At 44.4% G+C, this 103,636-nt stretch carries 74 protein-coding genes, 1 tRNA gene and 1 pseudogene (1 of these 76 only partly in view); 37 read left to right on the top strand and 39 right to left on the bottom strand.

Annotation, left to right across the window (positions count from 1 at the left end; genetic code table 11):
- The first annotated feature begins 7 nt into the window (after window positions 1-7).
- From L865_RS0102755 to L865_RS0102725, 7 genes and pseudogenes are all read left to right on the top strand, one after another.
- Window positions 8-83: transfer RNA gene (locus L865_RS0102755), tRNA-Val, on the top strand.
- Between the two features lie 287 nt (window positions 84-370).
- On the top strand, window positions 371-1,633 hold the full coding sequence (locus tag L865_RS22970; RefSeq protein ID WP_245608377.1) for an MFS transporter: 1,263 nt from the start codon (window positions 371-373) through the stop codon (window positions 1,631-1,633).
- A 259-nt stretch (window positions 1,634-1,892) separates the two neighbouring features.
- A complete protein-coding gene (locus L865_RS0102745) occupies window positions 1,893-2,906 on the top strand; it encodes a TRAP transporter substrate-binding protein (RefSeq protein WP_028771827.1) in 1,014 nt (337 codons plus the stop codon).
- 57 nt (window positions 2,907-2,963) lie between these two features.
- Entirely contained in the window at window positions 2,964-3,593 is a 630-nt protein-coding gene (locus L865_RS0102740) for a TRAP transporter small permease (protein ID WP_028771826.1), read from the top strand.
- Window positions 3,593-4,990, top strand: coding sequence for a TRAP transporter large permease (locus L865_RS0102735; RefSeq protein ID WP_028771825.1), 1,398 nt, complete (start codon window positions 3,593-3,595; stop codon window positions 4,988-4,990). The genes L865_RS0102740 and L865_RS0102735 overlap by 1 nt, the downstream gene beginning before the upstream one ends.
- 96 nt (window positions 4,991-5,086) lie before the next feature.
- Window positions 5,087-6,949, top strand: a pseudogene (locus L865_RS22965) (sensor histidine kinase).
- Window positions 6,946-8,319 carry a sigma-54-dependent transcriptional regulator gene (locus L865_RS0102725; RefSeq protein ID WP_028771824.1) on the top strand — a complete coding sequence of 458 codons (1,374 nt, stop codon included), beginning with the start codon at window positions 6,946-6,948 and terminating at the stop codon, window positions 8,317-8,319. Before L865_RS22965 ends, L865_RS0102725 begins: the two are co-directional and overlap by 4 nt.
- Before the next feature lie 99 nt (window positions 8,320-8,418).
- Here the strand turns inward: L865_RS0102725 and L865_RS0102720 are convergent, their stop codons facing one another.
- Both L865_RS0102720 and L865_RS22960 read right to left on the bottom strand, forming a co-directional pair.
- Entirely contained in the window at window positions 8,419-9,459 is a 1,041-nt protein-coding gene (locus L865_RS0102720; RefSeq protein ID WP_028771823.1) for an NAD(P)H-dependent flavin oxidoreductase, read from the bottom strand.
- Between the two features lie 118 nt (window positions 9,460-9,577).
- A complete protein-coding gene (locus tag L865_RS22960) occupies window positions 9,578-10,804 on the bottom strand; it encodes an MFS transporter (RefSeq protein ID WP_051484409.1) in 1,227 nt (408 codons plus the stop codon).
- 96 nt (window positions 10,805-10,900) lie between these two features.
- On the opposite strand from L865_RS22960, the gene L865_RS0102710 reads away from it, so the two are divergent.
- Entirely contained in the window at window positions 10,901-11,791 is an 891-nt protein-coding gene (locus L865_RS0102710) for a LysR family transcriptional regulator (protein ID WP_028771822.1), read from the top strand.
- Window positions 11,792-11,811: 20 nt separating this feature from the next.
- On the opposite strand, the gene maiA is transcribed toward L865_RS0102710, so the two are convergent.
- From maiA to phhA, 5 genes are all read right to left on the bottom strand, one after another.
- Window positions 11,812-12,471, bottom strand: coding sequence for a maleylacetoacetate isomerase (gene maiA, locus L865_RS0102705; RefSeq protein ID WP_028771821.1), 660 nt, complete (start codon window positions 12,469-12,471; stop codon window positions 11,812-11,814).
- A gap of 105 nt (window positions 12,472-12,576) precedes the next feature.
- Window positions 12,577-13,563, bottom strand: coding sequence for a fumarylacetoacetate hydrolase family protein (locus tag L865_RS0102700; RefSeq protein ID WP_028771820.1), 987 nt, complete (start codon window positions 13,561-13,563; stop codon window positions 12,577-12,579).
- Between the two features lie 260 nt (window positions 13,564-13,823).
- Window positions 13,824-15,371 (bottom strand): transcriptional regulator TyrR, encoded by a 1,548-nt coding sequence (gene tyrR / locus L865_RS0102695; RefSeq protein ID WP_028771819.1) that lies wholly within the window; start codon window positions 15,369-15,371, stop codon window positions 13,824-13,826.
- Between the two features lie 224 nt (window positions 15,372-15,595).
- Window positions 15,596-15,934: a 4a-hydroxytetrahydrobiopterin dehydratase gene (locus tag L865_RS0102690; RefSeq protein ID WP_028771818.1), complete on the bottom strand. Its 339-nt coding sequence runs from the start codon at window positions 15,932-15,934 to the stop codon at window positions 15,596-15,598.
- 18 nt (window positions 15,935-15,952) lie between these two features.
- On the bottom strand, window positions 15,953-16,750 hold the full coding sequence (phhA, locus tag L865_RS0102685) for a phenylalanine 4-monooxygenase (RefSeq protein ID WP_028771817.1): 798 nt from the start codon (window positions 16,748-16,750) through the stop codon (window positions 15,953-15,955).
- Window positions 16,751-17,152: 402 nt separating this feature from the next.
- Here phhA and galU (L865_RS0102680) point away from each other — a divergent pair, with 402 nt between their 5' ends.
- From galU (L865_RS0102680) to L865_RS22955, 4 genes are all read left to right on the top strand, one after another.
- Window positions 17,153-18,073, top strand: coding sequence for a UTP--glucose-1-phosphate uridylyltransferase GalU (galU, locus tag L865_RS0102680; protein WP_028771816.1), 921 nt, complete (start codon window positions 17,153-17,155; stop codon window positions 18,071-18,073).
- Window positions 18,070-19,086 carry a UDP-glucose 4-epimerase GalE gene (galE, locus tag L865_RS0102675; protein ID WP_028771815.1) on the top strand — a complete coding sequence of 339 codons (1,017 nt, stop codon included), beginning with the start codon at window positions 18,070-18,072 and terminating at the stop codon, window positions 19,084-19,086. Before galU (L865_RS0102680) ends, galE begins: the two co-directional genes overlap by 4 nt.
- 50 nt (window positions 19,087-19,136) lie before the next feature.
- Window positions 19,137-19,631, top strand: a complete 495-nt coding sequence (gene napF / locus L865_RS0102670) for a ferredoxin-type protein NapF (protein WP_028771814.1) — start codon at window positions 19,137-19,139, stop codon at window positions 19,629-19,631.
- Window positions 19,632-19,723: 92 nt separating this feature from the next.
- Entirely contained in the window at window positions 19,724-20,110 is a 387-nt protein-coding gene (locus L865_RS22955; RefSeq protein ID WP_037470394.1) for a bactofilin family protein, read from the top strand.
- Between the two features lie 57 nt (window positions 20,111-20,167).
- Here the strand turns inward: L865_RS22955 and L865_RS0102660 are convergent, their stop codons facing one another.
- The 5 genes from L865_RS0102660 to L865_RS0102640 form a co-directional block, all read right to left on the bottom strand.
- A complete protein-coding gene (locus L865_RS0102660; RefSeq protein ID WP_028771813.1) occupies window positions 20,168-20,842 on the bottom strand; it encodes a DUF2982 domain-containing protein in 675 nt (224 codons plus the stop codon).
- A 12-nt stretch (window positions 20,843-20,854) separates the two neighbouring features.
- Entirely contained in the window at window positions 20,855-21,565 is a 711-nt protein-coding gene (locus L865_RS0102655; protein WP_037470436.1) for a YdcF family protein, read from the bottom strand.
- A gap of 133 nt (window positions 21,566-21,698) precedes the next feature.
- Complete coding sequence (gene mak, locus L865_RS0102650; RefSeq protein ID WP_028771811.1) at window positions 21,699-22,598, bottom strand: fructokinase; 900 nt, start codon at window positions 22,596-22,598, stop codon at window positions 21,699-21,701.
- Between the two features lie 438 nt (window positions 22,599-23,036).
- Window positions 23,037-25,631: a glycoside hydrolase family 3 protein gene (locus tag L865_RS0102645; protein WP_028771810.1), complete on the bottom strand. Its 2,595-nt coding sequence runs from the start codon at window positions 25,629-25,631 to the stop codon at window positions 23,037-23,039.
- 27 nt (window positions 25,632-25,658) lie between these two features.
- Window positions 25,659-26,945 carry a sugar MFS transporter gene (locus L865_RS0102640; protein WP_028771809.1) on the bottom strand — a complete coding sequence of 429 codons (1,287 nt, stop codon included), beginning with the start codon at window positions 26,943-26,945 and terminating at the stop codon, window positions 25,659-25,661.
- A gap of 370 nt (window positions 26,946-27,315) precedes the next feature.
- On the opposite strand from L865_RS0102640, the gene L865_RS0102635 reads away from it, so the two are divergent.
- From L865_RS0102635 to L865_RS0102585, 11 genes are all read left to right on the top strand, one after another.
- The gene (locus tag L865_RS0102635) at window positions 27,316-28,644 is read left to right on the top strand and encodes a GH1 family beta-glucosidase (protein ID WP_028771808.1); all 1,329 of its coding nucleotides are present in this window, start codon (window positions 27,316-27,318) and stop codon (window positions 28,642-28,644) included.
- A 34-nt stretch (window positions 28,645-28,678) separates the two neighbouring features.
- Window positions 28,679-30,214: an MFS transporter gene (locus L865_RS0102630; RefSeq protein ID WP_028771807.1), complete on the top strand. Its 1,536-nt coding sequence runs from the start codon at window positions 28,679-28,681 to the stop codon at window positions 30,212-30,214.
- Window positions 30,215-30,252: 38 nt separating this feature from the next.
- Window positions 30,253-31,581, top strand: coding sequence for a glycoside-pentoside-hexuronide (GPH):cation symporter (locus L865_RS0102625; RefSeq protein ID WP_028771806.1), 1,329 nt, complete (start codon window positions 30,253-30,255; stop codon window positions 31,579-31,581).
- A 36-nt stretch (window positions 31,582-31,617) separates the two neighbouring features.
- Window positions 31,618-32,616: a LacI family DNA-binding transcriptional regulator gene (locus L865_RS0102620; RefSeq protein WP_028771805.1), complete on the top strand. Its 999-nt coding sequence runs from the start codon at window positions 31,618-31,620 to the stop codon at window positions 32,614-32,616.
- Window positions 32,617-32,965: 349 nt separating this feature from the next.
- Complete coding sequence (locus tag L865_RS0102615; protein WP_028771804.1) at window positions 32,966-35,956, top strand: TonB-dependent receptor; 2,991 nt, start codon at window positions 32,966-32,968, stop codon at window positions 35,954-35,956.
- A gap of 158 nt (window positions 35,957-36,114) precedes the next feature.
- Window positions 36,115-37,650, top strand: a complete 1,536-nt coding sequence (locus L865_RS0102610) for a tryptophan halogenase family protein (RefSeq protein ID WP_342666121.1) — start codon at window positions 36,115-36,117, stop codon at window positions 37,648-37,650.
- A gap of 54 nt (window positions 37,651-37,704) precedes the next feature.
- On the top strand, window positions 37,705-38,442 hold the full coding sequence (locus L865_RS0102605) for a SapC family protein (protein ID WP_028771802.1): 738 nt from the start codon (window positions 37,705-37,707) through the stop codon (window positions 38,440-38,442).
- 24 nt (window positions 38,443-38,466) lie between these two features.
- On the top strand, window positions 38,467-39,483 hold the full coding sequence (locus L865_RS0102600; protein WP_028771801.1) for a cupin-like domain-containing protein: 1,017 nt from the start codon (window positions 38,467-38,469) through the stop codon (window positions 39,481-39,483).
- Window positions 39,484-39,536: 53 nt separating this feature from the next.
- Complete coding sequence (locus L865_RS0102595; protein ID WP_028771800.1) at window positions 39,537-41,030, top strand: tryptophan halogenase family protein; 1,494 nt, start codon at window positions 39,537-39,539, stop codon at window positions 41,028-41,030.
- A 47-nt stretch (window positions 41,031-41,077) separates the two neighbouring features.
- Window positions 41,078-41,806: a DUF6445 family protein gene (locus tag L865_RS0102590; protein WP_157577403.1), complete on the top strand. Its 729-nt coding sequence runs from the start codon at window positions 41,078-41,080 to the stop codon at window positions 41,804-41,806.
- Between the two features lie 226 nt (window positions 41,807-42,032).
- On the top strand, window positions 42,033-43,499 hold the full coding sequence (locus L865_RS0102585; RefSeq protein WP_028771798.1) for a capsule assembly Wzi family protein: 1,467 nt from the start codon (window positions 42,033-42,035) through the stop codon (window positions 43,497-43,499).
- Window positions 43,500-43,609: 110 nt separating this feature from the next.
- Here the strand turns inward: L865_RS0102585 and L865_RS0102580 are convergent, their stop codons facing one another.
- The 3 genes from L865_RS0102580 to L865_RS22950 are packed head-to-tail and all read right to left on the bottom strand — an operon-like array spanning window position 43,610 to window position 49,404.
- Entirely contained in the window at window positions 43,610-45,088 is a 1,479-nt protein-coding gene (locus L865_RS0102580) for a sigma-54-dependent transcriptional regulator (protein ID WP_028771797.1), read from the bottom strand.
- A 16-nt stretch (window positions 45,089-45,104) separates the two neighbouring features.
- Complete coding sequence (locus L865_RS0102575; protein WP_028771796.1) at window positions 45,105-48,551, bottom strand: PAS domain S-box protein; 3,447 nt, start codon at window positions 48,549-48,551, stop codon at window positions 45,105-45,107.
- Window position 48,552: 1 nt separating this feature from the next.
- Window positions 48,553-49,404, bottom strand: a complete 852-nt coding sequence (locus tag L865_RS22950; protein ID WP_037470392.1) for a phosphate/phosphite/phosphonate ABC transporter substrate-binding protein — start codon at window positions 49,402-49,404, stop codon at window positions 48,553-48,555.
- Window positions 49,405-49,695: 291 nt separating this feature from the next.
- Here L865_RS22950 and L865_RS0102565 point away from each other — a divergent pair, with 291 nt between their 5' ends.
- The 12 genes from L865_RS0102565 to L865_RS22945 all read left to right on the top strand — a co-directional run bounded on the left by L865_RS0102565 (window position 49,696) and on the right by L865_RS22945 (window position 64,145).
- The gene (locus tag L865_RS0102565) at window positions 49,696-50,895 is read left to right on the top strand and encodes a SpoIIE family protein phosphatase (protein ID WP_037470388.1); all 1,200 of its coding nucleotides are present in this window, start codon (window positions 49,696-49,698) and stop codon (window positions 50,893-50,895) included.
- Window positions 50,896-50,942: 47 nt separating this feature from the next.
- Complete coding sequence (locus L865_RS0102560; protein ID WP_028771794.1) at window positions 50,943-51,332, top strand: ATP-binding protein; 390 nt, start codon at window positions 50,943-50,945, stop codon at window positions 51,330-51,332.
- A 431-nt stretch (window positions 51,333-51,763) separates the two neighbouring features.
- Window positions 51,764-52,123, top strand: a complete 360-nt coding sequence (locus L865_RS0102555; RefSeq protein ID WP_028771793.1) for an STAS domain-containing protein — start codon at window positions 51,764-51,766, stop codon at window positions 52,121-52,123.
- Window positions 52,124-52,150: 27 nt separating this feature from the next.
- On the top strand, window positions 52,151-53,374 hold the full coding sequence (locus L865_RS0102550; protein WP_028771792.1) for a polysaccharide biosynthesis/export family protein: 1,224 nt from the start codon (window positions 52,151-52,153) through the stop codon (window positions 53,372-53,374).
- Window positions 53,375-53,397: 23 nt separating this feature from the next.
- Window positions 53,398-54,813, top strand: coding sequence for a GumC family protein (locus tag L865_RS0102545; RefSeq protein WP_028771791.1), 1,416 nt, complete (start codon window positions 53,398-53,400; stop codon window positions 54,811-54,813).
- Window positions 54,768-56,039: an O-antigen ligase family protein gene (locus L865_RS0102540; RefSeq protein ID WP_028771790.1), complete on the top strand. Its 1,272-nt coding sequence runs from the start codon at window positions 54,768-54,770 to the stop codon at window positions 56,037-56,039. The genes L865_RS0102545 and L865_RS0102540 overlap by 46 nt, the downstream gene beginning before the upstream one ends.
- Before the next feature lie 164 nt (window positions 56,040-56,203).
- Window positions 56,204-57,499 (top strand): oligosaccharide flippase family protein, encoded by a 1,296-nt coding sequence (locus L865_RS0102535; RefSeq protein WP_028771789.1) that lies wholly within the window; start codon window positions 56,204-56,206, stop codon window positions 57,497-57,499.
- Window positions 57,489-58,529, top strand: coding sequence for a glycosyltransferase family 2 protein (locus L865_RS0102530; protein ID WP_028771788.1), 1,041 nt, complete (start codon window positions 57,489-57,491; stop codon window positions 58,527-58,529). Before L865_RS0102535 ends, L865_RS0102530 begins: the two co-directional genes overlap by 11 nt.
- Before the next feature lie 460 nt (window positions 58,530-58,989).
- Complete coding sequence (locus tag L865_RS0102525; protein ID WP_037470387.1) at window positions 58,990-60,954, top strand: exopolysaccharide biosynthesis polyprenyl glycosylphosphotransferase; 1,965 nt, start codon at window positions 58,990-58,992, stop codon at window positions 60,952-60,954.
- Window positions 60,955-60,988: 34 nt separating this feature from the next.
- Complete coding sequence (locus L865_RS0102520) at window positions 60,989-62,416, top strand: sugar phosphate nucleotidyltransferase (RefSeq protein ID WP_028771786.1); 1,428 nt, start codon at window positions 60,989-60,991, stop codon at window positions 62,414-62,416.
- 10 nt (window positions 62,417-62,426) lie between these two features.
- On the top strand, window positions 62,427-62,825 hold the full coding sequence (gene tagD, locus L865_RS0102515; RefSeq protein ID WP_028771785.1) for a glycerol-3-phosphate cytidylyltransferase: 399 nt from the start codon (window positions 62,427-62,429) through the stop codon (window positions 62,823-62,825).
- A 54-nt stretch (window positions 62,826-62,879) separates the two neighbouring features.
- Window positions 62,880-64,145, top strand: a complete 1,266-nt coding sequence (locus L865_RS22945; RefSeq protein ID WP_051484407.1) for a CDP-glycerol glycerophosphotransferase family protein — start codon at window positions 62,880-62,882, stop codon at window positions 64,143-64,145.
- Here the strand turns inward: L865_RS22945 and galU (L865_RS0102505) are convergent.
- The 24 genes from galU (L865_RS0102505) to L865_RS0102385 all read right to left on the bottom strand — a co-directional run bounded on the left by galU (L865_RS0102505) (window position 64,142) and on the right by L865_RS0102385 (window position 101,646).
- On the bottom strand, window positions 64,142-65,026 hold the full coding sequence (galU, locus tag L865_RS0102505; protein WP_028771784.1) for a UTP--glucose-1-phosphate uridylyltransferase GalU: 885 nt from the start codon (window positions 65,024-65,026) through the stop codon (window positions 64,142-64,144). The two genes, L865_RS22945 and galU (L865_RS0102505), sit on opposite strands and share 4 nt — an antisense overlap.
- Before the next feature lie 20 nt (window positions 65,027-65,046).
- Window positions 65,047-66,978: a polysaccharide biosynthesis protein gene (locus L865_RS0102500; RefSeq protein WP_028771783.1), complete on the bottom strand. Its 1,932-nt coding sequence runs from the start codon at window positions 66,976-66,978 to the stop codon at window positions 65,047-65,049.
- A 203-nt stretch (window positions 66,979-67,181) separates the two neighbouring features.
- On the bottom strand, window positions 67,182-68,348 hold the full coding sequence (locus L865_RS0102495) for a nucleotide sugar dehydrogenase (RefSeq protein ID WP_028771782.1): 1,167 nt from the start codon (window positions 68,346-68,348) through the stop codon (window positions 67,182-67,184).
- Window positions 68,349-68,385: 37 nt separating this feature from the next.
- Complete coding sequence (locus tag L865_RS0102490; RefSeq protein ID WP_028771781.1) at window positions 68,386-69,564, bottom strand: DegT/DnrJ/EryC1/StrS family aminotransferase; 1,179 nt, start codon at window positions 69,562-69,564, stop codon at window positions 68,386-68,388.
- Between the two features lie 15 nt (window positions 69,565-69,579).
- Window positions 69,580-70,197 (bottom strand): acetyltransferase, encoded by a 618-nt coding sequence (locus L865_RS0102485; RefSeq protein ID WP_028771780.1) that lies wholly within the window; start codon window positions 70,195-70,197, stop codon window positions 69,580-69,582.
- Complete coding sequence (locus tag L865_RS0102480; protein ID WP_028771779.1) at window positions 70,194-70,793, bottom strand: sugar transferase; 600 nt, start codon at window positions 70,791-70,793, stop codon at window positions 70,194-70,196. The genes L865_RS0102485 and L865_RS0102480 overlap by 4 nt, the downstream gene beginning before the upstream one ends.
- Complete coding sequence (locus tag L865_RS0102475) at window positions 70,786-72,012, bottom strand: glycosyltransferase family 4 protein (RefSeq protein ID WP_028771778.1); 1,227 nt, start codon at window positions 72,010-72,012, stop codon at window positions 70,786-70,788. Before L865_RS0102475 ends, L865_RS0102480 begins: the two co-directional genes overlap by 8 nt.
- 33 nt (window positions 72,013-72,045) lie before the next feature.
- A complete protein-coding gene (locus L865_RS0102470; protein ID WP_028771777.1) occupies window positions 72,046-73,140 on the bottom strand; it encodes a glycosyltransferase in 1,095 nt (364 codons plus the stop codon).
- 37 nt (window positions 73,141-73,177) lie between these two features.
- A complete protein-coding gene (locus L865_RS22940) occupies window positions 73,178-74,065 on the bottom strand; it encodes a glycosyltransferase (protein ID WP_084632452.1) in 888 nt (295 codons plus the stop codon).
- Complete coding sequence (locus tag L865_RS0102460; RefSeq protein ID WP_157577401.1) at window positions 74,043-75,305, bottom strand: hypothetical protein; 1,263 nt, start codon at window positions 75,303-75,305, stop codon at window positions 74,043-74,045. Before L865_RS0102460 ends, L865_RS22940 begins: the two co-directional genes overlap by 23 nt.
- Window positions 75,306-75,314: 9 nt before the next feature.
- Complete coding sequence (locus L865_RS0102455; RefSeq protein ID WP_028771775.1) at window positions 75,315-76,457, bottom strand: polysaccharide pyruvyl transferase family protein; 1,143 nt, start codon at window positions 76,455-76,457, stop codon at window positions 75,315-75,317.
- Window positions 76,458-77,519: a nitroreductase family protein gene (locus L865_RS0102450; RefSeq protein WP_028771774.1), complete on the bottom strand. Its 1,062-nt coding sequence runs from the start codon at window positions 77,517-77,519 to the stop codon at window positions 76,458-76,460. It abuts the gene before it with no gap.
- Entirely contained in the window at window positions 77,516-78,841 is a 1,326-nt protein-coding gene (locus tag L865_RS0102445; protein WP_028771773.1) for a flippase, read from the bottom strand. The genes L865_RS0102450 and L865_RS0102445 overlap by 4 nt, the downstream gene beginning before the upstream one ends.
- Window positions 78,841-79,809 (bottom strand): Wzz/FepE/Etk N-terminal domain-containing protein, encoded by a 969-nt coding sequence (locus L865_RS0102440; protein ID WP_028771772.1) that lies wholly within the window; start codon window positions 79,807-79,809, stop codon window positions 78,841-78,843. The genes L865_RS0102445 and L865_RS0102440 overlap by 1 nt, the downstream gene beginning before the upstream one ends.
- Window positions 79,810-79,963: 154 nt before the next feature.
- Entirely contained in the window at window positions 79,964-80,854 is an 891-nt protein-coding gene (locus tag L865_RS0102435; protein ID WP_084632451.1) for a glycosyltransferase, read from the bottom strand.
- A 3-nt stretch (window positions 80,855-80,857) separates the two neighbouring features.
- Window positions 80,858-81,838, bottom strand: coding sequence for a glycosyltransferase family 2 protein (locus L865_RS22935; protein WP_051484404.1), 981 nt, complete (start codon window positions 81,836-81,838; stop codon window positions 80,858-80,860).
- A gap of 255 nt (window positions 81,839-82,093) precedes the next feature.
- Entirely contained in the window at window positions 82,094-83,056 is a 963-nt protein-coding gene (locus L865_RS0102420) for an acetyltransferase (protein ID WP_028771769.1), read from the bottom strand.
- A 49-nt stretch (window positions 83,057-83,105) separates the two neighbouring features.
- A complete protein-coding gene (gene cysC / locus L865_RS0102415) occupies window positions 83,106-83,744 on the bottom strand; it encodes an adenylyl-sulfate kinase (RefSeq protein ID WP_037470384.1) in 639 nt (212 codons plus the stop codon).
- Window positions 83,745-83,762: 18 nt separating this feature from the next.
- Window positions 83,763-85,490: an SLC13 family permease gene (locus tag L865_RS0102410; protein WP_028771767.1), complete on the bottom strand. Its 1,728-nt coding sequence runs from the start codon at window positions 85,488-85,490 to the stop codon at window positions 83,763-83,765.
- A 154-nt stretch (window positions 85,491-85,644) separates the two neighbouring features.
- Complete coding sequence (gene cysN / locus L865_RS0102405; RefSeq protein ID WP_028771766.1) at window positions 85,645-87,054, bottom strand: sulfate adenylyltransferase subunit CysN; 1,410 nt, start codon at window positions 87,052-87,054, stop codon at window positions 85,645-85,647.
- 94 nt (window positions 87,055-87,148) lie between these two features.
- Complete coding sequence (gene cysD / locus L865_RS0102400) at window positions 87,149-88,054, bottom strand: sulfate adenylyltransferase subunit CysD (RefSeq protein WP_028771765.1); 906 nt, start codon at window positions 88,052-88,054, stop codon at window positions 87,149-87,151.
- A 193-nt stretch (window positions 88,055-88,247) separates the two neighbouring features.
- The gene (locus L865_RS0102395; protein ID WP_028771764.1) at window positions 88,248-90,443 is read right to left on the bottom strand and encodes a DUF255 domain-containing protein; all 2,196 of its coding nucleotides are present in this window, start codon (window positions 90,441-90,443) and stop codon (window positions 88,248-88,250) included.
- Between the two features lie 14 nt (window positions 90,444-90,457).
- Complete coding sequence (locus tag L865_RS0102390) at window positions 90,458-93,649, bottom strand: CRTAC1 family protein (RefSeq protein ID WP_028771763.1); 3,192 nt, start codon at window positions 93,647-93,649, stop codon at window positions 90,458-90,460.
- A gap of 119 nt (window positions 93,650-93,768) precedes the next feature.
- A complete protein-coding gene (locus L865_RS0102385) occupies window positions 93,769-101,646 on the bottom strand; it encodes a putative Ig domain-containing protein (protein ID WP_028771762.1) in 7,878 nt (2,625 codons plus the stop codon).
- A gap of 351 nt (window positions 101,647-101,997) precedes the next feature.
- Here L865_RS0102385 and L865_RS0102380 point away from each other — a divergent pair, with 351 nt between their 5' ends.
- Both L865_RS0102380 and L865_RS24470 read left to right on the top strand, forming a co-directional pair.
- A complete protein-coding gene (locus L865_RS0102380; RefSeq protein WP_028771761.1) occupies window positions 101,998-102,441 on the top strand; it encodes a hypothetical protein in 444 nt (147 codons plus the stop codon).
- A gap of 58 nt (window positions 102,442-102,499) precedes the next feature.
- Window positions 102,500-103,636: the 5' portion of a tail fiber domain-containing protein gene (locus L865_RS24470; protein ID WP_051484403.1), read on the top strand. Its footprint extends 192 nt past the window's final position; only the first 1,137 of its 1,329 coding nucleotides appear in the window; its start codon is at window positions 102,500-102,502; its stop codon lies off the right edge, out of view.

Here is a 103,636-nt window from a genome sequence, read left to right as displayed (position 1 = left end):
TATCCCAGGTCGATTAGCTCAGCTGGGAGAGCACCTCCCTTACAAGGAGGGGGTCACTGGTTCGAGCCCAGTATCGACCACCATTTTCTTTACACTCCCATTTAGTCAGTCATAAAGTCAATCTCTTAGTTTTTTGCTGAGCGACAAACTGTCGTTGAATGATTCGCCGTTATCTATACTCCCCTTTGTCGAGATGAAGTACCTTGTCAGCATCAGTCATTCTGTACCAAAATGACGGTTTACACAGCTAGCCTATCAATACCCTCAAATATAATATTCATATTATGTTACTGTTTTAAATGTAGATTTATTTTCATTTCTCAGTTAAGTAAAGTTTTTTATTTACTTAATTAGGCGTTGCTCTTATAGTTTGAACAACTCATTCAAATACTCAACAGCCATGACAGAGCTCACTTCAAGCAATATAGCGACTGTAAAAGCCCAAAAAATACTGGCTGTGACGTTACTCGTTACCTTAATCAGCGTGGCGGGTATCGCGCTACCCTACCCCGTATTAGCGCCACTGTTTGCTGAAGCTAATTCTAAACTCACGCAGTTTATGGGCTTGCCACCTGAACTACTGCTTGGGCTAGTGCTAGGTATCTATCCACTTGGCATCATCATTGGCAGTAGCTTGATAGGCTCACTGTCTGACTCATTTGGTCGTAAGCGCCTACTGACACTGACGCTACTTGGCAGCGCCGTAGGTTATGGCTTAACCGCAGTGGCTGCATTATCTGAACAGTTTTTACTGTTTTGTTTGGCACGATTTTTTACCGGTTTATGTGAGGGAAACATCTCTATTGCCCGTGCTATTGCCGCTGATCTTCACCCGACTATTGATAAAACACGCAGCTTTTCACTCATTAGTGCCATGGGCTATGGCGGCTATTTAATTGGTCCGCTTGCTGGCGGTTATCTGGTTTTACTTGGCATTGATGCCGTATTTTGGATTGCGGCAGCCGCCTGTTTATTTTGTGCATTACTAAGCCATATTAGTCTTCCAAACAGCTTAGATATTGCAGCTGAAAATGCAGAAAAACAGTCTAGTTTGGCGTTACTTAAGGATGCAGCAATTCGCCGCTTTTGTTTACTGTATTTAATGCTAACCACAGGCGTGAATCTATATTACGAATACTATCCGCTTCACCTAGTTCGCCAATATCAATATACCTCGGTGGATATAAGCTGGGTTACGGTGCTACTGACATCTTGCATGATTGCGGCCAGCATCTTGCTTAACCCTAAAATTCAGCGTCGATTTAACCATGCTCAAGCCGGGCTTATTGGTATGTTGCTGTTTGCCACTGCATTGAGTTTGTTTGCCTTTACCCACTCGATACTGTTTATGGCCACGTTTGCGCTAATGGGAGTGGGTGTCGCCATCTACAATGGTTTTCTGCCCTCATACCTTTCAACAGCGTATGAGCAACGCCCTCAAGGTCAACTAATGGGTATTTTGGTAACGATTTTTTGCTTAGGTAATTTAGTTGCTGCACTCTTGGGTGGGCTATTTTCCATGTTTGATGTGCGTGCTGCGTTACTATTTGGCGCCGTCATATCCGCACTTGCGGCCGCACTCTTCTATCATGGTCATTATCGCGCCAACCTTTGGCAACAAGCGAGCCGTTAACTGCGTAGGCAAATGGGTGGTTTTCCACTCATTTGCCATCATTCAATGGATGAAATCCCACCGATTTAGCCCCAATAAACAAACACCAAAACAAGCAACCAACCCGTAACACTCTGTTATCAAATAAATTAACAAAAAAGCAACAGCCTTGGCTCGCGAATTGCTATTCCCTTTAGGTAGTCACCCTTAACGATAAGCTGCAAATGTATTGGCCGCAGTTAGGGGACCTAAACAAAATATATAACCAAAGGGAATCACTATGTCACTAATAACCAGTACCTCACTGCTCAAACCCTTAGCTCAAATTGCGGCGGCAACATTGCTGATGTCTGCCAGTTTACAAGCCTTAGCGGCACCCGTTGAACTAAAGTTCTCTCATGTTGTGGCAGAAAACACGCCAAAAGGTCAAATGGCACTTAAATTTAAGTCACTGGTTGAGGAGCGTCTACCGGGTGAGTATGTCGTCAGTGTCTACCCAAACTCGCAGCTATTTGGTGATAACAATGAGCTGTCAGCCTTATTGCTTGATGACGTACAATTTGTGGCGCCATCACTTTCAAAATTTGAACGTTACACCAAGAAGCTGCAACTGTTTGATCTGCCCTTCCTATTTGAAGATATGGACGCAGTTAACCGTTTTCAGCAAAGTGAAAGCGGCCAGAAGCTACTACGCTCAATGAAACGTAAAGGTATTTTGGGTCTTGGCTATCTGCATAATGGCATGAAGCAGTTCTCTGCCAGCACGCCGCTTGTTCTGCCAGAAGATGCCCAAGGCAAAAAATTCCGCATTATGGCCTCTGATGTCCTTGCTGCGCAATTTCAAGCGGTCGATGCCATTCCGGTTAAAAAGCCTTTCTCTGAAGTTTTCACTTTACTGCAAACGCGTGCGATTGATGGCCAAGAAAATACCTGGTCAAACATCTATTCGAAAAAGTTTTATGAAGTACAAAGTCATATAACCGAAAGTAACCACGGCCTGCTTGATTATATGGTCGTTACCTCAAACAGTTTCTGGCAAGCACTCCCTAGTGACAAACGCGATGTGATTAAAGCCTCGTTAGACGAAGCGATTGCCTACGGTAATGACATTGCCGCCGCTAAGGTCAACAAAGATAGACAAGCCATTTTAGACTCTAAGCGTTCTAAGTTGGTGGCATTGACCGCCGAGCAACGCCAGCAATGGGTTGCAGCGATGAAACCTGTGTGGTCTAAGTTTGAAGCCAAAATCGGCAAAGACATGATCAAAGCAGCCGAAGCCTCTAACCGTCAATAAGCCTGATATAGCCACTGCTGTTGCTATCAGTGGCTACTCAAATGAAAGGAGAGTGCGATGTTTGCTCGCTGGTTTGCACATTTTGAGGAAGGTTTTCTCAATCTACTCATTACCACAATGACGGTTTTGGTTTTTGCTGAAGTCATTGCACGGTTTTTCTTTAACACCGGATTTTTATGGATCCAAGAGCTGACCTTGACCTTCAGTGGCTGGTTTGTGCTCTTTGGTATGTCCTATGGCGTCAAAGTGGGCGCGCATATTGGTGTTGATGCCTTTGTTTCTAAGCTAGCCAAGGGACCACGAAAGTACGTTGCCCTATTGGCAACCACAATCTGCTTAGTCTATTGCGCCATGTTTCTAAAAGGTAGTTGGGACTACCTCGCCAAAATGTACGAAATTGGCGTGCCAATGGAAGATATCGATTTTCCACATTTTTTAGTGAGCCAGTTGGACCCGGATCAGGCTTGGGAGATTTTTCGCATTGATGTTGAAGAGCCCGCGGTGCCTCTATGGCTATCGCAAAGTATTTTACTGATTGGATTTGGGCTATTGAGCTGGCGCTTTATTGAGCTGTTTATCGCTATTGTACAAAACAAAGCGATCGGATTTCACCTTGCCGACGAAGCAAAAGAAAGCATGCAGTTAGCTGATGAACTCGTCAAAGAGCACACCAAGGAGAAACAATAATGACTATTGCAACCCTGTTCATCGCGCTGTTTGTCTGTATGTTGATAGGTATGCCAATTGCCATAGCACTTGGGTTTTCAAGCATGCTAACTATCATGCTGTTTTCAGATGACTCACTCGCATCGATTGCACTGAAACTGTACGAGTCAGCCTCGGAACATTACACCTTACTGGCTATCCCCTTTTTCATTCTGTCGTCAGCATTTCTGTCTACCGGCGGTGTTGCCAGACGTATCATTAATTTTGCCATGGACAGTGTCGGCCATATTCGTGGCGGGTTAGCCATGGCATCAGTTATGGCCTGTATGTTGTTTGCAGCGGTATCTGGCTCTTCGCCCGCCACCGTCGCTGCCATTGGTTCTATCGTGATTATTGGTATGGTACAAGCGGGCTACCCAGAAAAATTTGCCGCTGGGGTTATCACCACTTCTGGTACCTTAGGGATATTGATCCCTCCGTCAATTGTGATGTTGGTATATGCCGCCGCGACTGAAGTCTCCGCTGCACGCATGTTTATGGCTGGTCTCATCCCGGGTCTCATGATGGGGCTGCTACTCATGTTGGCAATCTATGTCGTTGCGCGCATTAAAAAGCTACCTTCTCGCCCCTTTCCTGGGGTAAAAGTACTGGCAATTTCCAGTGCTAAAGCGATGGGAGGGCTAGCGCTTATCTTTATCGTGCTCGGGTCGATATATGGCGGTGTCGCAAGCCCTACCGAAGCGGCTGCAGTAGCGTGTGTTTACGCTTATTTTATTGCGGTATTTGGCTATCGCGATATTGGTCCACTTAAATCTGTAGCATGGCGACAAACGCGTGAGCCCATCTTTAAAGCAGTAGTGCGCAACCTCATTGCCATGGTGAGCGGCTTGCTTAAAACGCCACTGGATAAAGAAGTGAGGCACGTGGTCAGAGACGGCGCCAAAGTCAGCATTATGCTGCTATTTATTATCGCCAACGCCATGTTGTTTGCCCATGTGTTAACCACTGAGCGTATCCCGCACATCATTGCTGAGGCAATTGTTGGAATGGGCCTGCCAGTATGGGGCTTTCTCATCATCGTCAACTTGTTGTTATTGGCAGCCGGTAATTTTATGGAACCATCAGCCATTTTGCTGATCATGGCCCCCATTTTATTTCCCATTGCCACCCAACTCGGGATTGACCCTATTCATCTTGGCATCATCATGGTGGTCAATATGGAGATTGGTATGTTAACGCCGCCCGTTGGTCTGAATCTGTTTGTTACCGCAGGCATCACAGGTAAGAGTATGGGGTGGGTGATACAATCATGCCTACCGTGGTTAGCATTATTGTTACTGTTCTTAGGCTTAATTACTTATATACCGCAAATATCGCTATTTTTGCCTGAGTATATTGATTCCATCAATGGTTATTAAAGTGCTTGATTAAGCGCAACATTTAAGCGAGCCTAAAGGTGCGGCAGCAAAGCGATGCGCCTTAGGCTCAATGTGTGTTCACTTGGATGTGTAGATATGCCATTGTCAAAAAAGAATAAGCAACATATTAGGGTGATTTTAGTCTTCGCCCTAGGATTAGCCCTAACCTTGAAGGTTGCCTATTAGTTTCACCTAGACCAAGGACTGCTAGAAACTAAAGCACAAACCCAAACCCAGATGAAAGAGCTGCAAAGCTTTATTGATGGCGCCTTATCACGCTATGAAAGTATTCCACATGTGCTATCAACAAACCCGCTGTTAAGCGAAGCATTAGCCCATCAAGACGATAACCAAGCCTTAACTGATGTAAATGCCTACCTCGAAGAGGTACAAAACATTACCGAAGCGCTGGATATCTATTTAATTAATCGCAGCGGCGTTGCTGTGGCCGCCAGTAATTGGCAAACCAGTTACTCGTTTGTCGGCAAAGACTTTGGTTTTAGGCCCTATTTTAGTGACGCCATCGCTGGTAACTTGGGCCGCTATTTTGCCGTGGGGGTAACCTCCAACAAGCGCGGTTTTTACTTCTCTTACCCTATCTATCCCAGTGCTAAGCTCGGCGCCGGGGCAGCAGCACCCGACAAACAAGTGATTGGTGTCATTGTGGTTAAAGTCGACATCAGTGATATCGAAACTCAAAGTACCCGTATTGCCCGCGGCAGCGGCTACGAATTTGCCATTTCAGATCTCGACAACATCATCTTTTTGTCTAGTCAAAGAGAGTGGCGCTTGCAGTCATTTTTACCGCTAGATCAGCAAACACAAATTAATATTAATAACAGTAAACGCTATGCAAACCGAGTGATCACCGAGTTAAAAATTGACCCAAGCTACCATCAAAGCGGGGTGAAGTATCGGCTGTTTAGTATCAACCAAGCTGATCACCCCGATGCGCGCTACTTAGAAATTAAATCCATCATGAATAAAGCCAGCTGGCGCTTGCATTTGCTGTCACCTGTAAAGCCAGTTTATCAACGCTTGCCGGCTATTTTACTGTTATATGCTGCCTTATATGTGGCGGCGGCTTTAGCGTTATTGTTTAGTCTTGAACGGCGCAAAAATATCAATCAGATGCAACAAGCAAAGCAGCAACTAGAGCAACGCGTCAAACGTCGCACCCAAGCACTTGAAACCAGTAATGCCAAACTTAAAGACACCCAAGATGAGCTGATTCAAGCGGCAAAACTCACCGTAATTGGTAGCTTATCAGCCAGTATTAACCACGAAATTAATCAGCCATTAGCCGCGATTAGAAGCTACGCGCAAAACACCAAAACCATGGTCGAACGTGGCCGTTTGGATATGGTGTCAACCAATGTTGATACCATCATCACCCTGACCGACCGCCTCGCTGCCATAGTGGCGCAATTTAAGAGCTTCACCCGTAAAAGTCATGGCCAAGACAGTGCCATTGATTTACACCAATGCATTAAAGATTCCCTGACCATCGTCCAGCCAGAAATCGATAAGCAAGGCGTCGCTCTACAACTGAGTTTAAGTCATGACAAATTGGAGATTTGGGGCGATAGCATTCGTTTGCAGCAAGTGTTGGTCAACCTTATGAGCAACGCGATTTCCGCAATGAACCACAGCCCAAGTAAACGCTTGCACATTGCCACCCAAAGCGACCAACCACTGCGAGTGATCATTTCTGATTCAGGCACCGGGATCCAAGAAAACAAAATCGAGCGAATTTTTGATCCCTACTACACCAGATCAAGTCATGGTTTAGGCTTAGGTTTGTCGATTTCACAGCGCATCATTGAAGCCATGAATGGTAAGATCAGTGTCCAGAATGCCCCGACTCATGGGGCGATATTCACTATTACGCTGCCCGCTTATGATATGCCTGCAACTGCAGCCAATCCCCCAGTTGCAGACAACGGAGATAGCCAATGAGTTTAGCAAATATCGATGCGCTTAATATTATTGTGGTTGATGATGAGCCACTGATTGGTGCGGCTTTAGTGCAACTGTTTGAGCTAGAGTCCTACCAAGCTGCCACTATCAGCCATGGCCAATTGCTACTCGATGCCCTACCGCGAAATTGGCCCGGCATTGTTATAACCGACGTTAATATGCCACAGATGGATGGCGTGAGTTTACTCAATCAACTGTTGCAACGAGACGCCGATCTACCCGTCATATTACTGACCGGTTATGGCGATATCGCCATGGCGGTTGATGCGCTTAAAAAAGGTGCCTATGACTTTTTAGAAAAGCCATTTAACAACGAACATATCCTCGATGTCGTAAAACGCGCTCTTGATAAACGTTGCCTAACCCTTGAAAACCGTAGCCTTAAGAAAGAGCTTGAAAGCCACAGCCGCCCTGGACCTCGTATTTTAGGCCACAGCCCGGGTATCAACCAAATGCGGCATATTATCGACCAAGTGATCGACTTGCCCGCTGATGTACTCATTGATGGCGAAACGGGTACGGGTAAAGAGTTGGTCGCGCGCTATTTGCATGATCACAGCATTAGGCATCAGGCTAATTTTGTTGCCATTAACTGCGGTGCCATTCCCGAAACAATAATCGAAAGCGAGCTGTTTGGCGCCGAGTCAGGCGCATTTACCGGTGCAGACAAAACCCGCGTAGGTAAATTTGAATATGCCAACGGCGGCACGCTGTTTTTAGATGAGATTGAAAGCACGCCATTGTCGCTGCAAGTTAAGTTACTTAGGGTGCTTGAAGACCGCTGTATCGAGCGTTTAGGCTCTAATAAGTCCATCCAGTTAGACATACGGGTAATTGCTGCCACCAAAGTAGACTTAAGCGAACTGTGTGAGTGCGGTGAGTTTCGCCAAGATTTACTCTACCGGCTCAACTTAGTCACTGTGCCGATTCCTGCGCTGCGTGATCGACGAGAAGATATCCCGTTGTTATTTCTGCATTTTGCCCGTATTGCTTCAACTCGTTACCACAAAGCGCATATCGCTCTCTCACCAGAACAGATGGCGATTCTGACTTCCCATGACTGGCCAGGCAATGTGCGCGAGCTACGTAATTTTGCCGAACGCTACGTGCTACTTGGTGCTGACGCGGCTTTTGCCACATCACTGGCGCAGCAACCACAAATTAGCAGCGGTATGTCACTGCAGCAGCGGGTCGAGTTTTTCGAAAAAATGCTTATTGAAGAATCACTGAGCTTGCACAAAGGCAGTATCAAGCTCACCATGGCGCAGCTCGAACTGCCAAGAAAAACCCTGTACGACAAAATGCAAAAATACGCTATTAACCGGAAGCACTTTGTCGCCAACAATTAACAGGTATAGCCCTCGGAAAGTTAACTAAGGTAATTCATCTCGACTCTGTTGGCGATTTAGCTGCATAACTGCTAACAATAGGCCTATACAACCACTTAGCTATCCATTCCATAGCAATTGGGTTAACTCACTTGCACTCACCTGTCTACAACCTGCGGTATTGCTACCCGCCCATAATGGTGAAAAATGGTTCAGCCCAAGGGATTCCGCTTTAGATCTTAAGGGTGCCATGGCGATCGATGCATATGGAAACGTTGGGGCGCTTGCATTTATATTGCCTAGCTCGTGCATGGCTTTATTACAAATTCCTCGAGCTAACCGACCGGAAAAAATATTAGTCAGCGCGGTGGTGTGGTGTGGGTTCTGTATGGCTTGTCGGTGTAAAGCCGATGTATTAGCTTCGTCACACAACAGATATGCTGTGCCTAGCTGCACGCCTGCTGCGCCGTTAGCGAGCATGCGCTTTATATCAGCAGCAGTCGCTAAACCACCAGCGGCAATCACTGGAACAGACACCGCGTCTATTATCTCGACCAGTAATGTTTGCGTCGGTTGCTGGGTGCTGGGGTCTTCGGTTAAAAACATCGCACGATGCCCGCCTGCCTCGCAACCTTGGGCAATGATAATATCCGCGCCGTTTTTTTGCAGCCAGATAGCCTCTTCAACTGTCGTTGCAGAAGATAAAATCGTTGTGCCCCAAGTTTTTATCTGTGCCACTAAGTCCGGATGCGGTAGCCCAAAGTGAAAACTCACAACAGGTGGCTTTATCGGTTCAAGCATATCGGCCATTGCTTGATCAAATGGCACCCGTAAACCGCTTATTTCATCACTAGCTTGCAGTTGATAGTGCTGATAAAAGCGCGCAAGTTTGGCCTGCCAATGTTGCAACATTACGGTGTCTACAGTCGGCATTTGATGACAGAAAAAATTGAGGTTATAGGGTTTGTTACTGTGCTGGCGAAACTGATTTATTTCTGTGAGTACTTGCTCGTGAGTCAGCATGCCACAGGGAATGGAACCTAACCCACCAGCTTGAGACACCGCAACGGCTAAGCGCCAATCCTGCACACCAGCCATTAGCGCTTGAATAATAGGTTTTTCAATCCCTATGGCTTGTCTGAGTTGTTGACCTATATCCATCAGGCTTATCCATCCTTTATCAGCGCAAACGCGCAGTAGCATTATTGTTGTGACGCTCTAGTTGTGCGCTATTAACATGACCTATTTAGTTACATAGCTTAACACCGGTGAGCCAAATTTAGGTCGCGCCACGATGCAAACGCGCATAGCGGTAAAAAGCCAGTATTTTTTGTTTGCTAAGTATTATGACCAGTATCTGCTGCAGTAGCAAAATCACTAGACTAGCTACGACTAACCCCTGCCAATTGGCTTGCTGCCAAAACGGTAACAAGTAGGGACCACCCAACGCCGCGCCCAAATAGTAACTACACAAGTATAACGCTGTGGCTTTGGCTCTATGAGCACTGGCCCGCTCTGCAACCCAAGTGTTACAAGTACTATGCAGGGTGAAAAAGCCAAAACTCATTATCGCGAAACCCATCACAATGGCGCTAACGGTATCAATCAGCGTAATGAGTGTACCGACAACCATTAACACACTCGCCAACATCAACAACGGTTCGCGGCCATAACGCTTAACCCACTTTCCGCTACGCGATGAGGCGTAAGTTCCGGCAAAATAGCATAGAAATATCAAGGTAACCGTGAAGCTTCCCCAAGCGAAAGGCTCTTGCATTAAATGCAATTGTATATAGCTATATTGATTGACCATCACCATAAACGCTGCGCCACCTAACAAGTAGATTAACGGCATTTTTTTATCTTGCAGATGCAGTTTAAAGCCGCGCAGGTCGCTAGCGGTGATCGCTTTACCTGCAGGTTGTGCAGGCTTACTAGTGTCATTAGCTGGCAATAGCCTCATGGCGATCATAACACCTATCATCGACAATCCTGTAAGCAGTAACATGGCTTGTTGCCAATCAAACAAGGCCGTCATCATGCCCCCTATCAGCCGACCCACGATGCCGCCCACACTGTTAGCGGCAATATAAACGGCACCAGCTTGCAGTAACTGCACTGGGGACAGCATGTCTTTAAAATAGGCCATGGCAATGGCAGGAACTGACGCCAGCAAGATACCTTGCAGTAACCGCATTGCCATAAGTTGCTCAAAACTTGCCACCCAAATCAGTAAAAAATCAACGAGTACCAACAGATATAGGCTAATCACTATCGGCGTTCTGCGGCCAATTTTGTCTGATAGCAGCGCATAAAATAGTAATGAGATAGCCATGGAAAAACTGGTGACAGATAACAGTAAAGTGGCGTGAGCCGGTGCTACCTCAAATTGCTTTGAAACTAAAGGCAGCATGCCCTGCACAATATACAGGTTGATATAAATCACCACTGAGGCAATGGAAAGTGCGCTGATAAGACGTTTGGCTTGCATCGGGTTTGTGAGCATGGTCGGTATAAATAGGTGTAAATTCTAGACTCAGGCTATCACTGACGATAACATAATAAAAATACATAGAAATTATCAACACTATAATTTTTAATTATGGACATTAAACAACTTAAACATTTGCATACACTGGCTAACTCAGGCAGCTTTACTCAAGCCGCTAATGAGTTAAGTATCGCTCAACCGGCCATCAGTCAAAGCATTAAACGCTTAGAAGATGAGCTGGGCGTAATGCTGATTAACCGCAATGCCCATCATCGTGGTCAAAAAGGCAGCCGCTTAGCATTAACATCTGAAGGTGTAGCGCTCAATGAGCATGCGAAAGTCATTCTAAAACAGGTAGAGCAAGCTAAGAGGCATCTGCATGAGCTTGCCAACTTAAGCCGAGGGGAAGTCAGGGTTGCCGTACCGGGTATGCTGGGCTCCTACTACTTGCCCCGGCGACTCATGGCTTTTCGCCATCAATACCCCGCTTTAAAGCTATCTCTGTTTGAAGGTGGCACCCGTGACACCTTAAGAATGTTGCAAAACGAAGAGGTCGACATTGCCATTATTACCGAGCAAGATCTGACTGAAGAGCTAGATAGCCAATGTTTATTAACGGCACAAATGGTGGTTGCCATGGCTGAAGACCATCCACTCGCTCACCTTAAAGCCATTCCATTGCAAGCGTTTTTTGAACATGAACTGGTGATGTTTAAACCCGGGTACTTTCATCGTGAATGGATGCTTAAACATGCTCAACGTTTAGGCATTGAAGTCAATATCGCGTTTGAAACCAACTTAATTAACTTGATCAAGCAAGTGGTTTCACAAGGCTATGCCATTACCAGTGTGCTGGAGATGGTCATTGAGAAAAATGATCCCATATTGGCTAAGCCTTTCGCCCCCGCAGTCAATTTAGATCTGCATATTGCATGGCATAAAAAACGCCCGCTCGGCCAAGCCGACAAGGCGTTTGTAGAATTCTTAATGCATAACCGCTAACAGCAACGATAAGCGCTAAATTAGCTTATCACCGCGTCCGCTTGGTTTTCTGGTAATGCCAATTTAAAGGCTTCAAGCTGATTGCAATGCTGCCATACTTGCTCAATTAGTGGATAAGATGACAGGTCAACGTTAAAACGTTTGGCGTTGTATATTTGCGGCACCAGCACCACATCAGCCAGCGTAACAACATCGCCAAAACAGTATTGACCAGCATGTTGTTGTAATTGGCGCTCAATCGCAGTGAAACCTTGATGTATCCAGTGATGATACCACTGTGACTTTGGATCATCGGCTACATTAAGTGTGTTGGCCAAATACTGCAGCACTTTTAGATTATTCAGCGGGTGCACATCACAGGCAATCGTATATGCCATCGCCCTCACTTGCGCTTTTAATTCTAGGTTGTCTGGCAATAAGCTTGACTGTGGGTAGCGTTCATCTAAATAGTCAATAATCGCCATCGATTGGGTTAGTACGAACTCATCGCCACTAGCATCATCTGTTACCAACGTTGGCACTAACTCTTGCGGGTTGAGCTTAGCGTAATCAGCGGCATGCTGCTGACCACCGTCTTTAACTAAATGCACTGAAATCAGTTCAGCCTCTAACTGCTTTAAATTGAGTGCAATGCGCACCCGGTAAGCAGCACTCGAGCGCCAATAGCCGTATAACTTCATATTCACTCTCCCTCCTGCAGCCACCAAAGTTGTGGTCGCGTTGCAGCCTAATAGATAGCAAAACGGGGCAACAACTGTCGCCCCGTCAATGTAACTCAAGCAAACTTAGCCTTTGTACTGCACAACTTGCTGGTCAATCGCACCGAAAATAGTTGCACCATTGTCATCAAACATTTCAATGCGTACACGGTCGCCAAATCGCATAAACGATGTCGCTGGCTTGCCGTCTGCAATGGTTTCTAACATGCGGGTCTCAGCTAGGCAGCTTGAACCAGCACTGCGATCATAGTTGGAAATGGTACCTGAGCCTATAATGGCGCCAGCACCCAATGGACGGGTTTTAGTAAAGTGAGTGATCAGCTCGCCAAAGTTAAATGTCATATCGATGCCAGCGTTTGGCTTACCAAAGAGCTCACCATTTAAATGTGTCACTAATGGCAGATGCACTTTAGTTTCTTGCCACTTATCACCAAGCTCATCTGGCGTGACAGCGATTGGCGAGAAACTGCTAGATGGTTTCGATTGGAAAAAGCCAAAGCCTTTGGCTAACTCACCAGGAATGAGGTTACGTAGCGATACATCGTTCACAAGCATCAATAACTTGATGTGCTGTGCGGCGTTATCACTACTCACGCCCATTGGCACATCGTCGGTGATCACCGCCACTTCTGATTCGAAATCAATACCCCAATCTTCACTCGCTAATTCAATGTCAGCTTTAGGCGCGATAAAGCAGTCAGAGCCACCTTGATATACCAGCGGATCGGTCCAAAATGTTTCTGGCATTTCAGCGCCACGTGCTTTACGCACTAATTCTACGTGATTGACATAGGCACTACCGTCGGCCCATTGGTATGCACGTGGTAGCGGCGATAAACACTTACTCTCGTCAAAATCGACACTGTTGTCCATCTGACCGTCGTTTAGCGCTTCATACAGCTCTTGTAGTTGCGGTTGAAGTAGTGACCAAGCGTCTAGCAGTTGCTGCATAGTATGCGCAATGGCTGGCACGGCTACGGCCTTTTTTAAATCACGACTAACCAACATCAACTGGCCATCGCGACGACCGTTATCATAAGTTGCTAACTTCATACCCACTCCTAAAAACTGATGAGCACAGGATCATGTTGTCATATTTGCTTTGCTACGGCAAAGCGCTGCCTGTGCGGAACTGCTGTTATTATAGAAATACATCAAGCCAATCCAGATAGGAATAGCGTGATATTAATCACACTCTCACCCTAGAACCTGCTTTTTGTACAAATTAGTTTACAGTCAAAAAAAAGCAGCTAATTCGCTGCTTTTCCCTTAAACATTGGACAAATTACCAGCATCAAAGTGGCAATTTGCTGTTACATCCCTTTTTGCTTGCTGATTTTGTATTCGCGCAATTTATTAGCAATAGCGGTATGTGATACCCCTAGCTTTTTAGCCAACTGGCGCGTACTTGGATACGCTGGATACAAACGGCGTAGCAAACTCGCTTCAAACTGTTTCATTGCTTGGTCTAAACTACCTTCGAATTGGTGATCAAAATAGCCAAAGCCCTCGGCATAGGATGGCAACTTGAGTTGCTCAACAGTCAGTTCGGCCGAGCCATCCCACATTGAGACCGCCCTGAAAATAGCGTTTTTAAGTTGGCGCACGTTACCCGGCCATGCATAGCCCAGTAGATGTTCACGACACTGTGCTGAAATTCTTCGAATGGGAATCGACAATTGTTGGCTGTAATGTTCTAAAAACATTTCAGTGAGTGGAATGACATCCACTTTGCGATCTCTTAGTGACGGCATGTGGAAACTTAATACGTGGATCCGATAATAGAGATCTTCTCTAAAGTCACCGGTTTGGCACAGCTCAGCTAAATTCTTTTGTGTTGAACAGATAATACGCACATCGGCTTGTACCTCTTCATCACCACCAACGCGGCGGTAGGTGCCATCTTGCAGCAAACGCAGTAACTTTACCTGAGCCGAACGTGACATCTCAGCGATTTCATCAAGAAAAACCGTGCCACCTTTGGCCTCGGCAAAGAAACCGCGTTTAATCACTTCGCCCTGACTACTCACGAAACCGAACAGTTCTTCCTCGGCTGCGCTATCTGGCATTGCCGCGCAATTGATGGCAATAAACGGATGTTCACGGCGCATACTGGCATCATGGCAAGCTCTAGCCATTAGCTCTTTTCCGGTGCCGGTTTCACCGGTGATCAGCAAAGGGGCATCGAGCTGCGCCATACGCCGAGCTTGCACTAAAACTTCCTTCATTTTGTCGCTGGCGGCGAGCACATTCTCAAAACCAGTGGTTTGGTTTTGTAGCGCATTAAACTGTTTACCCACCCTGGCAGGTGATTTTAGTGATACCACAGCCCCCGCTAGAATCGTGCTGTTGTTTTCATCGGGTAAGTATATGGGTAGCATCTCAGCCAAGTATTCATTGGGGCCAATATTAACACGTGTCGCTTGTGCTAAGACCACACTTTCACTCAGCCAGCGTCCGAAGTTGAACCCTTGGACCCAGTGGTTAATCGACTCGTCTAGTACTTCATGCTCTTCCATGCCGACAGTCATCAGTGCTGATTCGTTAACGATGCGAACTCGACCTTTCACGTCAATTGAAAATACCGAATCAGGTAGCGTTTTCAGCAACGTTTTTAACGCGTAGTGCTCTTGCTCTGATGGCATAAAAGAAACAGTACGCACATCATGTACTCCTTCGACTTTTCGAATCAGCGGCAGCAATTCACTTAAAGTATCAAAATTAACTTCAGCAAATTGTAAGTATAAGAATCCTTGGTTGCTCGCATCGATAGCTAGCAAATTAATGCCGTAGCCTTCCATAATCATTAAGATATCTTTGGCCAAACCGACGCGATCTAAACAGCTCACTTCCAAGCGCATAGTGTCATTGTCCCTATTATTTTAATTTTACCCTAGTGGGATTTCTCTTGACTGATAGATACGTGTATCAAACCGTTAACAGGTTAATTTTGCTCAGTGTAGAGATTACGATACGTTAGAATGGAATGGCGCTTGTGGCAAGCATTGTTTACAGAGAGACGGTGTTTTGAGTAAAAAAATAGTGCACCACCGTAGGTAATGCACTAATAAATATGTCTTTTTTATTAACCTAATAACTGGTCTGTTTTCGCAGCCATAATGAAATCGTTACGGTGAAGACCTTTAATTGAGTGCGACCACCACGTTACCGTGACCTTGCCCCACTCAGTCAGAATGCCAGGATGATGAAACTCTTCTTCCGCTAAATCAGCCAGTTTATTGGTAAATGCCATAGCCAATTTAAAGTTCTTAAACTTATAGACGCGCTCAAGTTGCATAATGCCATCGCGCACTTCCACACCCCAGTCGGGGATCATTCTGATTAACTCTGCAAGCTCTGCATCGGTAACTTTGGGTGCATCGGCTTGGCATGCCTCACATTTCATTTCAGCTAACTTGGTCATTGTTTTTCCTTTTATCAATTAGTTAGCTTGGCACTTAGGCTCAAACAGCGGTGGTAATAACCCAAGCGACATCGCTTGTTTCACCGCTGACATAATATCCATTGCAACAATTTCATCTAAAAAGTCAATTGACTCAATATGATAGTATATTGGTTGCATTATATCGATTCGGTAAGGGGTGCGTAATACATCAATAAGATCGAACGGCTTAACTATGGGCGTACTGCTCATGGCATATTCGGTTTCACCGGGCGAACTCAAAATGCCACCGCCATAAATCGACCTTTTCCCCTCACTTGACTGCAACAGGCCAAATTCAACGGTAAACCAATACAAACGCGCTAAATATACCCGCTCTTGTTTACTCGCAGCTAAACCCAGTTTGCCATAGGCATGTGAGAAACGGGCGAATGACGGATTCGTTAGCAACGGACAGTGGCCAAATATTTCATGAAAAATATCCGGCTCGCGTAAGTAATCAAACTCCTCTTTGCTGCGAATAAATGTCGCAACCGGAAATGCTTTGTCTGCCAGCAATTGAAAGAACTTTTCAAACGAAATCAATGCTGGCACACCAGCGGTTCTCCAACCTGTGCTTTGCGCTAACACGGCGTCGATTTCGCTCAATTGTGGAATGCGATCACTCGGCAAATTTAACTTCTCTAAGCCAGCAAGGTATTCCTGACAGGCAAAAGGGGGCAAATTGTCTTGTTGACGTGCAAATAGCTGCTGCCAAATATCATGTTCAGCTTGCGGATACTCAATGACTCCATCAGCATTGGGTAGCCGTGCTTGGTACTGTGTTTGTTTGCTCATATTGTAGTTATCATTAGGGCTCTCTATTTCATAGTTGACCAAAGTTGCACTTTTGTTAATAGCGCAAGCCGCTATTATTGAGCTACATTCATAACCCTAGTTGTAAACCAAACGAAACACCCCCTGTTAAACATTAACATAAAAATCATAAAATCAATAACTTAAACCGTAACAATATCTATCCACACACTATCCAAACCGACTTTTACTCGTTCGTTAAATAACCAAGCCTGCTTATATCATTTCCACCAACCACACAAAAATATCAGTTAACGGAATTTACAAAATTTAGCTATAATCAAAACAAGAATAAAAGCCCATTTTAGAAGATGGATCTTCTGCGGATATTGAGTACAATTAGCCACTTAAATATGCGCTACCCCACTACTGACAAGGATTTTCATGAAACCAAACAGTATCCGCAAAGCCGTTATCCCTGTTGCCGGACTTGGCACAAGAATGCTACCGGCCACCAAGGCGATTCCGAAAGAGATGCTACCAATTGTCGACAAGCCATTAATTCAATATGTCGTCAACGAAGCTGTCGCCGCCGGCATAACTGAAATTGTATTGGTAACTCATGCCAGTAAAAACTCAATTGAAAACCACTTTGATTGCAGCTTTGAACTAGAAGCGCAGTTAGAAAGCCGCGTTAAACGCCAATTGCTAAGTGAAGTTCAAGCAATTTGTCCCGACGGCGTAACGGTTATTAGCGTTAGACAGTCGCAAGCCAAAGGCCTAGGGCATGCTATTTTGTGCGCCCAACAAGTTGTCGGTGATGCGCCATTTGCCGTTTTACTACCAGATGTGATTGTCGATGAATACCACTGCAATTTGGCAAAAGACAACCTAGCCGACATGGTGAAGCGTTTTGATGACAATGGCATCGGTCAAATCATGGTTGAGAGTGTGCCTCACCAAAGTGTTGATCAATACGGAATAGCCGACATAAAAGGGGAAGACCTGCATGCAGGCGATTCTTTACCCATATCACAGTTAGTTGAAAAGCCCGCTATCGATGAAGCGCCTTCAAATTTGGCTGTCGTTGGTCGATATATTTTGCCTAAAGAGATTTGGCCACTATTGGCAAAAACACCAGCAGGAGCTGGCGGCGAAATTCAATTAACCGATGCAATTGCTATGTTGATGGAGAAAACGCCAGTAAACGCCTATCTAATGCAAGGTAAAAGCCATGACTGCGGCAATAAGCTGGGGTATATGCGCGCAAACTTAGAGTATGGATTGCGCCATCATCAAATTGGTGATTCTTTTTCCGATTTAATTGTTGAGCTTGCAAGTGAAATACAAGGATCTAAAGTATGACAATTCTTGTGACCGGTGGCGCTGGCTATATTGGCTCACATACCCTAGTCCAGTTGCTTGAAAATAACCAAGATGTGGTTGTCATAGATAACCTCAGTAACGCCAGTGTTGAGTCACTAGCAAGGGTTGAGAATATCACCGGTAAACCGATCACGTTTTATCAAGGCGATGTACTCAATAAAGCGTTACTGCAAAAGATATTCACTGATCACAGTATCACCGCAGTGATCCACTTTGCCGGGCTTAAAGCTGTCGGTGAATCGGTCGAACAACCACTGCGCTATTATGAAAACAATGTCACCGGCACTTTGAGCCTGTGTGAAGTGATGCACCAATTTAATGTCAAAAACTTAGTCTTTAGCTCATCGGCTACGGTTTATGGTGACCCCGCAAGTTTGCCCATCACTGAAGATTTCCCAACTAGCGCGACCAACCCGTATGGACAGTCTAAGCTGATGGTCGAACACATTTTGGCGGACCTATATCAAGCTGATAACAAATGGAATATCGCAATTTTGCGCTATTTTAATCCAGTGGGCGCTCACCCAAGTGGGTTAATTGGTGAAGATCCCAATGATATTCCCAACAACCTGATGCCGTTTATCTCGCAAGTCGCGGTCGGCAAACGCCAGTCACTCAATGTATGGGGCAACGACTACGACACAACCGACGGCACAGGTGTGCGTGACTATATTCATGTTGTTGATTTGGCCAATGGTCACTTAAAGGCGCTGCAAAAAATCGCCACAAAGCCTGGGTTGGTCACTTATAACCTTGGAACAGGTAACGGCTGCAGTGTATTGGATATGGTTAAAGCATTTGAGGCCGCGTGCGGTCACAGTATTGCTTATACCATTGAGCCTCGTCGTCCTGGTGATATCGCGGCATGTTACGCCAACCCAAGCAAAGCCAATCAAGAGCTTGGCTGGCGTGCAACCCATAGCATTGAAGATATGGCTCAAAGCAGTTGGCATTGGCAATCAAATAACCCCAATGGTTATAATAGTCAGTAATCTCGTCGTTGCGTTGCGCTTATACCGCCAGCGCCTAGTTAAGGCTTCTCATGTCCAATCGCATCAACCAAAGTAGGCGCAATCTTTTTAGTCGCCGCAAAAGTAACGTTATTCGCCCGCCTTGGATAAAACAGGATATTGAATTTACAGACGAGTGCACTCGCTGTGACAAATGTATCAGCAACTGTGAAACGCAAATTATTAAACGCGGCGACGGTGGATTTCCCGAAATCGACTTTAGCCGTGATGAATGTACATTTTGTGGCAAGTGCGCTGAGATATGTCCAGAGCCATTGTTCGATACTCATCAAGCTCAACCTTGGACCATCGCGGCGCAAATTAGCGATAATTGCTTAGCATTTAACGGCGTTTGGTGCCAAAGCTGTAAAGATGCCTGTGAGCCAAGAGCCATTACATTTAGTCCGCAAATCGGTCAAGCGCCGCAGCCGATCATAGACATTCAAGCTTGCACAGGTTGCGGAGCGTGTGTAGCGCCGTGCCCTAACTCTGCAATTATTGTTAACCCTGACATCACTACAAAATGACAAAAATCTGACAATGGCGCCAAATATTAGTGGTTTGATTGTGTAAAAATTCAGGATAATATCTAGCTACAACCTCAAAATTGATCTTGTTTATGTTTGGAAATAAGAAAAATAGCAATGGACTCACTTTTATCGCCCAAGGCACTAAGTTATCAGGCGAAACCCATTTTGAAGGCGAAGCGCTAATTGGCGGCGAGCTGTACGGGAAAATTAGTTCAACGGGTAAAATCACCATAGAAGCCGACGGCTACATCGACGGCGATCTACGTTGTAAAGAGCTCAAAGTCTCCGGTGTTTTCAAAGGTAAACTCAAATGCGATAAGCTCAATATTACCAATACTGGCTCGGTCGAGGGCGAGATAGCATGCGAATCGATGGAAATATTTGAAGGTGGTCAGTTTATTGGAATGCGAGTACGTGAAGAGGTTAACTTATTGTCCAGCGTTATCGATGATGACAGCATTGCAGCCAACGGCTAAACACCTCTACGTTGGCGCTAACAATGACTTTAGCGCCATATACCCTATGTTGTAATCCTACTCGCAAGCAGCTTGTTGCTGATATTTTCGCAATAACTGCATAAAATCTTTAGCATCTCTGTCTAGGCAATCCCATGGAATGTATACATGGTAGCCCAAATGCTCTCCTAAAAAGCGACAACGATGGCCAAACATTGCCATCACCCCAGTAAAGCGCTCATCATCAACCTCTAATGGCGTAAATTCCGAGTTTAGGTAGCTTTCTAGCATCAACAGCTCACCATCAAGCTCGATAGAAGAAATAAGCAATGGCCGTTGCTCAGTCAACAACCCCGTCGCCAGTCTAGGCGAGATAAGGTGCAGTAAGGGCGAGATTTTTTTCAACTTAAGCCCAATATAGGGCAAGTCAGTTAAACCTTCAGCGGTATGTACGCGAGGAATGTCGATACGTTGAATATTGTGCCATTCAACCGCAATCGTACCGCGGCGGTGCCGATACACAATCCCTCGCTCGCTAAGCTCTACCGGTATGGCAGGTTCAATAATTTTAGCGATGCCAATGACCAGGAGAATAGCGCCGATAATAAACAGCACCATGCCTACTGCAAATATCGCTTTGTAAAACAGAAATATACTCAGCCCAACAATAAGCGCAACCGCACCGCCGAGCGTACAGGAAATGCCATTATGCTTAGTGATTGAGTGAATGAGTTTAATATCGTCTTGTGCCATGAAATGTCACTCTTAAGAATTAGAAAGGCTATGTTTGATACGTAACCACAGTAAGCCAAGGTACTCATGAATCGCTCGCTGAGAAGCGGATAAATTAGCAATACTGATGTGCCACCATGAATCATCTGAGGAAATAAAATCGGTAGGTGCCGCTAAGGGGCTTAAACCCATAGCTTCGAAAGTGGCCATCGCGCGCGGCATATGTGTCGCAGACGTGACTAATTTAAACGGGGAGCTACCGATTTGCTGCTTGATATATTGCGCTTCTTCAATGGTGTCTCTAGCCAGCGGAAAAAGCGTCATGTTCGATTTTTTTACACCAAGTGCAATCGCAGCTTGTGCTTGAATTTCGGCATGACTTGGGCCAACTACACCACCGTTCCAACCGCTAAAGATAAACTGACAGTGTTGGCTAATGGAGGCTTGACGTAATCCTTCAATCAGCCTTGACAGTGCGGTGGCGGATAGCTGCTGCAGGGCAACATCACTATGAGTTGTATTATGGCTGTTACCTAATACGGCAATCACACAACCCTCTGGCATAACACTATTATTAACAGGGTATTGTTGCTCTAACTGATTAACCAAGTAATAACTACCAAACTGACTGCTTAGTAGCAGTAGCCAAGTAGTTGCAACCACGACAAAGCACTTAGCAAGCCGCGAGCGGTGCCAAAAAATCAGTGCCAATACTAGCATCAGCAAAGTAAATGGGATGGGCATGAAAAACTGTGACAGGAATTTTTTTAAGCCAAACACGATATTTTAAAGCCAACCAATGCGGTTGCGCTCCTTGCCCTATATTGAATAGGGCAAGTCTACATCAGATAAATACGGTTATCCAACAAGTAGGCTGTTAGTTTCCGTACCAAAGCCAAGCGGCACCGCGAACACCAGACGAGCAGCCATACAGGTTAGCCACCACAGGCGTGCGGCATTCACCGCCAAGCACATATTGATTAAGCTTTTCAGGCAATAACGGATAGATCTCTTCCACGTTAGACATTCCGCCGCCCAAAACAATTGCATCTGGGTCGAGTACATTGATCACATGGGCCAGCGCTCGTGCTAACCGGTCGATATAACGCTCAAAACTGCTAATAGCTCGTTCATCACCCTGTGCATACAATGCCATAATTTCGTTGCCGGTCTTAACATTGCCACCGTGCAGATTATGGTCGCGTACAAAACCAGTACCCGAAATAAAGGTCTCTATGCAGTCTTTATTTCCGCAGAAACACTCAGTGCTATTAAACTCATCAGCCGTCATCCATGGCATGGGGTTATGACCCCACTCGCCGCCGATACCATTGCCACCACCATGTACTTTGCCATTGATTGACAAGCCGGCTCCGCAGCCAGTCCCGATAATCACACCAAATACCACGCCTTTACCAGCCGCGGCGCCATCAACTGCTTCTGACACGGCAAAGCAGTTTGCATCATTAGCAACACGAACCTCTCTATCTAATCGTGCACCTAAATCTTTATCTAATGGGTGACCATTGATCCAAGTCGAGTTCGCATTTTTAACTAAGCCAGTAAATGGTGATATCACACCTGGTATACCAATTCCGACACTGCCCTGCTGCCCGAGTGTTGTCTCGGCTTCATTGACCAGTTGCGTAAGGGCATCGAGTGTTTGCTGGTACTCTCTGGGCGTAGGAACGCGTTTACGAAAAATCTCTTTACCTTGATCATCAATAGCCACTAACTCTATCTTTGTGCCACCAAGATCTATCCCCATCCGCATCATGTTCTACTCCAAATCACCATTAGTTACACCATACTCAATTTGTTTTTGCCATTGATCTATTATATTTAGCGACTAACACTGCCGCTTTTGCAATGGCTTATTTTGTCGCAACTCGTCTACTTAGCCATTGACGATTTACAAAATCTTCACACTCCAATAGCCGATACTATGTCAGTTATCGCCATTATAAAAGCGCTGCAGCCACTACTGCATTCGTATTCAATCCAGCGTTGATATTCAATCTCTGCCCGCAATCAAAGCGATTGTCATTATCGCAATGCCGCACAACTCACGCAGCATGACTATCAAGCACTGGCCCATTCTCAGCGATGTAAGTTACAGCGCGATGATGAGCCACTTTCATCCAATCTGCCCTTTATTGCTAGGCTAGCCAACTTTAACTTGGTTAACCCAACCACTCACTCTGCAGCACCAAAATCACTGGCAGCTTAGAGTAGCCTGCTCAGCACCACCTGGAAGGATTGCAATATTCGCCACACCAATAGAGAGCTGGCCTTTAGACGATAACTCAAGCGGTTTGCTCACTCTGCTAAAGTCGACACCTTTATCAGCAAAACATTGTAAGTCTACCGTCAGTGTTGACCACTGCTTTGCAGGCAAAGCTTGTAGGGCTTTAGCAATATCGATACTGGTGCGACATTCAGGCTCACAATCCATAGTTAGCAATACGCTATCAGCATTAAGCTGGCGCTTATCAATATCGAAACTTAATACCCCTTTGGCTTCACTGTATGCCCTTAAATCACGCGGGAAACTACCAAAGATGGCAAAACCACCTTCAGCACTTCCATTTAGGGTAAACAAACGTGCATCTTCTTGAACGTTTTTATCGATAGTACGGGTATACACAACGTCATTTTCCACAATGGTATCTTGCAAGCGAGTTGTCCCTTTACCACTGCCAATCGACATCATCCAAGGAGTCACCACACCGCGGTCAAACAAGGCTAGTGCTTGCAATGCTTCTACATCACGTTCGACCACTTCGGATAAATCAGCGGCAATATTGACGTTATCTGCGGCACTTAAACCATAACCGTAGGCAAACAGCGGCGCATAGTCAGCATCAAAGCGGTTGACTGCGGTTTGATCTGCCCGAATAGGCCAAGAGAATGATAAGCGACCACTAAAGTCATGTTGAACTGCGCCCTCACTATCACGGAATAACACTTGCGCGACGCCATCCCCTTCTGAGCCCGGTAACCAAGCAGCGACAAAAGCATCCGATGCATTTAGCTCCGCATTCACCCACATTGGGCGGCCGCTGATAAATACAGACACAACTGGAATTCCCTGGGCTTGTAATCGTTTTAGCAAGGCAAGATCACGCTTATCACCTCGTTGGTATTCAAGATCATCTCTATCACCATGGCCTTCTGCATAGGGCTCTTCACCAAATACCACAATAGCCACATCCGGGCGCTGCTCAAAACTGCCATCTTCACTGAGGCTTACACTGCCGCCGGCTTGGGTAACTTGCTGCTCAATGCCCTGGTAAATTGAACTTCCTCCTGGGAAATCGCTATTTTCGTTATTAGTCCCCTGCCAAGTGATAGTCCAGCCACCTGACTGTTTACCAATATTATCAGCGGCATCACCGGCTACAAGCACATGCTGCTTAGCGGCGAGCGGCAATAACTGGTTGTTATTTTTCAATAGTACCAGTGACTCCCTCACTGCTTGTCTGGCAACATCACGATGGGCTTTCGCACCAATAAGCGCTGTTTTGCCTGATAGCTGACGCTGCGCTGGGCTTGGTTTATCAAATAATCCCGCACGTAACTTAACTCGCAAAATACGCGAGACGGCATCATCAATGCGGGCCATAGGAATCTCACCTGAACGCGCTTGGGCAAGCGTATTATCATATAAAGGCTTCCATGCACCTGTTGGCACCATGAACACGTCCAATCCGGCGTTAATTGATTCTGGGCAAGATTCATTGGTACAGCCTTTTACTTGGCCATGGCCGTTCCAATCTCCTACCACAAAACCATCAAAACCCATTCTATCTTTAAGCACATCGGTTAACAGATACGGGTTGCCGTGGTTCTTAATACCATGCCAACTATTAAATGATGCCATGACAGTTTGAGCACCCGCGCTCAAGCCCCCGACATAGCCCTGGGCATGAATATCAATCATCTGCTGCTCAGTGGCGAGATTCTCCCCCTGATCAACACCTTTTACTGTCCCGCCATCCCCTAAGAAATGCTTCACAGTGGCGATCACTTGCTCGTTGCCCAAAAAGTCTTGGTCAACACGGCCTTGCAGACCACTAACAATCGATCGAGAATATTCTCTTACTATTTCAGGATCTTCAGAGTAACCTTCGTAAGTCCGTCCCCAGCGATCATCGCGCACCACCGCGACTGTTGGTGCAAATACCCAGTCAATGCCGGTCACCATCACTTCTGTCGCCGTAATGCTGGCTATCTGCTCTATGAGTTGCGGGTTATTTGCAGCGCCTAAGCCAATATTATGCGGGAACAATGTCGCCCCGATAACATTGTTATGGCCATGAACCGCATCCGTGCCCCACATGGTTGGAATGCTCGAACCATCAAGGCTGCTGTCGATTGACGCTTGGTACATGGATTCAGCTAGGGCTATCCAGTCTTGTGGCGTTGCGTGTTTATCGTTATTTGGAAAAGCGCCACCACCATTCAGGTAAGAACCGAAACCGTATTTACGCATGTCTTCTACGGTGATATCGCGGATCTCCGGCTGGATCATCTGGGCAATTTTCTGCTCTAAAGTCATCTCAGCTAACAATGACTTTATTTGCTCTTCAGTGCTGTTATCGGTTTTGACTTCACTGTCAATCACCGGCCAACGGCTAAGCTGCCTATCTGTTGCGGCGCTGAGCGACGCTTTCTGTTGCGCTGGTTTCTCTGCCGCCACAGATGCGGGAGTTGTGGTTGCAGCTTGTTCGGCACAACCCGCTAACCCAGCCCCGGCAATCACCACGGCTAATGACTTTTTAATCAACGCGCTATTTGTCAAAAACATGACTTTGTTCCTCATGACGTTAGGTCCCTATTTAGCAGCATCTTGCAGCAGTTTGTGGCCCGATAAGCCATAAAATACGATATAAGCAAAACAGACAAGTGGTACGATAAATGACAATTGAATGCCTAAACTGTCTGCCATAACCCCCTGAACAACTGGAAGAATTGCTCCACCTACAATGGCTAAACAAAGTATGCCCGAACCTTGGCTAGTATGCTTACCTAAACCATTTAATGCTAAAGTGAAAATAGTTGGGAACATGATTGAATTACACAATCCCACTAATGTGATGGCCCACAAGGCTGTCATGCCACTGGCAAAAATAGCCACTAGCAACAATACCATTGCCACCACACCATTAAATGTCAGTACCACACTCGCAGGCAATTTCTGCATAATCAGTGCACCAATAAAGCGACCAATCATGGCGCCGCCCCAAAAATAGGTGACATATTTGGCAGCTTGGTGTTCCGTCAATCCGGCAATGTCACCCTGCGCTGCAAAGTTAATGATTAAGCTGCCGATACCCACCTCTGCGCCGACATAAACAAATATCGCCAGTGCCCCCAATACTAGGTGGCGGTATTGCCAAGCCGATCCGCCATCGACTTGCTCCGTTGGCGAAACCGCTGCTGTTTGCATTGCAGGTTTAGGTAATTTAAGTAGCGAAAAAATCACCGCCATTAATATCAATGTCCCTGCCAGGATGAGATAAGGCGTTTGTACCGCGGTAGCTTGTACCTTAGTTTGCTCTGCAGCCGGCATTAAGGTATCTGCCGCCACTGACAATATTAACCAGCCTCCTAAAATTGGGGCTACGGTGGCACCAAGTGAATTAAACGCTTGGGTCATAGTTAATCGAGAAGATGCGGTGTTGGCACTTCCTAATATACTCACGTATGGGTTTGCCGATACTTGTAAAATGGTGATACCCGCAGCCAACACAAATAAAGCCGTTAAAAAAGCGCCATAAGAGCCTGTAGTTGCCACTGGATAGAATGCTAGCGCCCCAACACTAGCCACTAACAGGCCAACCACAATGCCGCGCTGAAAGCCCACGCGAGCCACTAACGCCCCGGCAGGCACCGACACTAAGAAGTAAGCCCCAAAAAAACAGAACTGAATTAACATTGCTTGGGTATAGCTCAATTCAAACATACCTTTAAGGTACGGAATCAAGATATCGTTAAGACTCGTTATCAATCCCCAAATAAAAAATAACGATGTAAGACACACCAAAGGAAAAGCATAACTTTGCCCTTGCTGCGTACTATTCTCCTGCACTGCTGTTTCAGCCTGCGGTGTGATAGCCATAATATTCCCCAGTAAACTCAGTTATTTACTTTCAAAATAAATCATCAGCCCACTGTTAACTTTATGTTGCGCCGCTCAAGTGGTAAAAATGAATACCGCCCTGAAATGCACGTTTATAAACAGGTTGACCTTTAATAATGAAAGCTCTATTGTTATGTAAGCGCTTTCATTTATAACACAGTAATAACAATTTTCAAGCCATTTTCGATAGTATTTGTAAGCGCTTTCATTGATTAGGATTTGATAAATAGGTAGTACTGAGGTGCGGCCGCTAGCTAGAGTTGACCATCGGCATAGCGAAGTTCACTTACAGGATTCAGAGATTAATCGCACCACATGTAATGGAACGATGAGAAAAATGATGACCAAGATGACAATTACGCTACCAGAGCATTCCGTGATGCGCTCAGCTGATTTTACCTACGGAGTAGCCACAGCTGCTTTTCAAATTGAAGGTGGCGCCAATGAGCGTATCAACAATATTTGGGACACTTTTTGTGCCAAGCAAGGAACCATCGTTGACGGCTCTAATGGTGACATTGCCTGTGATCATTTTCACTTATGGCAACAGGATGTTGAGTTAATCGCCTCTTTGGGTGTCGATGCCTATCGCTTCTCTGTCTCTTGGGGCCGAGTGCTCAATCAAGACGGCAGCGTAAACCAAGCTGGGATGAATTTTTACATTCAGTTACTAGATAAACTCAATCAGCTGAATATTAAACCCTATGTGACGTTATACCATTGGGACCTACCCCAACATATTGAAGACAATGGTGGCTGGCAGAATCGTCAAACCGCCTACTTATTCCAAGATTATGCCGCTAAGGTGGCACAAGCATTTGGCGGCCGTGTTCATTCATATGCCACACTTAACGAGCCATTTTGTAGCGCCTATTTAGGTTACGAAGAAGGCATACATGCGCCAGGAATACAAAGTCAGCAAGCCGGTAGAGCAGCGGCGCACCATTTACTGCTAGCCCATGGTCTTGCTATGCAAGTGTTACAGCAATACGCCCCCGATAGCCTTAATGGTATTGTACTTAACTTCACTCCAGCCTACTCGCTAACCGATTCGGCCGCCGATAAAGCCGCCACCCAGTATGCTGAGGATTATCACAACCAGTGGTACATCAAACCTTTGTTTGACCGCTGTTACCCGAGCATCATCGACAGCCTACCTGATGCCGTAAAACCACCGATTGAAGCCGGTGATATGGATATTATTGCCCAGCCATTGGATTTTCTAGGCATCAACTTTTACACCCGCGCGGTTTACCGAGCTGATGATAAGCACATCTTCGAGCAGGTAATGGATTTGGATGTACCACGTACCGATATTGGCTGGGAAATTTATCCCCAAGCGATGACAGAGCTGTTATGTTCTTTAAATGAACGTTACAACTTGCCTCCCATCTATATTACAGAAAATGGCGCATCGATTGATGATGAGATTGAAGCCGGTATTGTCGATGATGTACGCCGCGTTAATTATTATCACCAACACCTTAATGCAGTGCATCAGGCTTGTGAGCAAGGGGTCAACGTTCAAGGCTACTTTGCTTGGAGCTTAATGGATAACTTTGAATGGGCGGAAGGGTATTTAAAAAGGTTTGGTATTGTCTATGTTGATTATGCCACCCAAAAACGCACAATAAAGTCCAGCGGTTTAGCTTATAAACAGTTAATTACTCAGCGATAAATATACTCCACACAATAATAACAATGGATAACGAATGAGTACTCTACCTTTTCATGAGAAAGTCGGTTATGCCATGGGAGATGCCGCGGCCAATCTAGTTTGGCGTGGCGCCTTAGCCTACTTAGCGGTATTTTATACCGATACCTTCGGCCTCAGCGCCGCAGCAGCGGCCATGCTGTTTTTGGTGGTGCGGCTATCTGATGGGGTAACCGACATTATCATGGGCATGGTAGCGGATAGAACCGACAGCAAATGGGGCAAGTTTAGACCATGGATCCTATGGTCAACACCATTTTTAGCGCTATTTATGGTGCTGTGCTTCACCACGCCAGCATTATCAGACTCAGGCAAGTTAGTGTACGCCTATGTCACATACATTGGTCTGACACTGGCTTATACGGTGAACAACGTCCCCTACTCTGCGCTTATGGGGGTGATGACGCCAGACGATAAGGAACGCACTAGCCTTTCTGGTTTTCGCTTTGCGGGCGCTTTTGCCGGTGGCTTACTCGTTATGGGGTTCTTACCTCAACTGGTGGCATACTTTGGCCAAGGCGATGATGCAATGGGCTATCAATACACCATGTATTTGTTTGCGGCTTTGTTGGCGGTATTGATGTTAGTCACTTTCTTTTCAACTAAAGAACGTATCACGCCAGCCGTCAACTCCAACGCCAGTCTAGGCAGCGAAATTGGCGATCTATTGAAAAACTTGCCGTTTATTATCTTACCCCTATTGGCAATGACACTATTTTTCTATTATCGCAACGGTTATTCAGCGCTGTTTTTTGTCATTGTATTTGTTGGCATGGGGCTATTGATTAAGCGATTGTTGAAACAACCCTCGACCAATATCAGTGGTACTCAGCAAGATATGATAGACCTACTCACCAATAAGCCATGGCTAATTTTGCTCGGTATTGGTTTTCTCACCATGATGTTCAATGGCATCAAATATGGTGTTATCGCATACTACTTTAAGTACCAAGTTGGCGATGAACTAATGGCGGGGAAATATTTCATTGCGCTATTGATCGTCTCCATTTTGGGCGCACTGTCTACCAGTTACTTCTCACAACGCTTTGATAAGCGTAAATTATTCATTGTGACTCTATTAGCCAGTGCAGTGCTAACCGCAGCTTTTTATTGGGTATCAGCCGACAACATCGCCTTGGTGTTTGCCTTTGGGTGCGCTGCGGAATTCTTTGCAGCCATGATGCCAACACTGTTCTTCTCCATGCTAGGCGACTCAGCTGACTATTCAGAGTGGAAAAATGGTCGCCGAGCAACTGGACTGATTTATTCAGCCGGCACTTTCGTACAAAAAACCGGTGGCGGCTTCGCTGGCGCCTTGGTGCTAGTGGTATTAGCCAGTTACGGCTATGACGGCATGCGACCTGAAACGATTGCCGCTTCCCTGCCCGGAATGCAACTGCTGATGAGCTGGATACCCGCAGCATTTGCTTTTGCCGCCGCGCTACTCATGTGTTTTTATCCATTAACCAGTGCGCGCAATGAAGACATTACTCTGACATTGATCAAGCGCCGTAATGAGCCCAGCATGGCATAGTTAGTTTGCTTTTCATTAAGACTATTTAGGTGTTGTAAATGATTTCAGTTAAAGAAAAAATTGCCTATGGTTTAGGTGATACCGCCAGTAACATCATTTTCCAAACCGTGATGATGTTCCTGCTTATTTACTACACTGATGTAGTCGGCTTGGCACCAGAAGCTGTTGGTACCATGTTTCTTATTGTGCGTATCTTTGATGCCGTCACTGACCCTATCATGGGTAATATTGCTGACCGGACACGCAGTAAATGGGGACAATTTAGACCCTTTTTGCTGTGGTTAGCGCTGCCATTTGGATTAATCAGTGTCCTTGCCTTTACCACGCCTGATCTCGCTGACGACCAAAAGCTCATTTACGCTTTTGTCACCTATACCCTATTGATGCTGGTGTACACAGCAATCAATATTCCCTATTGCGCCCTCGGCGGAGCACTCACAGCTAACCCGAAAGAACGTGTCTCCGTGCAATCATACCGTTTTGTATTGGCCATGTTAGGCGGTGTGTTTGTGGCTTCATGCACTATGCCTTTAGTAGAATGGTTTGGTAGTGGTGACAAAGCCAAAGGTTATCAGCTAACCATGGCGGCGATGAGCGTCGTCGGAGTGTTATTTTTCTTAGTTTGCTTCGCCGGAACCAAAGAGCGAGTTCGGGTACCCAGTGAACATAAGCACAACTTCATCGATGGCCTCAAACTATTATGGCAAAATGATCAAGCTAGGCTGCTGTGCCTTGCCGGGCTGTTTTTGCTGACCGGACAGGTATTAAAAATCACCCTCGCGGTTTATTACGTCAAATACATCTTAGTTCGCGAAGATCTCATCACCCCTTTCATGACCATAGGCATGGTGGGCAGTATGCTAGGCTGTGCTTTCTCGCAAACCTTAGCTAAGTATGTGTGCAAGATTAAGGCTTACATTAGTTTGCAATTACTTGCAGTGGCTGTCTGCGCTTTGGCCATCTTCATTTCCCCTGATCAAACCCTGCTAGCCTGCGCGGCCTTTTTCATCTGGAAGTTTTTGCTCGACATGGCTACGCCGCTATTATGGGCAATGATGGCTGACACCATTGACTATGGTGAGTGGAAAATAGGTATACGACTTTCTGGCATGGTATATTCTACTGTGATATTTTTCATCAAGTTAGGTATCGCACTAGGTGGTGCCCTCGCGGGCTGGGCATTAGCCTATTATGGCTACCAAGCCGATACCACGCAAACGGCTGAAACACAGCAAGGGATATTATATTCCTTTACCCTGTTTCCAGCGTTAGGGTCACTAATTGCTGCATTAATCATGACACGCTACACCCTAACGAGCAGTAAGATAGAACAAATTCATTTAGCATTTAATGCCAAAAGTAGCTAATTAGCACTAAAAAGTAGCTGCAAGAAAAGGAAGCATATGGCAACGATTTACGACGTGTCAGTATTAGCAGGCGTTTCATTAGCAACCGTCTCACGAGTCATGAATAAGAACGCCAAAGTGAGCGAGAAAACCGAGAAAAAAGTGCTCGACGCTATGGCACAGCTTGGCTACCGCCCCAACGCCATTGCCCAATCACTGGCTTCTAATTGTTCAAATAGTGTTGGAGTATTGGTCTCTGAGCTCAGAGGTCACTTCTATGGTTCAATGATGAGCGGTATCGAAGCCGAATTTCGTATTGCCCACAAACACGTCATTATTGCTGCCGGTCACAGTGAAGAACAACTCGAAAAAGAAGGCATTGAATTCTTAATTAGCCGCCGTTGTGATGCGCTCATATTGCACGTTGAAGCGGTATCCGATGAATATTTAATTGAGTTATGCAAAGGCTCAATACCCGTCATATTGATTAACCGCTATATTGAACAAATAGAAGATCGCTGTGTCCACCTCAATAATGAACTCGGTGGGTATATCGCCACCAAAGCGGTTATTGACCAAGGCCACCGTGATATTGCTTATATCGCTGGACCCTATTGGAAAGAGGATGCCCAAAACCGTTTGCATGGCCATAAACGCGCATTAGCAGAACATGGCTTAACATTTCATGAGCAACTGGTATTTGAAGGCGATTACCGTGAAGAAAGCGGCGCCAAAGGGTTTCGCGCCCTGCATGATACTAACTTCCCCTTTAGCGCCCTTGTTTGTGCCAACGATGAAATGGCATCCGGCGCCATGGATGCAGTCCGGGGCAAAGGTTTGTCGATGCCAAACGATATGTCCGTAATGGGCTTTGATAATAATGTGTTGGCTAACTATATGTTCCCTAAATTGTCATCGGTTGATTATCCAATCGCAGAAATGGGTCATATGGCGGCTAAAATGGTCCTTAAACAGTGTTATCAATCACCGCAAACTAACCTTAACAACATATTCGACCCAAAACTTGTACTGCGGGACTCAATTAGTCTGCGTTAACCCTCCCCACCTATAATTCTTGTTGGCGAACAGCATCCTGGTTGTGTGAATCACGGCCAGGAATTTACACATAATTATAATACAATTCTATCAATTTCATTTACCACCCGAAATCACACCAAAACCAACATCAACAAACACTTAACGCAAAATACACGCTAAAATCCCACGGCAAATGTTACATTAAAGTGATATTTTTGTTGACCAAACAAACGATTTAATCTAGCTTTGTGTAAGCGCTTACAATTTTTAAAAATTATAAGACCTCATTTTTTTAGCGGTACTTGTAAGCGCTTACATAGAAAACGATGAAAACGAAAGTTTCACTATTTCCCGGGGAGAGATGGAAATGCAGCAAACACTGTTTAAAAGAACAAGGATAGCCACTAGCTTGTCACTCGCATTGAGTGCAACCGTGCTAAACCCTGTCTACGCTGAAGAACAAAATGAAGATATTGAAGTTATCGCAGTTAAAGGTATTCGCGGTAGTCTAATTAAGTCAATGGATCTTAAACGCAGCTCAGACGGTATCGTCGATGCGATTAACGCCGAAGATATTGGTAAGTTCCCTGACAGTAACCTAGCAGAATCGATGCAACGTATTACTGGTGTGTCTATCGACCGCCAAAATGGTGAAGGTAGCCGAGTCACCGTGCGCGGCTTTGGTCCAGATCAAAACTTGGTGATGCTCAATGGCCGCCAAATGCCAGTTACTACCGGTTCGCGTTCGTTTGACTTTGCTAACATTGCGTCAGAGTCAGTAAGTGCAGTAGAAGTTCAGAAAACCAGCCAAGCTAAGAATTCGACCGGTGGAATGGGGGCAACCATTAACGTCCTGACTCATCGTCCACTTAGCTCACCAGGCCTCAAAGCAACCTTTGGTGCCAAAGCCGTTGAAGACACATCAACTGATAAAGGCAGTGTGACGCCGGAATTTTCAGGATTGTATTCCAACACTTTTGCAGATGACAAGTTTGGTATTTCACTGTCTGCCAGCTATCAAAAACGTGAAAGTGGTAATCAGCAAGCGCAGGTCGGTACCGGCTGGCGCAGCTACCCAGGTATTGTTGACCAAGATTGGAGCGGTAATAACGCTGAATGGGGCGGTGTACCAAAAGATGACAACCAGATCAACCGTGCTGGTGAAGATGATATTTACAGTGTGCCACAAACGACGATTTATCGTTTTGAAGAGCAGCAACGCGAACGTATTAACGGCCAACTAGTACTGCAATATCAGCCTACTGATTCAATTCGCGCTACCCTTGATTACACCATGATGCAAAATGATGTCGACCAACAACATCAAGATGTTTCTGCGTGGTTTAACTTTGTACCTACACAGTACAGCACTTGGAGTGATGGCCCTGTCTCATCACCACTTGTCTATTCAGAGGTTTATGGCGATGGCCCCGCTGATCTTTCAATGGCTGCGGGTGAATACGGCACTCGTGATGAAAGTGGCTCACTGGGCTTTAATCTAGATTGGGATGTGACTGAGAGCTTATCGCTTAACCTTGATTACCATTCATCTACTGCAGAGCGCAGTCCAAATCATGCCAATGGTAGTAGCGCAAATCTAAGTACTGCGGCATTCATCCGTACCAGTGCTGCTACTGACTTTACCGGTGATATACCTGTTTTGGCTGTAGGCAATGGTAATAATGTCATGCCAACAGATATGCGCGTTACCGGTTCAACATTTAGTAATGAAGTAAACCGTTCAGAAATTGACCAACTACAGCTTAATGGTACATTTGAAACTGATGAAATGGGCAGCATTGATTTTGGTATCGCTATGACCAATGTCAATAACCGTACACAGCAAATCAATGTTCAACGTAATGACTGGGGTGGTGTTGGCCAAGCCGGCGACTTAGATCCTGCTTGGTTCCCTGCTGAAACCATCCACGATAAATTAGATGGCTCTAAAGGCGATTTCTCTGATTATCAGGGTCCAGCCTCAACAGAAGCACTTAATACTATGTTCTTCTGGGACTTTGAAGCTGTTCGTGCTCGCGCCGCTGAGCTTTATGGTTCAACAGATGTGGGAGATTGTGGTAATGGATTCTGCCCATCAACAGACTACCTTCGTCCTGGTGGAACAGATAGATATACCGAAGAAGAGTCGCAATCAGCCTACATCCAATATAACTATGAAGGCGAAATGTTTGACCGACCTTATGATATCCACGTAGGTCTTCGTTACGAAAAAACTGATGTTGAGTCACGTTCTGCTGTACCTGAATTTAATTCAGCAACTTGGATTGCTGAAACAGAAGTAGCCTATGAGGGAACTGGCCAACAGGTGCTGCTCACCCAAAAAGGTGACTATGACTACTATCTGCCAAACGTGAACTTTAACATCGAAATTATTGACGACGTGATGCTTCGCGCAGCCTATGGCGAAACAATTGGTCGTCCTGACTATACATCTATCCAAGGTGGTACGTCTGTAGGGGCTTTGGGCAACCGTGGCGGTGGTAGTGGTGATTCCGGTAACCCAAGCTTATTACCATTAGAGTCAACCAACTATGACCTTTCTGCGGAATGGTACTATGACGATGTCAGCTATGTTTCAGTAGGTTATTTCAGAAAAGATGTCACTAACTTTATTGCAAGTAACGTCACAAATTCAAATGTGTTTAACATACCTGATCCAACCAATGGCGCCTATGTACAAGAAGCGATTGCAGCAGGTGCTACCACAGCGATACAGCAACGAGAATGGATTTATGCGACATACGGCGCTACCGATCCAAACGTGACAATTAATCCAGACAACGGAAATATTGAGATCACAGGTAACCCTGGGGATCCTGATGTCAACTTCCTGATTAACTCACCAACTAACAGCGATCGTAGTGCTGTTATCGATGGCTGGGAAATTGCAGTGCAGCATTTCTTTGGTGACACTGGTTTTGGTGTTCAAGCCAACTACACCAAAGTTGATTCAGATAGCACCTATGATAATACCAATTTGAACCGAGAGGGTGATGTTAGTCAGGATGTGATTGTCGGTATCAGTGATACAGCCAATGCCATCTTGATGTATGAGAATTATGGTTTTCAAGCACGTTTAGCTTATAACTGGCGTGATGAGTTCCTCAATTCAACGGGTCAAGATACAGGTGCTAACCCGCAATATACCGAAGCATACTCGCAAGTTGACTTCAACGTTAGCTACGATATTGCTGCTGTTGAAGGCTTAACGGTATTCTTTGAAGGGTTAAACATCACCGATGAGAAAACACGTGTTCATGGCCGTGCAACCAACCAAGTACTTAACTATACGCAGACGGGAGCGCGATATAGCTTAGGTGCACGATACACCTTTTAACTAAAAAACACTGGTAGCGCCCAGCAATGGGCGTTACCTTGTTGTTAAATAGTTTTAATTAGCAGCCACAGGCTGTTAACTAAAGTTATTTGTCATATTATTTTTTTAGCGCTAAAAGGCCCAGGTCAAGTTGTATGAATGATGCATTAAGGCGAATTGTGATAGTCGGAGGAGGTTCTGCGGGTTGGTTAACCGCAGGCGTTTTGGCCGCGCAGTTTAATGCAGATGAAAACCTAGGTATCAGCATCACCTTAATTGAGTCTGACCAAATCCCCCCCATTGGTGTAGGTGAAGGCACTTGGCCTTCTATGCGTGCTACCCTGCAAAAAATTGGCTTAAGCGAACGTGACTTTTTAACCCAATGCGATGCAAGTTTTAAACAAGGCTCAGCATTTCATGGCTGGCGCAATGGCAATGATAGCTATTGCCATCCTTTTACTCCGCCAGCAGGTTTCAATCAAATTAATTTAGCCCAATACTGGCAACCTTTTCGTGATCAGGTGAGCTTTGCCGATGCGGTTTGCCCACAAGGTAAAATTGCCTCATTAGGGTTGGCACCTAAAATGCTCAATACCGAAGAGTATGGTTTCGCGCTCAACTACGGCTACCACCTTGATGCGGGCAAATTTGGTCAATGCCTCAAGCAACACTGTATTGACAAGCTTGGCGTCAAGCACATCATTAGTGATGCCACTAAGGTCAATAGCGCAGCCAATGGTGATATCGCCTCGGTATCTACCGTTGATCAAGGTGATATCGAAGCCGATCTGTTTATCGACTGCAGTGGTATGCAGTCACTATTACTTGGCAAGCACTATGGCATAAAACTGGTCCACCAAGATAAAGTGTTGTTCAACAACGCTGCCATTGCCGCGCAAGTCCCTTATCTTGACACGCAAGATAGCATTGCATCATTCACCCACTCAACCGCGCAAAGTGCTGGTTGGATCTGGGATATTGGCCTGCCATCTCGTCGCGGTGTCGGATACACGTTTTCAAGTGCCCATTGTGATTCTACCCAAGCAGAAACTGACTTGCGCCGCTACCTAGCGCGCAGTATTGGCGATAAACAAAGTGAACAGTTGCCATTGCGTCACCTGACATTTACTCCAGGGCATAGAGAGAAGTTTTGGCATCGAAACTGCGTTGCTGTGGGAATGGCATCGGGATTTATCGAGCCACTTGAAGCTTCGGCACTGGCGATGGTGGAGTTGTCTGCCAAAATGCTTGCCGAACAAATGCCAGCCAACCGCGCTGCAATGGATATTATCGCTAGCCGCTTTAATGACAGCTTTAGTTACCGCTGGCAGCGCATCATAGAGTTTTTAAAACTGCACTATATCTTAACCCAGCGCAGTGACAGCGATTATTGGAGTGATAACTGTGAGAGCAATACCATTCCAGCACACTTAGCTGAGCAGCTAGCGCTTTGGCGGCACCACTTCCCTTATCATTGGGACACACATCATACTGAAGAGCTATTCCCTGCCGCCAGTTTTCAATACATTCTTTATGGCATGGGCTTTGAGACGAATGCCCCGCAGCGACTTCGAAAAATGAGTGAACAGCAGGCGACACACTTGTTCAATCAGAATGTGGCCAAAGGCAAGCAATTGCAACGCCACCTTAGCAGCAACAGAGATTTACTAATACAAATACAAATACAGCAACATGGGTTAGCCCCCAACCATTAGCAAAGATTTGCTCACTAGTTTAAAACTATAAAATGACAACAAACTGGAGTTAACATGGCCAACACCCTTCTTCTAAATAGCGTTGATCATAAAGACCTTAAAGTGATCACCGAGCGTAGCCCTCAGTACGGTGACGATATTTGGTATGCCCTAACCTTTCCATCTGAATATCGAAGTGTACAAGCCCACTACCCGATCTTTTATCAAAAAGATCCCACTACGGGTGAGTTTTATGCGGTCGCTCTATTTGGTTTTAAAGACAAAGAGAACTTGTTTATTGACCAGGGCAAGTGGACCGTTTCGTATATTCCGCTAACCGTACAGCGCCAACCCTTTTTAATCGGTAAGCGCACCGGTGTAGAAGATGGCGTTGAAGTAGAGCAGCGAGTGTTACATATCGATATGGATAATCCGCGCGTCAATACAGAAAAAGGTGAAGCACTGTTTTTAGAGTATGGTGGCAATACCGAGTTTTTAGACAATGCGGCAGATATGCTTGAAGCAATACACCACGGATTAGAAGAGAGTAAAGCCTTTACCGCGACATTGCTGGCCCATGATTTACTTGAACCTTTTACATTAGAGGTCACTCTAGACTCAGGAGCAACACATCAAATGATTGGCTTTTACACTATCAATGAAGATGTATTGCAAGCTCTCGATAGCGACATTGTTGCCCAACTACACCAAAGTGGCTTTTTACAGGCGATTTATATGATGGTTGCCTCGCAAAACAACATTCGCGAGCTGCTTAATCGCAAGAATGCACTCAGCCCTGAACTACAAAGTTAACCGGCAGTTGAGGAAGGTGTTGTGATGCTCAATGTCAATCGGCAAGTCGACCATTACCAAGATTTTGTTAAGGGCGTATTCCCGCCTGCATTAATGCAGGCAAGTAAGCCTATGGTGCTAAAGGGATTTTGTGACCATTGGCCCGCAGTGCAAGCTGCCAAGCACTCTGATCAGCGTATGTGCGAATATCTGCTCAGCCACTATAGTGGCCTGCCGGTTACCGCCTACTTAGCGCCCCACAGTGCTCAAGGGCGGATTTTTTACGATGACCTACATACAGGCTTCAATTACACCGCGAGCAAAGTGCCAATGCCCGCAGTGTTGGAGCGGATACTGTCACAGGCTAAAAATCCACAAGCGCCGACCATGTACATTGGCTCCTCCAATTTACAACAGTACTTACCAAGCTTTTCTGAAAACAACGCTATCGATTTTGCAGATATCGCGCCACTGGCCAATATCTGGATTGGTAATCAAAGTAAAATTGCTGCCCATTATGATTTCCCGCTCAACCTCGCCTGCTGTATATCAGGCAAACGTCGCTTTACCCTATTTGCACCCGAGCAGATCAGCAATTTATACCCTGGGCCTTTGGAACACGCCCCAGGAGGTCAGAGTATCAGTATGGTGGATTTTGACAATCTAGACTTTGATCGTTTCCCGCGTTTTCAGCAAGCTATCGACGCTGCGCAGGTGATAGAACTTGAAGCTGGTGATGCGCTGTTTATTCCGAGTATGTGGTGGCACCACGTCCAAGGTCTAGCGCCATTAAATACACTTATCACTCACTGGTGGCGCAATAGTGACGCTTTTATGGGACGGCCAGAGTCGGCATTAAACCATGCAATGCTGAGTTTACGCAACTTACCTAAAGATCAACGCCAGGCCTGGAAAGCCCTATTTGACTACTACATCTTTGGCCATGATGATAATGACAATCGACATATTCAGCCAGATGCTCAAGGCATATTAGCCAAGCCCATGAATCAACACAGTGCACGCCAACTTCGAGCAGAATTGCTCAACCAACTAAAACGATAATAACTCGCCGCGTTGACCGCAATCTAATGTAAGCGAGACTATGAGGTACAAGCATGCAACAGGATAACAAAGTAAAAAGAGTCGTCATCGCTGGCGGAGGAACTGCGGGATGGATGGCGGCCGCATCGTTAGCCAAGTTATTAGGTAAAGCCCTAGATGTCACTTTAATAGAGTCAGACCAAATCCCCACCGTAGGCGTAGGTGAAGCGACCATCCCCACCTTACATATTTTTCATCGACTACTGGGTATTAACGAGCAAGAGTTTATGGCGGCGACCAATGCCACCTTTAAGCTAGGGATCTCATTTGAGAACTGGAAAGATGGTCAAGACAAATACATTCACTCTTTTGGTTTCTTAGGCAAAGATTGCTGGGCATCAAGCTTTACCAGTTTTTGGGTGAAAGGCCAACAGCAAGGGGTTGCCTCCCAGATTGGCGACTATTGCACCGAACATTTAGCAGCCCGTCGTGGACGATTTGCGGTATTGCCAAGTCGCGATCTAAACCATGCCTACCATCTCGATGCCGGGCTGTATGCAAAGTTTTTACAAAAAATTGCCTTTGACCATGGCTGTAAACGTGTCGAAGGGAAAATTGAAGATGTGCTGCTAGACGATGATAGCGGTCATATTACTGCTATTAAACTCGATAACGGCCAAACAGTAGAAGGCGATCTATTCCTTGATTGTACTGGCTTTAGAGGTTTGCTGATTGATAAAGCGCTGCATACCGGTTTTGAAGACTGGGGACATTGGCTACCTTGCGATCGCGCAATTGCCGTGCAAACCAGTTGTACCGATAAGCAAGTGCCTTATACCCGCTCGATTGCCAGAGAAGCAGGTTGGCAGTGGCGGATCCCACTGCAAAACCGTACCGGCAATGGCTTAGTCTATTGCAGCCATTATATGAGCGAAGAGCAAGCCAAGGCGAAGTTATTAGCCAATATTGACGGTGAGCCACTGAACGAGCCACGAGTTATTCGCTATCAAACGGGTACCCGTAAACAGCATTGGAATAAAAACTGTATTGCAATCGGCCTCGCCAGCGGTTTCATCGAACCGCTTGAGTCAACCGGTATTCACCTATTCCAGCGCGGTATTATCCGCTTAATGCAGATGTTCCCATTAAATGGTATCAATCAAAATGATGTCGATGAGTTCAACGCGCAAACTAAGTTTGAATGTGACAATATCCGTGACTTTATTATCTTGCACTACCACCTAACAGAGCGCACCGACACACCGTTTTGGCGCTATTGTAAAAATATGGACATCCCTGACACCTTAAAACATCGCATGAACCACTTTAAAGCGGCTGCGCGGATGTTTAAAAAAGATGGTGAACTGTTTGGAGAAACCTCGTGGGTACAGGTTATGATAGGTCAAGGTTTAATGCCTGAGCAATACCACCCAATTGTCGATACCATGTCAGATGAAGAATTGGCGCATTTTCTAAGTACTATCAAGGCTAATGTTTCTAAGCAAGTTGATAATTTTCCAGACCATTACGACTTTATTCAGCGTTATTGTAAGTCGGCAAATATGTGATCAATTGATGCCCAATAAACTAAGCTGATTTTATCGTGGGAGTGAAGGTGGTAGAGACTCAATCTAAGCAGTTTCAAGTTAATCAAGGCTTTAAACTACAAGTAATAAAAGTCGGTCAAGAGCAAACCCCAGTGATCATTATTGATGACTTTGGGGTTAATTGCGATGCGGTGAAAAACTACGCTTGCCAACAGGGCAAATTTGATTGTGATGCCAGCTCATATTACCCAGGCGTACGCACTCCCCTGCCTAAGCCTTATGTGATAAGCGTACTAAATGCGGTATATAAAACGATTTACCAGGTTTATAACATACCGCCTCAGCGCCAACTGCAACCGCAAAACTACTATTTTTCCTTGATAAGCCACCAGCCAGAACAACTAAAGTCGCTGCAACGCATGCCGCATTTCGACACGCTCAATCCCTATTACTTTGCCATTTTACACTACCTAAATGATGGCCCTCATGGCGATACAGGTCTGTTTAGGCACATTCCTAGCGGCTTTGAGCGCATTAATCCTAAACGTAGCGATGACTACTTTAGCGCGGCGCAGCACCACGTTAATACCTATGGTCAACCTAAACCGGGCTATTTTGTCGAAAGTGACCAGCAATATTACCTTTATGAGCAACTCCGTTATCGCGCCAACCGATTGGTTATCTACCCAGGCAACTTACTGCACAGTGTGATCGTCAATAATGACACCGATATCGACGATAACCCGCAAACCGGCAGACTCACCGCCAATATCTTTGTCGACTTTGTGGCTCCCTAACCACAAATCAAGCACAGTTAATCGCAGGGCGTCCCGGCGAAGCAACCAAAATAACACACCTTCACAGCAACCTTTGCACGCCAGCGCAACCCAACAACCACAAGCGCCAAGTAGTTGCAACAATCACAGTGACAATGTGTAAAATAACTGCCTAAATGGGTGAAAGTCCTGCTGTTTTCTTCCAGGTAAAGCTCTAAAATAGCGGCTTAAATTACGAGGGGGAAATATGAAAAAACCGCTGTTAGTCAGTTTACTGTGTATCTGTAGTCATTCGGCCCAGGCAGCTTGGTGGATTGAGCCGACCGATTTAGCATTGCGCGCAGATATTCAGCTACTCGCTGATACCGGTGTCATAGTTCAACCTGTCAATACTTATCCATTGATGTGGAGTGGTATTAAAGCCGATCTTGATGCCACCGAGCTTAGTCAGCTAAACCCTATGCAAGCCGATGCTTACCAGCGAATAATGGCAGCGCACAAGCATGACCACCAAGGCTTCAACGCCGAAGTCAGTATCGCAGCGGCCTCAGACAACGCCCGCTTTATCGGCTTTGGCAACGACTACCGCGACAAAGCAGAAAGCAGCATTAGCGCCGAAGTCACTCAAGATTGGTTTAGTGGCCGAGTTGAAGCAAGCTACCACTACGATCCTATTGATGGTAACAGTGCCCGATTAGACAATAGCTTCGCTGCCGTTATGGTAGGTAACTGGATTGTAAGCTATGGTGCGCAACAGAAATATTGGGGGCCAGGTTGGGACACCGGCTTGATTCAAACCACAAATGCTAGACCTATGCCGGGCATCACCTTTAGCCGCAATAACAGTCAAGGGTTTGAAACGCCGTGGTTAAGCTGGGTAGGTCCTTGGACCTTCACCACCGCTTTTAGTCAAATGGAAAGCGATCGCTATGTTGCCGACACTAAACACTGGGGCGCTCGGGCAACCTTACGCCCTATAGAAAAATTAGAGGTAGGCTTTTCATGGACGATGCAGTGGGGCGGTGATGGCTATGGCAACAGCCTAAGTGACTGGTGGGATGGGCTGTTCAACGGCGGCGGCACTGAATCGGATTTAGAAAACGGCCAAGAAAACATGTTAGCGGGCTATGATTTTCGTTGGTCAGACACCGCATTTGGTGTGCCCTATGGCATCTATTATGAGCGTATCCATGAAGACTATCATAATGGCAAGAATAAGCTGATCAATGCCGCTAACCTTGGGGGCATCGATTTTGTTATTGCTCCGCTTAACACCCGAGTTTTTATTGAATACTCAGATACGAAAGTGGCTTGTGGAGTTGACCCTAATATTTACAACTGCATGTACGAACATGAGTTTTATCAATCAGGCTATCGCTACTACGGTAAAAGCTTAGGCAGCACCTATGATAACGACTCAGAAACATTGGTCATTGGCGGTATTACTCAGTTAGGAAACGGCCAGACATTAACCAATAAAGTCCGCTGGTTAAGATTAAATACTGATGGAACTGATGTGCCTTATGAAACCGGTGGTAACCCCGTTTCGCCCGGTGAATACGAGCGTGTGTATCAATTAGATAGCAGCTATCACCGTCCATTCTATCAAGGTACCCTAAAATTGGGCGGCACCCTCAGTTACAGTGAATTTGTCCATGCAGGTGGTAACGATTGGGACGGGACGGTATATGCCGTATGGGAACGTGCTTTTTAGCGGTATCGCTGGTTTAAAAAATAGCGCGATACCAAAGCGGCTAACCGACTTAACGCGAACTCAGGTGGGGATATTGAAAACGCGGTTGCCATTTAATATCCCTTGTCGCTTTAAACTGACTCGAGTGACGCTTGCTCCATCTCTTCCCAGCTCTGTCTTTTGCGATAAATGGTCGACGCACTAATATCAAGCAATGCCGCAGCTTTGGGGACATTGCCATCGCAGCTGGCAATCGCCGCTTCAATGGTTCGCTTTTCTGACATCCATAAGGGAATAATCTCTCCCGCTGGTTCATCAGTAGTACTGTTATCTGCCAGCTGGTGATTACCAGCTTGGGGTTCGCTCATGGTGACTTGTGCAGTGGCTGATATAGCACTTACGTGAGCAGGCACCTTGGCAGAATGACTGGATTGAGACAGCTGCACCGGTAACATTGACAATTCAACGACTTCGCCTTGGTTTAGCACCACCATCTGCCTAATCGTATTTTGTAACTGACGTACATTACCTGGCCAGTCGTAGCGCAGCAACACCTGCTTGACCTCTTCGTTAAAGCTCTTAAATGCCTTGCCTTCCTCATTACTGTATTCCATTAGCAATTTCTCCGCTAACAGCAACACATCATTACCGCGCGCCTTTAATGGCGGTAACTCAATAGGGATAACATGTAACCGGTAAAATAGATCTTCGCGAAAACGTCCCTGCTTCACTTCTTCCCAAGGGGCACGGTTAGTGGCACTGACAAAGCGCACATCAACACTTTCTTCTTTGGCCCCCCCCACCTTTTGAAATACCCCGGTTTGAATAAAGCGCAGCAACTTACTCTGCAACTCTAAATCCATTTCGCAGATTTCATCCAGAAACAGTGTCCCACCATGGGCTCGACTTGCTGCGCCATCTCGGTTAGCAACCGCCCCGGTAAACGCCCCTTTGGTATGGCCAAAAATCTCACTTTCAATCAGGTCTTTTGGAATCGATGCACAGTTAAGCGCAATAAATGGCTTATCTTTACGCTGGCCTGCATGGTGTATCGCATGGGCGCAGACCTCTTTACCGGTGCCACTCTCACCCACTATGAATACCGATGCTTTACTGTTAGCCACGCAGTCAATGGTCTTATAAACGGTTTGCATTGCCAACGAATCACCTATAAACCCCATATAATTGGCTTTAGGTAAACTGCGCTCATAGTTAGTGACCAGGCTGACCAATTGCCGTTGTTTCATGGCATTGCGCACGGTGATCGATAAACGCTTGGCATCAAATGGTTTAACTAAAAAATCAAAAGCGCCCAAACGCATGGCGTCGACGGCAATATCAATTGAACCGTGAGCGGTGATCATCACCACTATCGTATCGGGATAGCGCTGTTGAGCTTGTTGTAAAATATCCATTCCCGACATGTCTGGTAGTTTGATATCCAGCACCAATAAATCAGGCTGCCAACTCTCAAGTTCAGCTAGCGCATCGGCACCATGATTAACCTGAGTAACTCTGGCACCTTCAGCGCGCAGGTATTCCGTGTACAGGGCCCCTAAAGATAAACTGTCTTCAACCAGCAGGGCAGTAAAGTTTGTTGTTATATCCATAGCTAAATATCCCTATTTACGATGTGATTCGCTGCTTGAGTTGAGCACATGTTTGTGCCCCTAATGCCAGAGTCTGTGCCACTTCAGCAGTAATCACTTTGACATCACTTGACTGTGCTAAATGTTCAAGTTGTTTGGCCGCTTCAAACAGCGCCTGCGCACCGAAACTGCCCGCACTGCTTTTTAAAGTATGTGCTTCATCAGCAATGGCGCTGTGGTTATCTTCATCACTTAAGCGTTGTATATCATCAAGTCGCTGCTCTGTTTCCTTAAGAAAAACCTGCAGCATCTGTTGCAAGGACTCCGCCCCTAATACTGACTCTAATTCGGCTATCACTTGCTCATCAATCAAATTCTGCTTATTTTCCATCATTACTGCCTGAGTATTATCTTGTGTAGCACTGGGGCTTACTTCAATTTTAGCTGCTTCTGCCAAACTATCAGCATTATCTTGATTTGCAATGGGTTCAGGACGAATCTCCAACCATTTTTTAACCGTTGCTAACAGCTGAGTGCGGTTAACCGGCTTGGCGACAAAATCTTTCATGCCGACATTAAAACACTGGTCCATATCTTCTTGCTGGACATTGGCTGTCATAGCGATAATGACTTGGTTTGGCGCCGCTAACAAAATTTGCTCTGCGGCTTGCAGGCCGTCCATGCGTGGCATACGCATGTCCATTAAGATTAAATCATAGTGACTGTCGGCTGCCATTTGTACCGCTTCAATGCCATTGTTAGCAAATTCCACTTCATAGCCCATTTTTGTCAGCATCGCTCCAGCAACTAACTGATTCGATGGACTGTCTTCAGCTAACAATAACCGGGCATTAATGACGGTGGCCAATGGCTCTACTTCGACATCATCTTTGGTCGTTGTGGTTGAACTTGAATCCCCACTGAGCAACCCAAGTAACATTTCTCGACTTAATGGTTTAGTCACAAATTGCTCAACATGAATTGCTTTGAGATTTTCAATTTCTTGCGAAGCTAATGCAGACAACATGACCGCTAGCAAGCCATCATCATGTAAAAAATCTCGTTTGAGTATTTGCACACTAGCCAGATCCAGCTCAGCTAAATAGCTATCATCGATGAGCACCAAATTAAAGCGGCCCCGTACTTGTAAGCCTTGCCGTACAACATCTATCGAGCTAGAAATTTGAGTTTGAACACCATATTGGTTGTACTGTTTACGCACTAATTGGCTATAGGTGTCATTAGGATGAATAAGCAACACACGGCAGTGTGCCGGCAAGGAATGCAACACATACGGGTCTGTATCGCTGCGCTGCATCTTAACACTAAAACGAAAACACGCACCGTGGCCGAGTTGGCTGCTCAGTTGAATGCTTCCTTGCATAAGGTTCACCAACTCATTGCAGATGGCAAGCCCCAAACCGGTACCGGCATAATTGGTGCTGTGGGTGTCGTGTACTTGGCTAAACTCTTTAAATAGTTTACTTTGCGCGGCTTGGCTGATGCCAATTCCCTGATCGGTAACGGCGCAATGTAATTCGCATTCATCAACGTGGCCATCGGGAATCCACATTTCTACCGTAATACAACCAGAGTCAGAAAACTTGATCGCATTGTCGACCAAATTGTGCAGCACTTGGCGTAACTTTTGCTGGTCGCCCACTAAGTTATCAGGGACATTGCGGTTAATAAACGATGCCAATTGCACTTGTTTTATCTGTGCTTTGGGCGCCAAGATTTGCAGCACCTGAGCCACCACATCAGCTGGCGAAAATCGTTGCATTTGCAGCGACATCTGCCCAGCTTCAATCTTAGAAAAATCCAAGATGTCATTGATGGTACTCAGTAATGCCGTACCGGCCTCTTTGGCGGTGTTGGCATAAATGCGTTGTTCATGATTAAGCTGAGATTCAAGCATCAAGTCAACACTGCCCAGCACCGCATTGAGTGGCGAGCGAATTTCATGGCTCATTGTTGCCAAAAAGCGCGATTTTGCTTGGCTACCTGCCTCGGCTTGTTCTTTGGCTTGAGTCAGCTGCTGCTCATAAGCGATACGGCTGGAAATATCGTGAATATAAGCGGTGAGCAACACTTCATCACCCAACTGAACTGGCACCATTTTCAGCTCGACAGGTAAACTCAAATCTGCGCTTGTTTTGGCAACCAGTGTCATTTGTCGCCCAATACCCGGTGCATCGCCGGTTAAGCGAAACTCTTGCAAGCCTTGGTTAAAGTTATTTCTATCTTGTCCTGCGAACAGCAAATCTCCCATTAATTGCCCTTTCGCTTGACGCTCGGTATAACCAAACAGCGAACATGCGGCATCATTGAACTGCTCAATACTGCCGCTGATATCAATCGTCACCAGCGCATCCTCACTGGCTTCTAATGTCGCCAGTAAAATAGACTCCGTACGCTGAGCCGCTTGCTCACTTTTCTTCATCTCGGTGAGATCTTTGATTAACCCCAATAAGCTTGTCTGACCGTTCACCACCATTTTTGAGATGCTTAAGTGAATAGGAAACTGCGCACCTAATTGGGTTTGCGCTGTCACCTCTTGTGGTCGAACGCTTAATCGTTGCCGGCTAGAGCTGATAAACTGTTGAAGATTCTGCTCATATTGTGGACGGTTAACTGAAGGGGTTAACGAAGCTACGCGTTTACCAATTAACTCCGATGCCTGGTAACCAAATAACGTCAGCAATGCTTGATTAGCTTCAACAATGATGCCGTGGGTATCAATGATAATAAAACCGTCAACCGCGGTCTCTAATATGGTTGTCAGTTGGGTATTGGCATTTTCCAAAGCGGTTTGATTGGCATCTACAGTTTGTACCATCTCGTTGAACACCCGGGTAACCTGACCTATCTCATCATGGTTATTTACCGGCACCGTCACCCCTTTTTCTCCGGCGAGGATGCGATTGGCAGCGGCTTTCAGTGCACTCAAATTACGAGTAAGGTAGATCCCAAGCAGCCATGAAAACAGTGCGACTAGCAACATTTCCAATGCGGCAATGGACAAAATATGCTGCCTGGCATCATTGATAAAAGTACCAAATCCGCTACTTTTTATGCTCAGTTCCACACGGCCAAATTGATAGCCGGCTTCTGTTATCTCTGCGCTGACATTAAGCACTTTGCCTTGGTTTTTGTCTGCCGGAGCCGCAACCTGAGTTGACGATAGCGTATCTGAGTCAATGCCCGATTGATACAGTAGACTTGAGCGATCATAAACCTTAACTTGTTGCACGCCAGTTTTCGCTATCAACTCCCGGCTGAGTTCTTGCAGTGTTGAAATGTCACTGCTTATCACTGCATCTTTGGTTGCCGCAGCAAACAGTTCGCCTATCACAAAAGCACGACGCTCAACTTCAGTATCATTGGCTTCTTTGAGGTAGTTAATGCTGGTGTATACCAATAGCATCAACAGCACTCCCTCAATGAGGGCAATGCCCAATACGGTTTTCAGTCGAAATGACATGTCAGTTTCCTTGCAACGGCATGGTCAATTCACCTAACGACAGTGCGCGCACATCATCCCAATCACTGTCTTTAGCGCCGCTAATGGACTTAAAACCTAACTGCCCAAGCAGTGGCGCCAAACGCTGCTGGTTTTCCTTAGCGGTCAAGGCCTCAAGTAAAGCTTGTCGCTGCGCAGGTGAAACCCTGTGATGGGTTGCAAAAGCATGTGGGGTGTAGCCTTGGGTCTGCCACAAAATCTTCAATTTATCGCGCACGTTATCTGGCATATTGTTAAAGGTGCGCATCACTCCCCCACCAGCGGTCGCCAACCCTTGCGCTACCGCCAGGTAGACTGAATCATGCGAGCCTACATATTTAGGTGTTATCGCAATGCTTGCTTTGGCTAAATTGGCCCGAGGAATAATACTGGCAGCAAATGCTGCCGGAGCAGGAAAAGCAATTTGGGCACCATTAAGCTGGTTAATTGAATCAATGCCACTGTCTTTGCCAACCACAATGATGCCGGCTAGGCGTTTGTTTTTCTCTTTGGCCAGAGCACTATACTGAGTAGGTGGCTGATGAAAGACCACGTAGTGGTAGGGATTCATGTACGCCACATCATATACGCCATCGGCCAAGCGTTGCTCAAAAGTGGGAATATCGGGCGCGGTTGCAAATTGCAACTGGAAAGGTAATTGTGTTGAAAGCTCATCGAGTAAAGGCGCCCACTTTCTGGCCAACGTACTGGCAGCTTGCTGCGGTACCACACCAAAAACTAAACGGGGTTTTTCCTGTTTAAGCTGCTGATTTGCTGACACAGTTGGCAGCAGTAACAGGCACAACAATAGCCCATATCCTATGCTTTTAGTCATATGTACGTCCCTTTAGCTAATTCGCCTCACAGTATCGGCTAGGCCTACGCCGCAGACGACATGAATGCGGAGATAAACAGTCGCATTATCAGATATATAGTACAACACGATGCCATTCCCAATATGGATTAGCGATTTGCATAATGCAACTACTGCCACAGCTTTTCTGCGTCACCGTAAAGATGGACCACATTAAGTTGTTGATAAATATTTAATTACATGCCCATCACACAATTTGGCATGACAGTTGAATGACCTGTCTACAGCCGCAAACATAAAGGCCTAGACATAATGGATTCAATACACAGCCAACCGCACAAGTTATTACTGGTAGAAGATAGCCCTACTGATATGTATTACATCAAGCATGTGGTCAGTGCATTGGGCTTTCAAGTGCAAACCAGCAGCTGCGCTGAGCAGGCATTAGCGCTAATAAAGCAGCATCATTTTGACATTGTAATTAGTGACTGGTGCATGCCGGGCATGTCGGGGCCACAATTGGCACAACAGCTCAAAACCTTAGCCAACCCACCCTACATCATCTTGCTCACGGGCAATAACCAAGCTAAGCATACGGTAGCCGGTATTGAAGCCGGCGCCGACGACTTTCTCACTAAGCCATTTAATCCGGCCATTTTGAAAGTCAGGTTATTGGCCGCACAACGAATAATCAATCAGCAACAGTGTTTAGCTGAGCAGAATCAACAACTCGCTCGGAGCTTAGATAAAGAGCAAGCTTACCTACAGCAGCTCCGCCAAGAGCTGCACTCGGCCAGCTTGTTACAGCAAGCCTTGTTGCCAGACAATAGCCAAAATCTGGCTGATTGGTCCATTGCGTCAACATTTGACCCCGCCCAAGATTTAGCTGGCGATATTTTCCAATGTTTTGAGATTGACCCTTCACACATCGGCTTCTACCTGCTTGATGTCACTGGACACGGTGTGGCAGCGGCTATGCAGAGTTTTACTCTAGCCCAGCAACTGAGTAGCCCACAATGCCCCTGGGATGGCTATGATCCTGCCGTTATCGCCCAAAGCCTCAATGATAACTTCTCCGATCCCGAAGATTTAGGCCGCTTTGCAACCCTAGCAATTGGTATTGCCAACACTCGCACCGGAGAATGTCGTATGACCAATGCCGGTCACCCACGAGCCATTGTGCTCGGCAAACAGCGCGTATCTCAGGCGCCGCTGGATAATCAGCTGCCCATTGGTATCAAAAGCGGCACCCAATATCGCTTTAATACATTCACCTTAAGTCCAAACGAAAGCCTGATGTTATTTTCCGACGGCCTGTATGAATGTGTTCATCCCAAATTTGGCGAGTTTGGGCTGCAGCGAGTAAAACGCCTGTGTCAACAAGCCATTACCATGACGCCAGCTGGCTTACTTAATCACTTACGCCATGCGGTTAATTTATGGCAACAGCACAACATTCAAGATGATATATCAATGATGATTATCTCAACCCAAACTCAGCACGCTCATTAAACGCAGTTTTGTGCATGAGCACCTAGCCAATAGAATGAGGAAAGACGATGAATAGTTTACAGTTTAATCTCAGCCAAAGTGCGATACACAGCCAACACTTCTGCACTGAACTCGACCAATTTCTGCTGCAAAACAGCATTATTGCGGGGCAACGTTTTAAAATTGTCACTTGTATTTTGGAAGCTGTAGCCAATATTGCGCAGCACAGCCAAGTGGACTTAGCGCAAGTCAGCCTCATTATCCGTTGTGAACGTGATAAGGTGACCATCGATCTGTTAGATAACAGCCCCTTTATTGAGCCGCAAAAACCAAGCTGCCCTCCACCGCTTTCTTTAACAGGCAGGGGCTTATGGATTATGCAAAACTGGATGGATCAAGTCAGAGTACAAGCCAGTGTTGCAGGCACCCATCTGCGGCTATCGCTGCTACGACACTAAATAATTTGTCACTTACACCAGTACCATTGCCAGTACTATTGCCAGTACCATGGCCAGTTTCATGCCGATTTCTTAGTGCTAACTAAAGCTCAACCATTTACTGAGCTTTAGTTGGCATCACAACCCTTTACCTGTTGTACCGCTTGAGTGAATTTCCTATCACCTAGCGTTAAGCAGTTCAGTAAAGTAATAGCAAAGCTTCCCTTTTAATAGCATTCCGCTCCTTTCCTGACCATTTACCATGATTGCAAATTGCGAAAACGATGCTCAGATTGCAATTGCAACATGCTCCCATGTCTCTGCACCACCCTCTAAAGACAAATAAACCAAATAATAACAGTGATTTAAAAGTTGGCACAATGACTGCAAATGTCTTAATCAAACAACAGCGAATAACGCTTAATCACTGGCTAAGGCCTACGGAGTTCAACATGAAATTCTCGCCACTACCCCATAATAATGCCTGTCTAGTGACTTTACCTAAGCAAGTGGTGATGTCACAAACCCCAACGCTACGCGCTGCTCTCACCCGCCAATTAGAGTCAGGGACTAATCGTCTGATTGTTGATCTCCATGAGGTTGAATATATCGACTCAAGCGGCCTATCAATTTTGATATCTGCCCTCAAGGTAGCAGATAAAACGGCCGGTGAAGTGGTATTGCTGTCACCCACCAATGGCGTTCGCGCGTTAATTGAGCTGACGCAACTACACCAAATATTCACCATTTTTGAGAACAAGCATTCAGCTATTGAACATGTGTGCTCACCCTCAGCCGTATCAAATCACTAGCCGTTCATTGTTAGGGAGTACATGACTATGCGTAATCAACTTGGTGAAATACAAACAGCAGTACTAGGCGCAACCTTGTTATTGGGCGGTTGCGTTACTCCTCTGCACACAGAAGAAAAGTCATTGTGTCACCAAGATGTAGACAAACCACAAAGTCAGCAATGCCATTATTATAGCAATCGTACCCCCTATGTTAGGCATCTACCTTATGATGCACCTGCGAAGGCCAACAACCAAAAGGTGCATCCCAGCCTACAAGATGCAAGCTTAATAACCATGCAACAAGTGGCATTAGCCAGCGGCGATCGCTTAGATATTGAGGTACTACATGGTGATGATTTTAGTGGTCAAGTAGAGGTTAACCCTGATGGTTTTATCTACCTTCCTTACCTTCCGGCCATTCAAGCCAGTGACCTAAGCTTGGAGCAACTTAAGCATTCAGTTAGTGAAACCTTGATATCTGAGCAATTAATGCATGCTCACGCTGTGCGAGTCAGCATAGTACCGCTGAAATGGGGCGCAATTGAAGTACGGATTTCAGGTGCTGTGTACGAGCCGGGGATCCGACTCATCAATAAAAAATCTGAAATTCAAATGGCGGACGAACATGAACAATTTAGCGGAGATTTAGCCAGTGAGCGTAGCCTAGCTGCAGCGTTAAGATCTTCTGGTGGGGCGCGCCCTGATGCCGATATCACTCGAGTGATTGTCAGTCGCAACAACCAACGCTTCAACGTCGATCTAACCGGGTTTCTAACAGGCCAATCGGTACCGCATTTTAATTTGGTTGCCGGTGATCACATTCATGTGCCACAAACCGCTCACTTTAATGATGAACTTGCGCGCCCCTCACAAATCACGATACCCGGTATTCGTGTGTTCATCTCAAACTTAACTCAGCCGGCCAGCAGTAACTCGCAATCAGCCGTTGATACCGAAGCGACACGTTTTCCTTACGGCACTAGGTTACTTAGCGGCGCAATCGGCGCTAACTGTGTGGGCGGTGCCAACACCACTAATGCCGATCGCCATGTATTGCTAATCACTAAAAACCCCATCACGCAACAGATGGATGTGGTTGAGCGCTCAATTAACAACCTGATCGCTAATTCTTATCAAAGCAAGGTGAACCCCATTTTACTGCCAGGTGATGGCTTAGCCTGCTATGATTCTCGCATCACCAACATCAGAGAGATTGCGCGAACTTTCACAGATATTTTACTGCCCGCCACACTTTGGAATGCCCTTTAGGGTAAAGGGTAAAGGTGACTACTATGGCTAATTCAGAGCATATCCCAACTTCATTACGCTGGCTCACTCGTGCTGTAGTTAATGGCACCAGTTTAGATCCGCAGCAACGCCGCAATCTTTATCTCAAAGTTGGGCTTACCAGCATAGTGGCCATTTGGCTTGTAGTGATTATCGCAATCGTTCTTAGCCCTAAACGATATGAAAGCAAATGGACCCTAATATTACCTGGCGTTGGCGCGGGAGCGACTGTGAGTTTAGACAGCATAGGACAAGCCAATAGTGCTGCCAATTCGCCTTATTCGAGCTCTGCTATCGATCCGCGTCAAAACTACAAAGCGCTATCCACCAGCGATAATGTCATGTCACTTGCCGCAAAAGCGCTTGAGATTAAGCCCAGTGAACTTGGCAAGCCTAAACTTAAACTGCCAAGCCAGACCGGTATTATGCAATTTAGCCTTAAGAGCGATGACCCTGTAAAAGCTCAGGAGCGTGCATGGGCACTATACCGCAGCTTACAGTCACTATTGAGCTCACTACGAGCCGATGAAAGCCGCCAACGAGAAAATGGCATCAAAATGGGCATCGAAGGCTTTGCCGATAAGGTTAACCACAGCCAAAAGAACATATTAGCTTTTCAGTCAAAAATAGGCTTAGTGTCATTGGATCAGTTTAAGGAGTTAGCCCTTACCATAGAGCGCTTGCGTCACAATCGCGTCAACTTGGTGGCAAAACTGCAGGGCATCAAAGCCAGTCAACAGACGATTCAAAGCCAGTTAGCACTGAGCCCGCAGCAAGCTGCAGACACACTCAAGTTAAAAAATGATCAGTTGTACCAACAATTACTGGTTGTTTATAGCCATGCAACCTCGACACTAGCCGAAATCAGTGGCCGCTACGGTGCTAAACACCCGCAGGTACTAACCCAAAAGCAGCAACAAGCAACGCTATTAGCAGCTATGACCAAGCGCAGCCAAAGTTTGCTCGGCTATGCAGACCAAGATCTCATGCTAAAGCTCTCTGCCGATGACATTGATATGCGGGCGGAACTCATGCAGCAGCTTCTTGCAACTGCTGCTCAAACCAATGGCTTAACCCAAGAAATAGCAGCATTGGATCTGCAAATTAATCAATGGGATGAACGCTTAAAACACAGTAATGACGATGCAGCGAAGCTAGAAGACCTACACCGCCAACATCAAGTCGCTACCGCTGTATTTACCTCAGCGTTAGCTAAAATGGATGTCGGTAAAGCTGACATATATTCTGCTTACCCTATGGTACAACTGCTGTCTGCACCAAGTTTGGCAGAGCAGCCTAGTAAAATGGCTACCATTCTTGCCATACTAGGCGGACTAGTGAGCTCGTTTATGATGATCACCGGATTAGGAATCGCATGGATACGCAAACCTATACTGCGCAAAATAGTGACGAAAAAATAGTTTGGTACAGTATTAGCTGTACCTACCTATTTTGGTTATTGGGCGCGGTTTATATTATTGCCCCCGTCATCGCTTGGGTGTTGCTACTTAAAACCATCAAACGCTATACGTTTGATCACATCAGTTACCAAGCCCATTTGGCCACTAAAACTTGGTGTGTGGCCATGTTTATCATGCTTATTGCACTTGTCGTGGCCCACTTAGATTACCAATTAGGCACCGCTAAACTGATTAAGTCGAGTATCGGATGGGCGAAAGGTTGGGCGTTATTAGCGATTTTTCCGCTGTTAGGCATGCTTAACATTCGCGCTGAACTTATCTACCGCGCCTGCTGTCAGGTATGCAAGCATACATTAATCTTACTGCCTTTATTCCTCATCGCGTGGTTACTGCGTTTACCGGAAACACTGTATGTGTCGCCAACCAGCATTATAGGTGGGCCGGGGCCAGAGTTTTTCAGTGTCAGCTTATATGAAATTGATCCTGGCAGCGGTTTGCCAAGGTGGCGGCTGTTTACGCCTTGGGCCCCCGCATTAGGTATGCTGGGGAATTTATTCACCATTTTTGCGCTGCAAGAGCGGTCCATTAAATACAAATGCTATGGGCTTGCGGGATCACTGGTGATGATACTCATCTCGCAATCGAGATTGGCTATCGCCTGCTACCTCTTTTTGTTGGCCTACTTTACTTTTTGGCGTTACTACAAACAGCCATGGCTATATGTCATTGCCAGCCCAGTGCTACTTATTGCTAGCCTGTTTGGTAGCCAGATCATCGATAAAATTGAGTACAGCATATTGGCAATCAAAGCCGCACGGGCTGGCTCCACTCGAGTGCGTGAAGAGCTCGCCCATATTGCGATTGAGCGCTGGTCAAATGAGGCCATCTGGTGGGGACACGGTATCGTTGAGCGTGGCCCTCACTTAGTTGAGTACATGCCCATTGGCTCTCATCACACTTGGTATGGGCTACTGTTTGTCAAAGGCGCTGTCGGCGCAGTCGCGCTCGCTGTGGCAATGTTAGTGACAGCGCTAAGCTTCTTACGGCATAGCTTTAGCTTGCCACTCAGTCGTGTCGGCTTGGCCATTTTGCTGATGTTAATGCTCTATACCTTTGGTGAGAATTTAGAAATTCTAGCCTACCTGTTTTGGCCGGGACTATTAGTGATGGGTATTGCTTTGAAACAACAAAGCCAACGCAATATCAACGCAAAGCAAAATGCCTAGTTACGTCATTGCAAAATGCGAATACGCAACTTCTCCATATTTTATTTGTAAACAATAATCATAATAAACAATAACATATGAAAATCTAGTTAATTGGCACGATTCCTGTAACTAAACAGTAAACAAGCAATATGTCATTGCTTGAAACCAGTTTAGGGTGTGCTATGCAGGCATTAAAACAAGCGCTAAAAACCATCATGAGCCACAAGCTCAGCACAGGTATTTTTTGGCTAGGCTCAGCCCAAGTACTCGGACGCATAGTACGTTTAGGCTCCAGCATCATCATTGCGCGATTACTCACACCAGAAATCTTTGGCCAAGTCGCCATCATTCTCACTTGCTTTGAACTCATCCATACGCCAACTAAGCGAATAAGTTCCGCAATGTTGATTGCCATACCAGATAGCGAGTTTAATACCTCACAGCGCAGTGCGAATCAGCTCAATTGGATAGCCTGCGTTGGCGCTTTTTTACTGATGGCAATACTGAGTGTGCCGATTGCCAATTACTATCAACAAAGTGAGCTAATACTGCCGATGATGGTAATGGCATCTAGCTATCTGTTGCTGCCGCTGGGCATGTTACATGCCGCTAAAAACCTCAAAGAAAACAATATGCGTGTAGTGGGTAGCGCCGTGCTATGGCAAACCATTTTTGACAGTTTACTCACCGGGACACTGGCATTACTCGGCCTTGGGATCTGGGCCATCATCATCCCTAAAGTGCTTGTGGTGCTGATTTGGGTTGCTATTCACCGCCGTGCAACCGTTATCAATTACCCAACACAATCTGCCCGTGCACTAGGGCGATTGAGTACACCTGGCATTCAGGTCGGATTGGCTGATCTGAGTATCGCTATGCGACAGAATATTGATTACTTACTAGTTGGCTACTTGCTAGGAGTCGAAGCACTAGGTGTTTACTTTTTTGCATTCAATGCCAGTTTAGGCATTAGCCTTGGCTTAGTACAAAGCTACGGTACGGCGCTTTATTCAAATCTATGCGAAGCGCCCGCTGACAAACGTAGTGAGCAATATGTCAGCTCATTGAAACTTATCTTCATGATAGCCCTGCCAATTATTGGACTTCAAGCTGTGCTAGCGCCGTTATACGTGCCCTTTATTTATGGCTCGCAATGGGTCGATGCCGGTGCTTTACCCATTTTTATACTTCTGTGCCTAAGTGGTTTATTTCGCCCGCTGGGTGAAGCCACCAGCCAGCTATTGATTAGTATGGGCCGCAGTAAACTCAACTTGATTTACAACTTAGGTTTCACAGCAGCGCTCACCATTGCCATTGTGATTGCCAGCTACTTTGGCCTATTGATGATAGCGCTCGCCATACTGTTGCTGCATTTAATCGCCATGCCACTTTTCAGCTTTTACATCTATCAAACTCTACAACCTACTCGCGCAAACCGAGTAAAAAAATCGCCTCGGGAGGCACATTATGAATATTAAAGTATCTGTAGTTATGCCGGTTTATAACGTGCAACGCTTTGTAAAAAGTGCCATTGAGTCAGTACTCAATCAAAGTTACGACAATTTTGAACTAATCTTGGTAAATGACTGTGCAACGGATAATAGTCTGGCAATTTGCCAAACTATCCATGACAGTCGCATTAGAATTATCAATCATAAACACAATAAGGGCTTAGCGGCAGCGCGTAATACCGGTATTCGTCACGCTATCGGCCATTATGTCGCCTTTATTGACTCTGATGATCAATGGCACCAAGACAAACTGCAACTGCACGTTGATCACCTCAATGCTAACCCTAAAGTCGGAATTAGCTTTTCTCGCAGTGCTTTTATGCAACATGATGGCACTATGACTGCCATTTTCCAAATGCCTCAGCTCAACAATATCAGCGCTGAAGTATTGCTATGTCGTAATCCTGTTGGCAATGGCTCCGCGCCCGTGATCAGGCGAGCGGCGCTCAATGATATTCGCTTCCAATCTTATAGCCATGCGAGCGACCATAGCTGTTATTTTGATGAGACCTTCCGTCAATCTGAAGATATTGAGTGTTGGTTAAGAATGATAGCGACCACAAAATGGCAGATGGCGGGTATTCCACAGCCACTCACCTACTACCGTCTTAACCCTGAAGGGCTATCATCAGACGTCAACAAGCAACTGGCATCCTGGGAAAAGATGATTGATAAAGCCCGCATTTTCGCGCCTAAATTATTGCAGCAGCATGAGAGTAAGGCCCGTGCTTATCAACTTAGGTACTTGGCGAGACAGGCAGTACGCAGTGGTCAAGGGACAACGGCTAAAGAGATGATAAATAAAGCCATCGCCCAGTCCCCAGCATTACTAATGGAAGAGACCGGTCGCACTGTGGTGACGTTTAGCGCCGCTTATCTGCTTTATGTACTGCCTAAAAGTGTATTTAATACCTGTGCCAAAATCGGCCAGTACTGCATAGGGGTAAGACAGCGATGGGTCATTGGTCGCGATGGTGTACGAGCGTCACAGTACTGATTGTCATGCCAAAGCCAGCAAGAAACGCTAATCACCAGGGTAAAGCGTTTGTCGCCGCAGCGTTGACATCAAAAACAGCTAAATTAACCCGTATCGCCCAGCGGTATTTAGCTGCTATGACACCGCGCAATCGCTGCGCCCGATTTAATACACGATTTGTTATAGCAGTAAACTTGAGACATGATAAGGATGAGCTTTGTTCGCCTCAGCTTATGGACACCACATGAGGTTGTTGAAGCAAGGCTGTCCTTCATCTGCCCTGATTAATTTCCGTTGTCGTCTTCACAATGCAAACCGCTTTGCAATCTGCAAATTACCCCTAGCTGCTCACCACCACTTTATTGTAAGGCACTGTAATTAATGCAAATAAAATATTGGCACAGCTCCTGCTATGTATCTATTAGATTTAAGAAACCGTGACGACAGTTTAAGTCAATCGCAACTAATCTAGGAGCTGAATATGAATCGAAGCCAAATCAAGCATACGACCACGACTATGCTGATCCGCTGCATTGACATTATCATCGCGTTATCGCTGCTGATCCTCAGCGCCCCTATCATTGCGATTTTCTCTCTTATCCAAAAATTGCGCCTGCGCGCCGCGTTCGAGCGTATTGAGCTGTTAGATCAGCAGCAACAATTACTCATAGTGTACCGCTTAGCTGGTGACAATATATTCTCACGCCTACCAGAGTTGTTGCAGGTGGTAAGTGGCAAGCTAAACCTCCTAGGCTCACCGCAGCGTTTTAGTTTCGAATCTGGCACCGTGGTAACCCTAAAACCCGGATTCATCAGCTTCGACGACGCTCACCAAAAAATGGGGCTTAATTTCCAATGCCAACAACAAGCATTGATTGACGCCCACAGCAGTGCGTTAAGTTACCTACTGGCACTGGCTAGGATAACGATTATCACCGCGTTAGGCAGTCAATCGAATTTGCCGCAAAGTGATACCTTTGAGCTATTTGGTGCCCGCATCAACAACGTCAGTATGGATGACATGCTCACGCAGGTAATGAGCGCAGCGACAGACAACACTCACGTCTCGCGCTACGCTTTTGTTAATGCTGATTGCATGAACATCGCCTTTGACAATGACACATACCGCTCATCACTTGAAACATGTAAGCAAGTATTTGCCGATGGATTAGGCATGCGTTTAGCGGCTAAACAAGCAGGGATCAGTTTAAAAGACAATGTTAACGGTACCGATATGTTCCCGTTGCTATGTCAACAAATGGCGGAACAAGGCCTGGCTATATTCTTATTAGGTGGCCGTGCGGGTATTGCTGAACAAACTGCACAAAATATGCAGCAACAGTTTCCAAATCTGAAGGTTGCAGGCACTCATCATGGCTACTTAGCTGATAAGCAACTTAATCAATCTGTGATAGATAAAATTAACCAATCCGGCGCAGCTGTGCTGCTGGTCGCCATGGGTGCGCCAATGCAGGAACTTTGGTTACAGAAACACCAGAGTGAACTGCAAGTCGGTGTGGCTATGGGCGTGGGTGGATTATTTGACTTTTATTCAAATCGTATAAAACGCGCGCCAATGTGGGTAAGACAAATGGGAATGGAGTGGATATGCAGATTGCTCGCCGAGCCAAAACGCATGTGGCGCCGTTATATTATTGGTAATCCACTGTTTCTTTATCGGGTTAATCGCTACCTCAAGCAGCAAGGTGCTGGTAAGGCTGCGCAAACACCCCCAAGCCAAAGAGCATTGTCGACACAAGAGTTGGCACACCGTTTAGCCAGCCAAGACCTGGCTTACCAAAAGGCGGTATTAACCCGAGTCACCCATAAATTAGCGCTAAGACTAAATATTGTTGCTAAGCGCATTGTAGATGTTGTGGTAGCCAGCATCGCACTATTACTGCTGTCTCCCTTATTCATGTTGGTTTTCACGCTCATCAGAATTGAATCACCAGGGGCGGTATTTTTTAGCCAGCAACGAGCAGGCAAACATAACCTGCCATTCAAAATGTGGAAATTTCGCTCTATGTACACCGACGCGCAGCAGCGCTTACAAAAGCTGCAAGCGCAAAATGAAATGCAAGGTGGCGTCACATTTAAAATGAAACAGGACCCGCGTATCACTCGTGTCGGCCGCTTTATCCGTAAGGCGTCTATCGATGAATTGCCGCAACTGTGGAACGTGCTTAAGGGTGATATGTCGCTGGTCGGCCCAAGACCTGCACTGCTATCTGAAGTGGAGCAATATAGCCAACATCAACGCAGACGATTGAATATCAAGCCAGGTATTACCTGTATCTGGCAGGTCAGTGGCCGGTCTGACATCCCGTTCGATAAACAAGTACAGCTAGACATTGATTATATTTACCAACAGTCACTGACTGCCGATATCAGTCTGCTATTAAAAACGATCCCTGCGGTACTCACTGCCCGCGGTGCTTACTAACGGTTTAACACTCTACGTGTATAAGGACGATATTATGCAAGCCATCATACTAGCCAATAGAAGCGGATCTGAACTTACTCCGTTAAATCAGCATTACAGCCCGGCGATGCTCAGTGTCGGCAGTAAGCGAGTGATTGAATACACCCTCGAAGATCTTGCCGGCGCCGGCATAAAAAACATCAAGATGATTATCTCTACAGACGCCAAGGAGATAGAGCAATACTTACAACAAGGACAACGCTGGGGGGTAAACATTGAGTACTTCCTATCAAAGCCAGAAGAGAACGCGCTCGATACACTTAACCGCCTGACAATCAGCCGAGGCCAACCTACGTTGATTATCCGCGGTGATATGCTGCGCAGCCCCTGCGTGGAAAAATTTGTCGAATTCTCGGCCCGCTTCCCTGACGCCTATGTACAAGCCAAAATGCAGGGCATTAGCGCTGGCATGATGTTGCTGCCAGCCGCTATCCCGTTTATTGATGAACTGAACTGGCCATTAACTCAAGACCAAAGCCATAGCGATGCGGTCACACTGGTTCTACACGGTCACAATTTTCATTTAGATAGCCTGCAAAACTACCACCAAGCCAACCTTAAGCTAGTTCAAGGTGAAATAAAGGGGCTGTCACCAAGTGAGTTGTTTGTTGAAAACCAACAATTAGGTGGCTTTTATCTTGGTGAAAAAGTGCAATTAGATAGGCAATCAATGCGAGCAGCAATGGGTTTAGTAGCAGCGAAAAGCTGGCTAGATGCTAGTGTCGTAATCAACAACACCGCGGTGATTGGTGACCACTGCCTAGTGGGCGCTAACTCCATACTTAACAATTGTGTGGTACTGCCTAACACCTATGTAGGTGAAGGACTGGAACTTAACAATGTGATTGTTAGCAAAAATTTACTCATTAACCTTGATAACGGCGGGCACATCGAAGTTGATGATCCTAGTTTGCTGGCTGCTAATGATTTGCAGGCAACAACCCAATCTAACCAAACCAATCCATGGCTAAGACTCGCTGTACTATTGAGCGCACCAATCATTGTATTGCTAACACTCATCTTGAGTATGGCGAGTCTGTTACGCCACCCAGGTAGTGCCTTTATAGCCGATGAGCTCACCGATAATCAGGGTAACCCACTGCTAAGCTGGCGCCTTAACCTCAACAATCGCTTGCTATCAATATTACCCCAATTGCGACATGTCGTTAGCGGCAGACTCGCCCTATTTGGTGCCAGCGCCAGCAATCATCACGCGCCAAGCCCAAATACACAAACACACAAACCTCAAACTCGCGGCGTGTTCGGGCCTGTGCAGCTGCTACTGCCAAATAATGCCCCAGAAGAGGAACGCCGTTTAGTGGAGATGTCATTCACTCGCGATCCCAATACTCGTAAATATTCGCATTTGATTATGAGTACGCTTAAACAATCTTTTGGGCTAACAAGTGGCTTGTCTCACTAGGAGAAAAGAGATGAAAACTATCATAACCTACGGCACATTTGATCTATTTCACTACGGCCACGTGCGACTACTTAAACGATTACGCGCAATGGGTGACAAGTTAATTGTGGCGGTTTCTACGGATGAATTTAATGCCTTAAAGGGTAAGGCGGCTTTTTTTAGCTACGCCCAGCGGGTAGAAATAGTTGCCGCGTGTAAATATGTTGATCATGTCATCGCCGAAAACCACTGGCAGCAAAAAGTGACAGATATTGCCACCCATCATATCGATATATTCGCCATGGGAGATGATTGGCAGGGTCACTTTGACCATCTAAAGCAACATTGCCAAGTTGTTTACCTTGCCCGTACCGACGAGATTTCGACCACTGACATCAAAGTCGACTTAAGCCAACAACAGCATCACTAGACAACTCATACCCAACCAGAATAGCCGAATGCTGGTAATGACCGGAGAAAAACGATGAAGCAAACACACGCAATATCATATATAAAAGGGCTAATCGCCAAGATTTGTGAAGTGCTCTGTGGTTTGCTCACTCGGCAACACAAAGCCGTATTTGGTTGCTATAAAAATAAGTTTGCTGACAACAGTAAGTACTTATTCTTGCACTGGCAACTCAATGGCTTTATGCGTGCTATCTGGATAAGTGCTGACAATCAAGTGCTAGAACAACTCAACGCCAAAGGCTACGAAGCCTATCATCGATGGTCATTACCAGGGATTTATCACTCGTTAACCGCTAAGTTCTATTTCTACAGCAGTTATGTCGGTGACATTAACCGCTACACTCACGGCGGCGCGATAAAGACCAACCTTTGGCACGGTAGTCCACTGAAAAAAATTGAATTTGATATCGACCAAGGACCTTTGTATGAGGTGTATCATAGCCAGCAGCCCATGCAAAAATGGCTTAAATCGGTAAAGTACTATCAAGAGTATGTAAAACCTGATGTGATGTTGTGCCCATCGGAGCAAGTACAATCACTGTTTACGTCGGCATTTAAACTAACCAAAAGCGAAACATTACTCTGCAGCAACCCGCGCAGCGATTTTTATGCCTGCTACCCTCATCGCCAAACTGACTTGTCAAAGCTATTCAATGGGTCGTATCAAAAGGTGATTCTTTATGCGCCCACATGGCGAGACAGTGGCCTAACTGCTACTCAAACTAATGTTTCTCCCTATGATGCAGGCTTTAACTGGCAAGCACTGTCGGCGCAGCTCAAACGCAACAATCAGTTACTATTGATTCGCTTTCACCCCAATGAAGCCCATTTAGCCAAGGGATTACAATCGATAGCGAATATCATTGATATATCTGAACGCGATGATGTCTATGATGTACTAAAACAGATAGATTTGCTGATCACAGACAGCTCATCTTTATTCATCGATGCCCTGCCCAACAACACCCCTTTTCGGTTTTACTGTTTTGACTATAAACAAATAGCAACACAAGGCGTTAATATCCAACGCAGCCACTATGATTACGCCCAAAGTTTGCCACTCATTAGCGAAAGCGACAATAGATGGAGATTAACCAATTTTGAACAGCTACAGGCCTGCTTGGACAGTGATTTCACTTCGTTGTCTGGACAGGAAAAGCAAGATTATGAGAGGTTAAAACAGTGGTTTTGGCAAAGCGAATTATCAACGAGCTTTAATGCTATAGAAGGAGCTATGTTTAAAACCACAGCCCCTTTGACCGCAAAAATAGCGCCTTAGTCTTTTATAAGTTGCGCTAGCTGGCGTTTAAAGTCTGCACCTTGCTTTTCATGGCGTAGGCCATATTCAACAAATGCCATCATATAACCTAGCTTATCACCACAATCATGAGATTTACCGCTCATATGGAAAGCTTCTACAGGCTCTGAAGTAATAAGCATGTCGATTGCGTCAGTTAACTGAATTTCATCACCTGCACCGGCAGGTGTTTTTGCTAGTAAACGCCAAATTTTTTCAGATAACACATAACGACCAACAACAGCTAAATTTGATGGAGCCTGGTCTACGGCAGGTTTCTCGACCATACGCTTGATGACAGCCGATTCACCCTCGGTAATTGCCTCTCCGCCACAATCTGCAATACCGTATTTATCGACATCGCTCTTAGCTACTGGCGCAACCATGATTTGACTAGCATTGCTTGCCTTAAACTTAGCCATCATTGCCGCTAAGTTTTGACTCGATTGATCTGCGGTATATTCATCTAAAATAACATCGGGCAACACAACCGCAAAGGGGCTGTCCCCTATACACGGCTTAGCGCAAAGCACCGCATGACCTAGTCCCTTAGCCTCACCCTGCCTGACATGCATAATAGTCACATCTTTGGGACAAATAGATTGCACCTCTTCAAGCAATTGCCTTTTTACGCGCTTTTCTAGTGTCGACTCTAACTCATAAGAGGTATCGAAGTGATTCTCAATGGCATTTTTACTGGCATGCGTGACCAAAACAATCTCTTTTACGCCTGCACTAACACATTCGTTAACGATGTACTGAATCAATGGCTTATCAACCAAAGGTAACATCTCTTTGGGAATTGCTTTAGTGGCCGGCAACATACGTGTTCCTAAGCCTGCTACCGGTATGACTACTTTCATTTTATGTTCTCTACTAAAAATTAGGAAACTAAATTAACAACGTTATCGTCATCTGTCCCTTCTGATTTTACCTGCCAAACTAAATCACAAATACCATCAGTTGGCGCAAAACCTGTCGGGGCTGTAATCAATAATTCTCTTATTTCTTCGTGGGCAAATTTATGACATGCTAAATCAAGTCGACTTAATATAGGTTCCAACTCATTCCAAGTAAGATACACTTCATTTGCCGTCATAATTCTTTCATGCTCAGTGCCCGTGACATCATCGCCAATCAACAATTCTTCATAGAGCTTTTCACCTGGTCTAAGACCTGTGAAATCGATAGAAATATCGCCTTCTGGATTTCTAAGATCTTTGACCTCAAAACCACTCAAGCGAATCATCTTAGAAGCGAGGTCGACGATCTTAACTGACTCCCCCATGTCCAGAACAAAAACATCACCGCCTTTGCCCATAGCTCCAGCTTGAATAACTAGTTGCGATGCTTCGGGTATTGTCATAAAAAATCGAGTGATCTCAGGGTGAGTGACTGTAACCGGCCCACCGCTAGCAATTTGTTTTCTAAACAATGGAACAACGGATCCTGAAGAGCCAAGTACATTGCCAAATCTCACCATGCAAAAACGAGTTTTATGCTCTTCTTTTGCTAAAGATTGCAATATCAGCTCAGCCATACGCTTAGTTGTCCCCATAACGTTAGTGGGGCGGACAGCTTTGTCAGTCGAAATCAAAACAAAAGTTTCTACGCTAGCATTAATTGCAGCCCTAGCTGTGTATAAAGTTCCAAAAACATTATTTCTTACACCTTCAACAACATTATGCTCTACCAAAGGCACATGTTTGTACGCCGCAGCGTGATAAACAGTTTGAACTTGAAAAGCCTCCATTACGGCTTGTACCCTATTTTCTCTTTGAACAGAGCCCAGCATGGGAAAAATTTCAACAGCTAGATCATGTTGCTTTATAGTAGCCAAAAGCTCTTTTTCAATTGAATAGAGTCCAAACTCGGAAAGCTCAAACAGTACAAGTTTGCTCGGTGCAAGTTTAATAATCTGCCGGCACAGCTCTGATCCAATAGAACCACCGGCTCCACTAACCAATACTACCTTTCCAGTAATATTGGCGGCCATTAATTCGCTGCGAGGTTCAACTGATTCCCGACCAAGGAGGTCTTCAATCTCTACCTCCTTAATATCACTAAATTGCTTATTACCACTGACAATATCGGCCATAGAGGGCATAGTTAAAATTTGAATAGCAAGTTGCTCCAATGACATTAAGATCTGCTGTCTGCGAGCTCTTGATGCACTAGGAAGTGCAAGTAAGACTTTAGTAGCTTTTTTATGACGAATTAACTTTCTAATTATAGAAGGGGAATGTACATGAACCCCTTGGATGACAGTTCCATGAAGACTCTTGTCATCGTCAACAAAAGCAAAAGGGTAATATTCATGGCTTTGTACTAGAGCAGTTAATAACTGCCTACCGCCGACTCCGGCACCATAAATAATTACGGGTTCCCCAATGCGTTTTAAACCCGAGCCGACTAAAGATCGTATAACGGCCCTGGTTCCGCCGACGAAAATAAGCGCAAACGCTGCGTAAATGAATGGAACCGTTCTAGGAATACCAATATTAAGAAAATAGTCAATTACGACCATTGATAATGTTGATAAAATTACACCCAAAAAAATTGCTGTCAGTGCCTGTAAACTTAAATATCTTAGTACGGTTTTGTACAAGCCTAACTTATGAAACCCGATAATACTAATCGGCACCAAAGAGAAAACCAGTCCCCATAAATCGACTTTACTTAAAATTGCAATGGCGTCAATTCGAACATAAAGAGCGCACCAAAACGCTGCAAGAATGGAAAGTGAGTCTACAAATACGCTGACTAATCGTTTGTGAGAACGTTTGAGGGAGAAAACATATTGCAAAAAATCCATATCCTGCTCTTTCTGCTTGTCCTGGGACATAAAACAACTTTTAAATGACTACAAAGGCTTCGATTATAACACAGTCTACGGAGTCCATGACAATAGCGGAAGCATAACCCCCACCCCACACACAAAGCACTATCACAACACAAGCAGAATGCTAACACAAAAAACAACCCTGAAACTTTCCACCCCAGGGTTTAACACAGATTTCAATCTGAACCAAAAAGATCCCGCGTATAAACTTTGCTTTCCACATCGCAGAGCTCTGTATCCATACGATTTGAAACTATCACGTCCGATCGGTTTTTAAAGTCATTGATATCTTTAACAACTTCCGAGTTATAAAAAGTTCCATCTTTGAGTACAGGTTCGTAAACAATAACTTCTATACCCTTAGCCTTAATGCGTTTCATGATGCCTTGGATGCTAGAAGCCCTGAAGTTATCGGAGCCAGATTTCATAATTAGTCGGTATATTCCAACAGTTTTTGGTTGTTTACTAAGAATTGACTCAGCAATAAAATCTTTTCTTACTGTATTAGCTTCAACGATTGCACCGATAATGCAATTAGGTACATCTGCATAGTTCGCTTTTAGCTGTTTAGTATCTTTTGGAAGACAATATCCACCATAACCAAAAGAGGGATTATTGTAGTGGTTTCCGATACGGGGATCTAAGCCTACCCCTTGAATTATCTGTTTACTATCGAGATTATGTGTCTCAGCATACGTGTCCAATTCATTGAAATAAGCCACTCGCATAGCTAAGTACGTATTGGAGAAAAGTTTAACAGCCTCAGCTTCTGTACTATCGGTGAATAGCACTTCAATGCTTTCTTTAACCGCGGCTTCACAAAGTAAGCTTGCAAACTTCTTAGCTCTCTCTGAGTCTTCACCAAGAATAATTCTTGATGGATGCAAGTTATCATACAGCGCCCGGCCTTCTCTTAAAAACTCAGGAGAGAAAATAATATTGTCGGTAGCAAACTTCTCTTTGATTGCAGCTGTATACCCAACAGGAACTGTGGACTTTATAATCATCACAGCGTTAGGGTTAATTAACATTACTTCCTTAATTACTGCTTCTACCGATTCTGTATTAAAAAAGTTGTCTACAGGGTCGTAATCCGTCGGCGTTGCGATGATCACATAATCAGCTTCTTTATATGCGAACGATGTATCTGTCGTTGCTACGAGGTTAAGGTCATTATTAGCAAAAAAATGTTCAATTTCGTCATCAGCGATTGGCGAAACCCGTTGATTAATTTGCTCAACCTTTTCCGCTACTATATCCACAGCGACAACTGCGTTATGTTGAGCTAACAACACTGCATTTGAAAGACCTACGTACCCTGTACCTGCTACTGCAATTTTCATCTTAAACCTTAATAAAACTAAACTATTCTGTCATCTTTTACTCAGCTGAAGCTTCGAGTAATACGGCTTTGGCTATTGAACACATGAGAGTTACTTCGGTTTCTTTCAACGTAGGATGAACCAAAAACATTAAGCTGGTTTCGCCGAGCTCTACTGCATTCGCTAGACGCTGCTTGGGGCGCCAACCAGTGTCATCAAACGCTTTTTCTAAATAGACCTCTGAGCAACTCCCTTGAAAAACAGGCACTCCTCTAGCATTAATTTCGTCAACAATACGATCACGAGACCAGCCAGTCCGAAGATGGCAAGGGTTAACAAATACATAATGTTTATATTCCGCATGCGAACATTCGGGCGGAACATTTACTAACCTAACTACGTTTAACGCTTTTAAAGCGTTATCCAAAGCATTCGCGTTAGTTTGGCGTTGTATAGTCCAATTTGGTAACTGTTTAAGTTGATATCGACCAATGGCAGCTTGTAACTCAGTCATACGCCAATTTGTGCCAAACGAATCATGTAACCAACGAAAACCTGGTGGGTGCTGTTTGTTATAAACAGAGTCATAACTCTTTCCATGATCTTTGTAAGACCACATTTTTTGCCACAACTGCTTGTCATTGGTAGTTACGATTCCACCTTCACCACCTGTTGTCATAATCTTGTCTTGACAGAATGACCACGCACCAATATGGCCGATACTGCCAACTGAGCGACCTTTATACATCGCGCCATGAGCTTGAGCGCAATCTTCTATCACCGCAAAACCATACTTTTCCGATAACGCCATAATCGAATCCATTTCAGCAGGCATTCCAGCTAAATGAACGACTATAACGGCTTTGGTTCTTTCTGTTATCACCTCTGCTATCGTTTCAGCAGTGATATTCTGGCTGTTCAAATCAACATCAGCAAAAACTGGACTAGCTCCGGCGGTAACAATTGAAGATGCTGATGCTAAAAATGTTCGTGGCGTGGTGACGACCTCATCACCAGGGCCTACTTCTAAAGCCTTTAATGCTAAGTCAAGCGCTAAGGTGCCATTTGCTAGCGCAACCGCATAATCAGTACCAACAAAGTCTGCAAATTCTCTTTCAAAATTTCGCCCTTCTGTACCAGTCCAATAATTTACTTTATTTGACAACAGCACATAATGGATGATCCTAGCCTCTTCGTTTGAAAAGCATGGCCATGGGGAAAACGGGGTATTAAGCATAATTTCCTCAATTTACTACGATACTAATGTAGCTGGAGAACCAACTACAGTAGTGGCATCACTCACATCTCGTATTACTGTCGCTCCGGCCCCTACAACAACGTTAGATCCAATAATGATTTGTTGAATCACAGAGGCTCCGATTCCAATCCATGTCATATCGCCAACTGAAACTCCGCCAGCTAACCTTGCACCTGGACTAATATGCACACAATCGCCAATTTCACAATCATGGTCGACTGAGCACGCTGTATTACATATCGTACCTTCACCCAATATAGCATTAGTGCCGATTACAGTATTGGCCATTATCACTGAACCAACTCCAACTTTGGCATACAGGCTTACGACCGCAGAAGGATGAACTAAAGACACTAACTTTATACCAGCCTCTTTGAGCCTTTCCATTTTAGTTAAGCGAACCGTATTATTACCGATCGCAACAAAAACGCCATCATAGGAACTGTGCCCGTCAATGAGTAGTGAACTGTCTCCCACTACTTCCCAATCAAGCAAGTGTTTCTCAGTTGGCCATGCATCATCATAAAAGGTCACATGGTAACCACATAATTCTGCGATTTCAGCAACGACTTTTCCATGGCCACTCGCTCCCAAAATAGCTATTTTCTTCAATCTTTTCTCGTCCCTTTGAAAGGTTGCATTGTGACGTGAGTGTCTGCAGATATGCCTTCTTTGATAAAAACCTTTTTGACAGTCATCAAAAGTATTTTTATGTCCAAGACTAACGATGAGTGCTTTACATACCATACATCAAGTCTAAATTTGTCTTCCCAGCTTATGGCATTTCGCCCATTAACCTGCGCCCAGCCAGTTATTCCGGGCTTAACGTTATGCCTTCTAGCCTGCTCTTCGTCATATAGCGGTAAGTACTCAACCAATAATGGCCTAGGACCAACTAGACTCATATCCCCTTTAAGCACATTCCAAAGGCCCGGTAGCTCGTCTAGACTTGTCGATCTCAATTTTTTGCCAAAACTAGTTAACCTTTCTTCGTCAGATAACACTTTGCCAGAACTGTCAGTCGTATCTTTCATGCTACGGAATTTATACATAGTAAAAATTTTGCCATGTAAACCAGGGCGCCTTTGGCTATACAGAACTGGTGATCCAAGATTTTTTTTCACTAGTAGTGCCACAATGATTAGTAGCGGTAAAAAGGCTAATAACGCTAATAAAGCAACACAGAAGTCAAAAATACGTTTAAGCATCAACGGCCTCCTGAAGAGCTTTTTCTACTTGCAATGCCATTATATCTCGTGAATAAACATTGTTCGACAAATGAAAACACTGCTTCTTCGCTAACTGATAACGGTAATCATCTGTTAAAAAGTTTGAAATAGTTTGGCCATCATCATCAATAGATTCTCTGTTCAGCACAATACCGCAATTAGACTCTTCAATAACTTCCTTTTGCCAACCACGATAATTTATACAAACTGGGGTTCCAGAAGCTAGCGCATCAAATAATTTATTGGCAGAGTTATGCCACATCTCTTCAACGGGACCAAACAAAGACAACGATAAGTCCGCGGCAGATAAAAGCGACACAATTTCAGTCTTCGGTACGGGGTCTAAGAAATATAGGTTTTCTTCGTAAACGTTGCGAGATTTTGCTTTTTGAATTATCGCCTCTTTCTGCATGCCGTCCCCAGCTGCAACAAAACAAATATTTCTATCTATTTTCTTCATTGCAGCAGCTAAGTCGACAAGGTAGTTTACGTCGTTAATAAGACCAAACGTACCAGTATAAACTACCAGCTTCCTTGCTCTGAGGAAGGGTAGTCGACTTTTGATGTACTTCTCACCAACAGTGGACTCAACGTTAAATAGCGAGACATCACAGCTGTTGGTCGCTAAATACACATCCTCACTGGCGACCCCGTGCTTTAAAATTCCTTCGCACATTCCAGGTGATAACCCAATTAGCTTAGTAGAATTCAAATATGTATACTTTTCAAACCACTGTGCCAATTTGATAATGACAGGGTTCTTTATTGCTCCAACTGCGACTGGTAACTCAGGCCACAAATCTCTCACCTCAAACACCATAGGTACTTTCTTGAGCTTTGAATGTATCAACCCTGGAATGGCTATCGTTAGCGGAGTACTTGTTGCAAAAACGACGTCAACAGGAACTTGGAGTGCTTTGATCGTTGATGCATAAGAAAAACGCAAGAATTTTAAAATTCTTTTTACAAAAGCATCCTTGTTTGAATACGGCAAGTGCAAAATATGCAATTTGATACCTTCAATTTCTAAGTAGTTCCACCCTTTTGAAAAAGTGTATTCTTGCATCAAATATGCAGATGAAGTCACAAAAGTTACTTCGTGACCATTTGCAGTTAGCCGCTTTGCCATCTCATAGGAACGGGTCCCTGCGTTAGAATTTGGCGTAGCAAAATATTGGTGTAAATATAAAATTTTCAACTTCAAACCTTCAAAAAATCCGTGAGTGGCAACTTAGCGAGACGAATCTATATCTAATACTTGCTTATAGCAACCAATCATATTTTCTACACACTTCTGCTTAGAGAATTCATTTACTGCCCTAGCGCGACCAGCTGAACCTAGTCGTTGCCGCAACCCCTTTGACTCCGCCAGCCTTAATAAGGCATTAGATGCTTCTTCAACATCATTCCTCGGCACTATAAATCCCGTTTTCTCATGCGTAACCACTTCCAAAAAACCATCGGCATCGGAAACAACTACGGGAACTTCACAAGCAGAAGCCTCAATAACTGCTACTCCAAAACTTTCCGAATGACTAAATGCGGCATAAATATCAAACCCTGCTAATACCTCTGGCACTCGTTCATTCTTAATATAGCCTCCAAACTTTACTTTACTGGATATGCCAAGTTTTTCGCTCAGTGCTTTTAAGTTTTCTAACTCTATACCTTCCCCATATATCAACAACTGCATGTCTATATCGGATTTCCTAGCTACGAGTAGAGCAAAAGCCTTGATCAAAATATCTATGCCGTATATTGACTTAAGAGACTTTACTGTGCCAAATACTAACTCGGGCTTATCTGTCTCAATCACTCCTCGCGCAAGGCTATTGAAAAGCTCAGTATCAACACCAAAGGGGGTCTTTAACACCGGAACGTTAACAGCATAGCCACAATCATCTAATTCACGTTTCATACACTCGCTTGTGGAAAATATCGCATCAGCTCTTGATAGAATACTTTTCAATACCCAACCGTGAATTCTCGACTTTTTCGGAAACAGAAATATATCGCTGCCCCAAAGGGAAATAATGTTTCTGTACCTACCGGAACTAACAACAGATAGTAGCCCATATCCGGTAGCGTAATGTGCATTCACTATGTCTGGATCGATGTCTTTTAGCAAACGTCGAACTTCCAATATATTAAGTAGATAGCCAAAAGGTGCTGTGAATTTCAACTGATGTACTACTATGTCTGGACTAAAGTCTTGCGTAACATCATGAAGAGAAACGACGAATATTTCTACACCTTGCTCGGCTAAATCATTGGCCCATTTAACAGTATGCACGTTATTTGCAGCAGAAAGCAGAACAACTCTCATTACTTGTTACCTGTATAATCAATACTGAAGTTAAGACTTAAGAATGCCTGTAATTATCAATAATTGTTTTCAATCTAGAAAAGTTAGAGTTGAGAAACAAGGCAACAGATGCTTTCCAGTTTCCCCTATTAAGTCTTTTTAACAACGCCCTAAAAGGAAAAGGTTCACCTGCCATTCTAATTCTCATAACTGCAAGTGAATCATGATGGTTTTTTGACATAAGAGATTGATGTTTATCAATAAACATCGAGAGCGCGTTTAACCTTTTGTGAGGGAAGTTACTTATACGATCTTTCTCGTGAGAAGTGTGCCATACATAAGTAGCTTGTTCCACTTTTAAACCAGGGCCAAACCTATCCACCAACCTAACCCAAGTGTCGTAGTCTTGAAAAGCAGGAAACTCAACATCAAAACCACCTATTTCAAGCATATAATTGGTCTTCGTAAACACCTGATTGCCAACCTTATTATAGTGCAACAAGCTGTCCAAACCTATCTCACCACAATCCAACCTTCGCTCTATACGAATTGTACCGTTATCCTCAAGCAAACAGGCGGCAACAAAGGAATAATTACCTTTAAAGGATCTATAAAGACCTTCAATATGGTTCGGTAAGAACTCATCGTCATCGTCCAAACCTGTCACAAATTCACCACGAGCTTTAGACAATGCTAAATTTCTAGCTGCACAAGCTCCTTTCGGACTATCATGCCGAAAATAAGATACCTGATCATACTTCTGAACAGCCTGTTCCATAAACTCACGAGTTGAGTCACTAGAACCGTCATCGACAATAATAACATCCAAATTTTCATAGGTTTGTTCTAAGATAGAACGCAATGCTCTCTCAAGCAGATCTCGCCTATTATGTGTAGGAACATAAACGGTAATTAACGGTTGGTTACAATCCACAATCATATTCATGACCTTTAAGTTGCCCACTATTAGGGCTAGGGTGTTCTTCTTTGGTTACTAAGTTTAAATAAGTTATCATTGCTAAGAAAAAGTAAAATGGAACAAAGTAAACTACTGAACTAACAGATATCACAGACATAAATGACGGCAACAATATCAACATATACTTAAGACCAAACTTACCAGAAAGTACTTTAATTTGTATAAAGTAGAACGCAAAAAAGCTAATTCCACAATAGATAATCATTTCAAGATAAAAGAAGTGGGGAGGGAAATAACTGACAGTCTTCATCCAAGTTTCATTATAAAATGAAATATTTATTGAACCGAAGCCGATGCCAAACAGATAATCTAGTAAATTAAACCCCTTCAGAATATTTAACATTTCACTCAGCGCGTATGCGCGCACAGCAATGGACTCTAGTGTGCCACTTTCCACGACTGCTTTTAATTGCTCTGTGTTAGCTAGGAAGTTCCATGCTTGGACAACTGCATTTACAACAGATTCAATGTGATTTGAAAGAAACATCGTCGTGAGGGTTCCAACGACCACAGCTCCACATAAAAAATATAATCTAGCTTTATAGCTATTAGCCATAACCAAAAAGCTCATTTGCCCGATAGTAGCCATGAGCGCAAGTTTAGAGTGGATGGCTAAACAATATAAAACCAATAATAATGTTAACACGAAATAGTGCTTTCGACGGCCAGAATAATAAACAGCCACAGTCGAAAAAAGCAAACAAATTGCGTTAGTATTGACATTACCCCATAATGAAGACATATTTTGAAATTCAACACCTAGCGGATTAAAGTTAAAAACACTTATCCCTAGAGACAGTTCAAAAAACGCCAAAAATAAATTAAAATAAGAGACGACAACAATAATATTTGCAATTTTCTCCAACCCTAAAGACTTAATAGAGTGAAAAGAAAGCAAATAAACCACATAAGTAACCAAGAAATAAAAAAGATAGACGAAATACCTCAAACTTATTTCATCAAAATAAAAGTGCTTAACAAATAAATATGCGACAAAGAAACAGGTTATTAAGACAGATAAAAAGTCTTTTCGGTCTACTTTTTTAGTTCTTAAAACAATAAAAGCCGTAAAAACAAGCAAAATAGCTGTAATCAAATGATATAGTTTTATCGGACCAACACTAACAGATGGCCCGATAAAAATAAAAATCATAAAAACAGCCAATATAAAGCTGGATCGACTGTCCTTTAAATTAGAAATAATCATTCGTAAAAACTATATTAGTTTATTGCTAACGACCTGCCATAAATCTTCAGATTGGGTTTTCATAGCATTCCTTACTTCTACCTGAGCTTGTCCATTAGAGAGCTCCAGAGCAATATCCAAAGTCTTTGATAAATCTTCTTTAGATATTTCAGGCTGGATCAAGCATTCCGATTGTAGGTATTCTTCATATAAGCGCTCGTATTTATGGCTCCAGCTCGTGCCTATACAAGGAACACCTTGTGACAACGCACTAACACACCCATGGAAACGAGAGCATATAACTGCATGGCTAGCCCCAATGATACCCTTTACCTTAAGTGGATTAGGTTCATGAATAAGTTCTAGCCTCCCGCCAGCTGCTTGGTTGACTTGATCACAGATTTCACCATCTCCTGTTCCTTCATGATTCAACAAGACGGCTTTTAAGCCTCGACTTTCAACCACAGAAACTGCCTCATTGAGAACTCGTAAATAGTTTTCTTTCCAAGCAGAATGATTGTTGCGGCTACTGATCATATTACTATTCGGAATGATAAGTACTTTATCTTGTCCATCAACAAAATATTCGGGCAATACGCCTTTCACTAAGTTAGTGAAATCCGGAAACTTGTACAGATTTGGACTATCACCAATCAAGTCTCTAACGTGCTTAAAACTACTGTCTTCTCTAGCACAAATCAGGTCAGCTTCTGGTAGTACACGTTTTAGGTAGCTAACATCTTTAGTTCGAGTAAATGGTCCTAGAGCCTGTGGCAAAAAGATATAGGTCTGTCCATGTGCTTTAGACCTGCTAATTTCACCGGCCAAAGCCTTAATTGTTAAGCTCCCCCATTGATCTCCATATGCAAAACCTGAAGCATCAAAAACATGAGTGATATCAGCCTCAGTGATAATTCCCCACTTATGCTTTAACCAATGACGAAACTTTTTTGGCAATTTATAGCTAATAATGTTCAGGTCAACAATGTTTTTACGCAACGACAGCTTTTGATAAGCGCCAAGTTTAGCTCGTTCGACATAGGGAGAGTTTGGGTTTGCAGCCATTACTAACTCGGCTTCAGGCCAACGCTGCTTTATTTGCTGAATAACAGCATGAACCATTAGCTCTGCACCTTTGTTAACAAACTGCGAGCCTTTAATTTCGATCATCATCTACTTAACTTCCTTAACTAACAAGTTGCTGCCTTTTTTCTGCGAAAAAGGAATACCACCATCGGGCTTAGCATATCCAACGGCCATTAGCATAACGATACGTTGATGATATGCTAGTTTGAGTTTTTTCATCAGAGCTTTCTCGCGCAGTTCAATATCTGGCCAATTTATAGAACATGATGAAAGCCCCAATGTTTCAAATGCCAACATCAATTGCATACTTGCAAGCGCACCATCAATATAAATTATATGCCTGTCGCGCTCCGCGGGGTACGCATCTAGATTTCCAACAATAGCAATCATGCAGGGTATATTTTCAGCGAAGCCTACTGTCCCCATTGCGCAATTGGCGACCTCGGAAGCTAGATTCTTATCTGTAACGACATGATATTCATACGGCTGTCGATTGCATGCTGACGGAGCATATGTTGCAGCTTCTACAGCCTTATTGATTAAGCTCATATCGACTGTTTTTTCTTCGAACCAACGAACTGATCGGCGACGCTTAAACAATGTCAAAAGTTGATCATAGTCTAATGGACATGTCGGTAAATCAGCGTGTACATACGGTACACTATTACCTGTTGCTTCATCTAAAGTGGCATCTAAAAAAGTATTCTTGGCATTCTCTATAACGGTGGTGTGACTAACAACGCTAAAGTATTTCTGCAGAACATCCGATGCCCACTCCTTTTCTGAACTACAAAGTGAATCAGAAGCAATAGCCTTTTTGAAGCAATCTACAGTTTCCCGTATATACCCTTCAGCAAAGACTTCTCTTCTGGGCTGCATGATAAGCCCTTTTTCAATTCTATGTATATTTCGACGTAACAAAATGGATGAGTTTGTTATACGATTAAGCGATGCTTCATAGGCTACTCTTCCGAGTAGAACGGAACGATGCTCTCGGTAAAATTGTTGACTAAAAAATGCATAATAGATAGACGCTAAAAAACCATTTTTTGAAAAAAATCTAATCATCAATATATCTAGTTTTTCATATCTAGCTTTGATCTCTGCAATTAACTGCCTGGGAATTACTTTCTTTATTAACTGCTTCATATTTTACTCTTAACTCGCTTAGGCCAATATCGAAAGCCCAACGTAAATGGTAGGCTAAGCGATAAACTCATGACTTTTGCAATATCTCTTGTCTTGGGGCTAATTAAAAATGCTAAATAAGATGCAACAAAATAGGATATAACTGTAGCAAAGGCCGCACCTACTCCACCGTATATAGGGATTAGCCACATATTCAATAACACGTTTATCACTGCACCGAGTCCATGGCTGACTAAAGAGAACTTGAGTAAATTCTCACTTAGCAACCACTTACTAACTAACGCTCGCATAAATACAAAAAGACCAGCCCAGATATGCAATTGCAAAATGACGACAGAACCAAGATAGGCCTCACCAAACAAGACTTCAATCACAGACTCAGCCAACCAATAAACAACCAACGCTAGCAACAGGGCACAAACAAACAATAAGTCAGAAATGCTTTGTAACTTTTTCTTATAATTAGTTAGATCGGCTTTCTTTTTGGCTAGTAATAGCGCGGGAAACAAGCTTATAACAACCGCATCAGCAAAGAAATACCATACCTCTGAAAGCCTTGCAGCAACAGCGTACTCTCCAACGGCCGCAGAACCCACATAGTGCTCCAACATCACCTGATCGACTTTAAGATATATAACCGCCGCGATTCCGGAAAAAATCAACCAATAAGATTGCTTAATTAGTGATAAACCATAGCTAAAATCAAACAGCCACAATTTTAATGGTGACGCGTAATAGCGATAAATAATAATGAAGCCAATGCCAAGGCAGATAACTTCGGCGGCAAATATTGCAACAATAACTATAAACGATGCTTGAAAGTACACCGCGAACAATTTCATCAAGGCAAAAGCGGATATTACACACATCCTCATACGTGCCACTTTTTTTGCAGCAACTTTTGCCTGAAACCAATACTCTAAGACATTGAATGCGTAAAATAAATTAGCAAAAGCTAGAAAAGCTAGCCCTAGTTGAGCAGGTAAAGAGTCAAGGCCTACGCTGAAATAAGCCAAGCCCCAACAAAGAAATGTTCCAACAAAAGCCCCTACCAACCGAAATACGGTAGCTGAGGCAATTATTTTCTGCTCGCTATCCGGGTCATTAACAATTTCTCTGGTGACAATTGCATTAAGACCCAATGCTGCTAACGGCGCGATTAGAGCAACGACAGCAAGTAAATAACTTAATTGCCCATACCCTTCAGGTCCTAGTGTCCTAGCAAGTGCTAAACTGACCAATAAATTGGCTGACATTGAAACAACTTTCTCTGATAACAGCCAAGAGGTATTCGCGAATATCTTTTTAATAAAAGGAGACACTAGTCTTGCTTACGAACCAAAAAAGTTACCAATACATAGCCTAATGAAAATAGACCTCCTAATAAGGTTATAGCAACACAAATCAGAGCTCGACTTGGTTTGGCTTTTTCCTCAGGTACGACGGCAGGATCAATGGTTTTAAACACATACTCATCTCTAACCTCAGCAAACATAATCGTTTTCATTTGCTCTTCAACAAGTTGATACAGTATTGTTCTAATATCTGCCACTTGGGTCGAAGCAATTTGTTTTTCCAAAAACTCCCTACTACGATTGGCCTCTTCCACATCACGCCTTTTCATTTCAGTATTGATATCGATTACCAATGCATCTACCCAGGACTTTGCGATAGTTGGTGATAAATGCTCAACAGACAGCCGAATAAGTCCCGTATCTTTATCCAAATTTACAGCCATGATTTCAGTAAATACTTTATAGGCTTCTTGCGCTGAGGGTTTTGCGAGTTTAGGTGGATTGACCTCTCTTACCCATATTCCTTTAGTAACGTCATATAGGTCTTCGTCGTAGCTCACTGAATCATGGCTTTGATTCCATTGGTCTGCAGCCATTAAGTCTGGCAAAATGTTATGACGTTCAATAAATTGTTCTGTGAAGTTCCGAGATTTTATCACGGAAAGTGCCAATTGAGTTTTATCTACAGAACTACCACTTCCAAGATTAATCCCAGCCATGCTCGCTAAGCCGCCAAACTGGGATGCGAGACCACCCAAACCACCTTGCTGCTCCTCACTTGCTGGAGCAAGCAAAGCCTCCGCACGATATATATTTGGCAACATCAATGCAATGAGCACCGAAGCAATAGCAAAGATGCTAGTTATTCCGATTACTCTATACTTACTTTGCCATAGATGATGGAGCAATTCTGAGAGATTAATTTCTGGTACAGGGTGGTAAGAAGTACGAAGGTCATTATCAGAAGAGTGGCTCAAAGCAGGCTTATTATTCATTAATAATTACACTAAATTAACTAAAAGAAGACAAAGTGGCTGAAATCCAAGCGCTGTACACAAGAAGATGCCGTAAGCCTGAAATTTTACTACAAAGCACTGGTCTAATGATAGAGATTAAAGCAGTAAATTTGGCTCAAAAATACTGCGCGTGTTAGCAAGAACGGAAAAGCTTAAACAGCCTAGTGGCATACCTAAAATCAAAACGTAGACAAGCTAGGATAATGGTAAAGATAATATGTTTTTTGATCATTGACTTACCGGCAGCTTCCCGCTGACTCTTTGGCCAGAGTTTACTGTCCAACGACGCAGCCAATTGATTGTATAATTGAATTTCTTCGTCAAACCTTCTGGTCGTCACTGTAAGTTTAGCAGTTTGGTTGCTTTCATGGCGCCTATATATGTAGTGAGGTTCAGATACACCATAAAAGCTCTTACCGTCAACAAGCGCTGAACTGTAAAACTGTAGATCGGCAACCATGTGCCATTTAGATTGAAAACTAAACCCATGCATGTATTTTTTTTGGTAACACAAAGTCGGACAAAAGATAAAGTTAACCGCTAACAATGTAGACAATCCGTGATCACCAGATAACTGGATCATTGCAGATTTTGGCTGTAAGCAACGTTTAACTCTATCAGCCATGGTCAAACACGGTTTACCATTACCATCCACAGTTCTCGCACCTGTGAAGTAGGCTAGAGCAGTTGGTTGTTGCTCATTCAATGAAATAATCGATTCTAAGTACGTTGGCAGCAAATAATCATCATCATGTAGCAATGTGACAAGATTATAGCTGGCGAGCTTAATGCAAAAATTCCAATTGCCCGCCATAGAAGTATCTCCAGTGTTTACGCAGTATTCTATTCGTTTATCTTTGAGAGATTCAACAAATTCACCAACTTCTCGAGAGTACGTTCCTGAGCCATCAACAAGTTTCAATTCCCAGTTGCTCACGTTCTGACTCAACACACTTAAAACGGTCTTTTGCAAAAAGACCATGTTTGGATAATACAAAGGAATGCAAAAAGATATACTAGTCATCAGCTATTTCTTGTTGATAAAAGGGCACACTATCATTACCAGACTAAAATAAACTTTTTCCTCAAACGGTTTGGAAACTCCCAGCTTGAAAAAACCATATTTAGCCCTTAATATGAAATTACTATTAATTACACTTACAAACTGCCTTAGCTTACTCTGATGTTTTAATGATCCTTCTCTAGATAAACTGAGTAATGCGGAAGCCTGATTCACTGAATTGCAAATATGATTAGGGAATTTCATCAGTGCCCTGTATATATGACTTTTTAGAAAGCTTCTCTGTTGCTTAACTGAAATAGCTCCAATTGAATTTCCGCCATGTTGTCTATAGTCAATCATTGGCTCTTCGATAAAATCAATAACACCATAAAACTTCGCAACCAGTGCAAACCACCAGTCATGAATGACAGCCACATCAGGAATAGGAGCTGCTAGCTCCAAAAGTGCTCGATTGAACACAAAAGTACATCCTGTCGCAACATTCTGGTGTAAAAAAGCCTCTGCAGAATGCATTGCTGGATCAGGGATACCTTGATATTGGATAAAAGACGGCGCTATCTCATTGAGCTTTTTGTCTACAACTCGAAGGTCACAATGAACCAAAATTGGCATTTTACTCGAATACTTTGCTTCCAAACCAACAAGTTTTTCGTAGCAAAGAGATAGTTTATTACTATGCCAAACATCATCTTGATCGCTAAAGGCAAAGTACTCTGATTCTAAGTCTGACGCCTCCAGGCACAAAGCGCTAAAATTGGCAAGATGACCTCTAGCTGATGTAGAGTTTTTTATGTAGCTCAGTTGCTCGCTCTCTGCGTACCTTTGCTGTAAAGCTTCAATACGACCGTCAGTAGAACCGTCGTCTCGAATTAAAATATGCGGCTCAATATTGCGCTGCGCTAATATACTTGCTACTTGAGATGATAAATAATCGCCACTATTATAAGCTTCAAGCAGTACTGAGATTTTTGGGTGACTATTCAATGTAGATCCTGTCCTTAAGCCCACAGTATTCATAAAAAATCAGGCTCTCACGGTCACTTTTCAAATTGATGAGAAACGAACTATTTTCAAAAAACTTTTCACCTAACCTTATGTCCCAATAGATACTCCAACGACGGCGTTCATGTTCGCATGTAGAGCAATTGCTTAAGAGCAAAAATTTATGATACTCAACTAACTCTAGGGCTAATTGCCGAAGTTCATTTTTAAGCATGAAATAAACACTATCCTCTCTAATCAGGAGGTATAAGCCTCCTCCACGGCCTCTATGAACTTAGTTAATTCATTGGCAGGTAGTGCATTAATACCTGCAGCTGCTGCTCGCCCCCCGCCAGTAGCGAAAGAAGCACAAATATCACCCGCACCTTGCTTGTTGTTTAACGGCGCTCGCAACGAAACCGTATAAGTGTCACCGTCTAAATTTTTGGTAAGTACAGCGTGAGCTTTATTGGGTGACTCATTGGCAAGCATATTGCCAAACACACCACTTACCCTTCTTGCCCAAGCACTATTTGGTAACTCGGTAACCATAAGAATATCAGAGTTATGCTGTGGTTTCTCAGATCTTGCTCTCGTGATGTCATCACTGTAGGCACTTTTAAGTACATTAAACGGTGAACTGTCATCATCAATCACATCGAACGGTGAGTCATAAGCCATCAACAGGCAAAATAATTCTGCTGGATCATAATGTAAATCTGCAACCGATGCACCATAGCCATTGTAGTTAATCAATACACCTAACTCTTGCAATAACTGAGCCTGTACCTCAGATAATCCGCGCTCTTTCGCTAGTTGAAAAGCACGGGCATTTAAATTGTCGCCAAAAGCGGCCGCTATCGCCCATAAATGATATTCTCCCGACAAAATGTTATCTATAATCAGCGCCGTGCAAGTATTAGGATGTGGGTCAATATGGGCCTGCAACAATGAGGATGCCGGGATGTCTCCACTTCGATGGTGGTCTGCATAAAACACAGGGATCTCTTTCTCAAGTAACTCTGTTAATGCTAAAGCATTCTTTTCCATAGAAATATCAAGCACATTGACATGGCTTGCTTGATCAAGTGATACTTTTTTTAACAACGAGATATCCCGCTTGACCCCAGTTATCAACTTAGAGTCTTGTGGGTTAGCTTTCCTTAGCTGTAACAGCGATAAAATGCCATCAGCGTCGCCATTAAATACATCAAAAATCATGCTACTTCCTTTTTTGTACGCGAATCATGCCGGCTCAATTTTAGTTTGACTATGCGATATAGTGTTTAGACAACAGCAAATCCACCACTTGATCTGCACATGCTTCGATTGACTGATCATCGGTTCTAACATGAATATCCGCATTTTGCGGAGCTTCATAGGCCGAATCTATACCAGTAAAATGCTTTATTTCACCTGCACGTGCTTTCTTATACAAGCCTTTCGGATCTCGGCTTTCGCACACTTCAATAGGGGTATCAATAAAAATTTCAATAAACTGACTGACCTCAAGTAGCTCTCTCACCATTTCTCTATCAGCTCTAAATGGTGAGATAAAGGCAGTAGAGACAATCAGACCTGCATCGACAAATAGTTTAGCGACTTCGCCAATCCGTCTGATGTTCTCAACTCTATCTTTATCACTAAACCCCAAGTCACCATTAAGACCATGGCGAACGTTGTCACCATCGAGCACATAGGTATGGCAGCCGCGCTCAAACAACTTGCGGTCAACGGCATTCGCAACGGTCGATTTGCCCGATCCACTTAACCCTGTGTACCAAAGAACTACGGGCTTTTGTTTATTCAGCTCTTGTCTATCAGTCGATGAGACATCTGCTTTGTGCCACATCACATCTGATGATTTGCTCATTACATCAGCAACCTCTTTGTAAGGCGTATCAGCCATAACAATCCTTATAATGCTTTAAAATGGAAATAGAATCGGTACGCCAATAATCACTATGAGCGCATAAACCAAGCTCACTGGAGCACCAACTTTAATAAAATCAATCAATCGATATTGACCGGCGTTAAACACCATCAAATTAGTTTGATACCCGTAAGGGCTAATAAAACTACCACTTGCCGCAAAAGCGACGGTCATAACAAACGGCATCACATCAACCCCAAAACCGAGTGCAATACTGTATGCTATAGGAAACATCAACGCCGCCGCTGCATTGTTAGTCACCAACTCAGTCAAAATCCAAGTCAATAAATATACCAAAACAAGTGCCGTATAAACGTGCCCTAAGCTAGTAAAGCCGGATACCCACTGGGCTATCGCCGCATCTACCCCAGCATTAACCAACGCCTGCGACATTAATATCGCAGAGGTGACTACCACCCAGATATCGACAGGGAAACGTCGAATCACTTCATTGGTATTTAAGCTGCCACTAAAAATTAGCGCACCAAACAAAGCCAAAAGCCCAAGTAACATATCAATGAGCCCAAGTGCACTTAAGGCGATAACGCCAATGAAGCCGGCTGTCGCCAACCACGCTTTTGGGCCGCTAATGCGGGTTTCTGGCGCGACACCGCTGAGTAAGATAAAATTCTTAGTTAAGTTGCGCCGAGTACTAAAGTCATCACCTACAGCCAGCACTAAAAAGTCACCCGCTTTGATCACCACTTCACCCAACTTACCTGAAACTTGCGCGCCATCTCGGCTAATAGCAACAACAGCTGCATCAAACAGCGCTCGAAACCCCGAGGTTTTCAGGGTTCGACCCACCAACACACTCTCTTCTTTAACGACGACTTCATTGAGGTTAGTGCCGAGCAGTCCATTTTTGTCGGCAAACAACTCTAACCCTGAGAACTGCGAAATCTGCATAACCTTGGTAATGTCGCCACTAAATACCAGTCGATCAGCTTCTTGTAAAATCTCGCTTGGGCTTACTGGCGTAATTAAGCGACCTTCTCTTACCACTTCGACTAAGAACAATGACTCAAGATGACGCAAGCCGTTTGATTCAACGGATCTGCCAATCAGCTCCGAACCTGCTTTAACTTTAGCGTCAATAAAATACCCTTTGTAATCCAGCTCATTGGTTGTAACGTTGGGTAACCAACGACTAGTCAGGGCTAAAGTTAACCCGCAACCAACCACTAAAAAACAGCCCAATATCGTAAATGAGAAAAAGGCAAGTCCATCACCTGTGGCATCAATAAAGAGACTGTTTACGATCAGATTAGTCGAGGTACCGATAAGGGTTAACGTACCACCTAATATGGCTGCATAAGAGAGCGGTAACAGTAGTTTGCTAGCACCGTGGTGCGGATTATTGCGTATTGGAGATATTAGCGTGGCCACGACAGCCGTATTGTTAAGAAAAGCTGAGCATATTGCCGTAATACCAAATAAACGCAGCCACGTAGAATGGTAGGATTTAACAATAACCTTTGCAGCAATCACTCGTAACAAGCGGGTTTTTTCCAGCGCAAAGGAGCACAATATAAGTAGGATCAAGGTAACTAAACCAGGATTGACCATACTACTCAACAGTTGTTGCTGTGTCACCAAGCCCAATACCGATAATGCCAACAAAGCACAGCCGAGCACCGCTGCGGGTTTTCGCTGAAAGCGTATTAACCCTATAATCGTTAATATAAATATCGCAACAGTAGAGATAGTCTCAATAGACATCGCACCAACCAACAGAACAAAAGTTCATGACTTACAAGTTACTAAAGTAACAAAATAAAAGCCGCTTACAATAGATCCTCAGATTACTATAAGCGACTTTGTTTTTCATAGTGTTTAATAACACTACATAGTGACTTTCTAGACTCAGCAATCGTTATGTTCTAGAAATATCTTTAGCTCCCCAATGTGGGAAGTGCTTACGCACAAGAGCGTTCATTTCAAGTTCAAACTCTGAATACTCATGCTGAGGTTTAGTCGTACCATCAATGGCACCGCGTATCATACCGGCACCGACTGTCACATTAGTTAGGCGATCGATAATGATAAATGCGCCGGTGGCACGGTTCTCACCATAAGCGTCAAATTGAATAGGTGCCGTTACCGTAAAGTGGCAGTTGCCCATTTCATTCAGTGCTAATTGTTGCGCATCATGCTTTTCAAGCGTATTAACATCAACTTTGTGATTGATGGCATCAGCATAACCATATACGGCCTTACTACCAACTTTAATTGCGTACTCTCGGTCTAACTGCAGCGGCTCCTCGGCCATCCATACCACATCAGCTTCTAGGTGGCTCGACGACGCGGGTTGATCATGTGGTCTCACCAACATATCACCGCGGCTGACATCAATCTCGTCTGCTAATGTCAATGTTACAGCCATGCCGACAGAGGCTTTTTCAAGCTCACCGTCAAAAGTGACAATTGACTTGATCTTACTTTCTTTACCAGAAGGCAAAGAAACGACGGTGTCACCGACCCTAATATCTCCGGAGGTAATGGTTCCACAGAAGCCACGGAAATCAAGATTCGGACGATTAACGTACTGCACTTGGAAACGGAAAGACGCGCTAGTATCTTGAGCAACTGAAACAGTATTGAGCAATTTAAGCAAAGTGCTGCCTGGATACCATTTCATGTTTTCGCTTTCATTAACGACGTTGTCGCCTTTTAGCGCTGAAATAGGCACAAAACGCACGTCTTCAAATGCCAATGACTCGGCAAACTCACGGTAATCTTGCTTGATTTTTTGATAAACAGATTGATCGTATTCAACCGCATCCATCTTATTGATCGCTATCACAACATGTTTAATACCAAGTTGCGAGCAGATGAAACTATGACGTCGAGTCTGAACCTGTACACCATGGCGAGCGTCAATCAGGATAATAGCCAAATCTGAAGTTGAAGCACCGGTGGCCATATTGCGAGTATATTGCTCGTGACCAGGGGTATCAGCGATGATAAATTTGCGCTGTTCAGTTGCAAAATAACGATAAGCAACATCAATGGTGATTCCCTGCTCTCGCTCAGACTGCAGACCATCAACCAACAAAGCTAAATCAAAAGCCTCATCCGTGGTATTAAATCGTTTTGAATCTTTCTCTATCGCAGCCATCTGATCTTCAAAAATCATTTTGCTGTCATATAACAAGCGGCCGATCAAGGTAGACTTACCATCATCGACACTGCCACAAGTAAGAACCCGCAGCATATCCTTATTTTCATGTACTTTTAAATAAGCTTCAATGTCAGATGCTATTAAATTGGCACTCGCGCTCATGTTTATCCCTCTAACTCGCTGCACTCAATTAGTGCCAGCAAGCTTGTACTATATTTAGAATGAAATGATTTGGTTTTGAGAAACACCTCAGGCGCTAGAAATAGCCTTCAATTTTCTTTTTCTCCATCGAACCCGCTGAGTCATTATCAATGACACGTCCTTGACGCTCTGATGTTGTACACAGCAGCATTTCCTGAATAATCTCTGGCAGTGTAGTCGCCTCAGATTCAACTGCGCCGGTCAATGGGTAACAACCTAAAGTACGGAACCTAACCATTTTTTGCTCAACAACATCATCCGCTTCAATCGGCATACGTTCATCGTCTACCATAATCAAAGTACCATCGCGCTCAACAACTGGGCGCGGTTTAGCTAGATAAAGCGATGGGATCTCGATGTTTTCTAAATAGATGTACTGCCAAATATCTAGCTCCGTCCAGTTAGACAAAGGAAATACACGAATACTCTCGCCTTTATCGACCTTACCATTGTAGATATTCCAAAGCTCTGGGCGTTGGTTTTTAGGATCCCAACGATGCTTACTGTCTCTGAACGAGTACACTCGCTCTTTTGCACGCGATTTTTCTTCATCACGCCTTGCACCGCCAAATGCGGCATCAAAACCATACTTGTCTAACGCTTGTTTTAGCCCTTCGGTTTTCATTATGTCGGTATGCTTGGCACTACCGTGAGTAAATGGGCCAACGCCCATTTCTAAACCACGGGGATTCTTATGCACAATAAGATCAAACCCGTACTTTTCAGCCATCTGATCGCGAAAAGCAATCATCTCTTTGAATTTCCAGTTAGTATCGACATGCATCAATGGAAAAGGGATTTTACCTGGATAAAATGCTTTTCTAGCTAAGTGCAACAGCACTGAAGAGTCTTTTCCGACTGAGTAGAGCATAACCGGGTTATCAAACTCGGCTGCGACTTCACGCATGATCTGTATAGATTCAGCTTCTAACTGTTTTAAATGGGTAAGATTTACTGACATAGTGAGTTCCGTATCCAAACTAAACGAAGACAATGACTCGAGGTAGTCCTCAAATTTGCGTTACATCATACCATCAACACAAACATTTAAAAGTTATAATCATTAAGGAATATATAACAAAAAATGATAACAAATTGGTTTTTGTCTAATCTCTACTTGATCAAAGGCGAATAAACGCTTCACTCGTCTATCGTTATAGATAAATCTTAATATTTTCAGGTAATAAACACAATTTATCGGAACATGCTTGCAAAGTTAGGTTCACTTCACCGGTAAAGTTCTGACCTTCTGGTATCATCGCGACTATAGTGAAATTGCCTTCATAGAGCTGTAAAACTTGATTATCAAAGCCAAGCTTTTTTTCTATAGAATTCGGATAGGTCAATATTTCATCTGCAGATTCAATACTGACCTCTGTAGCGATCAGCCTGCGATTATCAATCTGATGAGCATTAATATGCCAACCTGCAGCCATTTCAAAATTTAGCTCTACAGAATTAGATTTTTCACTAGCAATGACCCTACCGTTCCCCCGCGCAAAACTGGCTTGGCCAATACGCACGGCATCAAAAACATTGGCTTGCTGAACCACAAATGCATATTCATTAACCAGTTGTCTCTGCCAATTTAAGCTTAATGCGCTCACGGCTTTGGCATACTGCTTATACTGACGTTGTTGACTGAGATTATAGCCTAAAGTTAAGGCTGAAAACGCTACCGAGCGTGCGGAAGGTATCTCGCCATCACGATTGAGATTAATAACTCTATCTAATTCAGCGGGGGTTTCGATACTTGCTACCAGTCTATCAAGCAAAAATTGCCCTCGATAATAGGGACTATCTTTTTTTGTCTTAGCAGAGCTTGTGTCTTGCTCTTCTATCATAAAAGGAGAGTAGAAACTCAACATCAATTGTGACTGAGCGAACCAGGCGAGATCCTCAGCCTCCGCTTTTATCGCAGCCCTACCTGCAAACGAGCTTCGATAGATTTGATCCTCATCGACAAAATGGCGCCATAGTTTATCTGAGACAACGAAGGCCTTATCTAACAATGATTGCAACTGGGTAGCTTGATATGCCTCAAGCAGAGCGACCACATATGCACTATTCCAACTTAGAATAACCTTCTCATCAACAGCTGGCTTTACTCTTTGTGCTCTTGCTTGTCGTAAGGCTTTTACAGTGACACTTTGTGGCCAATCAGCAGAATAGTTGATTCTGCTGCGTTCAGTGGCTGCGAGTTGGTAATACTTGCCTTCTAGCCCTTCAGATAATGCCGATACAGCAGAGCCCATGCCAGCTTGTTGGTTTAACCAACGCTCCGTCCACTCAACCGTTTGCAAAATCGCTATCTTATACCGTGCTTGCTTTGTGATAGCGTAAAGCTTGGCTAATACTCGCAACATATTCGCTTGGGTGTAGAGCATTTTCTCAAAGTGAGGCACTTGCCAATCACCATCAACCGCGTAGCGATGAAAACCGCCTTCAATGGCGTCATAAGTTGGACTGACGATAACCGCATCTACATGGTTTTGAACTTGATGCAAAATTGCAAGGTCTCGTTGCCGTAAGTACTGTTCAAGTAGGCCCAACAGCCAATAAGCCCTGAAAAATCGTGGTCCACCAGCTTGTTGATCTTTAGCCAACCCAGAAGCAATGTCAGAGTGAATACTGGGTAATACCTCACGCCATTGGCTCGATGACAATTGCACACTCTTGCTACTAGAAACTGGTGGCTTATCAAGCAGAAGTTTTTGTTCAACCCGCTTGGCAAGCCCCTGTACTGCGGATGGCTTTGTTTGCCAGCGCTTGGCTAAACCAATCAGCACTTTGGTAAAAGATTGTTTGTCCAGATAGGAGTCGATCCAAATTAGCTTTCCATTCGGCGTTAAAATGGCATTAATAGGCCAGCCAGCCTCACCTTTCATTGCTTCTAATGCAGACTTAAAACGGGTATCCACTAAAGGCCACTGCTCTCTATCGACCTTCACGCTAACATAACTTTCATTGAGTACTGCAGCGACTTCTATACTTCTGAAACTCTCTTGTGCCATGACATGGCACCAGTGACAAGTTGAGTAGCCAATAGAAACAAACAGCAGCTTACTATCATTACTTCCGGTTTCAAACGCTGGACGCCATTCTTGCCAATCGATCGGCTGTAATGCATGACTAATGAGATAGGGTGAGTTTGCATAAATGAGGTTGTTCAAATACGGCGGGACAACGCTAACAGAGTCAATCACATGTTGCTCAACCAACCAAGATTTGAGCTCATTATAAACTTCGAGTTTTGCTGGTTGTTCGGCTGATGTGGCACTTGCTATGAATGAAACCCAAAGTGGCGTAATAAAACACGCCACTTTTGCCCAATGTAAAAGTCGTTTCATCGTTAAATCACTGGCTATTTAGGGTAAGAAATCGTGTAACTTTGATTGGCATCCACATTATCAAAGTGCTGACGCTTGCCATTTGGCCATATGATACTGACCTTAGCCAGCTGCGCTTTACCTAAACCGATATGCTGTTCCTTTGGGTGCACAGACATATAGCCTTGGCTGCCATTAACCTGTCGCCAGGTATAACCTTGATTAGCTGTCGTTACAATTATCTGTGCGCCAATCGCATCTAAGTTAACACCAAGCTCTGGCGCCCCTTCTAAGGTGATTTTCATCCAGTTGTTACTGAGCTTTTGTGCCTGATTCGCAAACAGTTGCGCACTATCATGATAATTATTGACGGCCACATCTAAATCGCCATCACTGTCCAAATCTAAGTATGTCGCCGCACGCGAGTTACCAATAAAATCAAGGCCACTTAATGCCGAAACATTGTTGAGTTTGCCATTGCTGTTAATAAAAAATACATTGCTCGCCTTCGCCGCATCAGGAAAGTCCACACTAACTGATTCTCCACTCATAGGGTCAGTATAATAAGGGTTCTTTTTCGAGTAGACATAGTAATCGTTCATACCATTTAGTACATAAAGGTCGTCATCGCCATCATTGTCCACATCAAAAAAATCCGCATCCCACGCCCAACCTGTCGTTGAATAGCCTCGTCCAACCAAATCGCTGTGCTGATACTTTAGTGCACCTTTTTCATTCTTTGCCGACAAGAATAGATCGTTACCCTCTACAACACGCATATTGGCTAACTTATCGGGGTTAAACTCAGCCGTGGTATCTTCACTCGGCAATACGTATTTTTGATCTTTATTCATTGTCACAATATTAGAGACATAAACATCGGCAATACCATCACGGTTTAAGTCACTTAAACTCAAATTCATAGTATAGGATGGCTTATTAGTACCAATATTGGCGGCATAATCCCTAAACCCTTTACCTTCCTGATTGATATAATAGGCGTTGACACCAAAATCATTGCCGACAATCAAATCTTGCCAACCATCCATGTTTAAATCCGCGTGGGTCACGGCTTGGCCCCAACCGTTATTGTTGGCACCTAACGCCTTATCTGCTTGCTCAAACTTGAAATTACCCTTGTTGATAAACAGTACATTCTCGCCACCATTATCGTTGCGGCGCTTGAGCGTTGGTAAATCACCTTTTAAATAATTGCCAAAATACTGAATATAAACATCTAATAGACCATCGTTATTTACATCAACAGTCGTTGCCGGTCCGCCAACAGCGCCTATGCCACCTAAGTTAGTCGCAGTACTGATGTCTTCAAATTTGCCCGTGCCATCATTTCGATATACATGATGCAACTCGTCAACATAAGTAATGATAATATCTTGGTCGCCATCGTTATCCCAGTCAGCAATCAGTGGCTGCCTAGGCTCTCCAGCACTGTTACTGGAACCTTGTCGGCGACTCACATTTACTAAGCCTGATTCTTTGGTTGCATCGACTAGCCCTTTACCTGTGTTAAGAAATAGCTTGTTGCCTAAACCACTAAGCACCAGCAAATCCGTGAGTCCATCACCATTAATATCTTCAGCGGCGATGCCACTGCCACCAAACGCTGGCGGAATAGTGATAATGCCTGTATCCACATCTTTTTCTAAATAGCTGCGTAATTGACGACTCAACCAATCAGAGGAACGATGCTCTACTTCAAAATTTTGCTGCACTGACACATTTTCAAAAAACTGAACATCACCTTTATCTTTTGTCTTGCTATTGTCGGCTGACACAATGGTCGCCTGTAAACTTTCATCTGGCTGATATTTAGTATGCGCCGTGATATTGCTGTCAATCTGTTGGTAGCTTTGTGCAACCAACTCAGCAGACAAGTGTTGTTGCTGGTTCGCCTTACCGATCGTACCGGCTTCACGTAATAATAGAACGCCATAGTGAGCAACTGCTTCGCTTAATAACTCTGCAGCAAAGGGGTCAGCTTCTAACTTAATCATGTCATTGGCATCATTAAGCGCCTCTTTAAAATAGACCCAATGCAAACCTGAATCACGAAATGCATCCATATCATAAGATTCAATGATCACTTGCTTATCTTTTGCATATTTTGGATAAAAAATCACATCTTCATATTCATTGACATCATGGGGCAGAACACTGTGCAGCGCCGCAGCAACATCTGCTTCTTTAATGGTAATTCCCTTAGTTTGCTGAGCATAGGCTTGCGCGTTTAAGTAAAGCGTACCCGAAAATGCGATCATCGCCTCAGTGAAATACTGTTTGAAACTCGCCTTAGCTTGCTCGCTCTCGGGCATTGCTAATTTGGCAAAATAGACCTGTAGGTTACGAATAAATAATGTTTGATTAACATCATTATATTGGGCGAAAGCCGCAATTTTTTGCTCTACCAACGGCATCAACAAGCCAGACTGACGTTTAGTGTTATTTTGCACCGATAGTTGAGAGGATACTTGCTGCTTTTGCGAAACATCTAAATCTGGAAACAGTGTTAACCAGCTGCGATCAATATGGTTAGCACTTACTTCGTATTGATCCTCAGCGCGAGCACTTTCATCTGCTAATTTAAGTAATGACAAGGTAACTAAATCAACTTGCTGAGTAATATAATTCGCCGCCTCATCTGATAGTTCAGGAAGTGCTAAGTCAAAATCCAATAAAACATCTTGCTGCACCGCGAGCATCGCTCTTAATGTGTAAGCTATTGAGCCATAATGTTGCTGATCACGCTCAGTGATAATGACCTGCTGCTGGCCTAACTTCACCTGCCATTGAGGCACTGTGCCGTTAACTAAGGTTGTGGTAAATAGCTGGGCCGTGGCCTCAGACACCGAGGTTTTTGTGAGAGGATCTTGCTGAGGATAGCGTTTTGCTGCTTCAGTCCAAATGAATTTTACTAGCTGTTTTTGGTATTCAGTTTTATTGTATCTTGCTTGCTCGGCTAAAGGCGTTCCATATATCAGCCCTTCTAATCTTGTTGCCGTCGCATGGCACTTAGGGTCTTTGTCAGTTTCTAACTGACCCATTAGTTTCAAAATGCCATCGTCAATTGGCGCAAATTCAAATTCGGTGTTGGCCAATGCACCGCTTGTAAAAGAGGCAATAAATAAACTACTTAACGCTAAGCGCTTTAGCTTTAATTTAGGTGTAAAACTAACAGCGGATCCAATTCCATAGTTTAACAAGCGCATGCCTATCTCCATTGCCATTGTTATGACATATCATTATTTTATTGATTTAAAACTGAATTACTCTCTACCAAATCGAAAAATGCCGATATCTTGAAGATATCGGCATCTATCTGCCCTGTCTATCGAATTTTAGCTCGCCTAACTAAATTGGAACGATACAAGGCAAGTAAGCTAAGTAGTACCACTAAGTACCACGCCAAAGCACCGCTACTGCTACTTTGTTTAGCTTGCTCAGGAACAACAAGATTAACGGTGACACTGTCATTTTGTGAATTAGTGTCTGCTTCCGCTGAATCAATCATACCTGTGAGTGTATAGCTCCCAGCATTGGCTGTAGTGATCCAGACCGTAATCGCATGTTGCTCTGTTGCGTTTAACTGACCCACATTACACACCATGCCGTTATCCGCTAAGCTACAACCATTGGGCAGCTGGCTCAATGTAATACCAGAATCGGCTGCAACGGTTAATACAACTTGGCTAGCATCCCCCAAGGAAACATTGCTAACAATGAACTCTACTGGCCCGGCTTTTTCTGTTTGCGGGAAATTAGGTGCTTGGGCAAATAGGCTCACATCAACTTCTTGCGCGCCAAAATCGGCTTCACTAGTTAAGAACCATAAACTCATGCCTTGCTGCGCATCCAACGTCACCACATCCAAGTCACCATCTGAATCTACATCAACCAACAAAACCTCAGCGATATCGGCACCACCAATCACACTAGGGCTAACACGAATATCATTCACGCTGTAGTAATGCCAAATGCTCACGCCTTGAGAAGTCACAAACAGCAGCTCAATAGTGCCGTCACCTTGTAAATCAGCAACAAGTATCTTGTTGGCTTGAGGTAAATTTACAGTACTGACTTGTGGCATATCCGATAACAGATCGATGACCAATGACCAGGCTCCATCATGATAGATGAATCCGTCAATGGCACCATTGCCATCAATATCAGCGGTCATCAGCTTCTCAATACCTTGAGGTAAACCATTGACCATGGTTGCCTGCCAGCCATCTACCATTGCCGCCGCCAACACCGGCTCAGAACTCGTACTCGACAATAGCAGTTGGGCTTGGCCATTAATCTCAACCACATCAATGCTTGATATACCGACTGCCTCAGTAGATTCGGTATGTGAATCAGCTGCTGACTCTATATCACTAGTAATTGATGCTCCTACATCGTCACTACTTGTTACTTGATTAGAGTCTTGAATAGAGGATTGACTAGAGACTTCGCTCGATAATTGAGCCAACTCGAAAAAGTTAACTAGTTCAACGCTTGTATTCCCACTGCCTATACCAGAATATACGGCAATTTCTGTTTGATATATGCCAGCTAAAATGAGCTGCTTATCACCATTACCAAATAAATCAGTAACCACCGCGATGTCGGCATCAACAGCATTAACAACCTCTTGGCCGATAAGCGCTTGGCTACCATCAAGGAGATACAATAGATTACTGCCAGATAAGCCACCCGTCGTTATCACGTCGTGATGACCATCTCCGTCAATATCTGCTACAAGCAAAGCGCTAATTGCAGAGTCAGCCGCTATTGACTTATCTAACAGCAACTGGCCAAGACCGTTGTTTAGCCATATTTCTATGTCGCCAGCAACATTGTTATAGCTCACTAAGTCGGTTAGTCCGTCAGCATTAATATCAACTGCGTACCCAATTTCCACCGGACTGCTGGATAACAGCTGCCCTGGTATCGTTGCTAACGATTCAGCCACCAATAGTTGCGCTTGTGCTGAAACTGCTGCCTCGACGTTGCTGGCGCTAGCCAATAGCTCTGCACTATCAAAACCCGATTGTCCGCCTGCAATAACTGCTATTGTTGCAGTGAACTGCTCGCTTGATGCTATCGACTCAGTTAACTGGCAGCTAATAACTTGCTGCTCACTACTACACTGCGAAGGCACAGTGGATATCACTAAGTCATCAGACAAAGTCACATTTGCTGTCACTGATTCCGCATCCGCTAGACCAGTATTGTTAAGCTCAACAATCAAACTTGCCGCCTGCTCTGGGGCTACCGGCGCAGGAGAGAAGTACAAATTGGCAGTTAATTCGGTATTACCCGGTGCAATGACCCTTAAGGTATACTGTTGTAATACCGCGCTATCAATTTCACCGTCGGTGACACCAACTACAACCGCAAAGCTCTCACCAATACTTTCAGCTGGGGCAGTACCTTCAACTAGACCACTATTACTAATCGCCAACCACTGCGGCCCAGACACTAAGCTAAAGCTCAAGGTATGTGCGATGTCCACATCCTCAGCTGTCAATTGATATTGATAGGCTTGCTCGGCAACAATCTCTGTGACAGGTGATGAGGTAAATATCGGCGCGTTATTGACATTAATCACTTCAATATTAAATGGTGCTAAAGTGTCGCTCTCACCTGCTTTATCAGTCACCGTAATTTGAATATCAGAGGACTGACCTACATCACTGTTACTCGGCGTACCAGATAATGTCCCGACCTGTGAATCAAACATCGCCCATAACGGTTTGTTGACAATACTAAATGTTAGCTGCTCGTTTTCATCAGCATCTGTAACCGTAGGAGTAAAGCTATACAGCTCTCCCTCTAGTACACTGCTTGCAGGCACGCCGGAGATCTCAGGCGCATCGTTAACATTAACAACTTCAATATCAAAAGCGGTTAAAGCTGTGCTCTCCACGCCATCGGAAACTGCAATTACAATACCGCTAGTGGTACCAATATCTGCACTACTAGGCATACCGGTTAACGCGCCACTACTTGTATCAAATGATGCCCAGCTAGGTTGGTTAATGATACTAAAGCTGAGTGTGTCGCCATCTTCGTCCGTCGCAGATGGCATAAAGCTATAGTTTTTATCTTGCTCTACAGTAGTTAACGGCGAACCTGATATCTGTGGCGCTGTATTAACACTAACCACTTCAATGCTAAAGACTGGCAAAGATGCTGATAGCTCGCCATCTGAAACAGTAATTACGATGTTATTAGTAACACCTATATCAATACTGGTTGGCGTGCCGCTTAATGAGCCATTATTGGTATCAAAAGTTGCCCAACTTGGCTGATTGTTGATACTAAACACGAGCACCGAATCGGCATCCACATCAGTTGCAATGGGCGCAAATAAATAAGGTTCACCTTCATTCACAGTCACACTGGGAACCCCAGAGATAACAGGCGCTTCATTCACACCAGCAACCGTAATTGAAAACGCGGGTAAAGACGCAGACAAACTACCATCAGTCACCGTGATAACGACCCCAGCTGTAACACCAATATCGGCAGCGGTTGGCGTACCTGATAGTGTACCGTCTGCAGAACTAAACACAGCCCAACTTGGCGCATTAACAATACTAAAGCTTAAGCTATCACCGGCGTCAGCATCTGCCGCTATCGGTGTAAAGCTATAGGCATTGCCTTCGCTTACTAATGTATTTGGAGTACCAGTAATCACTGGAGCATCGTTAACGTTAATCACGTTAATACTAAAGGTCGGCAGTGGCACTGAAATCGTACCATCTGATACCGAAATAATAATGCCAGAGTGCATTCCTACGTCGTCATTAGTTGGAGTACCACTTAAAGCTCCGTTCACTGAACTAAATGTCGCCCATACAGGCTTATTCACAATGCTAAAGCTTAATACGTCAGCACTATCGATGTCAGTCGCCGTCGGAGTGAAATTATAACCGACTCCTTGATTAACCGACGTTGCAGGAGTACCAGAGATGGTTGGTGTGTCATTAACGTTAACAACGGCTAGGTTGAAGCCCGGCAACGCGCTTGTGACTGTACCGTCAGTAACGGAAATGATTATTCCACTAGTCACACCAACATTGGCATTAGTTGGCATACCGGACAGTGTACCGTCTGTGCTATTAAATGTGGCCCAATCAGGTTTATTTACAACATTAAACACTAGAGTATCACCAACATCATCATCACTACTTGTTGGTGTGAAACTGTATGCTTCACCTTGATCAACCGTCGATGCTGGCGTTCCCGATATTAAAGGTGCATCATTACTGTTCACTACCTCAATATCAAATGCCGCTAGATCTGTAGATAACGCTCCATCTGAAACTGTGATGACAATAGAGGATGTTGTACCTACATCATTATTGGTAGGTGTTCCAGATAAGGTACCGTCCGTATTACTAAAACTCGCCCAAGTTGGTTTATTTACGATACTAAAAGTTAATGTATCTAAAGTATCAGCATCACTCGCTGTGGGCGTAAAATTGTAGCCCGCATCTTCAAATACCGAAACATCTGGCGTACCGGCAATAACTGGAGCATCGTTAATATCGTAATTAACGGAATATTGAGCTCCAGCAAGGTTGCCGTTACTCGCGCCATCTACAGCGACATCAGCGGCGACATCAAGCGTTACAGTTGCTTGAACTGTTGGTGTCACATCAATGCTGTAGGTTTTAGCATCAGAACTTGCCAATGTACCAAGGTCAGCATTATTAACGGTAATATCATCTTTACTAAACCCAGTCACATCTTCACTAAACGCAAAGGTCACTGTAAATGATGAAGCCACGTCGCCTGTTGGGCCAGAAATAGTCACTGATGGTGCTTCATCATCAAAACTAATAACTAGAGTATTTGAAACGGTATGACCATTGCCTGCAGCGTCTTGAGCCGAACTAGCGGCAACACTTAAGTCAACATCCAAAGTTCCTGTAGCACTGACTGTTATTTGATAGTTTTGTGCATCAATAGCATTAAAACTTTCAATGGTGCCATTAACAATTGCAATATCAGATTGGTCAAAACCTAGCACATTTTCATTGAATACAATGTCTACAACAAAATCATCAGACTGAACACCAGTCGGGCCAGATAAGGTCACAGACGGTGCATTTGTATCAACAGCAAAGACATTACTTGGCCCTGCAGCTGGAGCCTGATTGGTACTAAACCTCGCGGTACCTTCAGCAATTGAAATCCCAATTGAGCCTTCACCCCTTAAGTTTGATAAACTAACTTGTGCGCTTGTTGAGTCACCATTTAAAATCGAGACATCAGCGTTTGCGTCACCAGTGCGATTTAACGTGACATCTGCAGCTGTAAGGTTAACTTGTTCAACGTCTAGATAACTAATATCAAACGTTACTGGGCCAGCATTAGTAAGAATTACAGAAGGATCACCTAGTGTTAAACTCGGCGTTGGTATTAGCGGCGCTGTCTGATATTCAAATACAGTCGCTTGCGAAGCGATATTTTTAACGGTGGCGTCAACCGCATCATCTGCAACATCTGCAGCGATGCTCAGCGTAACGTCACCATCAGCCAAAGGCGTAACTTCGACACTATAGTCCGCTCCGCTACCAGCAAAGTTTGCAAGAGAACCGTTAATCACACTGATATCTGTAATATCGAAATTAGCCACATCTGTAGAAAAGCTCATTACATAGTTAATAGTACTAGCGGATGTTGGGCTAGTAACGTCAATAGAGGTAGCCACTGACAGCTCGTCGACCTGCAGGAAATCTGCCGCGGGGGACAGCACTTCAGGTCCCCCACCCACGTTTGCAGTTAAACTGCTAGAAAGTGAAAGGTAACTCCCAGACGCTACGGTATTAGGGATATTAAGCGTAACGGTGAAAGCACATTGAGATCCGTTATTCACTTCCACATCATTTACAGCCAACAAAAAGCCAGCAGCAACAGCAGACGAACCTGCACCACAAAAAGCGCTTTGGTCGGCTGAAACTATGGTAATTCCAGAGGCGGTATTGCTAAAAGATTCGGTGAAGTTAATACTAGTCGCATCATCAGCTCCTACCGCATTAGTGATAAGGTAGGTTAAATCTACATTGGTACCAGCCGTACCGACTCTCACTGGATTGGTCACAAAGCTTTTGGTAAATGACAAACCGGATACAGTGAGTGATGTTGAAGATAGTGGTGAATTTACTGCGCTGCCAGCAATGGTTGCCGCTACTTCTGAACTTGTTAACGTGTAGGAACCAACTGTATCAGCGGGTAATTGTAAGGGAACAGTAAACTCACAATCCTCGCCTGGAGCCACCGTCCCTCCACTAAAACTAAGTGTGCTTACGCCGCTAATTGATGAGCCAGAGCCACATACATCATTGCTTGGCAAACCTGTCGCAACAAGACCTGAAAAGCCACTGTTTAAATCGAGCGTAAAACCAACGTTACTAGCATCTGCACTGCTACCATCACTCGCATACAGACGAACTTTTAATTCAGCTGCCGCCCCAGGTGTGACCACATCATCGACAAATGACAGTGATAATCGCGGCGCAGATTCTACATTAAAGGCTACGCTCGCTGACGGATTACCACTAGTGACCGTATCAGCGTTTATGGTTGCTGAAATTGTTTCAGCACTATAGCTGTATTCACCAGATCTTACATCATCAGCTAAAGCAACAATCAGATCAAAACTACAATTTGCGCCTCCAGCTAAACTTGCATTGGATACATTCAAATACCAAATATCAGAATTAATAAACAAGGACGCACTTGAACCTGCGCCACAAAACCCACTTCCGGGCAGCGTTACTGCAGCGGGGTTAATCACTTCAGTTCCGCCTAAACGAGTAGCAAAACTGATAGCTGAAGCGGTATTACCCGCGTCTATATTCTCCAAATTATAACGCAGCGTCACATCATCTTTAGCTGTAAACGGCGCGGTTAACACCTGCATAGTGAGTGCTGGTGCATTAGAAATACTCAAACCATTAGTCACATCTGGAAATATCTCTACTTGACCATCAACCATGGCCGATACGCCAGTGACCTTATTAAGATAAAAACCACTAATAGCGTCTGCGGGAACGCTGACGGGTACGGTAAACGTACATGACTCACCCACGCCAAGCTGAGCACCTAACAATGTTATCGTTTGCGACCCAGACAACGTAGAGCCTGCACCACAAACATCAGCAATAGGCGTTGCTGATGCTGATAATTGCACCGTAGTAGCCGGTGCATCCGGGTCATCTGAAACCAGTAGATTATTAGTAAAAGTAATATCTGACGCTGCGAAGCTGCGGTTGAAGTTAGTGATTGTTACGTTTAAATCAGCACTACCACTAGGCTGCACAAGTAGTGGTTCAAAGACTAAATTAACAAATTCACGTTTAGCAACGAGGTTAGCACTTGCTTTACCGATCGTTTTGTTAGGAGTAAATGTCGAAATAACGCCCGTTTGTATATCAAAATCCCCCGCTCGGTCAGCAAGAACATCGATCGATAGTCTACATGCAGCCGAAGCCCCAACAGCGCCACTAGATAGCGAGATAGAGCTCGCTCCGGCAGCCTCAGAAAGTGTAAATGGTGATAAACAATCTTGGGTAAAATTAGGGTTAGGAGCGATAGTTAACCCACTCGGCAAGTCTACTTTAGCGCTAAAACTAAATACCATGGACGCTGATGGATTATCGAAGTCAAAATGTAAGGTGCTAATATTACCGACAGAGATAAGCGCCGGCGATGCAGATAAACTCACTTTTACCGAGTCAGTATCTACTGTAATCGTTTCAGAAGTATCGGCAGAGGTCCCTAAACTTGAATTAAATGCTGCGCTGACAATATTGCCAGTTTGCGTCACCTCAACATTAAATGAAAACGTACAGCTACTGTCTGAACCCAAGCGATAATCAGAAGCCGAAAACGAACTGGTACCCGCGGCAGCAGTGAAGCTACCATCAGTACATGTTGTGGTTGCAAAAGGCTCTGGGGCAATCAAATGGCCTGCTGGTAAATTAGCTAAAAATTCGATGTCAGTGGCATTTTGGCCATTCATAGTCGTTACCGTGTAGGTAACTGTACTTATATTGCCGTCAGCGACACTGCTATTAGTCACTGCAGAGCTTAAGCTAATGTCATCAGAATTAGCCCAAGTAGAAGTCGCAATAAAAAGTAAAACAGAGCTAATCACTAGTCTTGGTGATCCCTGGCCACACTTTACACTATCAAATAAACCAATCATCGAAATATCCTTTATAAAATACTGCAAAGTACTTATTCAGCTCGCATTTTAACCAACACACCTGAAACATAATAGTAACAGTTTTTTCAAAAGTGTGTAGAGATTATGGTATTATTATATTAGCGACTATTAAGGTAACAAGTGAAACGAACCACAAAGCAATCAAGGGGTAAGTCCAGCAAATACAGTAGCTTAGGATAGACCCATCGTTGAGCGACATTAAAACCACAATAATGACTTTGAGAATTAATATTTCAACTGGTTTTACCAATGCCAGTTTTTTGACACAAAGCTTTGCAATATGTTGCACATTGGTTAAAATTAACCTATTCGTCTATTTAAGGTAGAAAAATGAATAATTCTGTATTAGCTGCTTTAGCAATATCAATGAGCTGTATTGGTCATTCAGTATTTGCGGCTGACAAGTCGATTGTTGCAAGTGCCAGTGAACTCGATATCGATGTCTATGAGTTTGAATACGACATCGCGACTGTAACAATTTCTGGACCGAATGGTTACCAAAACCAACTGCTGATAGATACTAAAGAAGCAGAACTCGATTTTGACAAACTAGGTGATCTTGCTGATGGTCACTACAAGTATGAAATTCAATACGCCAACAATGGCGGAGTTGAATTTATTACAGATAGTAAAACAGGGCGTGAAAATGCCGTCAGAAATCTAGGTAAAGTGGAAGTAAAAAGCGGCCACTTTAATGTCAAAGATAATGAGTTTCTAGCGACAACCGCTGAAAATGAGCTCATTAGCCCAAGCAGTAACAACGCTAACCATTAAGTGTTAGCAACCAATAATAAAACTCACCAAGCAGTAAGAAAAACTAAGGTAACAGACCATGAATTATATAAAACTAGGCGCACTCACCCTGTTGCCACTTACTCTTGCAATCTCTTCGACGACGTTAGCAGACCAAGTGATTCTAGATGACTTAATTATCAATGGAAGCAATTGTGTAGGCCAAGATTGTGTGAATGGTGAATCTTTTGGTTTTGATACAATAAGATTGAAAGAAAACAATGTACGTATAAAGTTTCAAGACACTAGTGCCAGTGCAAGTTTTCCTTCTAACGATTGGCAGTTAACAGCGAATGATAGTTCCAATGGTGGCGCAAATAAATTCTCAATTGACGATATTGATGGCTCACGTACACCTTTTACTGTAGAAGCTGGCGCTCAAAACCATGCAGTTTACATTGATGATGGCGGCCGAGTGGGCTTTGGTACAAATCTGCCTGTTGTAGAGCTGCACGTAGTGGATGGTGACACCGCGACTTTAAGGCTAGAACAAGACGGCAGCTCCGGTTTCACGCCACAAACTTGGGACATAGCGGGTAATGAAACGAACTTCTTCATCCGGGATGCCACAGGCGGCTCATCACTTCCATTTAGGATAAGAGCCGGAGCACCTGAGAACTCCATATTTATAGATACAGATGGGGATATAGGCTTAGGTGATGCCTCTCCTGATGCGGCGCTCGATATAGAATCAGGAGATTTGTTGGTAACCAATGGTCAAGTTAGGATCGGCGGAGATGCCAACACGGCAACTGCGTTTGGTGTCGAAACCACACTAGATATCAAATCAAGTGCCGGTAACCATAACTTTGTTGAAATTGACACCACAGATACCGATAAAGTCACTGAAGTTATTTTTAGCTCTGCTGGTACTCCCCAATGGGTTCAAAGTGGTCGTAACAGCTTATCGGATGCAGGCTCTACACCAAATCGACTCGCGTACTATAACAGCAGTGTTGAAGAGGTATTGACAATTCACCAAAACGGCAGTATTTACATTGGTGATAGCCCTACTGGCACCAACAATACAACTCACGCTATTGAAGTCAATAACGGCGCACACTTAACCGCTGGTGGTGCATGGACAAACGCCTCAAGCCGAGAGCTGAAAAACTCGATTAAAACTATCACGACTGATTCGGCAATCGCAGCACTAAAAGCGTTAAACCCTGTCACG

The organism is Shewanella waksmanii ATCC BAA-643 (assembly GCF_000518805.1).
Taxonomy (GTDB): Bacteria; Pseudomonadota; Gammaproteobacteria; order Enterobacterales; family Shewanellaceae; genus Shewanella; species Shewanella waksmanii.
Note: the sequence above shows the minus strand (reverse complement) of the source record. Positions and strands in the feature narration are given on the sequence as shown.

What these genes read in the sequence shown, in the direction of transcription:
- L865_RS22960 (WP_051484409.1), bottom strand. Translation starts at nt 10,804, where the DNA reads ATGCTCACAAACCCGATGCAAGCCAAACGTCTTATCAGCGCACTTTCC.
- L865_RS0102660 (WP_028771813.1), bottom strand. Translation starts at nt 20,842, where the DNA reads ATGGCACAAGACGATATTAAACTCATTCACTCAATCACTAAGCATAAT.
- galU (WP_028771816.1), top strand. Translation starts at nt 17,153, where the DNA reads ATGAAACCAAACAGTATCCGCAAAGCCGTTATCCCTGTTGCCGGACTT.
- L865_RS0102435 (WP_084632451.1), bottom strand. Translation starts at nt 80,854, where the DNA reads ATGACTAGTATATCTTTTTGCATTCCTTTGTATTATCCAAACATGGTC.
- L865_RS0102700 (WP_028771820.1), bottom strand. Translation starts at nt 13,563, where the DNA reads ATGAAGTTAGCAACTTATGATAACGGTCGTCGCGATGGCCAGTTGATG.
- mak (WP_028771811.1), bottom strand. Translation starts at nt 22,598, where the DNA reads ATGATGCGGATGGGGATAGATCTTGGTGGCACAAAGATAGAGTTAGTG.
- L865_RS0102410 (WP_028771767.1), bottom strand. Translation starts at nt 85,490, where the DNA reads ATGTCTATTGAGACTATCTCTACTGTTGCGATATTTATATTAACGATT.
- L865_RS0102440 (WP_028771772.1), bottom strand. Translation starts at nt 79,809, where the DNA reads ATGAATAATAAGCCTGCTTTGAGCCACTCTTCTGATAATGACCTTCGT.
- maiA (WP_028771821.1), bottom strand. Translation starts at nt 12,471, where the DNA reads ATGAAGTTATACGGCTATTGGCGCTCGAGTGCTGCTTACCGGGTGCGC.
- galU (WP_028771784.1), bottom strand. Translation starts at nt 65,026, where the DNA reads ATGAAAGTAGTCATACCGGTAGCAGGCTTAGGAACACGTATGTTGCCG.
- L865_RS0102480 (WP_028771779.1), bottom strand. Translation starts at nt 70,793, where the DNA reads ATGCTTAAACGTATTTTTGACTTCTGTGTTGCTTTATTAGCGTTATTA.
- L865_RS0102740 (WP_028771826.1), top strand. Translation starts at nt 2,964, where the DNA reads ATGTTTGCTCGCTGGTTTGCACATTTTGAGGAAGGTTTTCTCAATCTA.
- L865_RS0102615 (WP_028771804.1), top strand. Translation starts at nt 32,966, where the DNA reads ATGCAGCAAACACTGTTTAAAAGAACAAGGATAGCCACTAGCTTGTCA.
- L865_RS0102560 (WP_028771794.1), top strand. Translation starts at nt 50,943, where the DNA reads ATGAATAGTTTACAGTTTAATCTCAGCCAAAGTGCGATACACAGCCAA.
- L865_RS0102555 (WP_028771793.1), top strand. Translation starts at nt 51,764, where the DNA reads ATGAAATTCTCGCCACTACCCCATAATAATGCCTGTCTAGTGACTTTA.
- L865_RS0102530 (WP_028771788.1), top strand. Translation starts at nt 57,489, where the DNA reads ATGAATATTAAAGTATCTGTAGTTATGCCGGTTTATAACGTGCAACGC.
- L865_RS0102395 (WP_028771764.1), bottom strand. Translation starts at nt 90,443, where the DNA reads ATGAAACGACTTTTACATTGGGCAAAAGTGGCGTGTTTTATTACGCCA.
- L865_RS0102545 (WP_028771791.1), top strand. Translation starts at nt 53,398, where the DNA reads ATGGCTAATTCAGAGCATATCCCAACTTCATTACGCTGGCTCACTCGT.
- L865_RS0102535 (WP_028771789.1), top strand. Translation starts at nt 56,204, where the DNA reads ATGCAGGCATTAAAACAAGCGCTAAAAACCATCATGAGCCACAAGCTC.
- napF (WP_028771814.1), top strand. Translation starts at nt 19,137, where the DNA reads ATGTCCAATCGCATCAACCAAAGTAGGCGCAATCTTTTTAGTCGCCGC.
- cysD (WP_028771765.1), bottom strand. Translation starts at nt 88,054, where the DNA reads ATGTCAGTAAATCTTACCCATTTAAAACAGTTAGAAGCTGAATCTATA.
- tyrR (WP_028771819.1), bottom strand. Translation starts at nt 15,371, where the DNA reads ATGCGCTTGGAAGTGAGCTGTTTAGATCGCGTCGGTTTGGCCAAAGAT.
- L865_RS22945 (WP_051484407.1), top strand. Translation starts at nt 62,880, where the DNA reads ATGAAGCAAACACACGCAATATCATATATAAAAGGGCTAATCGCCAAG.
- phhA (WP_028771817.1), bottom strand. Translation starts at nt 16,750, where the DNA reads ATGAGCAAACAAACACAGTACCAAGCACGGCTACCCAATGCTGATGGA.
- tagD (WP_028771785.1), top strand. Translation starts at nt 62,427, where the DNA reads ATGAAAACTATCATAACCTACGGCACATTTGATCTATTTCACTACGGC.
- L865_RS0102585 (WP_028771798.1), top strand. Translation starts at nt 42,033, where the DNA reads ATGAAAAAACCGCTGTTAGTCAGTTTACTGTGTATCTGTAGTCATTCG.
- L865_RS0102565 (WP_037470388.1), top strand. Translation starts at nt 49,696, where the DNA reads ATGGATTCAATACACAGCCAACCGCACAAGTTATTACTGGTAGAAGAT.
- L865_RS0102540 (WP_028771790.1), top strand. Translation starts at nt 54,768, where the DNA reads ATGGATACGCAAACCTATACTGCGCAAAATAGTGACGAAAAAATAGTT.
- L865_RS0102495 (WP_028771782.1), bottom strand. Translation starts at nt 68,348, where the DNA reads ATGAAAATTGCAGTAGCAGGTACAGGGTACGTAGGTCTTTCAAATGCA.
- L865_RS0102735 (WP_028771825.1), top strand. Translation starts at nt 3,593, where the DNA reads ATGACTATTGCAACCCTGTTCATCGCGCTGTTTGTCTGTATGTTGATA.
- L865_RS0102420 (WP_028771769.1), bottom strand. Translation starts at nt 83,056, where the DNA reads ATGATTTTTGATGTATTTAATGGCGACGCTGATGGCATTTTATCGCTG.
- L865_RS0102710 (WP_028771822.1), top strand. Translation starts at nt 10,901, where the DNA reads ATGGACATTAAACAACTTAAACATTTGCATACACTGGCTAACTCAGGC.
- L865_RS0102575 (WP_028771796.1), bottom strand. Translation starts at nt 48,551, where the DNA reads ATGTCATTTCGACTGAAAACCGTATTGGGCATTGCCCTCATTGAGGGA.
- L865_RS0102655 (WP_037470436.1), bottom strand. Translation starts at nt 21,565, where the DNA reads ATGCCCATCCCATTTACTTTGCTGATGCTAGTATTGGCACTGATTTTT.
- L865_RS0102720 (WP_028771823.1), bottom strand. Translation starts at nt 9,459, where the DNA reads ATGGATATAGGTCAACAACTCAGACAAGCCATAGGGATTGAAAAACCT.
- L865_RS0102490 (WP_028771781.1), bottom strand. Translation starts at nt 69,564, where the DNA reads ATGCTTAATACCCCGTTTTCCCCATGGCCATGCTTTTCAAACGAAGAG.
- L865_RS0102385 (WP_028771762.1), bottom strand. Translation starts at nt 101,646, where the DNA reads ATGATTGGTTTATTTGATAGTGTAAAGTGTGGCCAGGGATCACCAAGA.
- L865_RS0102455 (WP_028771775.1), bottom strand. Translation starts at nt 76,457, where the DNA reads ATGATGATCGAAATTAAAGGCTCGCAGTTTGTTAACAAAGGTGCAGAG.
- L865_RS0102450 (WP_028771774.1), bottom strand. Translation starts at nt 77,519, where the DNA reads ATGAAGCAGTTAATAAAGAAAGTAATTCCCAGGCAGTTAATTGCAGAG.
- L865_RS0102620 (WP_028771805.1), top strand. Translation starts at nt 31,618, where the DNA reads ATGGCAACGATTTACGACGTGTCAGTATTAGCAGGCGTTTCATTAGCA.
- L865_RS0102645 (WP_028771810.1), bottom strand. Translation starts at nt 25,631, where the DNA reads ATGTTTTTGACAAATAGCGCGTTGATTAAAAAGTCATTAGCCGTGGTG.
- L865_RS0102595 (WP_028771800.1), top strand. Translation starts at nt 39,537, where the DNA reads ATGCAACAGGATAACAAAGTAAAAAGAGTCGTCATCGCTGGCGGAGGA.
- cysC (WP_037470384.1), bottom strand. Translation starts at nt 83,744, where the DNA reads ATGGCTGATACGCCTTACAAAGAGGTTGCTGATGTAATGAGCAAATCA.
- L865_RS0102470 (WP_028771777.1), bottom strand. Translation starts at nt 73,140, where the DNA reads ATGAGAGTTGTTCTGCTTTCTGCTGCAAATAACGTGCATACTGTTAAA.
- L865_RS0102625 (WP_028771806.1), top strand. Translation starts at nt 30,253, where the DNA reads ATGATTTCAGTTAAAGAAAAAATTGCCTATGGTTTAGGTGATACCGCC.
- L865_RS0102520 (WP_028771786.1), top strand. Translation starts at nt 60,989, where the DNA reads ATGCAAGCCATCATACTAGCCAATAGAAGCGGATCTGAACTTACTCCG.
- L865_RS0102380 (WP_028771761.1), top strand. Translation starts at nt 101,998, where the DNA reads ATGAATAATTCTGTATTAGCTGCTTTAGCAATATCAATGAGCTGTATT.
- galE (WP_028771815.1), top strand. Translation starts at nt 18,070, where the DNA reads ATGACAATTCTTGTGACCGGTGGCGCTGGCTATATTGGCTCACATACC.
- L865_RS0102600 (WP_028771801.1), top strand. Translation starts at nt 38,467, where the DNA reads ATGCTCAATGTCAATCGGCAAGTCGACCATTACCAAGATTTTGTTAAG.
- L865_RS0102580 (WP_028771797.1), bottom strand. Translation starts at nt 45,088, where the DNA reads ATGGATATAACAACAAACTTTACTGCCCTGCTGGTTGAAGACAGTTTA.
- L865_RS0102550 (WP_028771792.1), top strand. Translation starts at nt 52,151, where the DNA reads ATGCGTAATCAACTTGGTGAAATACAAACAGCAGTACTAGGCGCAACC.
- L865_RS0102745 (WP_028771827.1), top strand. Translation starts at nt 1,893, where the DNA reads ATGTCACTAATAACCAGTACCTCACTGCTCAAACCCTTAGCTCAAATT.
- L865_RS0102460 (WP_157577401.1), bottom strand. Translation starts at nt 75,305, where the DNA reads ATGATTATTTCTAATTTAAAGGACAGTCGATCCAGCTTTATATTGGCT.
- L865_RS0102725 (WP_028771824.1), top strand. Translation starts at nt 6,946, where the DNA reads ATGAGTTTAGCAAATATCGATGCGCTTAATATTATTGTGGTTGATGAT.
- cysN (WP_028771766.1), bottom strand. Translation starts at nt 87,054, where the DNA reads ATGAGCGCGAGTGCCAATTTAATAGCATCTGACATTGAAGCTTATTTA.
- L865_RS22955 (WP_037470394.1), top strand. Translation starts at nt 19,724, where the DNA reads ATGTTTGGAAATAAGAAAAATAGCAATGGACTCACTTTTATCGCCCAA.
- L865_RS0102500 (WP_028771783.1), bottom strand. Translation starts at nt 66,978, where the DNA reads ATGGATTTTTTGCAATATGTTTTCTCCCTCAAACGTTCTCACAAACGA.
- L865_RS0102640 (WP_028771809.1), bottom strand. Translation starts at nt 26,945, where the DNA reads ATGGCTATCACACCGCAGGCTGAAACAGCAGTGCAGGAGAATAGTACG.
- L865_RS0102630 (WP_028771807.1), top strand. Translation starts at nt 28,679, where the DNA reads ATGAGTACTCTACCTTTTCATGAGAAAGTCGGTTATGCCATGGGAGAT.
- L865_RS0102525 (WP_037470387.1), top strand. Translation starts at nt 58,990, where the DNA reads ATGAATCGAAGCCAAATCAAGCATACGACCACGACTATGCTGATCCGC.
- L865_RS0102605 (WP_028771802.1), top strand. Translation starts at nt 37,705, where the DNA reads ATGGCCAACACCCTTCTTCTAAATAGCGTTGATCATAAAGACCTTAAA.
- L865_RS22940 (WP_084632452.1), bottom strand. Translation starts at nt 74,065, where the DNA reads ATGAATATGATTGTGGATTGTAACCAACCGTTAATTACCGTTTATGTT.
- L865_RS0102635 (WP_028771808.1), top strand. Translation starts at nt 27,316, where the DNA reads ATGACAATTACGCTACCAGAGCATTCCGTGATGCGCTCAGCTGATTTT.
- L865_RS0102690 (WP_028771818.1), bottom strand. Translation starts at nt 15,934, where the DNA reads ATGACCAAGTTAGCTGAAATGAAATGTGAGGCATGCCAAGCCGATGCA.
- L865_RS0102390 (WP_028771763.1), bottom strand. Translation starts at nt 93,649, where the DNA reads ATGCGCTTGTTAAACTATGGAATTGGATCCGCTGTTAGTTTTACACCT.
- L865_RS22950 (WP_037470392.1), bottom strand. Translation starts at nt 49,404, where the DNA reads ATGACTAAAAGCATAGGATATGGGCTATTGTTGTGCCTGTTACTGCTG.